This is a genomic window from Pseudaeromonas sp. HNCC25DJ180, from assembly GCF_055413345.1.
Genome location: NZ_JBVAYF010000011.1, coordinates 1 through 115,343, shown reverse-complemented (window position 1 = coordinate 115,343; position 115,343 = coordinate 1). Strand labels below are relative to the sequence as shown.

Sequence of the window (115,343 nt, the reverse complement as noted above, 5' to 3'; positions counted from 1 at the left end):
GTTTTAGCCTAGCCTGCGCAGCCCAACGTTTTCCGAGAAACCACTGGCGGGGTAGAGCTGGCAGATAAAGCATAAGGTTCACTTGGCTAACTACTCTAAAGCCTGAGGCGGGGGTTGCAACGCTTGGTAACGGATAAGACTTAAATAATCAGGGAAAGGTAGCGTCTTGGCAGGGAGTCGTAACTGTCATGACTCTGGACGGCCAAGCGGCAGCGCTAAGTCAGATAACCCATTGAGTAGGCAAAACGCCCTCCCCTTGGCTTGGGGAAGGCTGATGTTGGAGTGGCTTAAGATGCGGTCAGCGGCTCTCTTTCCACAGATAGACTACTTTCGCGACTTGGCCCAAGGGTCTATTTTGCCCTCGGTAGGCGCTTTAACGGCCGTGGAGCCTCGCGCATCCCGATGCGGAGCCGAACCGCGATTAGGTGCGGCTCGGCGACCTGGCTCAGGGCGGCGAGCCGGCTCTGTACGACGGCCCGCCCCCGGGCGGTGTTCTGCTGCTTTTTGCGCCCGCTTTTCTTGTAAGCGCGCGGCATCTTCCAGGCTCAATTCGGCCGGCTCACCTGGAGTCTGATCCGCCGGGACAATGCGATCTCGGGGTGGCAAGGCAAACTGCTCGTCAGAGGCCCTGGGCAGGCTTTTAAATTGGTATAGGTAGAAGGATTCTACCTTTTCACGAGCCCAATCCGTCTTTTTTAGAAATTTTACACTCGAGTCGATACTTGGCTTGTTCTTGAAGCAATTGATATTCAAATAGGCAAACAGGATCTCAAAGCCATAATGCTCAACTACTTCCGCCACTACAGACTTTAAGCTAACCCCGTGCAGCGGGTTATTTTTATAATCAACTTCATCACTCATGGTCATATCCAGTCAAGAAGGCCAGTCGCCTGATTATAATATCTGTGGTACGAAAACCATGGCGCTGTTACCTCACCATGTTGACCCGCGATATACCTAATCACAGCAAGCCGTAGCGCATCTGATAAAATAAAAACCGGGCAGAACCCTCTGCCCGGTTTGGATCTGGTCGCTAATGGCGCTAGCGCTTATTCGTTGATGCCCTGACTACGCAGGTAATCTTCATAGTTGCCACCGAAGTCGATGATCTTCTCCGGGGTCATTTCCAGAATACGGGTGGCCAGGGAGCTCACAAACTCGCGGTCGTGGGAGACGAAGATCAAAGTGCCTTGATACATCTCCAGCGCCATGTTCAATGCCTCGATGGATTCCATGTCCAGGTGGTTGGTCGGTTCGTCCATCACCAGAATATTGGTGCGCTGCAGCATCAGCTTGCCGAACAGCATACGTCCCTTCTCACCACCGGAGAGCACCTTGACCGACTTCTTGATGTCGTCCTGGCTGAACAGCAGGCGACCGAGAATGCTACGCACGGCCTGCTCGTCATCGCTCTCCTGTTTCCAGTAGGCCATCCAGTCAAAGACCGTCATATCCTTCTCAAAGTCGGAGGCATGATCCTGGGCATAGTAGCCAATATTGGCGTTTTCCGACCACTTGACGCTGCCGCTATCCGGGGTCAGTTCACCTATCAGGGTTTTGAGCAGGGTGGACTTACCGATACCGTTGGTCCCTATGATGGCGATCTTCTCGCCCACTTCCATCATCAGGCGGAAATTCTTGAACAGGGGGCCGTTATCGTAGCCCTTGGCCAGGTTCTCGATCTCCAGGATATTGCGGTAGAGCTTCTTCTCCTGCTCGAAGCGGATAAAGGGGGTCTGCCGGCTGGAGGCCTTGACCTCGTCGAGCTGGATCTTCTCTATCTGCTTGGCGCGGGAGGTGGCCTGACGCGACTTGGAGGCGTTGGCGCTAAAGCGGCTGACAAACGACTGCAGATCGGCGATTTGGGCCTTTTTCTTGGCATTGTCGGAGAGCAGACGCTCGCGGGCCTGGGTGGCGGCGGTCATGTACTCATCGTAGTTGCCGGGGTAGACGCGCAGCTCGCCGTAGTCCAGATCCGCCATATGAGTACAGACCATATTCAGGAAGTGACGATCGTGCGAGATGATGATCATGGTGCTGTTGCGACTGTTAAGCATCTGCTCCAGCCAGCTGATGGTGTGGATGTCCAGGTTGTTGGTCGGTTCGTCCAGCAGCAGGATATCCGGATTGGAGAAGAGCGCCTGGGCCAGCAGCACCCGCAACTTCCAGCCAGGAGCCACTTCGCTCATGGGGCCGTTATGCTGCTCTGCTGGAATACCGACCCCCAGCAACAGCTCGCCGGCGCGGGATTCAGCGGTATAGCCATCATATTCGGCTACTTTGCCTTCCAGCTCGGCGGCGCGCATGTAGTCGTCGTCTGTGGCTTCCAGGTTGGCATAGATGGCATCGCGTTCAGCAATGGCTGCCCACAGCTCGGCGTGCCCCATCATCACCACGTCCAGCACCCGCATCTCTTCGTAGGCAAACTGATCCTGCTTGAGCTTACCGATCCGCTCGTTGGGATCGAGGGCCACGTTGCCCGCGCTGGGATCCAGATCGCTACCCAGTATCTTCATGAAGGTGGATTTGCCACAACCGTTGGCGCCAATAAGGCCATAACGGTTGCCGCCACCGAATTTGACAGAGATATTTTCAAACAGCGGCTTGCTGCCGAACTGCATGGTGATGTTGTTGGTAGAAAGCAAGATCAAGCTCCAGCCGATAAGGGCGAGTGATGGGCCATGGGCTTAAGCGCACGCGAACCTAGGCCAATTAATAGAAACTGGCGCCATAGTAGCGATCTTGCTCACAAAGTTCAAAGTGATGTGGCGTTTTACGACAAAGGAGCTAATGGCTAGCGGCAAGAGCGGTGACGAAGGGGGATGAGGGCGGCCTTCGGCCGCCTGAACACGCTTGACGAACTGACCAAATAGGGCTGGCTCGTTAGGCTTTTTTCACAAACTCGGACTTCAACTGCATGGCGCCTATGCCGTCGATCTTGCAGTCAATGTCATGGTCGCCGTCAACCAGACGGATGCTCTTCACCTTGGTGCCCATCTTGACCACCAAAGAGGAGCCCTTGACCTTCAGATCCTTGATCACAGTAACACTGTCGCCATCTTGCAGCACATTGCCATAGGCATCGCGTACCACAGCCGTCTCTTCGGCGCTGGCCTGGGCATCCTGTGACCACTCATGAGCACACTCAGGGCAGACGTACATGCTGCCGTCTTCGTAGGTGAATTCCGAATTACACTTGGGACACTGGGGTAAACCGCTCATGTTGCACCTTCTCCATGCAGTAACTAGGGGCCGCCCTCCGCTCGGACGCTACTCCGGCCTAAAGGCGACCACTTGGGGGGCGATATGATAGCGCCTGTCGTGCGCCAGTAACACCCTTAGCATGCAGAGGGCTGACAACCTAGCCCAATTGCACCCCACACCCACCGCTTCCGCCCATGAAAAAAGAGGTGAGCCACAACTCACCTCAAACTAACCACAGGAACCCAAAGAGTATGAGTCAGACGCGGCGCCCCAGGCGCAGACTCGGCCACAGGGCATAGGGGCCATCCCCCAACAAGATCAGCACTAGTTGCGCCATCACCCAGAATGCCGGGAACTCCCAACCACCGTTGGCATTGGAGAAGAGCCAACCATTGCCGAAGTGCACCACCAGCGCCCCCAACAAGACCGGCAGTTGCAACAGGGCAACCCAGCGTACCTGGACGCCTGCGATCAGCAGCAAGCCACCGCCCAATTCAGCCGCCATGGTCAGCCAGGCGAAGGGAGCCGGAATACCAAGCGAGGCGAAATAGCCCACGGTTCCGGCCGGAGTAAAGACCAACACCTTCAACAAACCGTGGGCCACAAACATCAGACCCAGGCTCAGACGCAGCAGCAGAGCCGCATAGGGAGTAGTACGAGTATCCATCATTTTTCTCTCCAATTAACAATTAGGGTTCCCCCCGACAGACGTAGGGGAGCCAGGGGTTACTCGCCGGCGGAAAACTGCACCGAACGATGTGAAAAGGAACCAAATTCAAAGCCACTGCTGGGAAACGTGAGGTGATCGGATGCCTCACTGGCCCCCACAGTGACAAACAACGGCAGCAGATGCTCGACTGAGGGGTGTGACTGCCGAGCACCTGGGGCCTGGGCAAAGGCGCGCAACGCTTGCCACTCCCGCGCCTCCAGCCGCTCGGCCACCCAGGCATCAAAATCGCGCGCCCAGGGTGCCACGACCCCTTCCGGGGTCCACTCCCGCAAGTTATGGGTAATGAGACCACTGCCTATGATGAGCACCCCTTCGTCCCGCAGCGGCGCCAGCAAGCGTCCCAAAGCCATCAACTCCCCCGCATCACCGCTGGGCAGCGACATCTGCAGCAAGGGAATATCGGCGTAGGGAAACAGGCCGAGTAAGGGCACCCAAACCCCATGATCCCAGCCCCGATCCTGGCGCTCGGCATAAGGCTGGTCTGCCTGAGTCAGCAGGGCCTTAACCCGTTGCGCCAACTCTGGCGCACCAGGAGCGGCATACTGCAGGCGATACAACGCATCTGGAAAGCCATAGAAATCATAGATAAGCGGCAAGGTGCTGGTCGTCCCCAGCATGACGGGCTGCGTTTCCCAGTGGGCCGAGAGCACCAAGATAGCCTTGGGTTTGGGTAGAGAAGCCCCCAGAGCCTGAAACTGCCCCATGCGATGGGGCTGCTGCAGGGTCATGGGGCTACCGTGAGCCAGAAATAGCACCGGCATTTTCATTGGCTTGACTCCAGTTGGGGTATTCATCAATGAGTGTCATAATAAGGTTTCCATTATTTCCAAGAAGACCCCAGTTATGGCACATAGTGTTGACGAAACGGAAACCATAACCAGGCCGGAAACCTTGGGTGGATCGTTGCAAGATATTCGCGCCTTCTGCCGCGTAGTCGAGCTGGGATCCATTTCGGCGGCCGCCCGAATACTGGGGGAAACCAAGGGGGGGATCAGTCGGCGCATCAGTCGGCTGGAGGGTATGCTCTGCTTGCAACTGCTGGCCCGTCACCCACGCTCGGTGAGCGTCACCAACGAAGGTGAGCTGTTTTATGGCAAGGCCCGCGAGGGGCTATTACTGCTGGATGAGGGAACAGAGCTGGCCCGGGCCACCCGCAGCGAACCCCGCGGCACCCTGCGCATCACGGCCCCGCTGGATCTGGGCCACGAATGGCTGCCGCCCCTCATAGTCGCCTTTGTCGAACGCCACCCCCAGATCCGCGTAGAGTTACTGGCCTCGGATCAGCGACTGGATCTGGCCAGCCACCAGATTGATATTGCCCTGCGCGCCACAGATGGCACTCTGCCCGACATGGGCTATAGCGCCCGCTCCCTCACTCGTCTGCGCATGGGACTGTTTGCGTCCCCCGACTATCTGGCCCGACATCCCGCCCCGCTGCAACCCGAAGCACTGCACCAACATGCCTTGGTGCTTGCCGGTGAGGGGGCCCAGGGGGTGCGGCTCAGCCTGCGGGATCACTCCGGGGCTCAGGAACACCTCACTTTCCACCCGCGGCTACAGACCAGTGACTATGCCAGTGTGCTGCGCCTGACCTTGGCCGGGGGGGGCATCGGCTATTTCCCTCACCTGGTGGCGGAGCACGCCTTAGCCCGAGGTGAACTGCTTCCGCTCCTAGACGCGTGGCAATGTCCGGAGGGGGAGCTGTTTCTCATCACACTCAATGGCTTGCGCGCCCCGGCCCGGGTACAGGCCTTCAAACGCTTTTTGCTCGAGCAACTGGCCAGCAAGCAAGCTTAAACCCTCGCCTCGGCTGCCCGCTTAGCGGGCATGATCTTAGCTGCCCTCCCCATCAGCCGCGCTTCCGCGTTGGGAACACGTAAAAACCCAACCTAACTCACTATCCTGGCTGATTATTTTTACTCATCGCCCCCCAAGCCTGAGCGAGTGGTTACACTCAAATCAAGCACCACCCCGTTGTGCCCTGCCCCCCTTCGCACAGCGCGAGAATGGCGCATAATCAATCCAGGAGTCACATTCATGGATGCAGTGGAGCAAGTTAAGCCGAGCCAACAGAACTTGGTTCAAGAAGCTGTGCCGGGCGACGTCGTAGCCCCCCCCGCAGAGTCGCAAAACGGAACCGAGGCGCCCCCGCCCCTGACGCACCGCCCGCGCCGAACCTGGCTGGGCTGGGTGGGTAGAGTGATGTATCTGGTCAGCATCAGCGCCGTCACCACGGCTGTGGTGTGGGAGATGCAAACCTCCTGGCTACAGGCGCACCTGTTATCGCGCTATGCCCCCACCCTGACCTGGCAACTGGAGCCAGGCCCCAGTGACGCCATCACCTTTCCGGCCAGCGGCCCGGTGGATAAGCGCCAAGGTTATGCCCTACTGCCCCAACTGAGCGAGCGCTTAGCTAATCGTGGCTTCAGCATAACGCAACAGGTGCGCTTCTCGCCGCCACTGCTCGCCTACAGCCAACATGGCTTGTTTGTCCCCTACAACGAGAAGAGCCAGGCCGGGATCACGGTACGGGACTGCAGCGGCACCCCCTTCTACACCAACCGCTATCCCCACTACCAATACCCGGATTTTGCCGCGATTCCACCTCTGGTGCTGCACGCTTTGCTGTTTATCGAAAACCGGGACCTGCTGAGCGATGACTACCCGCTGACAAACCCGGCCATCGACTGGCCACGCTTTGCCAACGCCATCCTCTCCCAGCTGGGGAAGCAGGTCGGGATCCAGGATCACGGCTCGGGGGGCAGTACACTGGCCACCCAGATGGAGAAGTTTCGCCACTCCCCCGATGGCCGCACTAACTCCAGCAAGGAAAAATTGCGTCAGATGGCCTCGGCCAGCGTGCGCGCCTATCGCCATGGCCCCTTGACGCTTCAGGCTCGCGAACAACTGGCGCTGGACTACCTCAACTCAGTGCCCCTGGCCGCCGCCCCCGGTTATGGTGAGGTGCATGGTCTGGGGGATGGCTTACACACCTGGTTTGCTGCCGATGTTGCACACAGCAATCTCCTGCTCGATCCCAGCGCCAAACAACCGAGTTCACTCCCATCCCAGGGACTGGCCCTGCGGCAGGTGGTGGCCCTGCTGATTGCGCACCGTCGCCCCTCGTTTTACTTGCTGCAGGGGCGTAGCGAACTGGCTACTCTCACCGACAGTTACCTGCGGCTACTCGCCCAACAGGGCATCATAGATCTCCCCCTGCGGGACGCAGCCCTGAGCCAACCCCTGAATTTTCGCAACTTTGTCGCAGCCCCTGCCTTCGAGAAGGTCGACAGCGACAAGGCGCGCTATGTGGCGCGCGGGCGCCTGGGCAATCTATTGGGTCTATCTCTCTATGATCTCGACCATCTCGACCTCACCGCCCAAAGCGATCTGAACTACCCCTTGCAACAACAGGTCAGCTACTACCTCAAACGCCTGGCGGATCCGCTCTTTGCCGGTGAGGTGGGCTTATTGGGTGAACGCTTGCTCTCTGCCGAAAAGACCGCTGATGTGCGCTACAGCTTCACCCTGTTTGAACGTGGCAAAGCGGGTTTCCTGGTACGGGTACAGACGGATAACACCAATCAACCCTTCGACATTAACGAGAGCAGCAAGCTGGAGTTGGGATCGACTGCCAAGCTACGGGTGCTGACCACCTATCTGCAGATCATGACCGAGCTGCACCAGCGTTTAGTCTCGCTACCTGCCACCAGGTTGCGCCAACAAGCGGTGGAGCCTCAGGACCACCTCACCCGCTGGGCCTTGGACTATCTGGCGAATAGCCCGGATCGGCAACTGCTGCCCATGCTGCAGGCGGCGCTGGATCGCCACTATTCGGCCAGCCCCTATGAGCGTTTCTTCACCGGCGGCGGCCTGCACACCTTTGCCAACTTCCGCCGCGAAGATAATGGTCGACAGCCCACACTGCGCGAGGCACTGCAGGAGTCCATCAATCTGCCGTTTGTCCGTCTGCTGCGGGATGTGGCGCGTTATAGCCTCTACCAGAATCCCGATCGGGCTACGCTCCTGAGCGATGACAAGGATCCCCGCCGTCAAGAGTACCTGCGCCGCTTTGCCGACCGGGAGGGCAAGACCTACCTGTGGCGCTTCTGGCGCAAGTATCAGGGTAAAAATGGCCAAGAGCAGTTGCAGACCATGGTGGATGACATGCGCCTGACCCAAACCCGTTTGGCGGCCGTACATCGTTATCTCTTCCCCGAAGCCACCCCGGCTGAATTGGCCAAATTCATCCGCCAACAGCTCCCTAATGTGCCCCTGAGTGACAAACAGCTCACCCGCCTCTACCAGAGCCTGGGTCCCGGTGCATACTCCCTGCCAGATCAGGGCTATGTGGCCCGGGTACACCCGCTGGATCTTTGGCTGTTGGCCTATCGCCTGGGCCACCCCCAAGCCAGCTTCAGCGATGCCGTGGCGGCCAGCCAAGCCCAGCGTCTGGAGGTTTACGGCTGGCTCTTCAACTCACGTCACCGCAGTGCGCGCGATAGCCGCATCCGCACCATGCTGGAGATAGAAGCCTTCGCCGACATTCATCAGCGCTGGCAAAAGGTAGGTTATCCCTTTGATCACCTGGTGCCCTCCCTGGCCACGGCCATCGGCAGCTCGGGGGATAGACCGGCGGCGCTGGCCGAGCTGATGGGCATCATCCAGAACGATGGCATTCGCCTGCCGGTGCAGCGGATCGACTCGCTGCACTTTGCCGTCGCCACTCCTTACGAGACCCAGTTCAGCCCGACGACCAACCGCGCTGAGCGCGTGCTCCCCAGCGAGGTGGCCACCGTATTGCGCGAGGCGCTGGCCAAGGTGGTGGAGATCGGCACGGCTCGACGCCTGGCGGGCAGTTTTCAGTTGCCCGATGGCACGCCGCTGCTGCTGGGTGGTAAGACAGGCACGGGGGACAATCGGCTGGAAAAAGTAGGCCACTATGGCAACGTCATTGACTCCAAGGTCCTCAACCGGACCGCCACCTTTGTCTTTTACCTGGGTGATCACCACTTCGGCACACTCACCGCCTATGTGGAGGGCAGCTCTGCCGACAAGTTCCGCTTCACCTCAGCCCTGCCGGTGCAGGTGCTCAAAGGTATGGCTCCGCTACTGAGCCCCTATCTACAACCAGGAACCCACACTCAGTGCCAAAAACCGGCGACCACCACCCAGGCTAGTCCTTGGCTAACCAAGAGAGAACGACTGGAGATTGAGGCTAAAGGAACCTGATCACACGGCAAGCAAAAGCCAAAAATTATTGGGGAAGGGGGTTACCGCGAATGACAAGAGAGCGCAGCTGAACGGTGAGGGGAGAGTGGAGGACGCAGACGGGTGCCTGCGTCCAAAAGCGTTAAGCCAGGAGAGCGTAACGCCGATTGAGCTTAATCCGGCTCGTTGGCCTCGCGCTGCCGCTCTTGGCGAGCCTGCTCGGCAGCAAAGGCAGCCTTGATCTCTTCGAGCACCGAATCCACATCGGCACTGACTTGACTCTCTTCAAAATGGCCTGTCAGCTCAGTATCCGGCTGCAGCTTACCATCCTCATAGAGGGCCCAGATCTCCTTGGCATAGCGAGTGGTCATCAACTCGGGCGCATACTGAGCAAAGTAGTTACGCATATTGTTCACATCCCGGGCCAACATGGCATGCGCCTGGTTGTTAGCCGCGGCATCGACCACCTGAGGCAAGTCGATGATGACAGGGCCAAACTCGTCGACCAGCACATTGAACTCGGAAAGGTCCCCATGCACCAGCCCGGCACAGAGCATGCGTACCACGTATTTCAGCACCACAGCATGATCTTCGATAGCCTGTTCGGCCGACATGCTGACATCACCCAGCCGCGGAGCCACATGCCCCTCGTCATCTGTGATGAGCTCCATCAGCAGCACGCCATCAAAGCAGCCATAGGGTTGTGGCACGCGCACGCCTGCCGCCGCCAGCTTGTAGAGGGCATCCACTTCAGTGTGTTGCCAAGACTCTTCTTGCTGCTTACGACCAAACTTGGAGCCCCGCTCCATGGCCCGGGCATCTCGGCTGTTTCTGACCTTACGCCCTTCCTGATACTGCACGGCTTGTTTGAAGCTACGCTGTGCCGCGTCTTTATAGACCTTGGCACAACGGATCTCCGAGCCGCAACGCACTACATAGACGTCGGCTTCTTTGCCACTCTTCAATCGGCGGATGACATCATCAACCAAGCCGTCGTCAACCAGAGGTTGGATTCGTTTTGGAATTTTCATTGCGCCCTTGTACCCTATTTAGCTCCGCGATGGAATAGTTGGCCTGCATCTTCCCCGGCAAAAATCACATCCAACCTATGGCTCATACTACCAATAACGGGATCCGTAACTGCTGGCGAATGGCCGGTTGGTCACGAATAAGATCGGCCAGCGAGTGCCGGCACAGCGCCGAGACAAAGGCCTCAACAGCCTCCGCCAATACCCCCTTGAGGCCGCACACCGGCAAGAGCTGGCACCAGGGGGTGCCACATTCTATGAGCTGTAGCACTTCGAGTGACTGTACCACTTCCCCCAGATTGATCGCCTCCGCCGGTAGCCCCAGTGCAATGCCTCCGCCCTTACCCCGACGGGTAGTCACCCACCCCAGTTGGCCCAGTCGATGCACTATCTTGTTGATATGATTGCGCGGTAAGTCGAAGGTGCTACACACCTCTTCTATACTGGAGAGTCGCCCCTCCGGCTGTACGGCCAACAGGATCAGGATCCGCAAAGCATAATCGGTGTAGCGAGTTAACTGCATCGGCCTACTCCTTGCTTGCAGCAACAAAAGATACACTGCTCCTGCATTTTACTTAATCCATCCCTTTACTATTTTTATGCGCCAGATACTGGAGACGAACAAGCCAGCATCATGCTGGCTTGTTGAGTAGCCGGCAGACAGGCCACCGGTTGGCTCACCCACTTATTCTGTCACGACCTTGCCCAGCGCATCACCATTACCCTGCTTCTTGTCGCTACGGCATTTGAACCAATACCCAACCCAGATCAGCCCCAACCACACAGGGACTAAGTAGACCGAGATCTGTTCACCCTGCAGATAGAGGATCACCAACATGCCGCCCAGGAAGGCTAGACAGAGATAGTTAGCCACCGGGAACCAGAAGGCTTTGAAGGCCGGGACCACGTGTTTAGCGTTCATGGCACGACGGAACATGATGTGAGTCAGACTGATCATAGCCCAATTGATGACCAGCGCCGCCACCACCAATGCCATCAGCAACTGGAATACCTTGCCGGGGATGAGATAGTTCAATACCACGCAGATCAGGGTCATGGCACCAGAGAGGGCAACCGCCGTTACCGGCACACCACGGCGGTTCACATTCATCAGGAAACGCGGGGCATTGCCCTGCTGAGCCAGACCGTGCAACATGCGGCTGTTGCAGTAGACACAGCTGTTGTAGACCGACAGCGCCGCGGTCAACACCACGACATTGAGAACATTCGCCGTCAGCTCGCTACCCAAGGCGGAGAAGATGAGCACAAACGGGCTCCCCCCTGCAGCCAACTGATTCCAGGGATAGAGGGCTAACAACACAGCCAGGGCTCCCACATAGAAGATCAGGATACGGTAGATCACCTGATTGACCGCGCGGGGTATGCTCTTGCGCGGATCATCCGCCTCCGCCGCCGTGATCCCCACCAGTTCCAGACCACCAAAGGAGAACATTATGATGGCCAGGGACATGATGAGACCATGCCAACCATTGGGCATGAAGCCCCCATGGGCCCAGAGGTTGGAGAGAGAGGCCTGAGGCCCACCGTTGCCGCTGAGCAGCAGATAGCCACCAAATAGGATCATGCCAATGATGGCCACCACCTTGATGATGGCAAACCAAAACTCCATCTCACCGAAGTATTTGACGTTGGAGAGGTTGATGGCATTGATCAGCACGAAGAATCCCGCCGCTGGCACCCAGGTGGGCAGGTCCGGCCACCAATACTGCATATAGAGACCCACGGCGGTCAGCTCCGCCATACTGACCAGCACATAGAGCACCCAATAGTTCCAGCCACTGAGAAAGCCGGCAAAGCTGCCCCAATATTTGTTGGCGAAGAAACTGAACGAACCGGATACCGGCTCTTCCGCCACCATCTCGCCCAACTGGCGCATGATGAGAAAAGCAATGAAACCACCCAGCGCATAGCCAAGCAGAACGCTCGGCCCGGCTAACTGAATGGTTTGCGCAATACCGAGAAACAGGCCGGTGCCAATGGCACCGCCCAGGGCAATGAGCTGAATGTGGCGATTCTTCAAGCCACGCTTGAGCTCGCCAGCTTGGGCTTTGACTTCCATGGGAACATTTACCTCTAGGGTGGAGAGTGATCTGAACTACGGCAGCCGGCTCCGGCTTGACCCGGCTAGAATACCGATCAGCCGTGATTATTCCAGAACTGGGTGAGAATAACGCCACATCACGCCGTGATCCGGCAAGACGAATAGCGTCATCAACCATTTTTTTCGCTGCGTTACGTTTTTGTACCGGTTTTTACTAACGGCCTGCGCAACAAAGAGCGCCCACAGGCGCTCATCAAAACATCGCACACCTGACTCAACTCACAGTGACTTTCAGGCAGGAGACCCCGTGCTCATCACTCCCCGCAAGTCCGGGCCTGTGCCGGGCACACTCGGCATCCGCCAAGGGGCAGCGGGTACGGAACACGCAACCGGAAGGCGGAGTGATGGGCGATGGCAGATCCCCCTCCAGCAACAAGATCTGTTTGTTGCGCTCCAACTCAGGATCCGGGATAGGCACAGCAGACATCAATGCCTGGGTATAGGGGTGCAACGGATGGCTAAAGATGGCCTGGCGACTGCCCAACTCCACGGGATTGCCCAGGTACATCACCAACACCCGATCCGATATGTGTTTCACCACAGAGAGATCATGGGCAATGAAGATGAGCGATAGTCCCATCTCCTTCTGCAGCGCCTTGAGCAGGTTGACCACCTGCGCCTGGATGGAGACATCCAACGCCGACACAGGCTCATCACAGATGATCATCTTGGGCTCCAGGATCAGCGCTCGCGCAATGCCAATGCGCTGACACTGACCACCGGAGAACTCGTGCGGGTAACGGTTGATGAGATTGGGCAATAGACCGACCTTCATCATGATCGCCTTGACCCTGTCCATCACCTCGACCTTACCCAGCTGCGGATAGAAGGTCTGCAACGGCTCGGCAATGATGTCACCTATCGTCATGCGCGGGTTCAACGAAGCCAAGGGATCCTGGAAAATCATCTGGATCTCTTTACGCTTCTCCCGCAGCTCCCGGGCCGGCAGCGCAGTCAGATCCTGGCCCAACCACACCACCTTGCCGGCGGTGGCGGGCACCAGACCTATGATGGCTCGTGCGAAGGTCGACTTGCCACACCCCGACTCCCCCACTACCCCCAGGGTCTCCCCTTCATACAGCTTGATGGAAACGCCATCCACCGCCTTGAGATTCAAAGCAGGCGACCAGGGCCAGCCCTTGTCACTCTTGATCTTGAAATGAACCTTAAGCGCATCCACCTCCAGCAATAACTTCTTCTGGCTCATTACGCGACTCCCCCCTCAGCTTCCCAATCCCAGTGACAGGCGCGCAGACGACCATCATGGAACCCCGTCAATTCAGGCGCCTTACTCCGGCAAATATCGCTGACCCTATGGCAGCGCTCCTGAAACGGACAGCCCTGGGGCAGATGCAGCAGGTTGGGCGGATTGCCGGGAATCGTTGCCAGCTCTTCCCCTTCGCTATCCAGGCGCGGGATCGCCTTGAGCAACCCTTCGGTATAGGGGTGAGAGGGACGGTAGAAGATATCGTTGACCTTGCCGTACTCCATGGTGCGACCGGCATACATCACCAGTACCTTGTCACACAGGCCGGCAATCACCCCCAGGTCATGGGTGATCATGATGATGGCGGTGTTGAAATCCCGCTTGAGCTCATTGAGCAGGGTCATGATCTGCGCTTGGACGGTCACATCCAGCGCCGTGGTCGGCTCATCGGCAATCAGCAACTTGGGATTACACAACAGCGCCATGGCAATCATCACCCGCTGCCGCATGCCCCCGGAGAACTCATGGGGAAACATGTTCATGCGCTTGCGCGCCTCAGGGATCTTCACCGCATCCAGCATCCGCACCGAGGTGGCGAAGGCCTCGGCCTTGCTCATCCCCTTGTGCAGCCGCAGTACCTCCATCAACTGGGCCCCGACCTTCATGTAGGGGTTTAGCGAGGTCATGGGATCCTGAAATATCATGGCGATCTTTTCGGCGCGGATACGGTTCAGCTCTTTGACCGGTAGGTTGAGGATCTCACTCCCCTCAAATTTGGCCGAGCCGGTAATAATGCCATTCTTGGCCAATAGGCCCATCAAGGCAAAGGCGGTTTGGCTCTTGCCCGAGCCAGACTCCCCGACTATGCCCAGGGTTTCTGCCGCATCCAGGGAAAAGTTGAGGTCGTTGACCGCAACCACATTCCCCTCCGGGGTTTTGAACTCGACACGCAGATCATTGACAACTAACAGTGACATGGCGTGCTCCTTAACGGTCTTTGGGATCCAGGGCGTCACGCAGACCATCCCCCAGGAAGTTGAAACAGAACAGGGTCACCACCATGAAACCGGCCGGGAAAAGCAGATGCCATAGGGCCACCTCCATAGACTTAGAGCCCTCATCCAGCAAGGCGCCCCAACTGGTCATGGGCTCTTGCATGCCCAGCCCGAGGAAGCTCAGGAAAGATTCAAACAGGATCATGCCAGGCACCAACAGAGTGGAGTAAACCACCACGATCCCCAGCACGTTGGGCACTATGTGGCGGGTGATGATCTTCCACTGGGAGACACCGCAGACATGGGCCGCCTCGATGAACTCCTTACTCTTGAGACTCAGCGTCTGGCCGCGGACGATCCGTGCCATATCCAGCCAGCTGACGGCACCAATGGCGATGAAGATCAGGAACAGATTCCGGCCAAAGAAGGTCACCAACATGATGACGAAAAACATGAAGGGAAAGGCATAGAGGATCTCCAGCACCCGCATCATGATCCGGTCCAGGCGTCCGCCGATGAATCCGGCGGCGGCACCATACAGTGTGCCAATCACCACAGCCACCATGGCCCCCAACAGACCGACCATCAGGGAGATACGCCCCCCCATCAAGGTACGCACAAACAGATCTCGTCCCAGACTATCGGTCCCAAAATAGTGGCCCGTCGAAAAGTCCGGGCCCGTATGCATGGACGCCCAATCGGGCTCATCAAAGGCATAGCTGGAGAGCCAGGGGCCAATGATCACCAGCAGAGTGATAAACGCCAAGATGATGAGGCTGGCCAGAGCTGCCCGGTTTTTGAAGAAACGGTGGGCCGCGTCCTGCCATAGCGAACGCCCCTGGATTTCCAACTCACTCGCAAAGGAGGAGATGGCTTGCTGCTGTTGTTTAGTAACCACCATGTTCCACCTCGGGCTCAATAACGGATCTTGGGATCGATGAAGGCATAGAGAATATCGACCACGGCGTTGAAGGTGATGGTCAAGGCACCGACTAAGATGGTCAGCCCCAACACCATGGAGTAATCCCGGTTCAAGGCGCCGTTGACGAAGAGCTGGCCTATCCCCGGCAGGCCGAAGAGGGTTTCGATGACCACAGAGCCAGTGATGATGCCGACAAAGGCCGGCCCCAGGTAGGAGACCACTGGCAACATGGCCGGACGCAGGGCATGGTGCAAAATGATATGCCGCAACGGCAACCCCTTGGCCCGAGCGGTGCGAATGAAGTTGGAGTTCATGGTCTCGATCATGCTGCCGCGCATGATGCGGGCTATGGAGGAGACGTAATACATGGCCATACCGATCACCGGCAACACCATATATGGCAACTGACCACCGTTCCAACCACCTGCTGGCAACCACTTCAGGTTAATGGCGAAGATCAGGGTCAGCACAGGTGCCAGCACAAACGAGGGCATCACCACCCCCAGCATGGCCAGCGACATACTGCTGTAATCGACCCAACTATTTTGTCTGAGCGCCGCCATGATACCGAGACCCACCCCCAGCCCCAGGGCCAACAAGAAGGCCAACGAGCCTATGGTGGCGGAAACCGGCAGCGCCTTGCGCACCAGGTCATTTACCGAGAAGTCTTTGTATTTGAACGAGGGGCCCAAATCCCCCTGGGCCAGGTTGCCCAAATAGGTGAAATATTGCTGGTAGACGGGCTTATCTAGCCCATATTTTTGCTGAATGTTAGCCATCACCTCGGGTGACACCCCTCGCTCGCTAGAAAAGGGGTTACCCGGCGCAAACCGCATCATGAAGAAGGAGACGGTGATCAGCACCAGCAGGGTCGGAATGGCTTCCAGCAGGCGTTTTAGAATAAATTTTATCATAACGATTCCGGCACAGATTTATGGCTTCGCTCTGTATGGCCGCAGGCGGCCCTGCGCCAAGCAAGCAAAACCCGCCCAGAAGGCGGGTTTTGCATCACGGCGCCAAGAGAAGCTTAATGAGCGATGATGTACATATCCTTGGTGTAGAGGTTATCCAACGGATTGTTGGGGTAACCACCTACATAGGGTTTCACCAGACGAGCCGATACATACTGATAGACGTTGGCCAGCGGCATATCTTCCGCCAGTATGGCCTCAGCTTGGGCGTATAGCTTGTTACGCTCATCCGCATTAGCCACTTCCCGGCTCTTGGCCATCAGGGCGTCATACTTGGGATTGGAGTATTTGCCATCGTTGTTGCCATGGGTGGTCTGTTTCAGATCCAGCATGGAGGAGGCCTCGTTGTAATCAGCCATCCAACCCGCCCGGGCCAGATCGAAGTTACCACCAGACTTGGTCTCCAAGTAGGTCTTCCACTCTTGATTCACCAGCGCCACATCCACACCCAGGTTTTTCTTCCACATGGAGGCCACGGCTACCGCTACCTTCTTGTGATTTTCACTGGTGTTATAGAGCAGTTCGAACTTCAGCGGATTTTTCTCGTCGAAACCCGCTTCTTTCAACAGCTTCTTGGCTGCTTCGTTGCGCTGGGCTTGCGTCAACTTGGCATAAGCCGGGGTGACGGGTACGAAACCATCTACGAACTCAGGCACCAGACCATAAGCCGGCTTTTGTCCCTGTCCCATCACGGCATCGGCGATCACGGCACGATCGATAGCGTAGGCCAACGCCTTACGCACCCGCACGTCATCAAACGGCTTCTTCTTGCAGTTGAATTCGTAATAGTAGGTGCCGACATAACCCGTTACGCGCACCTCGTCCGGACGCTCTTGTTTCAAGCGCTTAAATTGCTCTATGGGGGTCTCATAGGTCAGGTCGACTTCGCCGGCCAGATAGCGGTTCATGTCAGCATTTTGCGACTGGATAGGGAGATAAGTGACTTTATTGATGGTGGTGTGCGCATCATCCCAGTAGCTCTTGTTGCGCTCGAGAACCACCTTCTCATTAACCACCCACTCTTTCAGGGTATAGGCGCCATTACCGACCAGGTTGCCTGGCTGAGTCCATTTGTCGCCATATTTTTCAATAACGAGCTGGGGCTCAGGATAAACAGTGGTGTGCGCCATCATGCTGACAAAATAGGAGAGAGGGCGTTCCAGTGTCACTTGGAAGGTGTGATCATCAATGGCCTTAACGCCCAACTCTTCAGGCTTAGCCTTGCCATTGATGATGGCAGAGGCATTAACAATGCCTGGTGTAGCCAAATACCAAGAGTAGGGAGAGGCCGTCTTGGGGTCGACAACACGACGGAAGGCATAGACGAAGTCGCCAGCTGTGACCGGCGCGCCATTAGACCACTTGGCATCCTTACGCAGATAGAAGGTGTAAACCTTGCTGTCCTTACTCTCCCAACGCTCGGCCACAGCAGGACGGATCTCACCATTCGGACCGGTAGTGACCAAACCTTCATACAAGTCACGTTGGATATTGGACTCAACCGTCCCCTCAGTTTTGGCTGGGTCCAGGGTGGCGGGTTCAGAGCCGTTACCTTTCACTAATTCTTGAACCGGCGCCAACTTGGCTTCGGCCTTGGAGAGTGGCTTCGCTGCCTCTTGCTTGGCTACAGGAGCGGAAGCCTGCTGCTCTTGCTGACCACATCCCCAGAGAACCAGAGAGCCAGCAATAGCCAAGGCCAACGCGTTTTTATTATGTGTCATGTCCTTACTCCGTATCAGTTGATCTCCACCGCGCGGGCCAGGCCACAAATGAGCCACGAGCCAAGCGTCGAACCGATGAATAATTCCCTGACACAGGTAAGAATGCAATATATTTTGTGGATAAAAACGGACAAGACCAGCTATTTACAAACCATTTGCCTCATTTTACAGAGCAAATGAATGGTTATGGTACAAATGAGCACAACCAGTGCAGCAGGATGCACTACTTCACATCAAGCCGGGAAACATGTGTTTGATACCTGCCACCATGATTTCAATCCCCAGCGACATCATGATGAGGCCCATGATCCGGGTCACCACATTAATGCCGGTTTTGCCCATCACCCGAAACAGCAGGGGGGCGGCACGAAACACCAACCAGGAAAAAAGCGAGAAGACCACGACCACCAGACTTAGACCAAAGAGCTGACCTGGGGTATTGAACTGGCTGGAGTAAACTATGGTAGAGCTGATCGCACCCGGTCCCGCCATCAGCGGCAGCGCCAACGGCACCACGGCAATGGACTCCTTAGCGATACTCTCCCCCTTCTCTTCCTTATTGTGGCGCACCTCCCCCAACTTGCCCTGCAACATGGACCAGGCAATCAGAGTAATCAGCGAGCCACCGGCAATACGAAATGACGCCAACGAGATGCCGAACAGATCCAGTATCATCTGCCCAAAAAACATGGAGACCCAGAGGATAATCATGACGGCGATATTGGCAGTGGTGTTGGTCTTCATCCGCTCCTGAGCCGTCATATGGCCCGTCAGACTGACAAAAACCGGCAACAACCCCAACGGATTGATGATGGCCACCAGACCGATAAAGAATTTCAAATAAAAAGCGTACTCAAGGTGTGCCATAGGAATGCGACCACGTGATGAAAAGTAACAACCAATTATAGTCCAACTTCAAAGCGCGGCGATTATCGCCAGTCCGAAGAAAAACACCAATGATTTAAAATAATCCCCTCCAGCTGGATTAGTTTTTCTAGGCCTAGACGGTACAAGCCGAGCCGGGATACCGGCTCCTAGTAGGCCTAACTTTCAGGACCATAACTCAATAAAACCGTCGGTTTTCGCCTGATGTTTCAGCAACATGATGGTCAAAGACGTTTTTTTGTTGTCATTTCTCCAGTTTAGTCGATGACCTTGTGTATTCGCCGCCATCAGCCAAGACAAAAACCATATGATTAATGCGGCTACAGCCCTGATTTCTCCTGGGTTAATGCCCCAGTGATTGGCACTTACGATAGAAATTTTGTGCTCTCTATGACGCAGTGGTGTAAATGAAACAAAATTCCTTTTGTCATTTTACAACAATTGATATGGATCAAGTTGGCAGCCACTAGCTACTCCTATAATCGCCAACGAAAGAGGTTTCCTAAGCGGCGATGCTACAGGAATGGAGAGATGCCACTCTTTGTGTATACTCGGAGCGCAGTTTCTGTTTCATCTCTTTTGGCAACGCCAAACATTAGTAAACAGTTTTCAAAAACTCAGCAGGAGAAAATCATGGCTGTAACAAACCTTGCCGAACTGGACGAGCTGGTTGCTCGCGTTAAGGAAGCTCAACGTCTCTTCTCTACTTTCTCGCAAGAGCAAGTAGACAAGATCTTCCGCGCCGCAGCTCTGGCCGCCAACAATGCTCGTATTCCGCTGGCCCAAATGGCCGTTGCCGAATCCGGCATGGGCATCATCGAAGATAAGGTTATCAAGAACCACTTCGCTTCCGAGTACATCTACAACAAGTACAAAGATGAAAAGACCTGTGGCATTCTGAGTGAAGATGACGAGTTCGGTACTGTCACCATCGCCGAGCCAGTTGGTATCATCTGTGGTATCGTTCCAACCACCAACCCGACTTCTACTGCGATCTTCAAGTCTCTGATTGCCCTGAAGACCCGTAACGCCATCATCTTCTCCCCGCACCCACGCGCCAAGAACGCCACCAACACCGCTGCCAAGCTGGTGCTGGATGCCGCTATTTCCGCCGGTGCTCCTGCTGACATCATCGGCTGGATTGATCAACCGACTGTTGAACTCTCCAACGCCCTGATGAAGCATGCCGACATCAACCTGATCCTGGCCACTGGTGGTCCTGGCATGGTTAAGGCTGCTTACTCCTCTGGTAAGCCAGCTATCGGTGTTGGCGCCGGTAACGTACCGGTTGTCATCGACGAAACTGCCGATGTGAAGCGCGCCGTTGCCTCTATCCTGATGTCCAAGACCTTCGATAACGGCGTAGTCTGTGCTTCCGAGCAAGCCGTCATCGTGGTTGACAGCATCTACGACCAAGTTAAAGAGCGTTTCGCCAGCCACAAGGGCTACGTCCTGTCCAAGGAAGAAGCCGACAAGGTTCGCAAGGTTATCCTGATCAATGGCGCCATGAACGCGGCCATCGTGGGTCAACCGGCTACCAAGATCGCTGAAATGTCTGGCGTCAAAGTTCCTGCCGACACCAAGATCCTGATCGGTGAAGGCGTGAAGATCTGCGAAGAAGAAGAATTCGCGCACGAGAAGCTCTCCCCGACTCTGGGTATGTTCCGTGCCAAGAACTTCGAAGAAGCCGTCAGCATGGCGTGTGACATGGTGGATCTGGGTGGTATCGGCCACACGTCTGCTCTGTACACCGACCAGGACATGAACGCAGATCGCGTGAAGTACTTCGGCGACAAGATGAAGACTGCACGTATCCTCATCAACACCCCTACCACTCACGGTGGTATCGGTGACCTGTACAACTTCGCAATGGCTCCTTCCCTGACGCTGGGTTGTGGTTCATGGGGTGGTAACTCTATCTCCGAAAACGTTGGTCCTAAGCATCTGATCAACAAGAAGATGGTCGCTAAACGGGCTGAAAATATGCTGTGGCACAAACTTCCTAAATCTATCTACTTCCGTCGTGGTTCCCTGCCAATCGCTCTGAGCGATCTGGAAGGCAAGAAGCGCGCCATGGTGGTCACCGACCGTTTCCTGTTCAACAACGGTTACACCGATGAACTGGTTCGCCTGCTGAAGGGCATGTCCATGGAAGTGGAAGTGTTCTACGAAGTAGAAGCTGACCCGACTCTGTCCATCGTCCGTAAGGGCGCCGAGATGGCCCAATCCTTCAAGCCGGACGTGATCCTGGCTCTGGGTGGTGGTTCACCGATGGACGCCGCCAAGATCATGTGGGTAATGTACGAACATCCGGACACTGCCTTCGAAGATCTGGCCATGCGCTTTATGGATATCCGTAAGCGTATCTACAAGTTCCCGAAGATGGGTCAAAAGGCCGAGCTGGTATGTATCACCACCACCTCCGGTACCGGTTCAGAAGTTACGCCGTTCGCCGTTGTAACTGACGACGCCACTGGTGTTAAGTACCCACTGGCCGACTACGAGCTGACCCCGAACATGGCCATCGTTGACGCCAACCTGGTTGCCAACATGCCTAAGTCCCTGTGTGCGTTCGGTGGTGTTGACGCCGTGACTCACGCCATGGAAGCCTATGTATCCGTTATCGCTAACGAATACTCTGATGGCCAAGCCCTGCAAGCCCTGAAGATGCTGAAGGAATACCTGCCTTCCAGCTACCATAACGGCAAAGCTGACATGGTTGCTCGTGAGAAGGTTCACAATGCCGCTACCATCGCTGGTATCGCATTCGCCAACGCCTTCCTGGGTGTGTGTCACTCCATGGCCCACAAGCTGGGTGCCGAGTTCCACATTCCGCACGGTCTGTCTAACGCTCTGCTGATCTGCAACGTGATCCGCTACAACGCGAACGACAACCCGACCAAGCAGACTGCGTTCTCCCAGTATGACCGCCCGCAAGCGCGTCGTCGTTATGCTGAAGTCGCTGACCACCTGGGTCTGACTGCTGCCGGTGATCGCACCGCAGCCAAGATCGAGAAGCTGCTGGCATGGCTGGATGCCCTGAAGAAGGATCTGGACATCCCTATGTCCATCCGTGATGCAGGCGTACCGGAAGAGAAGTTCCTGGCCAAGGTTGATGCCCTGTCCATTGAAGCCTTCGATGACCAGTGCACCGGCGCCAACCCGCGCTACCCACTGATCAGCGAGCTGAAGCAGGTTCTGCTCGACTCTTACTATGGCCGTCCCTACACCGAAGGTGCTGTGGTTGTTGCCAAGGAAGAGAAGAAAGAAGAAGGTAAGAAGAAGAAATAAGCTTCCTCTTCCCCGCTAAATTAGAAGGCCCGCGCACTGTGCGGGCCTTTTCTTTGCTTGTCGCTGATGACTCTGCTAATTTTTAGGTTAAAAAAGGGAGAGCCCATGGCCGACGTCACACTGCCCATCGCCCAACTTCAGATTGGCCACTACATCAAGTTACCTCTGAGTTGGAAGTCTCACCCCTTCCTGCGCAGCTCCTTTGTCATAAAAAATCTCGAACAAATTCAAACTCTGCGCAGTATTGGCTTCACCGAAATAGTGGTTGATCCCGACAAAAGCACTACCGAAGTCATTCTGCTGGAGCCAGAGCCCGAGGTTGCGACAGAGCCGACGCCGGAACTTGATGATCCCGCAGTCGTAGCCAATAAGGCCAGCCAGCAGCAGATGCGCCGCGCCATCCGCACCGCCGAGCGCGCTTTTACCAGCTCCATCTCTCCCCTTCGTGACTCACTGACGCAACTAAACCTTAAACCAGATGAGGGCTTAGGCGCCGTGGCCGATCTTATTCGCCATGCGGCTACTCATCTCACTAGCCAGGATGGCCCTGTGGGCCTGCAACTGGTACGCGCCGTGCAACAGGGTGACCCGCTACTGCTGCACAGCCTGAATGTGGCGTTCATCGCCATGCTGATCGCCAAAGAGGCCGGTTGGTCGCCGCTGGAGATCGAAGATGCGGGTCTGGCTGGACTGACCCATGATATCGGGGAGTTGAAGATCCCAATCCAGATCAGTCGCAAACGGACTGAACTCACCAAGCCAGAGATCAACTTCCTGCAAATGCACGTTCAATACGGATTTGAACAGTTAACCACCTTGGGTGCCTTCTCCAGTAAAATTCGCGATGTAGCCTATCAGCATCATGAGTGCCTGGATGGCTCGGGTTATCCAAAAGGAGTGAAGGGCGATCAGCTCTCCGCTCTAACCCGGCTGATTTCAGTCGTGGATTTCTACGATGAAAATCTGCATCCCCGTAATGCCTTGCTGACGGCGCTGCCTAATCAGGTGATGGCCAAGCTGTATAAACGAGCAGGCAAGCAACTGGATAACACCTTTATTCAACTATTGATCAAGGTAATGGGCATCTACCCCCCGGGCTGCATGGTGCGGCTCAGTGACGATAATGTAGCCTTGGTCATGACCAGCGATCCGACTGCGCCACTCAAACCCTGTGTCCTTCCCTTTATTCGCGGCGCGGTGCAAGAAGGGGTTGATCTGCTCAACCTACGCAATGCCACGCTTAGCATAGTCAGCGCCGTTGACCCTACCGAATTAACCAGCCAACAACGGGACTTCTTCAATCTTGGCAAGCGCTACTGTTACTACTTCTCCAGCTATATTCCGCCCGTTTTGTTACCTGATAACCCCACTTGAAATGGTGATGCTGAAGGCCAGCACCACCGGACGACTAGCCAAGTGGGCCATGTTATGCTTCTCCTGTTACCTGCCACTGAGCAGGCCTTAACATTAGTAACCCGTTGGAGATTAAAATGCGGATCCTGCACACCATGCTGCGCGTTGGCGACTTACAACGCTCTCTCGACTTCTATACCCGCATCTTGGGTATGAAACTGCTGCGTCAAAGCGAAAATAGTGAATATCAGTACACCCTGGCCTTCGTAGGCTATGGTGATGAAAAAGAGGAGGCTGTGATCGAGCTAACCTACAACTGGGGCGTGAGTGAGTATGAGCTGGGCAACGCCTATGGCCATATTGCCCTGGAAGCAGAAGATATTTACGCCACCTGCGACGCCATTCGTGCCGCTGGCGGCACCATCACTCGCGAGCCGGGCCCAGTCAAGGGTGGCACCACAGAGATCGCCTTCGTGGTCGACCCGGATGGTTACAAGATCGAACTCATCAACAAGAAACATGCAGGCTTGGGGCTCGGCGCCTAACCCATCCACCATAGTATCGCTCTGCAGTATGGCTCTACTTCAAAGCGGGCATGGCCCGCTTATCCTGATGACATCTGCAGCCGCTTACTTGAACATCAAGAGTTGATCCGCTTCGCTGACAACCGCCTCCCATTTCGCCAAAATAAGTGCTGATTGATACCACCTCATAAGGATATAGCTATGTGGATCTTACTCAGCCTGCTACTCATCATACTCTTGCCCCTGATCATCATGGTACGGATCTACAACCAATTGGTCACGCTCAAGGCCCAGTTTGAGAACGGATTTGCCCAGATCGAGGTCCAACTGCGCCGTCGCCATGATCTCATTCCCAATCTGGTGGAAACCGTCAAAGGTTACCTGCACCACGAACAGAGCACCTTGACCGCCGTTATCGAGGCTCGTAATGCAGCCAGCACCCTGCTCAAATCAGTCCGGGCTCATCCAACCGATGGTGCATCCATGGCCATGCTGGGCCAGGCCGAGAGCCGCCTAGGGCAAGCACTAGGGGGCTTGAGCGTACAGATGGAGGCCTACCCCGAGCTCAAAGCCAACGACAATATCCAGCAATTGTTCGAAGAGTTGACTGCGACTGAAAATAGGGTTGCCTTCGCCAGACAAGCCTTCAATGATGGCGTCACCGCCTACAACATCTACCGCAAGACCTTCCCCTCCATCCTGGTTGCCAACTCGCTGGGCCACACCCAGGACGCTGCTCTGCTTATCATCGAAGATCCGCAGAGTTATCACCAAACCCCGCAGGTAACGCTCTAACCACCAGCCACTCCTTTACTATGCAAGAGGCGCTATCGTGATCTTTTATGAACAACAGGCTCAAGCGAGACAGTTAAGCCGCCTGCTGGTTCTGCTCTATGGCAGCGGCGTACTGGTACTGGCGCTACTCTCTAGTCTGCTGTTGAGTTTAGTCTTTATTCCACTCAAACTGGCATGGTGGTCTCATGCGGGAACAGCTGAGCAATCGCTATTCAACCAGGGGCAATTCTTGACCCTAGCCGCGACCATCCTCTTCATCAGTCTGTTTGTCAGCTACCTACGCTATCGACAGTTACACCAAGGTGGATGGCGAGTTGCCAAGGCCCTTGGCGGGCGGCGTCTGCTGCCTAATACCGCCGATCTGCCAGAGCAACGACTGCGCAACGTGGTCGAGGAGATGGCGATTGCCTCTGGGCTACCGGTTCCGGCCCTGTTTATCCAGGATAATGAACTGGGGATCAACGCCTTCGCCGCCGGCATGACCATCAATGACGCCGTCATAGTGGTCACAAAAGGAGCCATTGACGCGCTAGATCGCGATGAACTGCAGGCCGTAGTGGCCCATGAATTCAGCCATATTCTCAACGGCGACATCCGCTTGAATATGCAATTAGCCGCGGCGATGGCGGGCCTGCTCTTCATAGAGCGGCTGGCGGAATGGCTCAATCGCGACATGCTAGGAGAGCAGGAGCAGCATGAGCGTCCGCGAGGCGCGTTTGAATTGGGATGTCATACCATAGGTTATGGCGGCGTCCTGTTCAGTCAATTTATCAAGGCGGCCGTCAACCGCCAAAGGGAAGCCCTGGCTGATGCCTCTGCCGTGCAATTCACCCGTCACCCGCTGGCACTGGCCAACGCCTTGAAAAAGGTCGCAGGCCACCCCTATGCCTCCCTGATCTTCCACCCGGCCGCCAAGGAGTACAGCCACCTCTTTTTTGGCCAGGGACAAAACAGCAGCTTCTCAGGTCGCCTGGCTACGCACCCGCCGTTGAGTGAACGCATCCGTCTGCTAGAGCCTGATTGGGATGGTCAGTACATTCGCGGCGCAGTGGCCACCCCCATCGAAACCTATCGGGAAGAGAGTGATCTGCCCTTGACGCAACGTCTGGCCCATCAACAACAGGCTAGCGAACGCTTGGCCAATCTGGACTTTGATGCCCCCCAGGAGTGGCTGGATCTGCTGCCGATGGAATTGGTCGCCACGGCCCACGACCCAAACCAGGCCCAGCTTCTGGTCTACGCCCTGCTGCTCGACACAGATGTAGCCATCAGGCATCGGCAGCTCAAGGCACTACCCGATGCCGAGCGCGTAGATGAGCTGACTCGCCATGACCCTCCCCGCCGCTTGCGACTGGGCTTACTGGAGCTCTGTCTGCCCAGTTTGCAACTGATGAGTCAGGAGGAGTATGAGGTATTCAGCCGGCATATCGATGAACTGAGTGCAGCCGATGGTGAAAACAGCCTGTTTGAGTGGCTGCTCTATCGCCTGCTCGACCATCAACTTCACAGCCGCTTTAAACCGACAGTCGGCCAGAGCGTGGTGCGCGATATGAGCCAGCTAACCGAGCCGCTCGCACTCCTGAGCGCGGCCCTGGCCTACCACTGTGCCTCTAACGAGGCCGATCGACTGCGCTTTTATCAGCACATCATCCAGCAACTGACGCTCGACAAACCACTGCTCACCCAGTGTCCTGATCTGGCCCAAATGGCTGCTGCCCTCACTCAAGTTCAACGGGCCAGTCCAGGTATCCGCCTACGCTTAGTGCAAGCCGTGGTTGCCGCCATGGAGCTGGATGGCCAGGTGAGTGATACCGAATTTGAGCTGTTTAGAGTCCTCGCCGTTTGTCTGGAGTGCCCCATTCCTCCCCCTCAATCCGGCATGGGTATGGCAGAGTAATCCCCATCACCTACTTGGCCACACACAAAAAAGCCAGCGGCATGCTGCTGGCTTTTTTGTCAGGGAATACCAGGTCATGCCCCTTTGGTATTCGGCGTGGCAGGAGCCGCCTTCTTGGTGGCCGATGGTTTAGGCGCTGATTTGATATCGAGAGTAGCCGGTTTAACCTCGGGCGCCGCTGGTTTGGCTGGCTCTATCGCCGTCGGATCCTTCGCCACCCCTTGCGCTATGGCTGCGGCACCCGGATCGGTCGTGGTATAGAGGGGCCCCCCCACTTCTTGCCCTCTAGTCTCATAGGTGGGCAGACTGCGCGACATGGAGATGATCACCCGACGATTTTTTGCCCGCCCCGCCTCGCTATCGTTGACGGCTATATGCTGTTTCTCCCCATGACCATCCACCTCGATACGCAAGGGATCCACCCCCTGCGCGGCGAAATAGCTCTTGATGGCCTTGGCTCGACGTTCGGAGAGTTTCTGGTTAGGCCAACGGCCACCGTAGCTGTCGGTATAGGCATTGATCACCAACATGTCGATGGAGGGATCCGCTTTCACATACTGGCCAATCATCTCGATGCGCCGACGGGAATAGGCCGTCAGCTGATCGCTGTTTTTTTCATAGTTAAGAATGGTAAAGGCAATATCTTCAAAGGTATAGGGCAGCAGCGTCTGCAAACACATCATAAATGATTGATAACGTGGGTAAAAACCTACAGCAGAGACGGAAACCTGCACCGGCTGGCCTCTGTGATACCAATCGCGGAACAAGAAGGCAGGGAAACGTCCCTGCTCCAACTCGCCGGCCATGGTCCAGGCTGTCTGGCCATTGACCAGACCATCAAACTGCTTATAGAAACGAATGGTCGACAAACCGGTTTCTGGCACCCCAGGTCGCCAACGAGGAGGCAAGGAGCGCAGAGTCACAGTCTGGATGCGCGCATTGGGTCGCAGCGGTTTGAGCTCGAAGTCGAGGTTGATGTTTTTTCCTGCGCGGCTGACAAAGGCACCACTACCGTAGTTGGGTATAAAGTGCTCCAGCCGGCACTCCAACGGGGTGTCCCCCGTCAATCGCCAGCTAGATTGATCGAGTGAGGCCCCATACTCGAGCACGGCGGCTTGTCCAGCCCCCGAGAGCATCATAATGGCAAATAGATACCTATACTTCACGGCGATCTCCTCTTCCCTATCACTCAGGCTATCGGCTGGCCCGCCATAAACTTTAGCCCCGGATCACCAACACGCTAACATGGGCTTTGCCAGTCTCTTCTGCCATAATATCGAGCCTTCACGGCAGGAAGCGGCATCTAGCCATCAATAACTCAAGATTTCAAACGGGAAAGGAGAGACCCGATGCGCAAACGTATTATACAAATTGAAGAGAGACCCTCATTACTGGAGTGTATCCCTCTGAGTTTCCAGCATCTGTTTGCCATGTTTGGTGCCTCGGTACTGGTTCCCATGTTGTTCAAGATCGATGTAGGAACCGTGCTGCTGTTTAACGGCATAGGCACCCTTATCTATCTGTTCCTCTGTCAGGGTAAGGTGCCAGCCTATCTGGGTTCGAGTTTCGCCTTTCTCTCCCCCGTGTTTGCCGTCATGGCCAGCTATAGCTACGAGACCGCACTGGGTGGTTTTATCGCCTCAGGCTTGCTGTTTATGGCGGTCGCCTGCCTCATCAAGCTTTTTGGTTACAAGTGGATCAATGTCGTGTTCCCCCCCGCCTCAATGGGCGCCATAGTAGCCATCATAGGTCTGGAATTGGCTCCGGTTGCCGCAGACATGGCAGGGCTGACAGCCAAGACCCTGGATCCCAAGGTAGTCGGCGTCTCCATGTTTACCCTGGCGGTCGTGGTGTTTGGTTCAGTGCTGTTTCGCGGTTTTCTGGCCGTTATTCCTATCCTCATCGCTATAGTTGCCGGATATCTAGCCGCCTGGGGCCTGGGGTTAGTCGATGTCAGTGGTGTATCCCAAGCCTCACTCTTGCAGATGCCCACCTTCTATACCCCTCATTTTGAGCTGGCGGCCATCATCACCATACTGCCCGCCGCTTTCGTGGTGATCGCCGAGCATATCGGCCACTTCATCGTCACCGAAAAGATTGTCGATCGACCCTTGATGAAAGATCCGGGTATGCACCGCTCTTTGATGGGCGATGGTTTCTCTACTACCCTCTCCGGCTTCTTCGGTTCGGTACCTACCACCACCTATGGTGAGAACATAGGCGTGATGGCCATTACCCGGGTCTACAGTGTCTGGGTCATTGGCGGCGCGGCCATCCTCTCTATCCTGCTGGCCTTCTTCGGTCAATTCACCGCCGCCATCCGCACCATACCGGTTCCCGTCATGGGCGGGGTATCGCTACTGCTGTTTGGGGTAATTGCAGCATCTGGTATTCGAATGCTGGTAGAATCCAAGGTGGACTACAGCAAACCCAAAAATCTGATCCTCACCTCCATAGTGTTGATCGTTGGCTTGTCTGGCGCCCACCTGGATCTGGGCAGTGTCAGCCTCAAGGGTATGGCGCTGGCCACCTTGCTCTCCATTGCTATCAGCCTGCTGTTCGAGGTGTTCGAACGCCTGGGCTGGATGAGTACCTATGACATCATGGAGCCATAACCGGCTCCCTTTTTGTGACAATTGAGTCTGGCGGATGAACGATAAAAAGAGCGTGCACCCTTTAAAAGAGCGATTTCGTGGTTATTTTCCCGTCGTCATCGATGTAGAAACTGCAGGATTCAAAGCCAATAGCGATGCCCTGCTGGAAATAGCGGCCTGTACGCTGACTATGGATGATGATGGCTGGATCCATATCGATGAGACCTTCCATTTTCATGTGGAGCCCTTCGAAGGCGCCAACATAGAGAAGGCCGCCATTGAGTTCAATGGGATCGACCCTTTCAATCCGTTGCGGGGGGCTGTTTCGGAAAAAGAGGCGTTAGGTGCCATCTTCAAGGGACTGCGCAAAGGACTAAAAGAGACCGACTGCCATCGTGCCATAGTCGTGGCACACAATGCGGCATTCGATCATGGCTTCATGATGGCAGCAGCCGAACGAGCTGGGCTAAAGCGTAATCCTTTTCATCCCTTTGCCACCTTTGATACCGCCACCCTGGCGGGATTGGCATTGGGACAGACTGTGCTGGCCAAGGCTTGCATCTGTGCTGGCATCCCTTTTGACAATAAAGAGGCTCACTCTGCCCTCTATGACACCCAACGGACGGCAGAGCTCTTTTGCCATATCGTCAACCGCTGGAAATCCCTAGGCGGCTGGCCTCCGGTGATGGCCGAATAATCTAATCCGCTCCGCAAGGAGCGGCTTAATTTGAGCTGATGACTCAACGACTTATTTCATCTCCCAGTCGATAGAAATAAATGCAGCTACCTTTGCCCTCATTCATACTGATCCGTAGGTAAACTGACTTAACGTCGAGAGTTCACCATGGGGCATTTCGTCTGGCTTGTCGCATTACTAATTTGCCTGTTGCCGAACGGCATCTCAGAAGCCAACAGCACCAAGCTTTCGAAGAGCCTTAACCGCCCCATACCGCACCTCCTGTTTATCAGCCCAGCGCACAGTGATGATCTATTCTGGCAGCAGGTCGAGCAACACATGCGCTATGCCGCCACCAATTTTGGTTTTGAACTCAAGAGCCAGTATGCCAACGGCAGTCCATTACGGGTCAGCGCCTTAGCCAAGGCAGCCATAACAAGCCAGGATCGGCCAGATTTTCTCCTGTTGCAGTTCAATGGCCCCATAATGCCGCGCCTGTTGGCGAGCGCCCAGCAGTATAATGTGAAGGTTATCACCTTCAACACCGCACAATCGACAGACTCACGCCATTCGATGGGCCTGCCCAGAGAGCGCTATACCAATTGGCTGGCCCATCTCTGGCCAAATGACCGACTGGCAGGACAACTCGAAGCAGAAGCCCTCATGCAAGCGGCGCGGCAGCAGTGGCCCCAGGAAACACCAACTATTTTGGCTTTCAATGGTGCCAAGAGTGAAGTGTCACGCGTTGCCACGGAGCGCAGTCAGGGCTTGCATCAAGCCGTTGCCTACGTTGGATCAGGGCGGCTGGCCCAAGAATTTTCTACCTACTGGGATGCAGACAAAGCCACTCGGCCCTTGCTCTCTGCGCTTAAACGCTATCCTGATGCCAGATTGCTATGGAGTGCATCCGATGCCATGGGGTTAAGATTACGGCAGCAACTGCTGGAAGGGGGGCGGCAAATAGATGCGTTTTTGATCGCGAGTATCGATGCCACGCCACAAGGCATTTCCGCCGTGGAGCGAGGTGAGTTAGTCGCCACGGTTGGCGGCCATTTCATGGAAGGGGCCTGGTGCATGGTGCTCATCTATGACTACCTGCACCAGCATGACTTTGCCAAGGAGGGGGTTTTGTTTCAGACCGACATGCAAACCTTCGATCGCCACAGTGTCGCGATCTTGCGACAGCTCTATACCAATGACGCCTTTGCCAAGTTGGACTATCACGCGTTCACACAGACCGACGCCCCCCCAGGAAAAGCAAACCTAGCAGGATACGACTTCAGTTGGCAGCGGCTACTCCACGTATTCCAGCAACAGGAGCTACTCCATGTGAAACCTTGAAAGGCCCTGCCGGCAGGGCCTGGTTAACTCTATTCTGGCTGTTTATGACGAGCCGCAGCTTCCTTGATCAATGTCTGCAATTCACCCTGTTGATACATCTCCAGTATGATGTCGCACCCCCCGATAAGCTCACCTTCGACCCAGAGCTGAGGAAACGTAGGCCAATTGGCATACTTGGGTAACTCAGCCCGAATATCGGGATTCAGCAGTATGTCCACATAAGCAAAAGGCTCGCTGCAAGCCATCAGGGCCTGGGAAGCCTGAGAAGAGAAGCCGCAACTAGGCAGCTTGGGAGACCCTTTCATATAGAGCAGGATAGGGTTTTCGGCGATTTGCTGTTTGATCTTGTCGATTGTTTCCATCTTTGCCTCGTTGCGTGATCTTTGAGATCCATTCTACTGCATAACCAGACAGGAACAATCCTGCAAGGTGTAGGGTTATTTGACCCCGCCACAGCCATAGTCTACCTAGACAGCCCTCCAATAGGGGATACCAAAGCCGGCGTCCCATGTTGATAAAGTAGCCGGCTTGTTAAAATGAGTTGTCATAGTTGTGGCGTTTATCCTGAAAAGTTTGCTATAAATCAATTCTTGCTGGGGTTTGGCTCCCGCACTATCGATTAACTGGCCCTCTGCTGGGCCCTACAATGGAGAGTTTTGTCATGGCTTTTGAACTTCCGGCCCTGCCCTATGAAAAGAATGCACTGGAACCCCACTTCTCTCAGGAAACGTTGGAGTTTCACTATGGCAAGCATCACAACACCTATGTGGTCAACCTGAACAATCTGATTCCGGGGACCGAGTTTGAGGGCAAGTCCCTTGAAGAGATCATCAAGAGCTCCAGCGGTGGCGTATTCAATAATGCCGCCCAGATCTGGAATCACACCTTTTTCTGGCACAGCCTGGCGCCTAACGCTGGCGGCGAACCCACGGGTTCCCTAGCAGACGCCATCAAGGCCACCTTCGGCTCTTTCGAGCAGTTCAAGGAAGCCTTCACCAAGTCTGCTGTGACCAACTTCGGCTCAGGCTGGACCTGGCTGGTGAAGAAAGCCGATGGCTCATTGGCCATAGTCAATACCTCCAACGCCGGTTGCCCGTTGACCGATGGCGTCACTCCGCTGCTAACCGTGGATGTGTGGGAACACGCCTACTACATTGACTATCGCAACCTGCGTCCCAAGTATCTGGAAGCCTTTTGGGCCCTGGCTAATTGGGAATTTGCGGCCAAAAACTTCGCTGCCTAAGCCTGATAACACAAGGCTAATAACAAGCCTGCTACCGCTAATGCCAGTCAGTTAACGCTGACTGGCATTTTCTTTTTCGGCCCTGTTATCACGATAATCGGCGCTTTACCGCGCCAGAATTATTTTGTATACCCCCGGATGCGGCAGAAAAAACAGATAAAAAAATCCGCACCCATAGGAAGTGGATGCGGACTGTGATATCCCGGCAGGAACGGTCAATGACGCTTTAACTGTGTCGTGTTAGACCACAGCGCCCCATTGAATTGGCAAACAAGTTACAGGCGAATGCCCAGACTTTGCCGCAGGTAAGCACCCGCCCCCAACAAACCAGGATGTGCGTGGGTAATGAGGAAGACCGGGATATCCTTGAGATAAGCTTGGAAACGCCCCTTGTCCTCAAATGCCACGCGGAAACCCGAGCCCTTAAAGAACTCCAGGAAACGAGGCACTATGCCCCCAGCGATATAGACACCGCCAAAGGTGCCCAGATTCAGCGCGAGATTGCCCCCGAAACGGCCCATCAGCACACAGAACAGACTCAGAGCACGACGGCAGTCGGTACAGCTATCAGCCAACGCCCGTTCAGTCACATCCTTGGGTTGCAGCGCCTCAGGGAGCCGTTCATCCGCCAACACCAAACCACGATAGAGATTAACCAGACCGGGGCCAGACAAGAGCCGCTCGGCAGAAACATGCCCCAACTCGGCACGTAAGGCGTGTAACACGGCATCCTCTTCATCACTATTGGGGGCAAAATCCACATGCCCACCTTCGCCAGGCAGACTCAACCACTGGTCACCGGCTTGCACCAGATGCGCCACACCCAGACCCGTACCCGCCCCATACACGGCGATGGGCTTGCCCGCTTGAGCAGCAACACCACCGAACTGCAACTTATCGGCGTCACTCAGCACAGGAATGGCCATGGAGACGGCCGTAAAATCGTTGATGATCTCCAGATGCTTAAATCCAAGGTTAGCCTTCATCTCGGTAATGGAGAATTCCCAAGTATGGTTGGTCATGGCAACCCAATCACCCTTGATGGGGCAGGCAATGGCAATGCAGGCATCGTCCACCGAGGTATTATGCTCGGCTAGGTAAACACGGATCACCTCTTCAAGACTCGGATAATCGAGCCCTGAATAGGTCTTAGCCTGAGAGATTTCGCCTGAATCCATTGCACATAATGCCAAACGCGCATTGGTACCGCCAACATCCCCGACCAGGGCATAGGAAGCCATAAACACTCCTTAATTACGTTCACTTACTGAATTATATGAAAATTATCTCGCCACAATTCTACCGCCAGTGGCCCACTATAAATAGAGGAAGGATCACAAGAGATGGATTTCCATGCGGTGAATGTTGTAATTTTCTTACAAAACGGTGCCAGTAGTATCAAATATCTGCTAGCTTTAAAATATGTAGACAAATTCGCTCTAGTCCACTCGGCTGTGTGATCTAAACATTCCGAGTAAATTTGCCCATATATGGTTGAAGATCAATCTATTAACCTGGGTTAGCTTGCAATGCTGGACTAGCGCCACCACTAAAATCCTAGAGATGTCTGATGAATACGTTGGAAAAAATCACTAAAAATTTGGATAGTTTCAGTAAATCCGAACGCAAAGTGGCAGAGGTGATATTGGCAGCGCCACAAACCGCCATCCACTCCAGCATTGCCACCCTGGCCAAGATGGCGGATGTCAGTGAGCCCACGGTCAACCGTTTTTGCCGTCGTTTGGATACCAAAGGTTTTCCTGATTTCAAGCTTCATCTGGCCCAGAGTCTGGCCAATGGCACTCCCTATGTGAATCTGCATGTGGAGGAGGATGATGGCCCAGATGCCTACACCTCAAAGATATTCGAATCTACTATCGCCTGTCTGGATGTGGCCAAGAACAGCCTGGACACCTCGTTAGTCAATCGCTGCGTCGACCTGTTGACCCAAGCCAAGAAGCTCTCGTTTTTTGGCCTGGGTGCCTCCTCCGCCGTTGCCCACGATGCCCTGAACAAGTTCTTTCGCTTCAATATTCCGGTCACCTGCTTTGACGATATTGTCATGATGCGCATGAGTTGCATCAACAGCAGTGAGGGCGATGTAGTCGTCGTCATCTCTCATACCGGTCGCACCAAAGCCCTGGTTGAGATTGCCCACCTAGCCCGCCTTAATGATGCCACCGTCATCGGCATCACCGCCAAGGAGTCACCCTTGGCCCAGGAGTGCAATTTAGTGCTCTCCATGGATGTGCCCGAAGATACCGATGTCTATCTCCCCATGGCATCTCGCATCGCCCAGCTCGCCCTGATTGATGTATTAGCCACCGGCTTCACCCTGCGCCGCGGCATCAAATTTCGGGAAAATCTGAAGAAAGTGAAGGAAGGGATCAAAGATTCCCGCTTTGAGATGCCCACCTCCTGACCCCTGCTCTATGGGCCTCAAACTGAGGCCCGTTTTCTCTTTTCCCCTAGTATCGTTGCCCATCGCCATGGTGTAGAATCGTTTTCAACTTACAATCTGCTTACCCCAGGTAGCATGTTGAAACGCTTTGCAATAGTCGTTTCTAACTGATTGTGCTCTCAGAATTTTTTGCATTCAAATAACTCATCTCTTGGAGTCTCTCATGTTACGAAGAACCAAAATTGTGACCACTATGGGCCCAGCCACCGATCGCGAAGGCGTATTGGAAGGGATCATCAAGGCTGGTGCCAGCATGGTGCGCATGAACTTCTCCCACGGCACTGCCGAGGATCATATCCAACGCGCCAAGCAAGTTCGCGAACTGGCTGCGCGCCTGGGTAAGCACGTCGCCATTCTAGGCGACTTGCAGGGTCCGAAGATCCGGGTTTCCACCTTCAAGGATGGTAAAATCTTCCTCTCAGTGGGTGACAACTTTGTGCTGGATGCCGCCCTGGGTAAGGGTGAAGGCGATCAACAACAAGTCGGTATCGACTACAAAACACTGCCGGATGATGTGATCCCGGGTGATCTGTTGCTGTTGGATGATGGCCGGGTTCAGCTCAAGATTGACCGCGTCGAAGGCAGCCGTATCTACACAACGGTCACAGTCGCCGGCCCCCTATCCAACAACAAGGGGATCAACAAGAAAGGTGGCGGTCTCTCCGCCCCGGCCCTGACTGAAAAAGATAAGGAAGATATCAAGACCGCCGCGCTGATGCAGGTGGATTACCTGGCGGTCTCCTTCCCGCGTTCAGGGGCGGATCTGAACTACGCCCGTGAGCTGGCCCGCGAAGCGGGTTGCAACGCCAAGATAGTAGCCAAAGTAGAGCGCGCCGAAACCGTGGCAACCGATGAGGCCATGGAAGACATCATTCTGGCTTCAGATGTGGTGATGGTGGCTCGTGGCGATCTGGGCGTCGAGATCGGTGACTCCGAGCTGATGGGTGTGCAGAAGAAACTGATCCGTACCGCTCGCCGTCTGAACCGCGTGGTGATCACCGCGACCCAGATGATGGAGTCGATGATCAAGGCACCACTGCCTACTCGTGCCGAAGTCATGGACGTCGCCAATGCCGTTCTGGATGGCACAGATGCGGTCATGCTCTCCGCCGAAACCGCAGCCGGTGACTTCCCCATCGAAACCGTGACCGCCATGGCCAGCGTCTGTCTGGGTGCCGAGAAACACCCCAGCGTCAACGTCTCTAACCACAGAATGAACTACACCTTCACCTCGGTGGAAGAGACCATAGCCATGTCGACCATGTATGCCGCCAACCATATGGCTGGGGTCAAGGGCATTGTCTCCATGACAGAATCAGGCACCACTCCCTTGCTGATGTCGCGCCTGAGCTCTGGCCTGCCGATCTTCGCCCTCTCCCGCCACCAGCAGACCCTGAATTGGGCCAGCCTGTACCGCGGTGTCACCCCCGTGTTCTTTGATGGTGATGAAACCAAACCCATCATCGAAGTATGCCGTGACGCGCTGGAAGTGCTGAAGCAACTCAGCTACCTGAAATCAGGTGATCTGGTACTGTTCACCCACGGTGACAGCATGGAGACTATTGGCTCTACCAATAATTGCAAGATCCTGACCGTCGAGTAATTCACTCGCCCGGCATATCAACAGCCAGTCAATTGACTGGCTGTTTTGTTTAATCAGCAACGCCACCCCCCCTATCAACACTGCGGTTGGTTGCAGCCCATCTGCTCCAGTTCGCCCACCGCAAAGCTATCCACCTGCAACGCCTGAATGCGCAAACGTTCGGCTTCCTGCAGTGCAGCCACCTCTTGCGCATTCAACACCCCCGCCGCCTCGGCCGCCAGCAGCCGTTCTAGCAGGCTCTGTTTAGCCAGGAGCCGCCCCTGTTTTTGCGCCTGCAACAGCCGTTGTTCCAGAGGCTGCACGGCCAGCATGGCGGCAAAAGCCAGCTCCACCCGGCCTATGGGATCCTGCTCACTCTCCTGCCAGTAACACAGGGCCGTGATCCGCTCACGTAGCTCGCTGCGTTGCAGCATCTGTTGGCAGATGATGGTCACAGTCTCATCACGCACCGGTCGATAAGCCATACCGAGCGGGAACAGCAGAAACTTGAGCAGCCGCCCCACTCCATATTTGCCAAGATTATTGCAGACCCCCTGCAGGGCGAGCCCCATCTGCCACAGCCCCTGATGCAGGGTGTAATGCAGGAGCGGCAAGTCAGCTGCCGGCCGCCCTTGATCTTCGAAATATTTGAGTACGGCGGAAGCTAAATAGAGCTGGCTCAATACATCCCCCAATCGGGCGGAGAGCATCTCCCGCCGTTTCAACTCTCCCCCCAGCATCAACATGGCCACATCCGTGCATAGGGCCAGGGCCCGACTCATGCGCGTAAGCTGGCGGTAATAGCCTGCCGTCGCGCCCGGGCGTGGTGTGGCTTCAAAACGACCTAGCGTCAGCCCGGAGAGCAGGGTCAACCCCAAATTCTTCAGGGTAAACCGCACATGGGGCCAGAGTTGGGCATCAAACTGTGCCAGGGCAGCGACGGCATCCTTGAGAGCGGCGGCTTCCAGCTCTTTGAATAGATATGGATGGCAACGGGTAGCCCCCTGGCCAAAGATCATCAGGCTGCGAGTGAGAATGTTCGCCCCCTCGACCGTGATGGCGATGGGAATGCCCATATAGTGATAGCCCAAATAGTTATTGGGCCCCAACTGCACACCACGTCCGGCATGAATATCCATGGCCGCGCTCAGCGTCGTTCGAGCCAGCTCAGTCATGTGATACTTGGCGATGGCAGTCACAATGCCAGGACTGGCTCCCAGATCCAGTCCTGTGGTCGTCAAGCATCGCGCCGCCTCCAACTGATAAGTAGAGGCGGCAATCCGCGCCAGAGCTTCTTGTACCCCTTCAAATTTGCCAATCGAGAGACCAAACTGCCTACGCACATAGGCATAAGCACTGGTGGTGCGCAACGCCAGGTGACCACAAGCCGTACCCAGTGCGGGTAGCGATATGCCTCGGCCCGCCGAGAGACACTCAACCAGCATACGCCAGCCCTTGCCGGCATACTCCCAGCCACCAATGATCCACTCCAGCGGAATGAAGACATCTCGACCCTGAGTCGGACCATTCAAAAAGATCTGGCCCATGGGAAAATGGCGCGCACCGATCTCGACCCCTGGATGGGTCGCCGGGATTAAGGCACAGGTGATCCCATAGTCACTCACCTCACCCAGCAGGTGATCCGGATCTGTCAGTTTGAAGGCCAAGCCCAGCACAGTGGCGCGGGGAGCCAGGGTGATATAGCGCTTGCTCCAGTTCAGATGGATACCAATGATCTCCTCGCCCTGCCACATGCCCCTGCCAATCACGCCCAGATCCGAGATGGCTCCGGCGTCAGAACCCGCCTCAGGGGCAGTGAGGGCAAAGCAGGGCAACTCCTCACCCTTGGCCAAACGTGGTAACCAGTACTGTTTCTGCGACTCGGTGCCGTAATGCAGCAGCAACTCGCCAGGCCCCAGCGAGTTGGGCACCATGACGGTGACGGCAACGCTCAGGCTGCGGGTGGCAATGCGGGCTACTATGGTGGAGTTGGCATAGCTACTAAAGCCCATGCCGCCATACTCTTTGGGAATGATCAGGGCAAAGAAGCCCTTGCTGCGCAGGTAAGTCCACACCTCAGGCGGCAGATCCCGGTCCTGGTTGACCATGGCAAAATCGCTGAGCGTGGCCAGCAGAGGATCGACAACGTCAGCAATAAATTGGGCTTCATCTTCACGCAGTTGCGGCTTGGGAAAACCATGCAACTTGTGCCAGTCCGGCGCGCCACTAAAGAGCTCGCCATCCCACCACACATCTCCTGCGGCCATCGCCTCACGCTCGGTGGCCGATAAGGGCGGTAGCAGTCGCTGGAACAGACGGAGCACGGGAGCGCTAAGATAGGCTTGCCGCCATGCCGTCACCCGCAGTAGCAGGTAAGCGGCCACTATGATGATCATCAAGAGTAACCAAGCCATAGGGAACGCTCCTTAACTCCTGAAGAGAAGATCGGCAAGCCACTGCCTGTTGCCCCTAAGGGCAGAAAACACCATAGGGTTAACTTCTGCTTAAACCCCTGAGCCCTTGTTTAAAAGCTAGTGCAGCCCCAGAGCGCGTCAAGTTTCGTCCCTCTAACCTGGGCGTTATGCGACAAAGCCAACCGAGGCACGCCCACATCAATCGCCTCCGGGTAGATAAATTTTGTTTTTTTACCCCTAAGGTGAACTTTTGGGGACAATTGGACTCTATATATATGCCACTGCAATTAATCATTACGTCTTTGCCCAGCTGACAACATTTTTGTCGCTGGGCTTCTTTTTTGTGGTGCGGGTGCTGCGATGATGAGCGAGCAAGAGAGCAAGAAGAGGTAGAGATGTCACTGCAACACGCCCCAGCCCATGTGGTACTGGCCGTTGATCTGATCGAGTTGTTAGAAAGTAACCAGATCGATGCCAAGATAGTCCTGGCCGCCTTACCGCTGATAGCTCGAGACTACCAGCGAAAACTGGCGCTGGAGCAAACGAGTCGCCGCGAAACACCATCCTCCGCTGGCTCATCACAACAGCAGACATAAAAAAAATCCGGAAGCCTGATGGGCTTCCGGATCTCATGACACAGACGCTAGCGCTAACAACCCCGAGGTGAGGTGTTACTCGTCATCTTCCAGATAGGCATAGCCTTGCAGGCCCGCTTCCAGATCGGCAAGCAGCGCAGTGCGCGTCTCCTCATCCAGTGACGGGTTAGCCGCCAGCTGCCGGTAGTTCTCGCGGATCAGATCCGGGTTGATGTTGACGTAACGCAGCAGGTTATCCACATTGTCACCGCGAATAATGTTGGTGATCACCGCCTTGCCCTGCTCATCCATGCACACATCGGCACTATGGGTATCCCCGAACAGATTGTGCAGATCGCCCAGTATTTCCTGGTAAGCGCCGACCAGGAAGAAGCCCATGTAGCAGGACTCATCCTCCCCGAACTCGGGCATCGGCAGGGTCGTTTCGACCCCTACCCCATCCACATAGTGATTAATCACGCCATCGGAGTCACAGGTGATGTCCAGCACCACACCGCGCCTTACCGGCGGCCGATCCAGACCACTCAAGGGCATGACCGGGAAGATCTGATCGATCCCCCAGGCATCCGGCAGAGATTGGAACAGGGAGAAGTTGACGAAACATTTATCGGCCAGCTTCTCGTTGAGTTCATCCAACATGGCCCTGTGTTGCCGATTGACCGGGTTGAGCAGTGTCTTGACGCGCAGGCAAAGATTCAGGTGCAGCTCTTCGGCCCAGGCCCGCTCGGTGAGGGTCAGCAAACCCATGGTATATTGGCTATGCACATCCGCCAGGTCGGCTACCGAATCGTGGAAGATTTCCAGCAGGCCAGGATCCTCATCATTGAGCTCCAGCCAGCTCTCCCACATGTTTTGCAACAGCAGAGGAGCGGTCTCATCCGGTGCATCCAACTCACGGCTTTCCACCTTCTCGGTACCGATCACATTGGAGATCAAGACAGCATGATGAGCCGTGATGGCACGACCCGACTCACTGATAATGGTCGGATGAGGCAGATCAAATTCGCGACATACATCGCCTATGCCCCACACCACGTTGTTGGCATATTCCCGCAGGCTATAGTTGGCCGAGCAGTGACTCTGGGAGCGTGAGCCCTCATAGTCCACGCCCAACCCCCCCCCGACGTCCACCACGTCTATGCTGGCGCCTAGACGACGTAACTCGGCATAGAAACGACCACACTCACGGATACCGCTCTGGATGTCCCGGATATTGGCGATCTGGGAGCCCAGGTGAAAGTGTACCAGTTGCAACCACTCCAGCTTGCCCAACTCTCGCAGCCGCGCCACCAGACGGAGGATCTGCGCCGCCGAGAGACCGAACTTGGATTTTTCACCGCCACTGGCCTGCCACTTACCCGCGCTCTGGTGAGCCAAGCGTGCGCGCACACCAATTCGCGGCGCCACATTCAATCGGCTGGCTTCATCAAGCACCAGCTCCAATTCCGAGGGCTTCTCCACCACTATGTAGACATGGTGGCCCATCACGCTGCCCAGCAGCGCATGGCGTACATATTCACGATCTTTATAACCATTACAGACTATGACTGTCCCCCGCTCATGGCGATGGGAGAGCACAGCCAACAGCTCGGGCTTTGAGCCGGCCTCTAACCCCAGACGCGGCTTGTCGTCATAGGCTTTGGCGATCGACTCGATCACTTGATTCTGTTGATTGACCTTGATGGGATAGACGCACTGATACGCCCCTTCATAGCCATAGTTTTCTATGGCCTGCTGGAACGCATTGAACAGGGCATCGACCCGGCTCTTGATGATGTCAGGAAAGCGCAACAACACAGGTGCGGCAAAGCCGCGTTGCCGCAACTCTTCGATGATGTCGACTAGAGCCGCACGGTGATCTGGCTGGCTCTTGTTAGGAGCCACCACCACTTGTCCCTGGTCATCCAAATGAAAAAAGCCACCACCCCAGTAAGGTAGGTTATAAACCTTAAGGGCGTCCGCTGCGGACCAATTAGTCATGGGCTATGCCTCGCAATAAGAGTATCGAGTCGATAATCGTTACTGGCCAAATCAAATCCAGAGAGCCGATATACGCCGGATCTCTGGGGTAGCTGCTTGTCTGCTGTCACCATACTGGCCAAATGCGCAGAGCAGATGACGGCAGACTGTTTTATTCCCACAGAGGGAGCCATGGGTTGATTGCCACATGGCAGGAAGTACAACCGGATGCATTCCAGCGGCGCAAGCAGAGCACGCGCCACAACCTGGCCAAAGCGCCCTAAATGCCGACACGACGGCCAGACTGGCAGGTTTGGATAAGAACAAAGAAGCTGTCTGGCCCCCTGAATACCTATTCGCGCGGAGTTTACACACAGTTTTTTTCATTTACCAATGGAAATCCTGGCGTTAAAAACTCTGCAAAAAACAGACCTTACAGCACAAATGCTTATTCATTGAAATTTAGTGAATAAAATCACAAAACGCCAACAGCCTCATGATCTGGCTATTAGTGGATCAGACCAGATGATGCTCCAACATGGGCCCCAGACAAGGCAGAACAATCGGATAAAAACCTGAGATGGCGCAAGAATGCCCTCCCTATGCCGCGGCATACTGGCAGAAATTTGATTAGAAATACCCTGCCGATGCAAAACTTACTACCCCGTTTTTTTCGCTATGTCGCCATCAATACCCAAGCCGATGAACGTTACAAGCGTTGCCCCTCCACACCCGGGCAAAAAAAGTTGGCGGAACTCTTGGCCGATGAGTTGAGGGAATTGGGACTCTGTGAGGTGGTGTTGGATGATAAGGGCTACCTGACCGCTCACTTGCCGAGTAACAGCCCAGACTCGGTACCCGCTATTGGCTTCATCGCCCATATGGATACTGCCCCCGACTTCAGCGGCCGGCATGTTCAGCCACAACTGGTCGAATGCTATCAGGGAGGCGACATAGCCCTGGGCCAAGGGCAGGAGGTGTTAAGCCCCTTTGAATTTCCCTCCCTGCGCCAATATCTGGGACAGGATCTCATCACCACAGATGGCACCACCCTGCTGGGCGCTGACGATAAAGCCGGGATTGCCGCCATCATAACGGCCATCGAACACCTGCTTGCTCACCCCGAGATCGGCCATGGTGACATCTATCTAGGCTTCACCCCGGATGAGGAGATTGGCCGCGGTGCCGATCACTTTCCCCTTGACCGTTTCCCGGCCCAGTGGGCCTATACAGTCGATGGCGGGGAACTAGGCGAGCTGGAGTATGAAAACTTCAACGCCGCCACCGCCATAGTGCGCATACAGGGCAACAGTGTTCACCCAGGCACAGCCAAGGGCATCATGGTCAATAGTCAGACCCTGGCTGCTCGTTTTCACAGCCAGATGCCAACCGGCGAAACGCCAGAAACCACCGCAGGGTATGAGGGTTTTTACCACCTCATCGGCATGCAAGGCTCGGTAGAGGAGTCCCTGCTCACCTACATAATCCGCGACTTCTCAGCCGAGGGCTTCGCCGCGCGCCAGCGTTTCTTGTTAGATAGGGTCAATGACTGGAATCAGCAACTTGATCAGCCCCGTTTTAGCATCGCCATCAAGGAGAGCTATCGCAACATGCGGGAACAGGTGGAACCCCACCAGCACATCATAGCGATAGCCAGGCAAGCCATGCAGGAGGTCGATGTGATGGCCAAGATCAAACCCATTCGCGGTGGTACGGATGGGGCCCGCCTCTCTTTCATGGGCTTGCCCTGTCCCAACCTATTCACCGGCGGCCACAACTTTCATGGCAAGTATGAATACCTGCCTGTCCCCTCGCTGGAAAAATCGGTAGCGACTCTGGTGGCCATAGCCCGCCTCACCGTCACACACTCGTCACGCAACTGACAAGCCTCTGTCACCCAGAGTGGCCAAGCTGATCTCCAGGTCCTCTGGAGATCATGCGTATGTTCAGTGTCGAAGCCCTGCTCAGTGAATATTTGCCACAGCAACCCCAGTTTGGCTGGCTTAAGGCCCTGCTGCGTCGTCTCTTGTATGAGCATGACTTTCAACAATTTGCTCACCAATATCCCCATCTCAACGGATTGGATTTTGTGGAGCAGGTGCTGGACTATTTTTCCTTCGCCTGTGATGTAGCCGATACCGAGCTGGAAAACATCCCCAGCCGAGGCCCCGTGATCTTGGTGGCCAATCACCCTATTGGCACCTTGGATGGCATGGCGTTGCTGCGCGTTATCGCCAAGGTGCGACCCGATGTCAAAATCGTCGCCAACCAGTTGCTAAGTGCGGTGCAGCCGCTGCACAACCTGCTGATCCCGGTGGATAACCTGGGCGCTCGCACCTCACGCCAGCAGATTGAAACCATGCGCGCCCATCTGGATGGCGGGGGCGCCATGATCATCTTCCCGGCCGGAGAAGTCTCACGCCTGCGGCCGAGTGGTGTTCGAGATGGACGCTGGAGCAGTGGCTTTCTGCGCCTGGCCGCGCGCAGCCGCGCCCCCATAGTCCCCCTCTATATTCGCGGCCGTAATTCCCCGCTCTTCTACTTCACCTCCATGCTCTACAAACCCTTGGCCACCCTGTTGCTGATCCGCGAGATGTTTGCTCACCGCAGCGGGCGGATCCGGCTGCGGATCGGCGCCCGCATTCCCTATGCCTCCTGGGCCGAGCGCAAACTCCCGATAGAGCAGCTGGCCCACCAGTTCCGCCAGCATGTCTACCGGCTGGCACGGGGTAAACCTGGGCTGTTCAAATCAGAAGCGCCCATAGCCCTGCCCGAAGAACGCGCCATGCTCAAACGCGCCATGGAAGAGTGTGAATTGCTAGGCCATACCCCGGATGGCAAGGCCATCCATCTCTATCGGCGTCAGGGACAGGGCCATACCCCCATTTTGCGTGAGCTGGGACGCCTGCGGGAGATCGCCTTCCGGGCCGTAGGAGAAGGCTCCGGATTGCGTCGGGACTTGGATAAATTCGACGATGACTATTTTCATCTGCTGCTGTGGGATCCCAAGGAGCTAGAGATAGTCGGCGCCTACCGTTTCATACCCACAGGCCTGCAACTACAAGAGAAGGGAGCAGCCGGGCTCTACACTCATACCCTGTTTGATTTTGATGCCAGAATGGATGAAGTGTTAAGCCAAGGTATAGAGTTGGGCCGCAGTTTCATCCAACCCGCCTATTGGGGCCGTCGTAGCCTGGATTACCTCTGGCAGGGGATAGGCGCCTTTTTGGCCAAACACCCCCAGTACCGCTACCTGTTTGGCCCTGTCTCTATCTCGGCCGGACTGCCGTTGCCAGCACGGGACCTGCTCATCGCCTTTTACCGCCTCTACTTCCCAGCCAGCAATGCCATGGCCCACTCCCGCCGCCCCTATCCGGCCTCCCTGCCCCAGGTGCTACAACAGTTCAGCGGCAACGATTATCAAGCAGACCTGACTCGCCTGAAGGGGCTGCTGGACAATCTGGGCTGCGCCATCCCGACCCTGTATAAGCAGTACTCCGAACTATGTGCCGCGGGCGGTGTGCAATTCCTCGACTTTGGCACCGATCCCGCCTTTGGCGACTGTATCGATGGGCTGGTACTGGTCGATCTGTCACAACTCAAGCCGCAGAAGTACCAACGCTATATCGCCATCCATGCCTCACAACCCGCGGCCGCTTAATTGCAGCTGCTCATGACAAAGGGGGCCACAAGGCCCCCTTTGTCATCAATATCATCCTACTACCGCACCAGGATTGGTTCAGGCTCGTTGCAAGAACTCCTGGCGAGTCGCCGGATTGCTCTTGAATACCCCACCCAAGGCCGTCGTGGTGGTCACACTGGAGGCATCCATCACCCCTCGCGCCTTGACACAATAGTGGGTCGCACTAATGGTAATGGCCACATCCTCGGTGGCCAGCAACGCCTGCAATGCCACCAGGATCTGCTGGGTCAATCGCTCCTGGACCTGAGGTCGCTTGGCAAAAAACTGGACAATACGATTGATCTTGGAGAGGCCAATCACCTTCTGCCGAGGCACATAGGCTATGGTAGCCAGGCCATCTATGGTGACGAAATGGTGCTCACAGGTACTGGTCATGATGATATCGCTCACCTTGACCATCTCATCGACCCCCATCTTGTTTTCGATGACGGTGATCTTCGGAAACTGGGCATAATCCAATCCCGAAAAAATCTCATCCACATACATCTTGGCGATACGCTGTGGTGTCTCGGCCAGACTGTCGTCACTCATATCCAAGCCCAGCACCGCCATGATCTCACTCATGTGCTGTTCAATGCGCACTTTCTTTTCGCCAGCAGACAATCCATTGGCCTGGCGCGGGGTCTCGAGGCCACGAGCCTCTAGGGCCGAGCGAACCAAGATGGCTTCTTTGCTCAAGCTAGACATTACTTCCTCTCTCTCACCATCCAGGATGGCAAATCATATCATCTTTCTGGCCCAGGAAAAAAACCAACTGAGCAGACGGCCAGCAACTGCGAGCCAGCGCAGTATAACAAGTATGCAACTCACGCGTTACGGAGCCACAACATCTCAGCGTCGATTATGCCAGTTCGGCTATAGCTCTACCTATTGTAACCGTGTTGCATTTGCATCCTGCGAATATGCTTTTGCATTTTGCGACGTTAATTTCGCAAAACGCATATATCATTCTCATCTGGATAACCCACGCACAGCGGGAACCCCTGCCATTGATGGATTCTTAAAGGAATGAAAAGTTGGCACGTAAATTTCATATATATAAATGTAAACCAGTTTTATCCCGTGCTCTCTTCAGCGACAGCTGAAGTTTGGTCAACCTCGAGTTGACCATTTTTTTTGCCTAAATAAAGCCAACAGCTCCTGTTGCAGCACCTTGGCGGTAACTGGTTTACTCACCACCCCCAACATACCGGCCTCCCGACAGGCACATTGATCCGCTTCGCTGGCATTAGCGGTCAGCGCCAGGATGGGCAAATCAGGCCACTCCCCTTTGAGGTGGCGGCTTGCCGTCAAACCATCCATCACCGGCATGCGCAGATCCATCAACACCAGGTCGGGCATGCTGTGGGCCACAGCAGCCAGCGCCTTACGGCCATTGTCAGCCAGGGTGACACTGTGCCCCAGCTTCTCCAGCATCATCTTGATCACTTGCTGATTAACCGGGCTATCCTCAACCAGCAGTATCTTCAACCCAGATAGTGCGGCGGGTGGCTCTGCCGCCACGACCGGTTTACTCCGGCGCTCAGCCAACTGACAGGGAATACGAAACCAGAAGCGACTGCCTTCTCCCAGGACACTCTCCACGCCTATCTCGCCGCCCATCAGTTCAACCAATCGACGACTAATGGCCAAGCCCAGACCAGTCCCGCCAAAACGTCGGGTCATAGAGGGGTCAATTTGCCGAAAGGGAACAAACAGCTCATCACACAGTTCCGGGGGAATGCCAATACCGGTATCAATGATCTCAAACAGTAGCTGCTCTCCCTCCCGGGTGATACGTAAGCACACCCGACCGGCATCGGTAAACTTGATGGCATTGCCCAGCAGGTTGAACAAGATCTGGGTCAAGCGCAGGGGATCCCCCACCAAGCGCAAAGGCAAGTCAGAAGCCAGATCCGCATGCAAGGCGATCTGTTTGCCACGCGCCCGCTCATCCAACTGGGTGATGACCGAGTTGATGACGAACAGAAACTCAAATGGGATGCTTTCCAGGCGCATCTCCCGCGAATCGATGCGGGAAATATCCAGGACATCATGCAGCAGCGCCTGCAGCAGTGCAGCCGAATGGCTGACATGCTGGATAAGGCCTCGCTGCTCATGGCTGAGCGGGCTCTGCTCCAACAACTCCAGCATGCCCAGAATAGCCTGCATGGGCGTCTGGATCTCATGCGTCATCACCGCCAGAAATTCTGACTTGGCGCGATTGGCGGCGTCCGCCTGCTCCTTGGCATGCAGCAGTTCACGGTTGCGCATCACCTGCTGGGTGATCTCATTGACTGTACCCCGGTAACCGAGGAACCGCCCCTGCTCATCAAAGCTGGGATCGGCATTGATCGCCAACCAACGGCTAGCACCCTCAAAAAACACTTCGAAGCGGAAATTGCGGATCACCCTATGGGCCTGCAGACAAGCATCATAGCGCTGCCACTTCTCCTTATCTGCCCGCTCGGCAGGAGTGATGTAATCAGTAAAACGCTGGCCAGCCACTCGACTCATCAGCGCGGACTTGAAGGTATCGCCCTCCAATTCATCGGCAAACTGGATGAATCTGTGTTCGCTGTCGGTAAGCCAGAACCAATCGCTGGCCATCTGGGCAAATTGGCGAAATAGTGCCTGGGAGCGATAGAGCGCCTGGGTCCGCGCCTCCACCAACTGCTCCAGATGTGAACGATAACTGACATTGAGCAGAGCCTGATCCATCAGCGGACGGTAACGCTCCAGCAAACTCTTGGCATCAAGATCCAGACGATGCCGCCCAGAGTGGCAACAGAGCAGCAACATACGGCTTTGTGCCAGACTCAAAGAGATGAGCAGGGCACTACCCGCCATACGCTGCACATCGGGATGGCACTGGGCAAATTCAATGGTTGATGTGGGTTCAAACAGCGCTACCGTCTCTCCCGCCAGGACTCGAGAAAAGAGGCTATCCAGAGGCCAGATCTGCTCCTTGAGCAGCGGATGACTCGCTACCGCGCAGTGAAAGTACTCCTGGCCCTCCTCCGCCACCAGTATGGCGGCGTGTTCAAAGCCGATCAGTGGCCGCAGTATTGTGATGAGGGTGTCAAACAACGCCTCCATACTCTGGGCTCGGGTGAGCAGCGCCATCCCCTTGAGCAGCCAGCCATTCTCATACTCAAGTCTGGCCTCCTGCTCACGACTGCGCGCCAACTCAAGCCGGGCTTCACGCAGTTGCATGGCAAGATCCGCCACCTCCTGCTCACCATGATTCATTCCTTGACCCTCAACTGGTAAAAGCATACGGTCGAGATCATCAGATTACCGTGGGCATTTTCCCCTCCAGTAAAGCGCCCTTGCTCACCGAAGGTAAAGGGAGCAATGAAGGGAATCCCGCCTAATCCATCGCGCAACGACTCGACGACCTGTCCCATGGCTGGGCCAATCGCCAACATGCAGCCAGCACAAAAAATATTGAGCGCACCGATAGCGTGACTCAGCGTCAGCGCCCTGTGATCACGTGGGGTCAAATCCGAGGAGCGCACGGCTCGGCTGAGCAGATCCGCCTCGTTACCTTGCATCAGGATCACCTCTTCCCCCTCCTGGATCTCGGTAAACAATCGCAGCCCACGGCGTGCTGTCACCGACTCGGGATGGGATAGCTTGTAATAAGGAACCCCCGCCAGCACCCCCACCTCCCGAGCCAAAGGGAACAGGGTGGTCTGATCCATAATGGACTCGCCATCTCGAGCATGCGCGATCGCCCCTTGAGTCCACTCGTTATACACATCGGCCGCCGCCACCCCGTCAATTTCCAACAACTCGCGCCCCTGTGCCTTGGTAACCAGGCCATGACGCTCGGCAGGCATATAGGCAGAATGAAACGCACAGGCAATCTGACAATTAGGATAAAAGAGCGTCACCGCCACACCGCTGGTCAAGGCGCCATCCTGCGTTAGCAGATGCCAACGCCCCGCTGCACTATTGTCAGCGGCACTGCCACCCACTATCGGCACTGAACCACCTAAACGGTGCTGGATGCCCCTGATCACGGACTCCTCAATACCAGGGCTGGCGTGTAACCAGACAAGCGCGGGCAACTCACCAGGGCGCCGACTCCGAGCCATAGCCAAGTCTACCGCCGCGATCGCCATGGACTCATTAGACGCGCCATCCTGCCCGCTGCAAGCGACGCCCGCACTACCATAGGCGCCGAACTCATCGCACAACGCCCAAGCCGCCAAAGCCCAACCTTGCGCAGAATGGTAACCCGCCTCAGTCATGATCCCCTGGCACGAGCTGCACCCCATGATCTGACTAGCAGGGAATGCACGGCGTACGCAGGCCAGCAATTGGGCCACATCATGCTGCTCAGTAAAATAGAGTAACAACACCTGAGGGGCAGCGGGTAGAGCTTGTTGTAACGTCGCCACCAACTCGGCGATAGCATCTTGGGTATTCACCGCTAACGAAAATGCCGTTGCTATCTTCAACCTTTGCTCCTAATTCAAGCCGAGCGCACAAGTCAGCCTCACGCATCTGGGCAGTGGCCCGATTATATGATTAGCTCACGGCTAATACGAAACATCGATCAATCGAGCCAGGATGCTATGCCGCAAAAAATTACCGACTTTAAGCACATAGTCGCCTTGGGGGGTGGCCACGGACTGGGCCGACTGCTCTCTGCACTACAATTTATGGAACATCGACTGACCGGGATAGTGGCAACCAGTGACAATGGGGGCTCCTCCGGCCGCTTGCGCCGCAACGAGGAGTGCATCGCCTGGGGCGATCTGCGCAACTGTATCAATCAGTTGGTCACGACACCCAGTATAGGTAGCCGTCTGTTTGAGTACCGTTACGAGGGGGAAGGCGAGCTGGCCGGCCATAACTTGGGCAATCTGATCCTGCTGGCGCTGGACAAAATGTCCGTTCGTCCGCTGCAGGCCATCAACCTCATTCGCAACATGCTGAAAGTCAAAAGCCATATTCTACCCATGTCAGAGACGCCCACCGATCTATTGGCCTTTGGCGGCTGTGGCACCCCACTCTTCGGCGAAACCAGCATAGATGCCTGGCATCAACTGCCTGCCAGTCTGGTATTGAGTCCTGAGGTTCGCGCCACACCCGAATCGCTGCAGGCCATAGCCGAAGCAGACCTGCTATTGCTTGGCCCAGGTAGTTTTCTGACCAGCCTGCTGCCTCCCCTGCTGATCCGGGAGCTGGCCCAAGCCCTGGGCGCCAGCTCGGCGCCGCTGATCTTCATCAGCAATCTGGTTCACGAGCAAGGACCCAGTGGTCAACTGACCCTGGCCGAACAACTGGCATGGATTGGCAACCTGGTGGGCAGAACACCCGATGGCGTCTTGACCGAAACCGCCGTAGAGCTACCAGATACCCTGGTCTACTCAGTCCCACTGGCGGAAAGCGGATGCCGTGGTCGGCACGATCGCGAAAAATTGGTGCGGGCACTGGAAAGCCTCTGCCAGCAGATGTGCCTGCAAAGGCAGCCCCTGCAGACACAGTGCGGGTAACGGACTCAGGGATCAAGCGTGCTAAGGGTTGGCCACCCGCTGCTGCAACTCAGCCGAACTAGCGGGCAGGCTCAGCAACAGGTCACTGACCCCTTGTCGTATCGCCGGCCAATCCAATTGGCGGCATGCTAACTCCAGAGCCAGAGCCTGCTCATGGCAAACCAAGGCACCATAGGTGGCACAGACCGACTTCAAGGTATGGGCCAGCAGCAAGAGCGCTTCGGCGTTTTCATTGGCCAACGCCGCACTCAAGGCGCGCAGATTGACTTCACCATCTTCGACGAAGATCGCGACCAGATCTGGCAATAACTCCTCACCCGTATCACGTCCCAGCTGAGTCAGAACCTCTTGCGCAATCCACGCCATGCAGCCTCTCCTTGTGAGCCACCCCAGGCTTCACTCCTTGCGCTAAACCTTACGCCGAGTATCCCTGAGTTTGCCAACCCTGAAGCTTGCGATACAGGGTCGAGGGACTGACTTGCAGGCTCTTGGCGGCCATGGGGATATTGCCACCACATGCAGCAATTGCCTGCAGAATAGCCTCTCTTTCCACCTCAGCCAAGGGGCGGATTGCTCGGCTTGTGATCACGGGCTGCACCCGCGGCGTCGCGGCAGTCACCACCTGGGTTGTGGCCAGCAAAAAATGGGGCAGCATGGTCAACTGCACCTCCACCCCTTCATTCAAAACCACTATCTGCCGGATGACGTTCTGCAATTGACGAATGTTGCCTGGCCAAGCGTATTCAAAGATCACCCGCCGAACCGACTCCGAAAAACGGGTAAACTGCTTATTTTCCTCCTCGGCATAATCGAGCAATAACTTTTCGGCAATGCGTAAGACATCATCCCCCCGCTCTCGCAGAGGGGGCAAATGCACCGGGATCACATGCAAACGGTAGTATAAGTCCTCGCGAAATCGCCCCTGCCGCACCTCAATCAAGGGATCCCGGTTGGTGGCACAGACAATTCGTACATCCACCCGCTCCATGGTCGAGCCACCCACCTTCTGAAAACATCCCGTTTGCAAAAAACGCAGCAATTTGCTCTGGAGTTCCAACTCCATTTCACAGACTTCATCCATGAACAGGGTGCCACCATCGGCTCGCCCTGCCGCCCCGGTACGTTCACTAACCGCCCCGGTAAAGGCCCCCTTCACATGGCCGAAGATCTCGCTCTCCATCAAATCCTTGGGGATGGCCGCACAGTTGAGAGCCACAAACTCCCCCTGTTTACGCCCACTCAAGCGATGAATCGCCTCGGCACACACCTCTTTACCGGTACCACTCTCCCCGGTAATAAAGATCGTGGCCCGCGAGGATGCCGCCGTTTCAATGGTGCGATAAATTTCTTGCATGGCCAGCGAAGCGCCAACAAAGCCTTCGAAACGTTCACGCTGAAATTCGGTACGATAGCGACTCACCAACATGTTCAGTTGGCGAAATTGCAGGGTGTTGCGCAGGGTCACTTTCAAACGTTCGGCATCAACCGGTTTGGCAATAAAGTCATGAGCCCCTAGGCGCATGGCATCGACCACCTTATCAACCGAGCCATGGGCCGTCATGACTATGGTGCTGATCCCCAGCTGGGATTGATGCACATGCTTCAAGATATCCATGCCACACATATCAGGCAGATGCAGATCCAACAACAGGATATCGGGAGGGTTACTCTGGCATTGAGCCAAGGCATCCTGACCACTGGCCACACAGATCAATTCGAAAGGTTCATTTTTGAGATAGGCCCGATAGACTGCACTCAAGGGTGCCGAATCTTCAACCATCAAGACTCTAGTGATCTGCAACTTCTTCTCTCCCTAAGCGTTCGCGCTAGGGTACCCCTCCCTCAGCCATTGGGCAATGAGGCAGCAATCAGAGAGGTCTCCCTTTCTTTTTTTCCTATCGCAGACAATGCTTATTCCAGAGCTGCTCATCCACTCGGCCTTCATCTACCTCAGGAGTAGACCATGCACTTACAGCTGGAACAACGCATTCAGTTGAGCCTGCTATTGCTGATGTTATTGCCGATTGGAGGCTATCATGCCCTCGGTCTGCTCTTCCCTACCCAAACAGAGCAGACGCTGCAACAAGCCGCCAGTGTGTACCAGAGTCAGTTCGAGCTAGGCTTGCTGCATAGCGTATTACAGGCCAAACGCACCTCGACGCTACCGGCCGGGATTGAGCACTCTTGGCTCAAGCAGAAACAGAGTGAGAGTAGGTTCAACTGTGGAGGCAGTGCCGGGCAATACACAATCCAGCAACCTGGCACCCAACCCCAGCTCTATTTCTGTCTCGCCGATGACAACAATAAGCTACATCTCTATGCATTTAATCTGGCTTACCAGCTGAAACAACTGCTCACAGCTGACAGCCAAAGAGTGCACCTGCTCTTGGTCAAGAATGGACTCATCTCCGGATTTACCAAGGAAAATGGCCACATCTCCCCTTTTCAAGAGCATCTGCCTCCCCCCCTGCTGGCCGCCCTGAAGACTAACCATAACAGTCTGAATTACGGTGGCCAGGAGTATGCGTGGTGGCGTGGCGACAGTGGTTTGACACTGCTGGTTTCCCAGCACATGGCGCCAGACACCGGGATTATATTCCGAGGGATAACCCTGCTAGGTATCACTCTACTGCTCAGTTGGCTGCTCGCTCGCGGCCTGAACAACTGGCTGCGCCACCAAGTAAACTACTTGGCCCAAGCCTCGGCTCAGGTAGCCTTGGGTAATTTCTCCATTCGTCTGCCCTCCCCTGTTAACAATCAGCTCCGGCTTATCAATCTGGCCTTCAATCGAATGCTGGATGAGATCCAACAACAGAAACTAACGTTAGAGAGACAAAATATCGAGCTGCAGCGGCGTAATGAACAACTGGATCAGGCCGTGGATGGACTGCAAACCTTACGGAATGAGCAATTCGAAACCGCCCGCCACACTATGTTGGCTCCCGAACTCACCGTCTTACGCCACGGGCTCAAGGCCCCCTTGAGTAAACTGAAAACGGCCATCGATGAGCTACAAAAAACCCAAACAGTCATGGAGGGCCATTTGGGGCGCAGCGCCATGGATCGTATCGAACTCAGAAACCATAGCCTGCAGTGCGGTGACCTGTTACGGCAGGCTCACAACCAGGTAACACAAGCCATCACCATGGTTGATGCCATTCAGCAACAGGATCGCAGCCTGGATATGGGTGAGAAATCCCACTTCCTTGTGGCCCCCCTGCTGCAGGCATGTACGCAGGAGATAAAACCCACACTGGCACAACTTGGCCACCAACTCTACCTGCGCTGTCCGCCGGATCTCACCCTCTACAGCTATCCCAATGCCCTCCAGCAGATCATCAACAACTTGCTGAGCAACTCCCTGCACCATGCCTTCAGGGAAGGCCAGCTCGGTGAAATAGTGATCACAGTGAAGGCCACGGCGCACGAAATTCAACTCAGCTATCGCGACAATGGCCGAGGCATAGCCCCGAGCGAACGAGATAAGATATTCCAGCCCTTTTACACCACAGGGCAGGAGCAGGGCGGAACCGGACTCGGACTCTATCTGGTCAAACAGCTGGTGGTGCTGTTACTGGGGGGTGACATAGTTTGTCAGGAGAGCGCTCAACCCGGTGCGGCGTTTTTGATCCGAATTCCTAATCCTAGCTTGCCCAGCGAGACGAACTAAATCGCCATAGCTTAAACCGGGTTATCCAAGTCCAAGAAACTGACCTCCAACCCATGTTCCGCCACCAACCACTCCCCTAGGGCTTTGACCCCATAGCGTTCGGTGGCATGGTGGCCCGCCGCGTAGAAATGGATCCCCATCTCTCTGGCCACATGAATGGTCTGCTCCGAGGCCTCACCGGTAAAAAAGGCATCGATCCCCTGCTCGGCGGCTAAATTGATATAGCCTTGCCCCCCCCCACTGCACCAAGCCACTGTCTTGATCAGCGCCGATCCCCCATCACCACAATGCAACGGCTGACGTTGCAAGCACGACGCCAGACGAGCCGCGAATTCGGCGCCGCTGACGGGCTCGCGTAACTGGCCGACCAAGGCCAGGCTGCGGGAGTTGTCGGTTTCCAGGGGGCGCAACACCTGAATATCCAGCAAGCGCGCCAACTGGGCGTTGTTGCCTAGTTGAGGGTGAGCATCCAGAGGCAAGTGGTAGGCATACAGGTTCACATCATGCTTGAGTAGAGCTTGCAGGCGACGCTTCTTCATGCCGCGGATAGCCGCTGGCTCATTCCCCCAGAAGTAACCATGGTGGACTAAAATGGCATCGGCTTCCTGGGCAATGGCCGCATCCAGTAACGCCTGGCTGGCCGTCACCCCGGTGACCAAACGTCGCACCTCCCGGCGCCCCTCTACCTGCAAGCCGTTGGGGGCATAATCCTTGAAGAGTTGCGGCTCCAGCAACTGATTTAGTGCGCTCTCCAGTAGCAGATGATCCATCTTGCGCCTCCTGACACTTGGTTGTTAGTGGTGCTTTCGTTACCTAAGAAGATGAAAAAGAGGTGACCAGCACCTCTTCATGTTGTTTCACTTCAACCGCCTGCCTGTCAACCCAATGGGCTATAGGCCACCACTTTGGCTGCCGTCCCGCCAATCTGACTCACTTTGGGTACCAGACTATCCATCTTGGCTCGGGAAACATCCGGCCCCACGGTTACCCGATACAGGGTGGTGCTACCGTTGCGAACCGAACTCACGTTGGCGGCCATGCCACCCGCCCGCAACTTGCCTACCAATACGCGCGCATTATCGTTGCTGGAGAAAACCCCAGCCTGGATAACCCAGGCGCTGCCACTGCTGGTGCTCAACGGCTTGGCCGTAGTCACAGGTTTAGGCTCGGCAACAGTAGCAGTTTGCGCGCTACGTCCAGACTCTGCGGCGACGACCTCGGCAAACGACTTGATCTGACCGGCCTGCAGCGGCTTACTGGTCGGCTGAGTCGCCGCAATCGGCTTTTCCGTACTCGCTTTACTCTCTGCACTCTTGGGTTTAACCGCAGCCGTTTGCGGTTGGCTGGCTTTACTTGTGACAGCGGTACTCTGGCTGGCACTATCCGTGGTCACTGTCGCAGCCACCTCATCCACCGCCCACTGTTCGCCTTGACCAGCACTGACCACCACGCCCTCTGGCGCGGCTTGTGCCGTTACAACGGCACCGCTAGCACCCACGGCAACCGCCGCACTGGTCGAGGCCACGACCACAGAGCCCAGGGCACCAGACACCGGAGGCTGAGCGGATCCGGCTTGGGGCCGTAGCGGCACGCTGGCAACCGGCTCTCTGGTGTCGATCCGCTTGCCCTTGAGTAGATCAGGAATAAAAATGACACCCAATGACACCAGGATCACTGTGCCGATCAGACGGTTCTGAAATTGTGAAGCCAAAATAGCTACTCCCTAAACTGGTTCTTTCCATTCTTCAGCCAACACACCGGCCACGGTGTAAAAAGAGCCAAATACTATAATCATATCTTCCGGCTTCGCCTCGCTCAGCAGGGCTCGATAAGCCGCCGCGACCGAAGAGTAACCCCGGGATGGTGCCATCAACTCCGATGCCAGGTCGCTGGCTTTAGCCGCCCGCGGCCCCTCCAGATCGGCCAACCACCACTCATCAATCAGCGGAGCCAGCTCGGCCAGGGTATGTTTGATATCCTTGTCTTTGAGCATGCCACACAGCGCCAAGCGCCGACCGGAGCAGGGTTGGCGCAACAGCTGCTGCGCCAGATAGTGGGCCGAATGCGGATTATGTGCCACATCGATAAGCAGCTGTGGCTGAGCGCGCAGACACTGCAAGCGTCCGGCCAGACGTGCCTGTTGCAAGCCAACGCGAATAGCCTCGAGCGATAAGGGCAAACTCAGCTGGCTACAGACGGCCAACGCCGTGACCGCATTATCCAATGGCAAGTTTGGATAGGGCAAGCCATCCCACTCACGACCTAAGCCATAAAACGCCCAACAGCTTGGCTGCTCGCGCCGCCCGAAATCCCGTCCCACCTGATAGAAGCGGGCACCGAGCGATTGGGCGGTAGCCTCCAGCGTTAACGGTGGCTCGGGCTCACCTGAGATGGCCGGTTTCTCCTGGCGGTAAATGCCTGCCTTCTCGGTGGCAATGGCCTCACGGGTATCCCCCAACCAATCGCAGTGGTCCAGAGCTATGGTGGTCACCACAGCCACATCGGACTCAACCAAGTTAGTTGCATCCAAACGCCCCCCTAATCCGACCTCTAACAGCACCAGATCCGGGGCGGCCTCACGGAATAACCAGAGCGCCGCCAGGGTACCGAATTCGAAAAAGGTGAGCGACACCTCCTGCCGCGCCACGTCGACCGCGCTAAAGGCTCGGCACAACGCCTCATCACTGACGTTCAGCCCATCGAGACGTACCCGCTCGTTGTAAGTCAGCAGGTGCGGCGAAGAGTAGACGCCCACCCGATAGCCAGCCGCACTATAGATGGCCTCCAGCAAGGCGCAGGTCGTGCCCTTGCCATTGGTGCCACCCACGGTAACCACTCGGCTCGGCAGAGTGCGCAAACCGAGGCGATCGGCCACTATGCCCACTCGCTGTAGCCCCAGATCCATGACCTGGGGATGGATCTGCTCTAAATAACAAAGCCAGTCGGCAAGCGACTGGCTTTGAGGGATCATAGCCTGAGCCATATCACTCCTCGACCACTGTGACCTGCATCAGCTTGGCCACTATGCAGGCCAAGCGATCACGCATCTCACGGCGATCAATGATCAGGTCGATGGCGCCCTTCTCCAGCAGGAACTCCGAGCGTTGGAAACCTTCTGGCAGCTTTTCCCGCACCGTCTGCTCGATGACGCGAGGACCAGCAAAGCCGATCAGCGCCTTGGGCTCACCCACATTGATATCACCCAGCATGGCCAGACTGGCCGACACACCACCCATGGTCGGATCGGTGAGCACCGAAATATAGGGTAGGCCCGCCGCACTCAGACGCTCCAGGGCCGCACTGGTCTTGGCCATCTGCATCAGGGAAAACAGCGCTTCTTGCATACGCGCACCACCTGAGGTGGAAAAGCAGATGAGACCACGTCGCTCTTTGAGACACTCATCGACCGCCCGGACAAAGCGAGCCCCCACCACCGAGGCCATGGAGCCCCCCATGAACGCAAACTCGAAGGCACAGGCCACCACGGGTACACCTTTGACCGTCCCCTTGATCACCACCAGAGCATCTTTTTCATCTGTCTCTTTCTGGGCGGCAACGATCCGATCTTTGTACTTTTTTGAATCCCTAAACTTCAGGATATCCTGAGGCTCGAGTTCGGCCCCCAGCTCCATGCGATTATCGAGATCCAGAAAACGGGCCAGACGCTCACGGGCCCCAATCCGCATATGATGGCTGCATTTGGGGCAGACATGCAGATTGCGCTCCAATTCAGCGCGATATAGTACCTGCTCACAGCCCCCGCACTTGGTCCACACTCCTTCAGGAATGTTGTGACGACGGGAGTTATCGCTTTTCGGAAGAATTTTCTCAAGCCAGCTCATGAAATACCTTATTTCATCGTTCAGCATTACCTCGCGGGCTATGGGGCTGACAGGCAGCAACCGCAGGCGAGGCGCACATGACCGAACATTTAATCATAAATAGGGTTGGTTGTTTACAGAAAACTGGTCGTACCCGGTGCATTATCGGGTAACCACAAGGGCCCCAGGGGTAACGAGGGCAAGTCAAAATGGTCTGGATAGGTCACATCCACCAGATACAGCCCCCCGGCCTTGGCCGTCGCCCCTGCCAGTTCGCGATCCCGGGCCACAAGCAATTGTTCAATCCAGGACTCGGGTTGATTACCCATCCCCACCTCCAGCAAGCTGCCGGTAATGTTGCGCACCATGTGATGTAAAAAGGCATTGGCACGAATATCCAGGATCACATAAGGCCCCTGCCGCGATACCGCTAGGTGCGTAATGTTACGCCATGGCGTCTTGGACTGGCACTGCATGGCACGAAAGGAGGTAAAGTCATGCTCCCCCAGCAGACACTGGCCTGCACTGTGCATAAGCTGCGCATCAATTTCACCATGGTAGTGACTCAGGCCGCCTGCCAAGATAGCCGGACGCAGATTAGCATTGAGTATGACATAGCGATAACGGCGCGCTGTGGCGGAGAAACGGGCATGAAACTCATCGCTGACCGGCTTAGCCCAACGCACGGCGATATCCGGCGGTAAATTCGAATTGACCCCTAGGGTCCAGGCCGCCAACTTGCGTTCAGCCTGGGTGTCAAAATGGATCACCTGACCGGTGGCGTGGACGCCCGCATCAGTGCGTCCCGCGCACTGGATCTCCACCGGATGATTGGCTATCTGCGACAGCGCCCGCTCCAGCTCGGCCTGGACACTGTTCACTTCCCGTTGTCGTTGCCAGCCAAAATAGCGACTGCCGTCATACTCGATCCCTAAGGCAATACGCATGAAGCTCCCTCAAACAACCATGATAGGTCGGCGATTATACGGAATGTACAGATAAAAAAAAGCGGTGGCCCAGGCCACCGCAGTTGGATAAGAGTGCGCCACTAGACCAGGCGTTTTAGCAGACGCTCCGCCTCAACTTTCTGCTCGCCGCTACCCTCAGCCAGGACTTCATTCAACAAGTCGATGGCACTGGGTTTATCGTCGATCTCCAGATAAGCCCGGGCCAGATCGAGCTTGGCGCCAATGCCGCCATCAGCATCCACATCCACACCCTGTTGACCGGGTAAGACTTCCGGAAACTCATCCAAACCCACATCAAAACTCAAGCCCTGATAGGGTTCATCTTTATCGGCAGAGGCCTCCGCCTCGGCTAACAACTCATCAATGCCTTTAAAGCCCGTGGTGGCAACCGCCACCTGCTCCTTGGTCTGCAGCGCGTCATCAGCCTCTTGGCTAACCGGCAGGTCCAGGGCCAGCTCATCTTCGTTGTACCAATTGGCAGCAGGCGCTTCCTCATGCTCAGGCACCAGCAATTCAGCCATGTGCTGACTCAGCACCTGCTCTTCCTCACTGGGGAGCTCAGCTGTGGGGAGGATCCGCTCAGGTTCAGCCCCAGCGTCGACAAGCATGGGCTCAGAGGCCGAGGTGGCTTCAGCAGGAGCGAGAAACTCTGCCGCATCATGCTCCTCTACACTGTTGAACAGGGCCTCCAACTCATCATTGGAGAGATTGACACTCTCCCTCGGCTGGAAGTCATCGGCCACTGGCATGAGCTCAGGCTGTTCAGGTTCCTCAGGCCAACTGCTGCTGTCGGTCACCTGCGGCTGACTCTCCTGCAGGCTGACACCCAGCTCAGCCAGGAAATCATCCTCATCCAGGCCATTCGCAGAGGCGTTACCCCCGACCTGAGAGTCAGTCGCCAGATCCAGGTCCCGTTCATTCAGCCCCAGATCGGCACTGTCCACCTCCGGCACCAACTGCGGATCGGCTGTATTTCCCCAACCACTGGCCTTGCCAATACGATTCCCTGGCTCACTACCTTCTGGTTGACTCAGGTCCACGTCTGGCAGTTCGAAAGAGGGCTCGGTACGCTCTCCCAGCACAATTTCCGGCTGCGGCTGGAGCGTTTCATCTTTTTGCTCCAGATCCGGCAGATCACCCAGCACCACCATATCCGCGGCCATCAAATGGTCGAAATGGCTATCGTCGTCAGCCAACATATCCGCCGAACCGCTCTCCTCTTCCTGACGGTTGGCCATCTCTCGCTTAGCCTTAGCTCGCAATAAGAGACTGACCAACGCCAAAATCAACAGAATAGGTAGGGTGATGAGCAATCCTAGGTTGATAGGATTAGCGAACAGCTGGCTAAAGAAACTCTCCTCTTTATCCGGCCCGGCAGCCGCGACAGGCTTAGCTTCCGCGGTAACCTCTGGGGTTGTAGCTACCTCGCTAGACACGGCCGTGGAAACCACCTGAGGCTCAGCCGTCGGCGTGGCGGGGATGCTAGCCCCTCGCGCATTAGCCTGCTGGGCCAACAGCGACTTGATCTCATCCAACTGCTTGCTCAGTTGTTCAACCTGAGTATGCAGTTGCTGGTTGGACATATTGAGCGCAGCAATCTCCGATTGATACTGCACCTGCCATTGGGCTTGCCCCTGGGTATTCAGCGCCGTCGTCTCGGCCTGTGATGCCCCTACGTCCGCCCCACCGTCTGCGACCAACGCACTCACAGAGGCATCCACGGCGGAACTGGCATTTGCTGGCTGGCTAGGAATGGTCAGCTTGCTGCTGATCATCTCGGTTGTGGCAGGCTCAGCCGCCGAAGGAGCATGGATCGCCACCTCGGCCACAGGCTCTGCCGCACTGATACCTGGTTTGTCCGGTGTCAACTTCACCACTGGCTTGGGAGCCGGCGTGGTGGAGACTTCACTCGCCGCAGCCGATTCTCTCTTAGGAGAGAGCTTGACCACCCTTTGGCTACTGGCAGTAGCTACGGGTAGAGCCGTTAAACTCATCTTGCCCTGCCGCAGCAGGGTTTGGGCCTCGGCCTCACTCTCGGTCTGGATCTGGGCCTGAGCGGGAATAGCCAACCTGACGCCGCGATAGAGGCCATTCAGACGGCCGCCGGCAAAAGCGGAGGGATTACTGCGATAGATGGCCAGCATGGTTTGATGCACGCTAACACTACGGCTGGGGCGCATTCGCTCGGCAATAGACCAAAGTGTGTCTGCCGCCTTGACCGGGCCATAACTACGGATGGATTCACCTTCGGCTTGCGCCACCGCAAACGGTTGTGGCGTCGGCTCAACACCACGCTGACGCTCAATATTCGCTTTCGGCGCACGCATGGGCGCGGTCTGGGTCACGGGTTTAGGCTTGGGGGCAAGCAGAGGCGAGGGCGCTGCATCCGGGCCCTTGATTTCGGTATAGAACTCATCAAGCTGATCCGCCGCCTGCAAAGGCACCGCCAGATGAAGGGAAAGAGTAACAGCGAGAGCCAGACGGGAAATGTGGAGTCCCATAATCGTTCCTTCGTGAGAGGCCTACCGGTCAAGCGGAGAAGGCAGGGGAAATTCTTCCCCCACTATAAAACAGTCCAAGCGGCCATGCCAGTTGCAGCCACAGGCACGAAGTCTAGGAAAAAACTGATTTAATTGATATTTCCGTATGCAAAGCGGGCCGCTGAATGCGGCCCGTGTCACATCACAGATAGTCGCGTATGAGCTCTTCGGCAATTTGCAGACAGTTAAGTGCTCCGCCTTTGCGCAGGTTGTCGGTCACCAGGCAAAAATCCACGCCCTGGGGGTGTGTCACATCCTGACGCAGGCGGGAAAGATAGACCTCGCTGTGCCCCGCGCCATGAGTGACCGGCGTCAGCAATTCATCTTCGCACAAGGCGATCCCTGGGGCATCAGCCAAGAGCCGACGCAACTCCTCCAGCTCACAACCATGTTGTGTTTCCAGATGGACCACCTGACTGTGACCATAGAAGACAGGTACCCGGACACAGGTGGCATTGACCCGAATGCGGTCATCACCCAGCAGGCGTTGTGTCTCCTGCTCCAAACGCGCCTCCTCCAGGGTGTAACCGCTCTGGGTGACGTCATCAATCTGGGGCAGCAGATTGAACGCGATCTGGGCCGGATAGGTCTGGTTTTCGGCAGGACGACCATTGAGCAGACTGGCTGTCTGTCTGGCCAGCTCCTGGATCCCCTCCTTGCCTGAGCCGGAGACCGACTGCAAGCTGACCAGATTGACCCGAGCAATCCCCACCTCATCGTGAATAGGCTTAAGTGCCATCAGTAATTGGGTCACAATACAGGTGGGGCTGGCCACTATATTTCGTTCTTTGACATTGACCAAGGCCTCCCGATTCACCTCGGGAATCACCAGGGGCACCGAATAATCGTCACGGAAGAAGAGGCTGTTATCGATGACCAGACAGCCGGCATCTACCGCCGCCTGATAGCACTGCTCAGTAGCGGCTGAGCCTGCCATGAAGAAGGCTAACTGCACCTGGCTCCAGTCAAACTCATCCGCCAATTTAACACCCAACGTCTTGCCGCCGAAACGGACACTCTCCAGCTCCCCTTCGGCCATCACCAGCGGATAGAGCGAGCCAACAGGAAATTCGCGCTCTTCCAATAACTCCAACAGGGTTTCACCGCCTAATCCATCTACACCGAGAATGGCGATATCGTAGCGCTGACTCATTGCTTATTTTCCTCATTGCCGCACCTGACACTCAGGCGCAATTAGCTAGTTTGATCGAATCCCAGCGCCGCTAGGCGTGAGTCACTGCAACCTGTTACCTGCAAAGATGACCACTCCCGCCGCTCGGGATAGGCTTTGCGCATAGCATCAAAACTGGCCGCTCCCTGATAGTGCAACCGGAAACGAGCATCATCCCGGCGCACATCATAGACCAGATGCACCAACTGCTTGATCACCTCAGGTGTCAAAGCGTCTTGTAAATGCACGCGATTGACTGTCGCGGCTGGCAATAGATCCTGCCAACGCTTCTCTATGGGTAACTTGGCAAACTGGCAGTACGCCTGATAGAGCAAGTAGGTTCCCATGATCTTACCCTCCAGGCTGTAACCCGCAATATGCTGGGTCGCAAGCTCGGTATAGGGGATAAGCTCCTGCAATATATCCGGCTCATGCTCCCATACATCCATCACCAGATGCAGGGGGGCGCCCCCCTGCTGTCGCAAGAGCAGGGCAAAATTATCCCACACCTCACCACGGGAGGCATTGATGAGGAACTGGCCCGCAGGCAAGGCGGCAATGCGCTCAGCATCCAGCAGATGATAGGTAGGATGCGCCCCCGCCTGACTCAGGGGCACGTGGAAGGAGACGAAATCACAACCGAGTGCTACCTCGTAAGACACAAAAGCGCGGGGATCGCCGGCCTGCTCCAGAGGCGGATCGCACAGGCAGATCTGTAACCCGAGCACTTGCGCCTTCTGTGCCAGCGCCGTCCCGGTATTACCCGCCCCTATGATGCCAAGCGTCATACCCGCCAAGGAGAGTTGATAGCGCTCGGCCAGCACCAGCAGAGAGCTGATGACGTACTCAGCAACCCCTACCTTGTTGCAACCAGGCGCCGAGCTAAAAGCGATGCCAAGCTCGGCCAGCAACGCCTGATCAATGTGATCGGTTCCAATGGTGGCGGTACCCACAAATTTCAGCTGCTGGTTGTGAGCCAGCAAGGCGCTATTAACTTTAGTGACCGAGCGCACCAGTAATACATCCGCCTCAGCCACCTGCTCGGCTGTCATCAGCCGCCCGGGCAGACGAACTATCTCCCCTAGCCCGGTAAACAAGGCATCGGCTACCGGCATATTTTCATCAATGATGATCCGCATTCTCTCTCCCTTGCTCCGTCATAACCCTATTGCTCCCATTGTAGCGCTAAGCTGGCAGCAGCGGCAGCGCTCATCGCCCAGCAAGTCAGACGCCACTTATTTATCCCGCCAGACCCATCGCCACGTCCCCCGGTGCGGGCCGCCATTGACGACAAAACGCCAGAAAGGTCTGAAGAGTCGGGTGCAAATATTTGTCCTGATGAACGGCTAGCCGCAGATAACGACGCATGGCGGGTTCGAGATTTAACACGGCCACCCGCCCTTCACTCACGGCACTGGTGATAGCCAGCTTAGAGATGAAACAGAGACCGAGCCCACACGCTACTGAATTAAGCAGGGATTCGGTGGTATTGAGCTCCATGACCAGGCGCCAATCCTGCAGGTGAGAGCCGATAAGACGGTGAAACTGCTCTCGACTACCGGAGCCGAGCTCGCGAAGTAACCAGCGCTCGCCTTCCAGATCGGCCATAGTCAATCGAGCTCTACTGGCTAAGGGATGGGAAGGGGCCGCAATTACCTGCAACGCATCCTCCATCCACTCAAATTGATGCACGCCTTCCGGCGACAGCTCCCCCTCCACCAGCACCAGATCCAGGCAAAAATCCTGCAGACCCGCCGCCAATGCCCGGGTGTTATCGATCTGCACGCGAAACTCGGTCGCCGGATGTTGCCGCAGAAAGTCGGCCATCAGCTGCGGCAGCAAATAATTCCCTACCGTATGACTAGCCCCCAATCGCAACTGGCCACTGGCGCGCTCCTCACGCTGAAATAAGCCCTGGATGCCATCCAGTCGCTGTAACAGCTCGTCGCCCAGGGGCAATAGCTGACGCCCCTGGGTATTGAGCTGCAAGCGATTACGCACCCGCTCGAACAGTCGGCAATCGAGCTGGCGCTCCAGCTCTTGTAACGACATACTCACCGCCGCCTTGCTGATACATAGCTGAGCAGCGGCATCAGCCAGATTACCCGTCTGTGCCAGCACCACGAAAACACGCAACTGCTTGAAGGTAACATTCATAATCGTTCAGCTTTACTTAAACCATAGTTAAATATATTCAGATATTTTTAAAAATGGAATGGCCCTACCATGGACTCATCATATAGAGCAGGGAGAAAGGCCATGCTGCGCCGTACCCAATACCGATTGACACGCGTGCCGACCCCCATGGCCGGACTGGCCCTGGCCATCGCCTCTTTAGGCTGGTGCTGGGAAAATGCGGCCGCCCTGGCGGGGGCCGCCAAATGGAGCGGAGCCCTTATCGCCGGCGTCATGTTGCTGGTGCTAACCGTTAAGTTTATCCGGTTTCCCAAGCTGTTATGGCAGGATCTGGCGCACCCCGTAGTGGGGAGTGTACTGCCGACCCTGGCCATGGGCTGGATGGTGGTCTCACACTCTTTAGGTCAGTGGAACAGTGCCGCGGGTCAAGCGTTGTGGCTAGCCGCCGTCACCCTGCACCTGCTGTTTTTGTGTTGTTTCATCTACCACAGAACCCAAAACTTTCAGCTGCATCAGATGGTTCCCAGCTGGTTTGTGCCACCCGTGGGTATCATAGTGGCCGATGTGGCCTTTCCCGGTGGAGCCTTGCAACCCCTAGCCGAGTTGCTGCTGACCCTGGGTCTGTTGAGCTATGCCATACTGCTGCCCATCATGCTCTATCGACTCATCTTTGAGCGTGAGATCCCCGCCCCAGCCAAACCGACCCTGGCTATCATGGCGGCTCCAGCCAGTCTCTGTCTGGCCGGTTATCTGACGGTGGCGACCACACCCTCGCCCTTACTGGTCGGTTTGCTCGGTGGCATTGCCGTGCTGATGACCTTCCTCATCTATGTTGCTTTTATTCACCTGTTGCGCCTGCCCTTCAACCCAGGCTATGCCGCCTTCACCTTTCCCATGGTGATAGGCGCCACAGCACAGTACAAGCTGGCTCATCAACTGACCAATTGGGGTTTCACCGAGCCCTATATCAGCCAAGTACAGACCCTGGCTTGGGTGGAACTACTCATAGCCACCCTAGTGGTGGGCTATGTCGGCCTGCGGTACCTGGCTCACTACGGCATCAAAGCCAAAACGGTAGAGAAGGTCCTGGTTTAACAACACAGTTAAACTCAACAGATAAAAAATTAGCGCCCACAGGCGCTAATTTTTTTATGGTGAAGAACCGAACTATCAGCCCCGATATTTGCTCATAACCAGAGTGGCATTGGTACCACCAAAGCCAAAGCTATTGGACATCACGGTAGTCAGCTGAGCGCTTTCACACTGCTTGACGATAGGCAGGCCCACAGCCAGCTCATCTTCCTGCGTGATGTTGATGCTAGGCGCGATAAAATCATGCTCCAGCATCAGCAGCGAGTAGATGGCCTCATGCACACCGGCAGCGCCCAGGGCATGGCCCGTCATCGCCTTGGTAGCGGAGAGCTTGGGCACATGAGCGCCAAACACGGCGTGGATCGCTTCCAGCTCCTTCACATCGCCGACCGGAGTTGAAGTCCCGTGGGTATTCAGATAATCGATAGGCCCCGGAGCGGTGGCCATGGCTTGACGCATGCAACGTGCGGCGCCCTCACCAGATGGTGCAACCATGTCATAACCGTCGGAAGTGGCACCGTAACCGGTCACTTCGGCATAGATCTTGGCGCCACGAGCCAGAGCATGTTCCAGCTCCTCAACGACCAGCATACCGCCACCACCGGAGATGACAAAGCCATCACGCTCGGCATCATAAGTACGGGAAGCAATCTCGGGGGTCTCATTATACTTGCTGGAGAGTGCACCCATGCCATCGAACAGACAGGCCAGGGTCCAATCCACCTCTTCACCACCACCGGCGAAGACCACATCCTGTTTACCCAATTGAATTTGCTCGACCGCGTGGCCGATACAGTGTGCAGAGGTGGCACAGGCGGAGCTGATAGAGTAGTTGATACCCTTGATCTTGAACGGGGTAGCCAGACAGGCGGATGTCGTAGAGGACATGGTGCGGGTCACCATATAGGGACCAACACGACGAACGCCCTTTTCACGCAGGGTGTCACAGGCTTCCAGTTGATTCTTGGAGGAGGCGCCACCGGAGCCAACCACCAGACCAGTACGCTCGTTAGAGACCTGCTCTGCGCTCAAGCCTGAATCGGCAATCGCCTGTTGCATGGAGAGATAAGCGTAGGCTGCAGCCTCGCCCATGAAGCGCAATACCTTGCGATCAATCAGCTCGGCCACATCCAGTTTGATGTTACCCCAAACGCGGGAGCGCAAACCAAACTGCTCGAACTGTTCAGAATAGGTAATGCCGGACTTGCCAGCCTTTAGGGATGCCAACACTTCGGCCACATTGTTACCGATGCTGGATACAATACCCATACCGGTGATAACTGCTCTTTTCATCGAACGATTCCACTTAAGATACACGATGGTTTGCCCCATTCTACCCGCGAACGCCTGCAAAACTGGTCTGCTTTCACGTATCATGGCTGCCGCTTTGTGAGGTTTATCGAGGTTAGCATGTCCGGCCCTTCTCCATTTTCCCCCGTGTTAGAGCATGCCCAACTGAGCTGGGATGAGACCGGAGCGCCCCACTCCGAAACCTTTGACGATATCTATTTTTCCGATGCCAACGGTCTAGATGAAACACGCTATGTTTTTTTACAGCAAAATGGCCTACCCGAGCGCTGGCAGCAACACGACAGACCACTATTTGTCATAGGCGAAACCGGCTTTGGTACCGGCCTCAATTTTCTGGCCACATGGCAAGCGTTTCGCCGTTGGCTACAACAAGCGAGCCCTGATGGCGCCCAACGCCTGCACTTTATCAGCTTTGAAAAATACCCCCTCAGCCAAACGGATCTGACCCAAGCCCTGGGCCACTGGCCCGAGCTGGCCCCCTTGGCAGAACAGCTACTCGCGCACTACCCCGAGGCACTGCCGGGCTGTCACAGGTTACTGCTGGATCAAGGCCAAGTGGTACTGGATCTCTGGTTTGGTGATATCAAACACACAGTGGATCAGCTATGGCAACCTTACCAAGGCGGCTTGATCGATGCCTGGTATCTCGATGGCTTTGCCCCCAGCAAGAATCCGGATATGTGGACCGAGCATCTCTTTAACAGTCTGGCGCGGTTAGCTCGGCCCAACGCCACGCTCTCCACCTTTACCTGTGCCGGATTTGTCCGCCGAGGTCTGCTCAGCGCCGGCTTTTCCATGCAGAAAGTCAAGGGCCATGGCAACAAACGGCAGATGCTGATCGGTGTGCGTAATGAGCAACCCCAAGCCACCCTAGGGCGCCGCTGTTATGCTCGTCAACCCGCTCAACCTGGCTGCATCGCAGTCATCGGCGGCGGCCTCGCCTCTGCCAGCTTGGCCCTGGCCTTGGTTCGCCGAGGGCGCCAGGTAACGCTGCTGTGCGCCGATCCCGAACCCGCCATGGGAGCCTCTGGTAATCGCCAGGGAGCGCTCTATCCTCTACTCAATAGTGAACACGACACCCTGTCGCAATTTTATGGCGCCGCCTTTGGCTTTGCCCGTCGCCTCTATGAGCCCTTGTTGTCTAGCCACGGCGTGGCTCATGCCTGGTGCGGCGTACTGCAATTTGCCCACGATGCCAAGTCAGCGCGTAAACTCGACAAATTGGCTGGCGGTCACTTCCCGCCCACCTTGGTCCACGCCTTATCGCCCACACAACGGGATGAGATCGCCGGTCTGCCACTGACTAGCGAATATAGCCAACAGGCGCTGTTTTATCCCCAAGGTGGCTGGCTCAGTCCACGTCAACTCACCCAGGCCCTATTGCAAGAGGCCGGCTCAACAGGCTTGCTACAAATACGCTATCAGTGCCATGTGACAGGATGGCGACAACAGCCTGAAGGATGGTACTTGCCGAGTAGCCAAGGAGAAGTTGGCCCCTATGCCTCTCTGGTGCTAGCCACGGGCCACCACCTGAGTGAAACCCCCATGACCGCAGCCTTGCCTATCTACCCGGTTCGAGGTCAGGTCTCCCACCTGGCGACGCAACCCCAATTGGCCGCCCTGCGTACCGTGCTCTGTTACGAGGGCTATCTGACTCCGATGCATGAGGGTATGCACTGTCTGGGGGCCAGCTATGATCGCAACCAGAGCGAAGCTTGCTACCAAACTGAGGCACAAAGCGAGAATCTGGCCAAGCTGCAACGCAGCCTGCCCCAGCAAAACTGGCCGCAAAGCCTGGCGTTAGAGGACCAGGCGCGGGTAGCTATTCGTGCTGCCACCCGAGATCACCAACCTATGGTCGGTGCCCTGCCTGAGCTGGAGAGCTTGCAGCAAAATGTGAAGTCACCCGCGGCCAATCTGGCTGAGCAAGCCCTGGCGTATCATACGGGGTTATGGATTATGGGAGCGCTCGGCTCCAGAGGCATCTGTTCCGCACCACTGCTGGGCGAGATATTGGCGTGCGAGCTGTGCGGTGAGCCCCAACCACTCTCATGGGAACAACTGGAGGCATTGCATCCGGCCCGCAGCTGGCTGCGACCGGCCCTGCGTAGCAAGAAATAACCAGCATAAGCCGAGAGATAACCAACATCCTGCTTGCCACTGCAAGCAGGGTTTAGAGTCTGGGATAGCTAACCCCAAGGTAACGACCACGCCCGGTTTCTGCCTGGTAGCGTTTGACTTGCTCCCGCGCCTGTTGCAACTCGTTCAGACCGACCTTATCGGCTTGCTCGCGCAGACTCTGACAAGAGCTGTTGACCGGTAAGCTGGCGATGCCATCACCAATTTTCTTGGCCGCATCCTGAACTAGCTCTTTATGCCGCCCCTCATATTCCATCATGGCAGAGAGAAAACCATTCCAGTTATTCTGAGCCGTATTGTTCAACTTGCTCAGTTGCAACCAATTAGGCATCACCACCTTGACTTGGGTAGAGACACGAACCCCAAACAGCTGACACATGTCACTCTGCTGATTCATCTCTAACTGCCAATTCACCTGATAGACCGCCTTGCCGATAGCGCGATGGCCAGGCGTCGTGACAGGCGCCTTTTCCAGCAACTTTTGCTTGAGTGTCTGGCCATCATCGGCAGAAACATCATAAAAGCTGAAATTGACCTCCATGCGCGGATCCACTTTGACCGAGGAGTACCCCGGCTCATCCGCCGCCACAGCCAGGCTGGTCAGTAACAGCACCAGCCCCGTCAATTGCCTTTTCTTATTCCGCATCCGTGCAGGACTCCTCGTCTATATCCAGGCTCCAGGCCACATCGGTCACCTTATCTTCAACTCTAGCGCCAGGCACGCGCTCTAGCGAGCATACCATAGCAGCGGTTCGCAATTGAGTTCTAATATGTGATCATGTGATGCATGACCATAGAACGCCGTCATCGCCAGGAGGCTTTTTTGGGGCGTCATAATCCATCAGACCTGACATTGTCATCTAGGGCGGGTATAGTGCGCATGGCTCTGTTCCACCCCTATCTCCACCCCCATCCAGATTGCATTAAGGGGACTCAATGATCACCGCGTACATGCTTAATAATAAAGTCCTCGAAGTGGTACCCCTCACTACCAGTGACGTACTACCGGCAAATACTATCTGGCTCGACGCCTATAAACCGGATGACGAGGAACGAGAATGGTTGAGTAGCCTGTTCCTCGAGGATGTACCTGAGGAAGAGGAGCTGGATGAAATCGAAGCCTCAGCCCGTTTTTACTGGGATACTGATGGCCTGCATATTCTTTCGTTATTTCCCCAACGCATCGGTGGTGAGACCCGAGGCGTCAACATGGCATTCACCCTGCGCAACAATCTGCTGATCAGCTTCCGCGAGGAGGATATCGGCGTGGTTCGTCTGCTGCGCCATTACCTGCGCCACGACAGAGTCGAGATCGAGAACGCCATGGATGTGTTGCTCGAGCTACAGGATCTGAAAGTCGAGTACCTCTCCGATCTTATCGAAGATGGATATACCACGCTGGAAGAGACCTCAGAGCAGGTACTGAATGATGACGAAATTCATGCCATGCTGCAGGAGTTGATGGCTCAGGAAGAGACCAACAGCCAAATCCGTCTGGCACTACACGATACCCGTCGCGCCATGAGGTTTTTACGCCGCACCGTGCGTCAACAATTGACGACAGAGCAGAAGAAGACCATCGAAGAGGTGTTGCACGATATCGAATCTCTGCTGCCCCACACCCAGTTTCTGTTCGACAAGATCAACTTCCAGCTCGAAGCAGCCATGGGCTTCACCAATCTGCAGCAAAACAAGGTGATCAAGATCTTCTCGGTAGCTGCTGTCGTATTCCTGCCACCCACTTGGATAGCCAGTATCTACGGCATGAACTTCGATATCATGCCCGAGCTGCACTGGACCTATGGCTATCCCTTCTCCATCGTATTGATGTTGTTTTCCGCCTTTGCCACCTATTACTTCTTCCGCCGCAAAGGGTGGTTGTAAAAGAGCAAAGAGTTATAACATTCTGGTGATAACCCGTTCATCTAACATGCAAAAGGCAGCCAGTGGCTGCCTTTTGCATGGTTGAGCTAACGGATCAACGCGTGTTTCGTTCATCCATCTGAACACAAGCGAGGCTATTTCCATTGTAGCTAATGCTGGCCTTGCCCCGCTGCTCCAGAAAGTTCACCCCCTCTCCCTGATAGTTAACACCACCACCAGTCGGGAACATCCAGGCAAATTGGGGCTGTTTATCCAAAGTCACAGTGATAAGCGGCGGATTGGTCGAGTAAAACGTCACCGGTATGGGTTCAGCCACATTGGCACACTGATAACGCACCGGCCCCTCTTGTGGCACCAAGGCAAACTGCGCCTGCAACTCGCTGATACGAGTCAAATAGCTAAACTCCAGACACATCTTGATATCTTGATCTTGGCGACACGCCTCTCGCTTTTTCAGCCAAGCGGCTTGCTGCGCGGCCACATCAACAGGCCAAACCGGACTCTTATCGGCTACCTGCTTAAGTATCGAATCAAGCTGCTCGACCAATTCAACCTGGGGCGGACGCTCACACAGGTAGTTATCAAACAGTTCAGTCACCTTCTTGCACTTCTGGCGCAGCTTGGCATTCAACTCGCTGTCTTTGCTCTTGCGCTCATCGGCCGCCAGCCCCTTGGGTAGCTGAGCCTCAGTAAGCCGCACCACGCGACTCTTACCATTATCCAGCGTAATGGCAGCTGCCGAAGCGGGCACGGCCAAGGTGGTGGCTGCTGCAGAACCGGTTGTCGATTGTGCCGCACTCACCATCTCGTCAGCCAGCAGCGGAGTACAAAGCAGGGAAAGTCCGGCGAAGAGAAAAGCGTAGTTGCCGGAAGCGAAGCAAGCCATGGATGACACTCCTTTGGAAACGGCCAAGATCGGCGCTAGAGTACACGGTAACGGCTGGCGAATAAAGCTCGCCACGGCGCTAGCCACAACGATAGCCTCCCCGCCAGAGCGGGTTCAAAGACCATGGGGCCACAAGATAATCGGCATGAAAAACAGAAGCCCATTGCAAGCGATTTTAAGCATTTTTCGTGACAGTTCGCATTCTTGCTGCGGGATTAGACCATCTCCCCAAATCTCTGCGCCAGATCAATAAAATGGCGAGGCGATCTGCGGTTAAATACCCACATATTGATACCAATATTGCTTTAACACCTACATATAGTGTTCGACGACAGAACACCTCTCTCACGGGAACGCAGTCACCACGCGGGATCCAGCTTGAATCCTGCTTGTGTATCTGCATAAAACTGGCCACCCAATCCACTAGATAGCCACAGAGCTTGTGGATTTAAAAATCATCAGGAGTGCTATCGTGAAACCGGTTGTGATCAAACGAGATGGATGCCGTGTTCCTTTTAACGGCATGCGGATCATCGAGGCGGTCGCCAAGTCTGCCGACGCGGTGGGGATCAAGGATCTCGCCTACTGTGCCAGCATAGCCGAACAGATCACTCAGCAGTTGGCTGAGTGCGATGAGGTGGCCATCCACGATATTCAGAACCGGGTCGAAAACCTGCTGATGGCCGGCGAGCGCAAAGAGATGGCGCGCGCCTACATCGAATACCGCCACGATCGCGATATGGCACGTGAGAAACAGGGGCGTCTGAGTCAGGAGATCCGGGGTCTCATTGAGCAGAGCAACGCCGATCTGCTGAACGAGAATGCCAACAAGGATAGCAAGGTTATTCCCACCCAACGCGATCTGCTGGCCGGCATCGTTGCCAAGCACTATGCCACCCAGTACATGCTGCCACGCGATGTGGTGCAGGCTCACGAACGCGGTGAGCTGCATTTTCACGATCTGGACTACTCCCCCTTCTTCCCCATGTTCAACTGCATGCTGATCGACCTGCAAGGCATGCTGACCCATGGCTTCAAGATGGGCAATGCCGAGATCGATACCCCCAAGTCCATCAGTACCGCCACCGCCGTCACGGCGCAAATCATCGCCCAGGTGGCCAGCCATATCTATGGTGGCACCACCATCAACCGTATTGATGAAGTACTGGCTCCCTATGTGGCCATCAGTTATGAGAAACATAAGGAAGTTGCGCAGGAGTGGCAGATCCCCGATGTGGAAGGTTTTGCCCTCTCCCGCACCGAGAAAGAGTGCTATGACGCCTTCCAATCTCTGGAGTACGAGGTCAATACCCTGCACACCGCCAATGGCCAGACCCCTTTTGTCACCTTCGGCTTTGGTCTGGGTACCAGCTGGGAGTCACGTCTCATCCAGCAGTCCATCTTGAAAAACCGCATCGCCGGACTGGGCAAGAACAAAAAGACGGCGGTGTTTCCCAAGCTGGTTTTCGCCATCCAGGACGGACTCAACCACAAGCCGGGAGATGCCAACTATGACATCAAGCGGTTGGCGCTGGAGTGTGCATCCAAGCGCATGTATCCCGACATTCTCAACTACGATCAGGTCGTCAAGGTGACCGGCTCCTTCAAGACCCCCATGGGCTGCCGCAGCTTCTTAGGCGTCTATGAGGAAGAGGGCGAACTGATCCACGAAGGACGCAACAATCTGGGGGTGGTGAGTCTCAATCTACCGCGCATAGCCCTGGAGGCCCGCGATGAGGCTCACTTCTATGATCTGCTGGACAGCCGGTTGCGCCTGGCCAAGAAGGCGTTGATGGCCCGTATCGAGCGACTGGATGGGGTCAAGGCCCGTGTCGCCCCCATCCTCTATATGGAAGGCGCCTGCGGGGTACGCCTGAAGGCTGATGACAACGTCAGCGAAATCTTCAAACATGGCCGCGCCTCCATTTCATTGGGCTTTATCGGTATTCACGAGACCATCAATGCCCTGTATGGCCACGACACACACCTGTTTGATGATGCCACGCTACGGGAAAAGGGAGTTAAGATTGTCCAGGCTCTGCGCGATGCGGTGGAAGCCTGGAAAGCCGAGACCGGCTATGGCTTCAGCCTCTACAGCACCCCTAGCGAGAATCTCTGTACCCGCTTCTGCAAGCTGGACACCCGGGAATTTGGCATAGTGGACGGCGTCACCGACAAAGGCTACTACACCAACAGTTTCCACCTGGATGTGGAGAAGAAGGTAGATCCCTATGCCAAACTGGATTTTGAGATGGCCTACCCACCGATAGCCAGTGGTGGTTTCATTTGCTACGGCGAATACCCGAATATCCAGCACAACCTGGAAGCCTTGGAAGATGTCTGGGATTACAGCTATAACAAGGTGCCCTACTACGGCACCAACACGCCGATCGATGAATGTTATGAGTGTGGCTTCACCGGCGAGTTTGAGTGTACCAGCAAGGGCTTCACCTGCCCGAAATGTGGTAACCATGACTCCACCAAGGTATCAGTGACCCGTCGAGTCTGCGGCTATCTGGGTAGCCCGGATGCCCGCCCCTTCAACAGCGGTAAGCAGGAAGAGGTTCAGCGTCGGGTGAAACATCTGTAGAAAGGCCCCCCTCTGATGACCAATAAATGACCAATAAAAAAGGCTCCCTTGGGAGCCCTTTTTATCATGACTGAGGCACTCAAGCCGCCTTGGGGTCAAGACCGAAGCGGTTATCGTTCTTCTCACCTTCCAGACAGAAGAACACGATCAGGGCTATGATGCCGATCAGGGGAATAAAAGCCAGCAGCAACCACCAACCAGAGCGGTTGGTGTCATGCAGGCGACGGATAGCGACCGCCAGAGTGGGCAACAACACGGCCAGTGAATAGATCCCGGCCAGCATAGGAGTCAAACCCAGGACGCCATCCAGCACCTGCAAAATGATAGAGGCGATCACACTAAACAGCGCAAACATCCAATACTCGGTGCGACGTGCACGACCGCTGAAAGTGACATACTTTTTCAAAACTTCAAGGTACCAATTCATTTTCTAACTTTCCTTATGGAGTGTTCTTATCTAGGCCAGAAGGCCGTTCCCTGCTCCAAGCGCCATCCACTGGCGTTCGGAGTCACAATGAGCCTACCAAGAATAAGGTTTAAAACTCCATTTGACACCACTCAAGTTGTGAACTGAGCCGTGCTAGAATCATACAAATACCGAGCCGGTCACACAGCTCAGTTGGAGAAGCTATGCATTATCACCAATATTACCCTATCGATGTGGTCAATGGCCCGGGCACCCGCTGTACCCTGTTTGTCTCCGGTTGCGAGCATCACTGCCCGGGATGTTATAACCAATCTACCTGGCGTCTGGATGGCGGGCTGCACTTCACCGAAGCCATGAGCGACAGGATCATTAGCGATCTGAATGATGCCCGAGTCAAACGCCGAGGGCTGAGCCTCTCGGGTGGCGACCCGCTGCATCCAGCCAATCTTGCCGAGATACTGGCCCTGGTGACACGGGTGCGTCACGAGTGTCCTGGCAAGGATATCTGGTGCTGGAGCGGTTATCGGCTGAGTGAACTCACGCCACAACAACGGCAGGTGGTCGATCTAGTCGATACCTTGATCGATGGTCAATTTATCCAGGCCCTGGCCGATCCGGCCCTGGTCTGGCACGGTAGCAGCAATCAACAACTACATCACTTTGACCGCAGCCAAGCCTGGTGGCAATCCGGTCAACCCGTCTCATAGCATTGCAGGAGTATCCATGCTCGGTTCTTGGATTAAGAGTTTATTTTCACCCGCTAGCCCCAAACCAACATCCCCTCAGGCAGAGGCTATTGAACATGAAGGTTTTTTGCTCTACCCCGAGCCACAACCGGAAGGCGGACAATATCGAGTTGCGGGCCGGATCTGCCAGCAGGTGAATGGTGAGTTGAAAACACATCTGTTTATCCGCTCTGATCTGCTGAGCAACAAGCAGGATGCCGAGCAGCTCATGGTCAGCAAGGCAGTGATCTATATCCGCCAGATGCAAGGCGATATCTTCCGCTAATCCGTTACGAACGCGGGGGGCTCAACGCCCCCCGCTATTAAGGATTTATCACACTAATGCTTAAACGCGCTTAAAGCGCACCACGGGTCACTCGCTTAGCGCTAGTCCGACTGGCCAGTACCGCATCCCAGGGTGTTTCCTGGGCCTTGCTGGTATGACTTTGAGCGGCAGCATAGACAGTCTTGATCTTCTCGGCGTTGCTTTGGCCTTTAAAATCGGACTTCTCCAGATAGTAATGATCCAGCAATGAATTCCAGACAATTCCCTCTGGCAAAGCGACCAGTTCACAACTAACCCCATCCAGTGTCACTTTGGCATCTTGCGGCAGATTAACGACAAAAAACTGCAATTTGGCATCATTCGCCAAATCGGATTGGTAGTGTTGCACGAAGAGGGGAACATCGGCCGCATCATCAAACAGGCCTGAGGCAAACCGTATGCTCTGCTCATCCACCAGCAAGACGGCCTCTTTTAGTACCTTTACAGGCGGCTTACGGCGCCCAGCACTGTCGCCAACCTCGCCGGCCACCAATACCAGCTCGCCACGGTAGCCCGCCAGCCCAGCGCCAGCGTCGGCGACGAAGTTTACATTGAACAGTTTTTCACTCTCTTGATAGCGTTCCAGCAGCATGTGGCTTCCTCCTTGTAGGGTTCAACTCACAAACTGCAAATATGAGGCCAGCTCTATGGGCTTACTCGCGGAACAGTTGCTCATGTAATACTTGGATCTCATCACGCAGCGCCGCGGCCTGTTCAAACTCCAGGTTGCGAGCATGCTCATACATCTTCGCCTCCAACTGCTTAATGCGCTTGGATAGGGCTTCCGGGCTTTCGGGATGGTAAAAGGCTTCCGCCTCCGCCACCTGGCGCAAAGCGCGACCATCCCCCTTGCCACTCCCCCCAACCTGCATCACATCCACTATCTTCTTCTTGAGCCCGGTCGGCACTATGCCATGCTCGGTATTGAATGCCTCCTGCTTCGCGCGGCGACGTTCGGTTTCATCCATGGCCGCCCGCATGGAGTTGGTGACCCTGTCAGCGTAGAGGATAGCCTTGCCATTGAGGTTTCGAGCGGCCCGCCCCATGGTCTGGATGAGGGCGCGCGTGGAGCGCAAGAAGCCCTCCTTATCGGCATCCAGGATCGCCACCAAAGAGACCTCGGGCATATCCAGCCCCTCTCGCAGCAGATTAATTCCCACCAGCACATCAAACTTGCCTAATCGGAGATCCCGGATGATCTCGACCCGCTCAACCGTATCCACATCCGAATGCAGGTAGCGTACGCGCACACCGTGTTCATCCAGATATTCGGTCAAATCTTCGGCCATGCGCTTGGTCAGGGTGGTGATAAGCACCCGCTCATCTATCTTGGCCCGCAGGCGGATCTCGGATAGCACATCATCTACCTGACTCGCCACCGGACGCACCTCGATCACCGGATCCAGCAAGCCAGTCGGACGCACCACCTGCTCGACCACTTCACCGGCCGACTTTTCCAGTTCATAGTTGGCTGGCGTCGCCGACACGAAGATAGTCTGCGGTTGCAACGCCTCAAATTCATCAAACTTCAGGGGGCGGTTGTCTAACGCCGATGGCAAGCGGAAACCATACTCCACCAGCGTCTCCTTACGCGAACGGTCGCCCTTATACATGGCGCCAATCTGGGAAACGGTCACGTGGGATTCATCGATGATAAGCAAACCGTCAGCCGGCAGATAATCAAACAGCGTGGGCGGCGGCTCTCCTGGCGCCCGCCCGGAGAGATAGCGGGAGTAGTTTTCAATGCCCGAGCAGTAACCCAGCTCCTGCATCATTTCAATATCAAACTGGGTGCGCTGGCTGATGCGCTGCTCCTCCAACAGTTTATTCGCGGAGAGGAGCTGTTGGCGGCGTTCACCCAATTCGACCTTGATCTTCTCGATGGCGTTGAGGATGGTCTGCCTGGGGGTGACATAGTGACTCTTGGGGAAGATGGTAAAACGTGGAACCTGTTTCTCTACCGCACCGGTCAAGGGATCAAACAGCGAGAGCCGCTCCACTTCCTCATCAAACAACTCGATGCGCAACGCCAGTTTGTCAGATTCGGCCGGAAAAACATCGATCACCTCCCCCCGCACCCGAAAGGTGGCGCGCGCAAAGGCCGCATCATTGCGACTGTATTGCAACTCGGCAAGCCGCCGCAGGATCTCGCGCTGGTTGATGATATCCCCCTGGCGCAGATGCAACATCATGCTGAGGTAGGCCTGGGGATCACCCAAGCCATAGATGGCGGAAACGGACGCCACTATGATGACATCCCGCCGCTCCAGTAACGCCTTGGTGGCAGAGAGGCGCATCTGCTCAATATGGTCATTGATCGCCGAATCCTTCTCGATGAAGGTATCGGTGGAGGGCACATAGGCCTCAGGCTGGTAGTAGTCGTAGTATGAGACAAAGTACTCCACCGCATTATTCGGGAAGAACTCCCGCATCTCGCCGTAAAGCTGAGCCGCCAGTGTCTTGTTATGGGCCATGATCATGGTCGGCCGATTCAAGTTGGCAATAACATTGGCCATGGTGAAGGTCTTACCCGACCCGGTCACCCCCAGCAGAGTCTGGTGTGCCAAGCCCGCCTCTATGCCCTCCAAGAGGCGCGCAATGGCCTGAGGCTGATCCCCTGCCGGGGCAAACTGGCTTTCCAGCTTGAATACCTTACTCATGCAGACTCCACAGACAGATGCCGTAAGCACCTATTGAACCATAGATAAGCCGATGCGGCACATAGCAGGTTGGCGCAGACACCGGCGACAAAGAGACCGTGTAAACCAAACCAATGGCTGGCGAGCCAAGAGAGCGGGACAAAGAAGAGAAAAAAACGAGCCAGACTCAGTTGCAGGGCCTGCCTAGGCAAGTGCAAGGCATTGAACGATGAGTTGGTCAAAATCACCACCCCTTGCAGCCCATAGCCCAGGGGTAAGATCCAGATGTAATCCAACAACCATTGCTGCACCAAAGGCTCACCGCTGAATGCAGGAACAATCCAGGGTGCCAGCAGCAGCAGCAACACATAAACCAGTAGCTGTACCCCCAGCACCAGTAACAAAGCGCCGCGATAGGCCTCGACCACTCTATCCAACCGCCCCCCCCCGCTGTTTTGGCTGATAAATGGGGGTAACGCCATAGATAGGCTCAGAATAAACAGGCACGCCATAGACTCCAGCCGCCCACCCACGCCGTAGGCTGCCACGGCCTCATGGCCAAAACCGGCCACCAGTGCGGTCAATAAGACGGTAGCCAACGGCGTCAACATATTCGCCAACGCCGCAGGCAAGGCAATACGCAATAACTCACGACTATCGGCCTTGAAGTGCGTCAACACTCCCTGGAGAGAGAGAAGACGGTAGCGCACCACCAGCAACCAGAGCATTAACCCCGAACCACAGCTCCAGGCGAGTAGACTAGCCATGGCGGCCCCCTGGATCCCGAGCGCAGGAAAGGGACCGACACCGAATATGAGTAACGGATCCATAATCGCATTAACCAAGCTCGCGACCACCATGATGCCACTCGGGATCCGGGTATTACCAAAGGCTCGAAAAATGGCATTACCCACCATGGAAAATGCCAACAAGGTGCAGCCCATCAACCAGATATGCATGTATGAGAGGATCAAGGGCAGCGCCTTGATATCCGCCCCCATGGCGACAAATAACGGGGATGCCCAGTGCCTTCCAGCAACGGCCCCCAGCAGCATGAAGCCACTCGCGCAGATCAGGGCCACCACGGCTTTACGCTTGGCCTCCAGCCCCTTCCCTTGCCCCAGATAGCGCCCTAAAATGGCGCTGGTACCCACCCCCATGCCAATCGTCAGACTAATCAACGAAAAAGTAACGGGAAAGGTAAAGCTGATAGCCGCAAGCGGCAAGGTACCCAATCGGGAGACAAACCAAGTGTCGAGCAGGTTGAAGCTCATCATGGTGAGCATGCCAACCATCAGGGTCAACGTCATACGAATGAGTTGAGGGCGGATCGGGCCAGACAACAGATCGGCTTTCAAGTAACACATTCCCATGGGTATTTTAGCCATTCTACCCTGAGCCAGGAAACCAAAACAGCCAGAGAGCACAGGGAGATGACTAACCATGAGGCCCACTAGGGCACAACAGGATAGGTTAAATCAGTGCTTGACCCGGAGCCGCAAGCTGCGTAGCATCATCGGCCTCTTCATGAGATTCCCTCGTAGTTCAGTCGGTAGAACGGCGGACTGTTAATCCGTATGTCACTGGTTCAAGTCCAGTCGAGGGAGCCAAACTTCTGCTTCACCACGGCACCACCATCGTACTTATCCACCATTTCTGAGCAGGTTGCGCCAAAACAATGCACAACTTGCGTATGCTTATCTATTTTTTTTCTCTTGTGCCAGGTTCAGGGCAGCATAAAACGCTATCCAGCATAACTAACTGTTTTTTATGTTAATTGTTTTTTCAACACTTTTCCTTCAGCCATGCCGGAACCCTTGTGTCATGCGGGCTACAGCCATCTTTCTAACTTTAACTCACAGGGTTATCCACAGAAACCGTGGATAAGTCCCGCCAAGCCACGAATGGTAAGCCTCAGCGTGTCTGTGCATAAATTCAGAACGGATAGGGTCTAGAGAATATTGCGCCAAAGCCCACAGCTATCAGCAAAATGTAGCAAAGATCGGCAAGCCCGAAAAAGGGAAGCAAGGCCGAGGCAGGTCGACAAAATTGGCCGCGCTAAGCCGTTGTTGATTAACAATAATACGGAGCTGCACAGCTTTTGGGCGATCGAGGCGTTTTTCCTAAAAGTTCCTCGCTGCAAGGTTGACAGCCACCAGGCCAGTCAGTAACATGCGCGGCGTCTCAACGAGACAGTGATTCCCTCGTAGTTCAGTCGGTAGAACGGCGGACTGTTAATCCGTATGTCACTGGTTCAAGTCCAGTCGAGGGAGCCAAATTTCAATTCCTCCTTAGTTCAGTCGGTAGAACGGCGGACTGTTAATCCGTATGTCGCTGGTTCAAGTCCAGCAGGAGGAGCCACTTTCTATTCCCTCGTAGTTCAGTCGGTAGAACGGCGGACTGTTAATCCGTATGTCACTGGTTCAAGTCCAGTCGAGGGAGCCAAATTTCAATTCCTCCTTAGTTCAGTCGGTAGAACGGCGGACTGTTAATCCGTATGTCGCTGGTTCAAGTCCAGCAGGAGGAGCCAATTTAAAGAACCGCCGATAGGCGGTTTTTTATTATCAACGCCTTGCGTTACCACCCAATCCACGCAAAAATTGTTTCACAACATATAACTATCTGCCATCCTCATTTGTATCTTTCTCATGCCTTTGGGAATATCCAGCAATCGACTTATTGACAAGGCACCCTGATCCTCGCCTTCTGCTCGCGCACTCACAATTACTATAAAAAACAAATAATTAGTCACAGCCAAATGACCGATATGGACTAAACTAAATTCATACCCTATTTTCGCGATAAACCAGACACTTCAACGTTCGATAAGTAGTCAAAATGGCTATTTTTCAGTAACCTGTTGCAACTTCGACTTACGTTTACGGTATGTCTTGTAGGATTGTGAATAGATGAAAATATCCCGACTCAATGCATTGCCCTGGCGCGTTGCCCTTTCTGGAGCCTTGGTGGTCTTGGCCCTTACTGGCTATCAGCTCTATTGGCAAGGTAAACAGATGCTGCAACACTCTGCAGCAGAGGTGCACCAGATCCTGTCTGAACGTTTCAGCCAGGTGTCTCCATCTCAGACCTCGTTGGTGCAGTTAGACTCGGGGCTTACTCTCCGCTTTTTTGAAGTAAAAAATCAGCAAGGCCATGTTCTTACTGCCGTTCAACACCCGAGCGAACCTTGGCTATTTGATACGCTTTACCCAAGCATCTACCGTAGCGTCACACTGAATCAAAATGGGTTGCAGTTGACCTACCTGCCCGCCCATCCCGGCACGGAGCAGCAGGTACGACAATTAGCCGCCATGCTAGTGCTGACCATACTCTTGAGCTTTGGCGCTATGTTGTTGCTGGTCTACTACATTCGCCAGCAAACCGAACTAGCCTTACTCAAAGAGATCCAGGAGCAGCCCCGTCAAGGCACCCTATTCCCCAGCGTAACCCATGAGCGGGAACGCCAAGAAAGCACGCTTCGTACCCTAGTGGAACAGGCTGAGCGCAAAGTCTTGGAGCTTGAGCTGAGAGTCAATCAGGACCCGTTAACCGGATTGCTCAATCGCGTCAGTTTCCGCCATGACCTGACCGAATTGCTCCATCAAGAGAGTCAATCCGAAACGGCTTTGATTGCCATAGTTCGAGCCAGTGAATTGACGAGCGTAAATCAGCAGCGTGGGTATGTTTCAGGTGACCAATACTTGCAAGATGTCGCCGAACTGCTTCAGCGCGCTGGCAAGCGCTTTACTGGTGTCAGAATTTATCGTTTAGCCGGTTCTGATTTTGCTATGATGCTCAAGCATGCCGCCCCAGCCGTAGCACAACACTTGGGTAAAGAGCTTAAGCAATTGTTTGACTCTTACCAGCTACAAAATGAAGTCGAAACCGTAGCCTACACAGGCATGACACTGTTTCGTTCCGGACAACAACCGGAGCAAGTCCTAAGCCGAGGCGATCTGGCCTTAGCCAAGGCCCAAACCAGCATAGTGAATGGCTGGTTCCTGCAAGAGACAGATACTGAAGATTATCTGCAAGGAGAGAGTCACTGGAAGCTAGTGATTACCGATGTCATTGAACGTCGGGCTATCATGTTGATGCAGCAGCCCATCCAGAGCATGAATATCTCTATCCGTAGCTATACCGAAATATTTGCTCGCTTTCTGGGGGCCAATAATCAGGTCATGCCGACCGAGACGCTGCTGGCCATGGCCCAACGTCATGACCTGCTGATCCGCTTAGAGCAACAGATCATAGAGCTTATCATGCAGCACTATGTCACTCATGCCCCGGCCAACCAGCGTTGGGGCATCAATCTCTCGGCTAATGCACTGATGAATACAGCTTTCCTTATCTGGCTGGAACGTCAGCTATTGCGTGATGCCAATGTGGCTGCCAACCTGGTATTTGAGATTGATGAGGATCTACTCGACTGCAACTTGGCGGCCAGCAGCCGATTATTTGAAATGTTGCGCCGGGTCGGTAGCCGCTCCAGCATCTCCAAATTTGGCAAAGGGTTGGGCTCGTTCCGTCTCTATCGTGAACTGAAGCCCGACTACATCAAACTGGATCCTAGCCTCATCAGTGTGTTGGAGCGCGACAGTGCCGGCCAGCAGTTTATCCGCATGATAGTCGAGGTCTCTCATCGCCTCGGCTGTGTGGTGATAGCCGAGGGAGTTGAGCATGTTGGTCAGAAACAGCTATTGGAAACCATGTACGTGGATGCGATCCAGGGCTATCTGATCGCTCGACCAGCCCCCGTAGCGGCCGCCATTTCCCCCTAACGAGTTAACGGGGGGATTTGAGCCGGTTCAATAAGCGAATGATGTCGTTGAGCAGCCTGAATCGCTCCAGTTCCTCTTTGGCATAGCGAGTCGCCAGCAAGGCAGGGTTACTACGTTGCTTTAAATAACGAGTGATTTGCAGGCGATTAAAACCGCCAATACGATAGATAAGTGTAAGCAATTGCTCAACCTGCTCACCCTGCAATCCCTGAGCCGGAGTAGAGGCATCATCGCCAGGCTGAGAGATAGTCACCTTGACCTCCCGGATCTTGCCCTTTTCACTAAGGTACTCAAGCCACTGCTCTACCTGCAGAGGCTTACACCCTGCCAACAAGTTAAAAAAACCTGAAGAGTCTGAGCGACAGTTGGTCAATAACAGACAGGCTAATTCATCCCGATCACAAGCAAAGGTCACGGCGCCAGAGAGCGACCAATCAACGGCATCAATGGTGATAGCAGCTTGTCCGCCCTCAATATCCACACAGGTAAATTTGAACAAGACCGAATCCATCCCTTTTGACTGACTGAACCGGTGAGTCTACTGCAGTTTGCGCTAAGAGGCATGGACTAACCTGCCACAGCACACAATGATCGGCGCTTTTTAGCAAAACTCAGCTAGGCTTGAGATAAAATCGGATACACATGGCTGTCCTATGCAACGCATGGTCCTCAATCTGCTCTATGCTATCTGTCTCTTGCTAGCACAACCGGCCAGTAGCCAACAAACCATTCGGGTGGGGGGCTATCCCTTCTCACCTTTCGTGACCAAAGATCAGAATAGTTACAGCGGCATTACCTTAGACTTTATTCATGCGCTCAATGAGTGCCAACAGACTTACCGCTTTGAATTTGTCCCGACCACAGCCGCAACGCGCTACACCGCGTTTCGTCATGGGCGTTTTGATATGATGCTGTTTGAAAACCAGCAATGGGGCTGGCAGACCTATCCTGTTGAGTTTATTCCAACAAGCTTATTGGATGGTGACGTGATGGTTGCCCTCAACTTGCCAGGCCGTGACCTCACCCTATTTGAACACCCGGAGCAGAGATCGCTCATTGCCGTTGCAGGCTATCATTATGGCTTTGCCAATTTTGACAGTAATCCAGAGCATCTTAGGCAACGATTTAACATTTTGCTGGTTAACAATAACCACAGCAGTCTCATGGCACTACAACGACGACGCGGGGAAATCGCCCTGATCACCTTCTCGCATCTGGCCATAGAATTAGCCCAGAACCCTGATCTGCGCCAAGAGCTGCTCATCAGCCCACAATTTGATAATCGCTATCACCTCGGTGTGATCCTACGAAAACAGAACGCCTTAACCTTGGCAGAAATGAGTAGGCTGATTGACATCCTAGCCCGACAGCAAACCCTACCCCACTTGTGGCATAAGTATGTGCCCTCCGCTCTGCTGCCCATACCACAAGATCCCGAGCCCCCCGTAAACACACAGAGCAACGGCAGCGAATAGCGTGACAGCTACAGTCTGACCCAGCCCAAAGAGTAGCGCAGAACAACAAGTGCCATGCTGCGTGTAAAAAAAAAGCCAGTCAGGTGCGGCTGACTGGCTCTTGCATTGAGAGAGGTTGGAATAACGCCTCAGGCTATGAGCTTATGCTCATTTGCCATACTGTTCAGGGCTGATCTGCCCCAGCTCTGGAGCCGTCTTGTCAGAGAGCAACCAGAGCGTAAACTGATGAAGTTGCTCATGATGGGCCAACGCCACCAGAAAAGCCCCCCCAACTTCACGGTAACCCAATTCATAATTTTTAAGGGTCGTCGGCGGTACAGCCAACAGTTCGGCGAACTTGGGTCGGCTTAGACCCACAGTCTCGCGGATTTGACGGATTTTTTGTCCTACGGAAACTTCACTGAAATTCATACGATTCCTCACACAGCTTGCTTGGCAGAAAAAATATCTGCTCAAGTACGGTTTGACTTATTGTCATATACGTCAGTTTTATCCAGCTCCGCTGCTTCTACTTATTTATGTTGTTATGACGCATGAGCTAACCAACCGGAAGCTAATGCTTTTTTATTATTATGGCGGTTCCGGAACTTGGTCCGGGAGCGCATGTTAAACCTAACAGTTGACATGGTAAACTGAAATATCGTTTCCACTTGAATTCAAGTGTAGTTCATCTGCAGAGAAATCAACCTATGTCTCATCAACTGATTGCCAGCCTTGAAGGAATCCCTCTGTCAACGCTTACACACCCTTACGTACAACACGAAATCGAGCGGTTATCTATCAGTGGCTTATGGCCTGTGATTCCGCCGGAGCCTCAGGCTATACGGGACTTGGCGCAATATCAAAGCGCTAAAAATATCCCCTTGGTTCTGCCACTACGGCTCACCGAATTTGCTCGCGATCAGGATTATCTGACGGATTTTGATGGATACCCATCAGAGTCTAAAATTTTTTTAAGCAAGAATCACACCATGAACTCAATCCAGCCTGCTCCAATCAGAGCCCATCTGTTTTTCCCGACTGATTTACTACAAATGGCAGCCGAGATCACACCCACCGACGAGATGAGCTGGATCATCGCCCCGCTCTGCCTGATGCCAACGATAAAAGCCATCCTCTCTGTGCATCGCTGGGATACCCATCTTTCGGCCCACTATTTCAACCAACTGACACCTATCCTCACCGACCTGTCGCCAACCCTGTGCCATGAGATCTGGCAACACAAGCAAGCCGGCCGCCATACCCTGCTTAACCACAACCTATCGGCGCAGGCACTCGGTTATTTACAACTAGAGCGCAAACTGGATAGACAATATCCATCTCATTAAGCGCAGTGCCGACTTCTAGCCACAACCCATGAAAAGAGCATTGTGTTTACTCTCTGTTGATGTAATGACCCCTAATCTGGGCAGACAAGTGCTTGGCATCCACTTGGCACTACTTCATAATATGACCCGCATCACATTCCCGACATCGTATCGGACCCGATCATTTAGGAGATAAAATAATGAAATTGACAGTGGCCTCTACTCTCGTTGCTAGCATCCTTGCCGGATTGGCCTTGACCTCTGTAGCCCAAGCTAATGATTATGAAGGGGCTTTCATGGGGGCAGGTGCAGGCTGGAGCCGTTACCAAAATCTGACCGACCTGTCACAAGACCAAGGTGGTATCGAGCGTGATGCCGTATCAAGTCGTTTATTCACCGGTTATACCTTCAACGAATTTGTTGGCGTCGAAGCTGGCTACAACTGGTTGGGCCACGCCAACGTAGATAGCCAAACCTGGCGCACCGATGGCTGGAACCTTTCACTGCTGCCTCGTTATCCGCTGACCAAAGAGATCTCCCTGCTGGGTGAACTGGGTGTCATGCGCTGGTACGGCACCAATGACTCCAAGGGCGTGACTGACAATGGTTATGCTCCTATCTATGGTTTTGGCGCCGCTTATCGCCTCTCCGACGCCGTGGATCTGCAAGCCCGTTATCGCTTTGTTGACGAAATCGGTTCCGATGTCGTTGGTAAGAGTGATGTGCATAACTTCGGTCTGGAAGTGGCTTACTACCCGACTCGCACCAGCACACCGGCTCCCGTTGCCAAGCCTGCACCTGTGGTAGCCCCGGCTCCTGCCCCGGCGCCACAAGAAGTGGTTGAAACCAAGCGCTTCACTCTGACCTCCGATGTACTGTTCGACTTCGGTAAGGCCACCCTGAAGCCAGAAGGTCAAACCGCTCTGACCAAGCTGTATAACGAAATCACTCACCTGGAAATGAAGGACAATCAGACCGTCGTTTACGGTTATACCGACAAGATCGGTTCTGATGCCTCTAACCAGTCCCTGTCTCAACGTCGCGCCCAAACCGTCGCCTCGTACCTGACCAGCAAGGGTATCTCTGCCAGCAAGATCTCCGCCGTAGGCCGCGGTGAAGCCAATCCGGTCACCGGCACCTCTTGCAATACCGTGAAGAACCGCAAGGCGCTGATCGTTTGCCTGGCACCAGATCGTCGTGTAGAGATCGAAGTCAAGGGCATCAAGGAAATCGTAGTCAAGAAGTAATCCATCACTTCCCACACTATCGCAAGCCGCCCTCATTGATGGGCGGCTTTTTATTTATCTCTGTCGGCAACCTATGCTCTTCAGCTTTTTTACGGCTTGGGCTATCCTGCTGCCGACTATTCTCAGGAGGAAATATGGCGGAAAAAACGGCAATTCAACGTGGCGACTTGCTGACGTTGGCTAACCAGATGATCCGGGAACATGAAGATTATCTGGATGGCATGGTCGCCGAGGCGGTCGAACAAAAAGGCGGCATTTTAATCTTTAAGGGCGCCTTTTTTCTTGATGCTCAAGGCTTGCCAACGCCCAAGACCATGGCGGTATTTAACATGTTTAAATACTTGGCCCAAACCCTCTCCGGCCAATATCAGTTAATCGATTAGTGCATCCCCTGGCGGCGAAAACCACCAGGTTGCACCAACACGGGTCCGACGGCGGCTTTACGCTGGGCCTGCCAAGTCGTTCCGTCGCATCCAACCCTGTCCGGGATGAAAGCCACCCCGAGGTAGCGCTCAATGCACTTTCGCGGCCCAGTTTCCCAGCGCCATACCGCTCATTCCACCTTGCCTCCACCGCCCTCAGATGACAGAATCCACAGCACATAAAGTTGTTGTGATAATGTGAATATGAGCCTGGTTATCTATGGGATCCGTAACTGCGATACCATCAAAAAAACCCTAAAATGGCTGGATAGCCAAGCCATTAGCTATCGTTTCCATGATTATCGTAAAGAGGGGCTCTCCCCTGAACTGCTCGCTGAATTTGCGGTGAGTCTCGGCTGGGAAGCCTTGCTCAACAAGCGAGGCACCACCTATCGAGCGCTCAGTGAAGAGCTCAAGGCTCAGCTTGACGAACGTTCCGCCTTGGCCCTGATGCTGGCTCAACCCGCCCTCATCAAGCGCCCATTATTGGTGCTTGATCATCGCTATCTGTTGGGTTTCGATGAAAGCCAATACCAAGCCCTGCTTGGCTAACCCTCCACAGCTGCAAGGAAACATGATGTCTGACTCTCCCGTTTTGGCCCTGGCGCGTGACCTCATCGCTCGTCCCTCCGTCACCCCGGAAGATGCCGGTTGCCAGCAGATGATGGCCGACTACTTGGCCTCTCTTGGCTTTACTATCGAACCCATGGTGTTTCATGACACCACCAATCTCTGGGCCCGCCGCGGCACTGCAGGGCCCCTGTTCTGTTTTGCCGGGCATACCGATGTGGTGCCGCCCGGACCACTGGATAAATGGACCTTCCCTCCCTTCGAGCCCACGCTCCAAGAGGGCATGCTCTACGGCCGCGGCGCCGCCGATATGAAAGGCTCTCTGGCAGCCATGCTAGTGGCGGTGGAACGCTTCGTCACGGCCCACCCAGATCATAACGGCTCCATCGCATTTCTCATCACCAGTGATGAAGAGGGTCCCTTCATCAATGGCACCCCCAAGGTGATTGAAACCCTCGAAGCCCGCAATGAGAAGATCCAATGGTGCCTGGTGGGCGAACCCTCCTCCAGCCAGACGGTTGGCGACATGGTGAAAAATGGGCGCCGGGGCTCCATCACAGGCGATCTGCTCGTCAAGGGCATTCAGGGCCATGTGGCCTATCCCCATCTGGGCCGCAATCCAATCCACCAGGCAGCTCCGGCGCTAGCCGAGTTGGCCAGTACCGTCTGGGATGAAGGCAACGACTTCTTCCCGCCAACCAGCTTCCAGATCCCCAATATTTCGGCCGGCACTGGCGCCTCCAATGTCATTCCCGGTGAACTGCAGGTGCAGTTTAACTTCCGCTTCAGCACAGAGCTGACGGATGAGATGATCAAACAGCGGGTTCACGCCATACTGGATAAACATGGCCTGGAGTATGAGCTAATTTGGACCCTCAGTGGCCACCCCTTCCTCACGCCCGCTGGCGATCTGGTCGAGGCGACCGTCGCTGCCATCAAGGAAGTTGCCGGCATTCCGACCGAGCTCTCTACCAGTGGTGGCACCTCGGATGGCCGCTTCATCGCCCGTACCGGTGCCCAGGTCATCGAGCTTGGTCCCATCAATGCCACCATCCACAAACTCAATGAGTGTGTAAAAGTTGCGGATCTGGAGCAACTCACCGACATGTACACCCTGATCTTGCGCAAACTGCTGGCCTGATATGCAACTGACTAGCGCCCACTGGCTGGGGCTCGACCCCAGCCACTTGCAATCCCTGCCCGATTCCGGCCATCGCCTGATGCCGGGCACGGCTACGGCCTTTTTGGCCATGCAGCAGGCGGCTCGCGCCGATGGCATTGAACTGGCCATCGCCTCCAGTTACCGGGATTTTGCCCGACAACTGCAGATCTGGAATGACAAGTTCACCGGCGTGCGTCCCTTGCTGGATGCCCAATGTCACCCCTTAGCGGTGGCCCGCCTGAGCGAGGAGCAGCGGGTCGCCGCCATCCTGCGCTGGAGCGCCCTGCCCGGCACCAGTCGCCACCACTGGGGCTCAGATCTGGATATCTACTCCCCGGCCCTGCTACCCGCAGGACACCCCTTGCAATTGGAGCCGTGGGAGTATGGCTGCGAAGGTTACTTTGCCCCGCTCACGGCCTGGCTCGATGCTCATATGGCCGAATTCGGCTTCTATCGCCCCTTTACCGAGCACAGCCAAACCCAAGGGGGCGTCGCAGCCGAGCCCTGGCATCTAAGTTTCCAGCCAGACGCCGCGCTCATGGCCCAAGAGCTAGAGCTCCAAGCCCTCTACCACTGCCTGAGTCACTCCAACCTGGCCGGGCAATCCTGTATACTGGCTCAGTTACCCACCCTGTGGCAGCGTTTCGTGCTCGCGCCCTTAGCCCCCGCCTAAATAAGGTCAGTTTATGAATGTATGGCTCTGGATCGGATTGCCCCTGCTCTTGTTGCTGGGTATTTTCTTAAATGCCATCAAGGATATGAAGCAGTTGGAAAAACAACTGCCCAAATACCGCGACAAGATCCGCGAAGTCAAAGATGACGAGGATGATGATTGGCCTCCCGCTGCGCCAAAGCCCGAACACAAAGATGACAAGCCCGCCCCCTGAGGCGGCTTTTCCGGCACCTAGCCCCTAACTCTGCTATCATCTGCACCATCCTGCCTCGCCACTATCCGCGAGACAGCCCTTTTCCTATCCATATGAGTTAACCGTGAATACAGACTTTTCCAGCCTGGCGCTGCCCGATGAACAGCTGCACAATTTGGCATCCTTAGGCTATGCCACCATGACCCCTATCCAGGCCAAGGCGTTGCCGCTCATCTTGCAAGGCAAAGACGTGGTCGGTAAGGCCAAGACTGGCAGCGGCAAAACCGCCGCCTTCGGCATTGGCCTGCTCAGCCGTCTGGATGTTAGCCACTATCGGACCCAGGCGCTGGTGCTCTGCCCCACGCGCGAGTTGGCCGATCAGGTGAGCAAGGAGCTGCGCCGCCTGGCGCGCTTCACCCCGAATATCAAGATCCTGACCCTGTGTGGTGGTGTCCCCATGGGCCCCCAGTTGGACTCCCTTATACACCCGGCACATATAGTGGTGGGCACACCGGGTCGTATCCAGGATCATCTATTCCGCAAGAGCCTGCAGCTGGACCACCTGAAAATGCTGGTATTGGATGAAGCTGACCGCATGCTGGACATGGGCTTTGCCGATGTGATGACAGATGTGATCCGCCAAGCACCCAAGCAACGCCAGACGCTGCTCTTCTCTGCTACCTATCCGGAAGAGATAGCGCGCATCAGCGCCCAGGTACAACGGGATCCGGTGGAGGTGAGCGTCGAAGCCACCCATGACAGTCGTCATATCGATCAGAGCTTCTTCGAGGTAGAGCGTGGTGCCCGCATCGGCGTCCTGCTACAGCTGCTAGCCCACTACCGTCCCGACTCCAGCGTCATCTTCTGCAACACCAAACGGGAGTGCCAATCCGTGCACGATACCCTGCGCGCCCGCGGCATTTCGGTCCTGGCGCTGCATGGGGATCTGGAGCAGCGGGAGCGGGATCAGGTGCTGGTTCGCTTCGCCAACAAGAGCTGCCGGGTACTGGTCGCCACCGATGTGGCCGCCCGCGGTCTGGATATCAAGGATCTGGCGGCCGTCATCAACTATGAGATGGCCCAAGACCCGGAGATCCACATCCACCGTATCGGCCGTACCGGCCGCGCCGGGCAGAGCGGTCTGGCCTTGAGCCTCTGCCTGCCCCAGGAGATGCAACGGGCCCTGGCCCTGGAAGATTATCTGGGCCATCGTCTGAGCTGGCTTAATCTCTCTATTCTCAAATCCAGCGGCAACGAGCCCCTGGAGCCCGAGATGGTGACCCTGTGCATCGATGGCGGTCGCAAGGCCAAGATCCGCCCAGGCGATATTCTCGGCGCCCTGACCGGCGAAGCGGGTCTAGCAGGCAGTGAAGTAGGCAAGATTGACTTGTTCGACACCCACGCCTACGTGGCTATCCGCCAGGCCAGCGCCCAGAAGGCACTCAAGCAACTGCAGCAGGGCAAGCTTAAGGGTAAGAACTGCAAAGCCAGGCTGGTACTCTAAGCTGGTAACCATGATGCCAGGCCACTAACCAGCCAGATAGCGCCTGTCACGGCGCACAGAATGATAAAGGGCGCGACCAATGGTCGCGCCCTTTATTGTTTCTTACCGACAAACAGTGAGCTGTTTGCCCGGCCAATCGTTAGTCCAGCTTGATACCCAGACGGCCAGCCACTTCTTCGTAGGCTTCAACCACGCCACCCAGACCCTGGCGGAAACGGTCCTTGTCCAGCTTCTGGCGAGTAGCCTTGTCCCACAGACGGCAGCCATCTGGCGAGAATTCGTCACCCAGTACCACTTGACCTTCAAACACGCCAAACTCCAGCTTGTAATCCACCAGAATAAGACCGGCGTCATCAAACATCTTTTTCAGCACATCATTGACCTTGAAGGTCAGCTCTTTCATGCGCACCACTTGCTCATCTGTGGCCCAGCCAAAGGAGCGGATGTGGAATTCGTTGATCATAGGATCGTGCAGGGCATCGTTCTTCAGGAAGAACTCGAAGGTCGGCGGATTCAGATCCAGACCCTCTTGCACACCCAGACGGCGACAGATAGAGCCAGCGGCTACGTTACGTACCACGCACTCAACCGGCACCATGTCCAGCTTCTTCACCAGGGCCTCATTGTCGGAGAGCAGGCGGTCCATCTGAGTAGGCACACCGGCCTCTTCCAGCTTGGTCATGATGAAGTGGTTGAACTTGTTGTTCACCATGCCCTTACGGTCCAGCTGTTCCACTTTCTCACCATCAAAAGCAGACGTATCGTTGCGAAACAGCAAGACGAGACGGGTGGGATCGTCGGTGGTGTAGACGGATTTGGCCTTGCCACGATACAGTTCGGCTTTCTTTTCCATTGCGGACTTACTCCAGTAAGTGGGGTTACAGATAGCACAAAGGGGCACCCATGCCCCCTTGCTTACTTGGTACGCACAGCCTGTTCACGGCCAAAGGCCTTGGACAAACCGATAAACATCTTGCTGACCACTGAGGTCGGCACCGGCTTCTTATCTTCATCAAACAGGGTAATAGAGGTCTTGCCCTTAAACTCACCCAGTTGTAAACGATAAGTGCCCGAGTCCAAGCCGAAGGGCTCGATATCATGGGCCTTCCAGAAATCAGCATCCGGCTCGTCGTAATCGACGACGATCAGCCCTTTAGATTCCGGCTTGCTGGTGATTTCAAAGTTGAGCTTCGGCAGCATGGTTATAAGACGCTGCCAGGTAGCATCAAACGGCGCATCCACCAGCCAGGCGGTGAGACCATTGTCATCCACCCCCAAACTCATCTCGGCACGACCATTAACCACCTGCACCTGGCCAATGCGCAACTGCTTATCGTAATCCACGGCCACCTGATTGAGCATCAGGGCCGAGTAACGGCGACGCTCAAACACGGTGAGCGGGCTCTCATCCTTATCGCCATCATGGAATGCTTCATGAGACACCAGCTCGGCGGTCAGACCGGTACGATGCAGAGTGGAATCCGTTTTCAACTGGAAACGATACTTCTGATGTACCTGAGTCTCTTCATTCTCCTCCGCCGCATCACTCCATGGCGCGAGGGAACCCGAGGCATAGAAAAGATCCGTATCCAGAGTGCGCGCCACCGGATCCAGGTTAGCTACCACTATGCCGCGACGGGTGAGAAAGCCCACTAACTGGTTCCACACCTCGTTGTCTACATTTTGCGTCACGCTACGAGCGGTAAACCATAGGGTCACATTGTTACCCGCAACCTCAGCCCGGCTGCCGGGGACCAGATTCAAGATCTGTACGGGGGAGCGCACATCGACCGCCTCTCCCAAAGCCCCCTTGCTCACGGCAGGCGCCAGCGGCGGTATCTTATACTCGCTGCCATAGGCGGGCGTCTGCAATCCAGTCGGGATCTGAAACGGCTTGGTGACCAGTTTGGCATCCAGATAATCAAAATCATGATTAGCCTGCTTACGCTCAGCCACAGAGCCACAGCCAGCCAACAGGCTGGCTCCGACCAGACCCAGCATCCAGAGCGCTGGCAAAGTGTTATTGTTGTGTTTATGCACGCTTGAGCAACTCCGCTCGGGTCAACGCCTGCTCCACCGCCTCTTGAGCTGTGACACTCAACGAGGTCAGCGGCAAACGTAAACTGGACTTGGCTATCAATCCCCGTCGAGCGGCTGCCCACTTAACCGGGATTGGATTAGATTCAATAAATAGGGTTCGATGCAGCGGCATCAACAGCTCATTGAGCGCCAGGGCACGATCCCGCTCACCACAGAGTGCCGCCTGGCACATCAGGGCCATCTCGGCGGCAGCCACGTTGTTGGTTACCGAGATCACCCCGTTACCACCCCGCAGCATGAAATCACATCCAGTCGCATCATCTCCGCTATAGAGCCCGAAATCGACGCCACATGCTTCACGGAGCGGTACAAGCCGGTTGAGATCCCCGGTCGCATCCTTGAGGCCACAAATACCATACTGGTGCGCCAATCGCGCCACTGTGGCCGTTTGCAGATCACATCCGGTGCGACCCGGCACATTATAGAGAATTTGCGCCAGACCACTAGCCTCACCTATGGCGGCAAAGTGACGATATAGCCCTTCCTGGGTCGGTTTATTGTAATAAGGGGTCACCGAGAGCCCCCACTCCACCCCTAATTGCTTAACGCCTCGCGCCAACTCGATGGCATGCCGGGTACTGTTGGAGCCACAACCTGCGACCACGGGCAGACGACCCGCCGCGTATTCCAGGGTTTTCGCCACCACTTGCAGATGTTCGTCAAGCTCCAGCGTCGCCGACTCCCCCGTTGTTCCCATGGCAACGATAGCCGAGGTACCACTTTCAACATGATACTCAACCAGGCGCTGTAAGGAGGGATAATCGACAAGACCATGGTCATCCATGGGGGTGATGAGAGCAACGAGACTACCGCTTAGCATGGATCAAAACTCCGGGTTTGCAGGCCCGTTATGGTAAGACTCCCCCCCCGTAAATACAAGGGAGATGGCGTCAATGCTGCAGGGGACGTGTTACCCTCCCCTGACGTCTTGCAGAAACCAGCAGGCATGAACCATTATCTCGTCGTTACCCTATGGGCAAGGCGCAACACCTATTGCAATCAAGGCTGAAGCATATCTATGCTGCAACCCGAGGCCCAGCCAACCGACCAAGGTGCGCCCGCGTTCAGCCTCGCTAGCCAACAGCATGTGAAACGGGCAAGCCTCTGCTGGTTTTGATTACATGGTGCCAACGCCCGGGCGCCGCGCGTTATTTTTCCATCACCCAACCCCTGTGAGGATCCATCATGCCCATCTTGACCGCCGGAACAGCCGCCCCTGACTTCACCCTGCCCGACCAGGATGGCCAGCCCGTTACCCTCTCCCAGTTGCGCGGCAAGCGGGTCCTGGTCTACTTCTACCCCAAGGCCAGTACACCTGGCTGCACCACCCAGGCCTGTGGCCTGCGGGACACCCAGACTGAGCTGGCGGCCCTCAACACTGTGGTGCTGGGCATCAGCCCCGACCCAGCCAAACGCCTGAAGAGTTTCATAGAGAAACAGCAGCTCAACTTCACCCTGTTGGGCGATGAAGACCATGCCGTGGCCGAAGCTTTCGGCGTCTGGGGCCCGAAAAAGTTTATGGGCAAGGAGTATGACGGCATCCACCGCATCAGCTTTCTCATCGACGAGCAGGGCGTGATCAGCAAGGTGTTTGATGAGTTCAAGACCAACAACCACCATCAGGTGGTACTGGATTATCTCAAGAGCCTGTAGCTGGGCGGTTTTCGTTTCACCCAACAACAAAAAGGCCGATCAACTGATCGGCCGTCTTGCTTCTGATGGCTAGTGCCTGGAGGACGAAATCTTGTGCCAAGATCTCAATATCCAGCCCAAGGCAAACTGGGTAGCCACAGGACGCTCACCATCTCGCCCCCTAGCCGTTCCCCGCCGAAATATCCACCACTCAAGGCCAACACTAAGCCCAACTAAGGTGCCACCCTCGACTTCACTCTTTGATATGGTCTAGGTAGATAATTCTGAAATTTTTAAGCCAAAAAAACACCATACTCCAGAAGTAACTAATGGTGAACAACTGACACGAACCATAAATTATTTGAACAATCACATCCTCATGCACGCAATCGAATCGACATTGCTTCTTTACCGGTAACGCAACCCAGAAAGCTAACGCTGAAAAACAGCCCACCAGGACAAGCAGCAGTAGAGGATAAAAATGACGTTTCACGCCAAGAGAAATCCACTTACTGAATTTTTCTTCATCTAGTTTATGGCATGAAAAAATATAAACATAATAGGGAAACAGAATCGCCTGGAGAGAGAACCACCAGCCGGTGACGGGAGGAAATGCCGAACGCGCCATCCAGTCCGCCAAGGCAGGCCAATAGGCCGACAACCAGATAACCCACTGATCTATAATCAACACGAAAGCAGAACCAGGTTCCATACGATACAGAACCAGCAAGATCGCCAACAATATCGGCAACCAGAACCTTGGCTTTCTTATCAGCTTATCATTTGACAGTTCAGCAATATCAAGATTGGCAGGTATATACATAACGCCTCCTATTACCCAGCAAGATAATAATTATTATCTTGCGTATGTTAATTACATTCAGGTCGAACCATTCGTGCAATTACGCATCTCTAGTCGCACCTATAATTTATTTCAATAAATAGTGAGCACTCATACCCATCATGGATAACACTGACAAAAACAAAAGTAACAAGGATAAAACCCCAAAGCCTGAAATGTAATCACCTTCATCATCAGGAAATAGCGTTGACATAGTGTGCGAGACCAATCCAGATGCCATTGAAAAGAACGCACCCACGAGATGGGCATTACTCTGCACTGGCATATCAAGATAACGATAAGCACCCCACCAAAAAGAAAAACCAAGTGGCATACTAAGCAGCACCATCACCAAAGATGTACTTTTCCTAATCTTCATTTTTATAAACCTGTCATTATTTTGCCTTTTAAATCCAGACTATCGCTCTTTAAAACTCTCACTTTGATATTCCATTAGCGGGCTTAAGAAATATTCCATCACCCGGCGTTTGCCGGTTTTAACTTCCACGCTGACGGCCATGCCGGGGCTGAGTTTGACCCGCTTGTTTTCCACGGCGATATTGGTCTGGGCCAGTTTGACCCGGGTGCTGTAGATGAGACCACGCTTCTCGTCGTTGATGGCATCGCCGGAGACATTCACCACCTCGCCCTGCAGGGTGCCGTATTTGGTATAGGGGAAGGCTTCAACCTTGACCGTGGCGCTCTGGCCACTATTCACAAAGCCGATATCCTTGTTCTCCAAAAAGGCCTCGATCTCCAGCGGATAATCATCGGGCACTATCACCATCAGCGGCTGGGCCGGGGTCACCACACCGCCCACCGTATGCACGGCCAGTTGCTGCACTGTGCCGCTCACCGGCGCCGTCATGCGGCGCAACTTGTCGCGCTGACGCGCCTTGACCAGCCCCTGCTCGGCATTGAGGGCCTGCTGCTGCCCTTCGCGCAGCTTGTCCTGCCAGGTGCGCGACAGCTCGGCGGTAAGGGCCACCATCTGCCGCTGTGCCTCGACTATGCCCGCGCCATGCTCCTCCAGCGACGCCTGCTCGCTCGCCAGGGTGCCCTCCTGCTCGATCAGCAGCTGCTTTTGCTCCATCCACGCATGGCGGGCGACATACTTCTCCTGCTGCAAGTGGGCAAAGTCCGCCTCCCGCTCCCGGGTCAGCAGCAGACTCCGCTGCAGCTTGGCGATCTGAGCTTGGCTGGCATGTTTTTGCGCCTCCCGCAGCTGGATCTCCGAAGAGAGCTGGGCCAGTTTGCTCTGATACTCCTGCCACTCACTGGAGAGCAGCCCCTGCTCCTGCAGCAGCCGAGGGGCACTGATATTGGCCAACGCCCCCTTGGCGGCGACGCCCAGCGTAGGCGCCTGGCCCGTGCCGATGGCCTGCAACATGGCCTCGGCTCGAGCGAACTGCAGGCGGCCGTTCTCGCTATCGTGGCTAAGTTGTGACAGATCGGCCTGGGCCTCGGTGGCGTCCAGCTCCAGCAGCAGATCGCCCGCCTTCACCACTTGCCCTTCTCTGACATGAATGGCCTTGACCGTGGCGGTCTCCATGGGCTGTATGGTCTTGACCCTGTCGCTTGGCACCACCTTGCCCTGGGCCGTGGCCACTATGTCTATCTGGCCAAAGCAGGCCCAGAGCAGCGCCAGCAGGGCAAAACTCATCAGCAGCCAGGCCGTCACCCGGGGGATGGGCGAGACCGGCGCCTCCTGCAGCGCCAGCGCCGCCGGTAAAAAGGCCAGCTCATCGGCGGTACGCGTCGGCGGCGTCATCTCGTGGCGCCGCAGCCAGGCATGACCCCAGATGGCACGATAACGGGCCAGTAACTCCACCCAACCCTGTAGATAAAACTTCAATCCATTCATGACTCAATCCTTGCGATCTTCTCCCTCCCCTTTTTTCAAGGGGAGGGCCGGGGTGGGGTTAACCCCCTCCCAACCTCCCCCTTCAAAAGGGGGAGGAGTGTAATAACGCCCCCTTAAATAGAGAGCGTTACTCCCTGACTCTGCCTACCCCTGCTGCATCCGCAGCAGTCTGGCGTAGTGACCCGCCTCGTATTGCAGCAACTCCTGATGGGAGCCCTGCTCCACGATCTGGCCGCGATCCAGCACCACGATACGGTTGGCATGGCGCACCGCACTCAGGCGGTGAGCGATGATGATGACGGTGCGGCCACGGCTGATAGCCTGCATGTTCTGCTGGATGATGCGTTCGGACTCGTAATCCAGGGCACTGGTGGCCTCGTCGAAGATCAGGATGCGCGGATTGGTCAGCAGGGCGCGGGCGATGGCGATGCGCTGGCGCTGACCACCGGAGAGGCCGGTGCCATGCTCGCCCACTTGTGTGTCATACCCTTCCGGCAGCTCGAGGATGAACTCATGGGCACCCGCCAATTTGGCCACTTGCATCACCCGCTCCAGCGGCGCGCCCGGATCGGTCAGGGCAATGTTTTCCCGTATGGTGCGGTTAAACAGCAGGTTCTCCTGCAACACCACCCCTATCTGGCGGCGCAGCGAGGAGGCATCCACCACGCTCAAGTCGATGCCGTCGATCAGCACCCGTCCCTGCTCGGGCACATAGAGGCGCTGCACCAGACGGGTCAGGGTGCTCTTCCCCGAGCCGGAACGCCCCACCACGCCAATCACCTCGCCCGGCGCGATCGTCAGATCGATCTGCCTGAGCACCGGATTGGCATCGGGACGGTAGCGAAACTGCACGTTGTCAAAGCGGATCCCCCCCTGCAGACGCGGCAGGGTGAGTTGCTGGCTATTGGTTTCGGTGGGGGTATTGAGGATATCGCCCAGGCGCTGCACCGAGATGCCGGTCTGCTGGAAGTCGGTCCAGAGCTGGGCCAGCCGCATCACGGGCTGGGCCACCTGTCCGGCCAGCATGTTAAAGGCGATAAGCTGGCCGACACTGAGCTCGGCGTCGATCACCAGCCGGGCACCAAACCAGAGGGTCGCCACCGTCACCAGCTTGCCCACCAGGGTCACCCCGGCACCGGCCAGGGTGCTCAAGGTACTGGTCTTGAAGCTGGCCGAAACATAGCCTGCCAGCTGCTTGTCCCACTGGCGGGTCATCTGGGGCTCGACCGCCATGGATTTTAAGGTATCAATCCCCGAGACACTCTCCACCAGAAAAGACTGATTCTCGGCGCCCCGGCTGAACTTCTCGTTCAGGCGGCGGCGCAGCACGGGAGTAAAGCCCGCCGAGAGCAGTATGTAACAGGGGATGGAGAGCACCACTATCAGGGTCAGCATCTTGCTGTAGTGCAGCATCACCGAGAGGAAGACCACGGAGAAGAGCAGATCCAGCAAAATGGTGATGGCATTACCGGTGAGAAAGGCGCGGATATTCTCCAGCTCCCGCACCCGGGCCACCGAATCCCCCACCCGACGCGCCTGAAAATAGGCCAGCGGCAGGGCGATAAGATGGCGATAGAGGCTGGCCCCCAGCTCCACGTCGATACGACTGGTGGTATGGGCAAAGACATAGCTGCGCAGGGCGGTCAGGATCACCTCGAAGGTGACCACCACCAGCAGCCCCACCGCAATCACATCCAGGGTACTGAAGCCGCGATGCACCAGCACCTTGTCCATCACCACCTGGAAGAAGAGCGGGGTGATCAGGGCAAAGAGCTGCAGCACAAAGCTGATCAGCAGCACCTCGCCAAGCAGCTTGCGATACTTGACCACGGCGGGAATAAACCAGGAGAAGTCGAACTTGCGCAGCTCGCCAGCCAGCGCGGCGCGGGAGGTGACCAGAATAAGGCGGCCACTCCAGGCCGATACAAAGTCGGCCAGCTCCAGCAGCTCGGGGCGACCCACCTCGGGAGATTGCACCAGCACCCGTCCGGTGCCCTCTTCCGCGCTTTCCAGCTTGGCCACAATCACAAAGCGGCCATCTTTCATCTGGGCCAGAGCGGGCAAGGGAGTCTTGGCCAAACGCTCCGGTCTGGTGGTCACGGCGCGGGCCTGCAGCCCCAGCTTCTTGCAGGCCAATAGCAGCGCCTCTTCGTCGAAGTACTTGCCGGGCACGCGAAACTCGTGAGCCAGTTGCTCCGGCTCGGTAGCGATGCCGTGAAAACGGGCCAGCATCACCAGACAGAGCAGACCGCTATCGAGTTCGGGAGCCTTATTCGTACCTTCTGCCTCCATCACCTGTGACACATCCGGTGCCTTGGGCGCACTCCCCTGCTGGTTGTCCTCAACCAGTGTCAAACGATCCATATTTTTTCCTTTTATGTCGATGCTATCCTGCACCGACCGCTCCAGCTAGCCATATCGCTAGCACACTATTGGAAGGCGTCCAGTGTAGCCAAACGAAAATCTAACAGGGGGTGATTTTCAGCGTAAACCGTGAGACATAGACCCTTCTGATTAACCTAAACGGCAAAATTAGATAGACCAGATCCACTATCTTCCCTGTATTTACAAGGGCAGAGCGACGGTACCACTTCCAACGTCACCACGGCTCCAACAGTCAATAGAAGTTCAATCTGAAACCGAGATCCATTACGGCATCATTCAATAGATCCTCAGCTCATTGAAATATGTAGCCAGCAAGAACCAGAAAAACAAAGGGCCATCCACAGATGGCCCCTCTTTTATCCACATCAATGTTGGCTTACTTCCAGTTGGCGGCAATCACGGCATCGAGCTTGCTGTGATAATCCGCCGAGAGCGAGGTCTGCCCCGCTGCAGGCGGCGTCAGGCTGGACATGGCCGCCACCAGATTCTGCACCTGGGAGGTCAACAGCGTCTTGCCATCACCACTGCGGATCTGATCCAGCTGATTTCCAGTAGGAGTCCTCCAGTCAGGCGAGTTGGCAAACCAGCCATCTATGGTCACCTTGTCGTCGCTGCCAATCCGGGAGACCAGCAGATCATCCTCACTGTGCAGGAACCAGAGCTGATCGGCCTGAATACCATCCATAAATCTCAGGGTATCGTTGCCACTAACATCCTGGTTAAAGATGGTGTCACTGCCATCCCCCATCCCGAAGAGATAGGTATCATCCCCCGTCCCGCCATAGAGCAGATCGTTGCCAGTGCCTCCGGCCAGTAGATCATTGCCACCGCGTCCAACTATCTGATCATTGCCACCCATGCCGGTGAGGATGTCACTCATTGCATCCTCACCATAGAGACTACCTGACTCATTCGAACCATTGATAGGAAGAGAGTCCAGCAGGATGCGCATAGGATCCAGTGAACCGCCATCGGCAAACTCGATGGCATCCAAGCTAACGTTCCCCTTATAACTAAAAAAGTCTGTGAGCGTCACCTGCTCACCGGTCGATTTAAGGCGCAATACCAGCCCGGAATCCACATGGGAACCATCCGAAGGAAAGGAGTCCTGCTGATAGAAGTACTCCACATCCTCGGGGCGAATGCCGCTTTTAAAGCGCAGGGTATCCTCACTCGCATTATTCGCAGGATCATAGGCACTCATATGGATAACATCCTTGCCATCACCATAACCAAAGAGATAGGTATCATCCCCTGCGCCGCCATCCAGCTGATCATTGCCTGCACCACCATCGAGAAGATCATTGCCATGTTCACCGAGTAATACATCGTTCCCAGCAAACCCCAGCAGCGCATCGTCCCCCACCAGCCCTTGCAGCCAATCATCCCCGGCCGTGCCGCGAATGGTGATCAGCTCCTGCTCGACCGCTTTAGTGTCGACAATAGAACCATCGGCCAAACGGATAGATGCCAACTGGTTATCCTTGCTTACAAACCAGTTGCTGATGGCGATCTGATCCTGACTATCCCGGATACCAATCACCAGCTCCTGAGCCTTACGCTGGTAGGTTAGATCGTCGGCACTGATCCCTGCGGCAAACTGCAGGATATCGTTATTGCTCTCTTGGATAGTAACACCGGGCTCCTGCACTTCGATACGATCCTGGCCATCGCCCCGGGCAAAGTAGTAGGTATCATCCCCGCTACCGCCGCTCAGGGTATCGTTACCCGTTCCCCCCGAGAGGAGATCATTGCCCCCATTGCCACGGAGTACATCATTACCGCCAAGACCATAGAGATAGTCAGCCGCATCAGAGCTGGAGATCTGGTTATCCTGATCATCCCCGTTAAGCTGGCGCAGCTGATAATCGATGGCCTGCAGATCCAGTGAGCCACCATCGGTAAATTCCACCTTTGCCAACTTGAACCGACTGGAGGTAAACCAGTTACTGATGGTCACTTGATCACTGCAGCCCTTAATGGAGAGCACCAGATCATCACTATTTCTGCTGCTGAGAATATCACTACTGCTGATACCTGCCTTAAAACGCAGAATATCGGTGTAATCAGCAATTTTGATAGTGTCCTTGCCATCTCCTAGTCCGAAGAGATAGGTATCACTCCCACCACCACCATCCAGTTCATCATCGCCAGTGCCACCATCCAGCAAATCATCACACCAGTTACCTGTTAATTTATCATTACCCGCTAAGCCCAATAAAATATTCTCAATACCCCAAGTGCCATAAATAATATCATCCTGTTCATTTCCTCGTGATGTTCTTGCCTCTTGCAATACCTGATTTAAATCCAGCTTACTACCATCAGCAAACTCCACACTATTTAAACGACCAGGGAAAAAAGAGGTTGACAATAGATTAATCACTTTTATTTTATCACCACTTTTGAGCGAGAAAACAATCGATCTATCATCACGAGAATACGTTACATCGGCAGTTGTAATTCCAGATTTAAAGATAAGACGATTGTTTCCTGTATCATCATCAATCGTATCGCTTCCGTCACCTATGCCAAAGAGATAGCTATCATTGCCATTTTTACCATAGAGATAATCATTGCCTTTGCCACCATCCAGCAGATCATCTCCCAAACCGCCATTCAGCGTGTCATTACCAGCAAAACCATATAGGGAATCATTGCTATCAAATCCATCAATGATATTATTTTCATCATTACCATTAATGACCGATACCTTCTTGGTAATGGCGGCAAGATCCAGCTCGGTACCATCAGCAAGAGCTATCGATTGCCACGCTGGCCAGGAGCCGATCCTGATGCTATCCGTGGTTCCCTTGATGCTGATGGTCAGACCGGAACTACTGCGCGTATATTCCAGATCATCGATGCCAATACCGCTTTTAAACTGCAAACGATTGGATCCCCTGTTGTCTGAAATATAATCCTGACCATCGCCTTTGCCAAAGAGGTAAAGATCATTGTCCCAGGAGCCATCAAGAGTATCGTTACCGGTACCACCATCTAAAATATCATTACCCCATGCACCATTGAGCGTATCATTACCCTGGCCGCCAATTAAAATATCATTCCCCCATGCACCATTGAGCTGATCATCGCCATCCCCGCCATCTAAAATACTATTCCCCGATCCGCTCTGTAATTTATCATTGCCCGCGCCACCTCGAATGGGGCTCAAGGCATTACCTATCGAGGAAAGATCCAGAACACTGCCATCGTAAAACGTTACCGAGCTTAACTTGTCCCGGTTGGCAAACCACTCGGTGACAGTAAATATTTCCCCCGTGCTTTTTATTTTAAAAACCAGTGTTGTGTTATCGCGGTAAATATCGATATCACTCTTGGTGATCCCGGCTTTAAATACCAGACCATTGCTTCCTTTGGCATCATAGAGGGTGTCATTACCATCTCCCTTGCCGAACAGGTAGGTATTATTGCCTGTGCCACCATATAGTGAGTCATTCCCCGCCCCGCCATCGAGCACATCGTTACCAGCTGTGCCGGTGAGGGTCTCGGCAGCTGTGGTGCCGGTGATCATATTGGGTACGGTAAAGCGCAGGGCACCGCTACTGGTCAGGTTTTTGCGACCAGTCAGCACACTGCGGCCATCAAAAGCGGCCGTACCGCGGCCACGATCGTAGCTCACCCCCTTGTCGCCGGGGTTCATCATATAGTTGCCGACCTGCACCTTATCCACATAGAGAGTTCGGCTGGCGCTCCCCTTGGTAGCGGCATTGGTAAACACCAGATCCAGCTTGCTCTCGGCCCCCACTGGCAAATTGACCTTGAACGAATAAGTCTTGAGGCTGGTGGCAGTGACCTCCACCTCGCCCACCACCTTACCGTCGATACGCAACTGCATGATGCCGCCCTTGCCGTCCAGCAGTGTCGACTTGGCGCGAATTCTGATTGTCTGTCTTTGTGTTGTCCTAGCCATCCCGTGCTCCTTTTTTGATAGAAAACTCCTGCTGACGCCGCCTGTGTAAGATTGGGTAAGCAAGCGTCTGGATTGAGCAAGGTATGCTTGAATAAGGCCCATTTGAAGCAGCCAAAAGTGGGAATAAAGTGCTAGCAGCCATAAATAGCGAACAGAGTCACCCGTCGACGTAATCGCCAAAAGTGGGCCACAGGAAGCAAGTTGGTCAGGAAAAAGGTGCAAAGCAGCGGGAAGATGGGAATAACACAAATAAAATACTCAATATAAGCAATTAATTATATCTATTTGATTTTAATTGGCATTCAGTAACCATCTGATTTTATTTATTTTTTAAGAAAAAAAGGGCCATCCACAGATGGCCCCTCTTTTATCCACATCAATGTCGGCTTACTTCCAGTTGGCGGCAATCACGGCATCGAGCTTGCTGTGATAGTCCGCCGAGAGCGAGGTCTGCCCCGCCGCAGGTGGCGTTAGGCTGGACATGGCGGCCACCAGATTCTGCACCTGGGAGGTCAGCAGCGTCTTGCCATCAGCGGTCTTAATCTGCTCAACCTGTTCACTGGTATCAGAAAACCAGCTGGCTACGGTAACATTATCTGTCGTGCCAATTACAGCCACCTTGAGGCCATAGCCGCTCTTGCTAAACCAGAGTTGGTCGGCCGAGATCCCCTCGTTAAGCTGCAAGGTGTCAGAACCAGACCAATCCAGAATGGTATCGCTGCCATAACCCCGACCAAACAGATAGGTGTCATTGCCACTACCGCCATAGAGATAATCGTTTCCACCCGCCCCATCCAGGATGTCATTACCTAATCCGCCGTCAAGCGTATCGTTGCCCGCGGAAGGGAACAGGCTCTGGGGCAGGGTAAAGCGCAGGGCACCGTTCCAGTAGACCCCCTTCTGACCATTAATCACATTGAGGCCATCAAAAGCGGCCGCCCCGTTGCCCCTATCCAGCTTGACGCTGCTATCGGTGGACTTGCACAGGTAATCCTCTACCTTGATGCTATCCACATAGAGGTTGCGATCCTTGCCATTGATGACCGCATCATTGATAAACACCACATCCAGCGCCCCCTTGCTACCGGCAGGCAGGGCCACATCAAAGGCGTAATCGGTCAGGGTCATGGCACGCACCTCGCTCTGACCTACGATTTTGCCATCCAGCCGCAACTGCATCATGGCGCCGACATCGTTGAGCAGATTGGCAGAAGCCTTGACCACTATGGTTGCTAAACGCGTATCGCCATTGAGCTGATCATCGCCATCCTCACCCAGAAGCTTGTCGTTGCCTCCCGAGCCCAATAGCAAATCCTTGCCATTACCGCCTTGCAGGCTGTCATTACCATAACCGCCATCAAGGCGATCATCCCCATCCAACCCAAGCAGGATCTCATCTTGCGCCGAGCCTTTAAGGGTGTTGTTACCGGCATCGCCCTGCATAAAGCGCTGATCCACGTCACTCCGACTGATATTGGTGCCATCAGCAAATTCGAATGTCTGTAACTTGAACCAATCCTGGAGGAACCAGGCTTTTATCGTGACCTCATCACCCGTCCCTTTTATGCTTGCAATCAGATCCTGACCACTACATTGGAAGTCGATATCCGAAGCGTTAATCCCTTCCTTAAAGAGCAGGCGATCACTGCCCATCACTCCATACGCATTGTTATTAGAAATAGTATCCAAGCCATCACCCAGACCGAAGATATAGGTATCGTCACCACTGCCGCCATCCAGATAATCATTACCCACACCGCCATCCAGGCGATCATTCCCCGAAGCACCATAGAGGTAATCAATTCCATCAAGGCCATAGAGGGTATCATCGCTCTCGTAACCATAGAGGGTATCGTCACCGGCTGTCCCCTGAATGGTAGTCAGCTGCTGTTCCATCTGCTGCAGATCCAGTGTGCTGCCATCGGCAAACGCCACAGACTGCAACTTGCTGGGTGAATTACCAAACCAGTGACTGATAGCAATCTGATCACTGCTACCCTTGATGGCAAAAATCAGCTGGTCCCACTCGCGGCGGTAGGTGATATCGTCACGGCTGATCCCCTCCTTGAAGAGCAGACGCCCACTCACCTGACCATAATCCTCTTCGATATTGTCCTGCCCATCCCCACGCCCGAATAGGTAGGTATCACTCCCGCCTTCACCGCGCAGGGAATCATTACCCAAGCCACCATCGAGCCAGTCATCGCCATAACCACCCAGCAGCTTGTCATCCCCCGCCAGGCCAGAGAGATAATCCGCTCCGAAGGTGCCATACACATAATCATCGCCACTGCTGCCGCTAATCGGCATCGCCAGCGCCATGGCTTCGATCTGCTGGGTCGACAGCTTACTGCCATCGGCAAATTCGATAGATTGCAGCTTGAAGGCCTCACTACCAAACCAGTTGCTGATACAGATCTGATCGCTGGAGTTATTAGTATTCACCATCAGATCCGAGCCAATGCGACGGAAGCCAAGATCGCTGGCGGAGATCCCGGCCTTGAACAGCAGCCGATCATGAGATCCCACCACGCTGCTAGCGCCAGGTTCGTAGTTATCAATACGATCCGCACCATCCCCCTGGCCATAGACGTAAGAATCTGCCCCATTCCCACCGACTAGCAAGTCACTGCCACGCCCACCCTCTAGCCAATCATTGGCTTCACCACCTACCAGCAAATCATCCCCCGCCAAACCGTAGAGGCGATCAACTTGCCCACCACCGAAGAGCTGATCATTGATCTCGGTACCAAAACGCGGAGCAGTATCCAGCCACTGCTCTATCTGTGCCGTGTTCAGCTTGCTGCCATCGGCAAACTCTATGGTTTGCAGCTTGAAGGCCTCACCGCCAAACCAATTGCTGATAGCAATCTGATCACTGGAGTTCTTTAGCTGGAGTATCAAATCCGAACCACTGCGTCGGATGCCAAGATCACTGGCGGAGATCCCGGCCTTGAACAGCAGCCGATCATGGGCACTCGCCATGCCGTTGGCGCCAGGTTCGTAGCTATCAATATAATCGCTGCCATCCCCCTGGCCATAGACATAGGTGTCGGCCCCATTACTGCCAATTAGCAGATCATTGCCACGCCCCCCCTCCAGGCGATCATTCCCGGCGCCGCCGAACAGGGTATCGTTGCCGCCATCGCCATAGAGGCGATCATCAGCATCACTCCCGGTCAAATGCTGACTATAGGGAAAACCCGTGGGGTAATCGGGAACCGAGCGCAATGCCGAAGCGCTGATCGATGAACCATCGGCAAACTCGACCCCCTGCAGGGCATAACCGGCACCCGTGCACCAGTTGCTGACATAGACACGTTCACCCGTGGCTCGGATACGAAACACCATGCTGTTTTCCGAGGTGTAGATATCCAGATCCTGGGCGGTCAAGCCCGGCTTGAAACGCAGACGATCAAACGAGGCAAGGTTGCGTTCGCTCTCGTCCATATCATAGATAACATCTATGCCATCACCCTTGCCAAACAGATAGGTGTCATTGCCAGCACCACCGACCAGATAGTCATCGCTGGCACCACCATCCAGAACATCGTCACCGGCCAGCCCGTATAGGGCATCATCACCAGCACCACCGGACAAGAGATCTGGACTGGAGGCGCCGTATAGGTTGTCATTGCCAGAGGTGGCAGTCGTAAATCGCTGACGGATAAGCTCAGGAGTCCAGTTGGTGCCATCAACAAAGCAGATCGATTCCAGTATCGAATTGCCCCCCTCCTTGAAGTAATCCAGCAGTTCAACCCTCTCCTGGCTGCCCTTGATGGTCAATAGCAGGGAGTCCCCACTGCGCGCCAGTTGCAGATCAGCCGGTCGCAGATCTGGCGCCAGTGACAGGGTATCCGGCCGACTGCCAAACGGGTCGCTATCACTGTTATCAATCACATCGGCACCGCTACCGCGACCAAAGAGATAGACATCCGCCCCCTCCTTGCCCACCAGTAGATCGTTACCAGCGCCACCGCTTAATACATCATTGCCAGCAGTCCCCACCACCTGTCTATTGATGCTGGCCGTGGCCGCCGCCGGCACAGTAAAGTGCAGGGCACCATTCCAGGCCACCTTGCTCTGACCGGCAAAGCGTTCCCCGGTGCTAAAACGCTCCAGAGAGGCGCCTGAATCGCCCGGCTGCATCAGGTAGGAGCCCACGCGCACACTCTCCACATAGAGATTACGATCGGCGCCAGTTCTGGAGCCATTTCCCGGCGTGTAGGTATCATTGGTAAAGACCAGATCCAGCTGGTTATCCGCCCCCGCCTGCATGGCGCCCATTGGAATTGAAAAGGTAAATTCCTGGGTATTGCTGCTGCGCACCTCGGTCTCGCCAATCGGCCTGCCATTGAGCAGCAGCTGCATCTTTGCCCCTATGCTGCCGGCCAAATCGGCCGAAGCCCGCACGGTAATCAGTTGATTATTGATTGTTGTCATCCCATGTTCCCTGTTGTTAGTCACCTCGCGGTGACGATAGATATCCCTTCCCTGTTCCTGGCCATCATTAGCAAGACCTAGGCAATTTAGCCTAATACGGTAAGACAAGGCATAGTGTCGAAGGAATCCGCAACAAGTGGGATTAAAGTACCATCTAAAGAAAAGTAAGAGGTTGTCAGGCAGATCCACATGAAAAGGATGAAGCCAGGCGTAGTGGGATAACAGCGCAATCTAAGTGCCACGGATGGAACCTTTCACGCGCTAAATCAAAAGCATCCACAACCATCCGTCAACGATCTATTCCAAGCACATATCGGGTTAGCTGTAAGCAGAAAAAGCACAGGGCCGATCAACTGTCGGCCCTGTGCTTACAAGAGAGGAAAAAAGAGCGAAATGCCGCTACACCACAAAGAACTTGGCGTTGACCCAGGCAATGGTGAAGAACGCCGAGAGCAGGGCCGAGAGCGCTAGCAGCAGGGGACGCAGCGTCGGTTTATTACGCACAAACAACACCAGCGCCAACATGGTCGGGTAAAGCCCGAACATATAACGCGGGTAGGCATTGGTACTGGTCAGCAGGGGTATTATGGTTCCCAAGAACAGGAACAGCGCCTCCGCATAGCGACGCTGGTAGAGCAGATAGATATTTAACGCCCAACCCAGCATGATCACCACAGAGAGATAGTACTTACGCCCGCCGGTGCTAAACCCCTCCCACCAATAGCGGAACGGATTATCCGAGATCCGTCCCCACGCCAGCTGGATATTCTTAAACGCCATGCCATCGCCCACATGGTGGTAGAGATAGAGCATGTAGCAGAACAACACCAGTGGTATGACCCAAATCGTCAGCATGACACGCAGGCTTCGGTCGCCAAACCGCAGCAGTTCCCGCCAGCCATAGGCCTGCAAGGCGAGAATGGCCACCGAAAAGACCACCAGCACTCCCTGATTGCGAATCGAGGCCATCAACATGCCAGCAATCGCCACCCAAAGCCAACGATGGCGATAGGCAAACAGAAACAACATCAGCGATAGCGCCATAAACAGCGCCTCGGTATAGGGGGCGATGAAGTAGACGGAAAAGGGCGAGAACGCCATCAGCCAGACGCCATTGCGCGCGGTATCCAGATCCTGCCCCAACTGACGCAGACAAAGGAAAAAGAGCGGCAGCACGGCCAGAAACGACAGGTTGGCGATAAGATAAAACGCATTGAGAGTACCAATTCCCAGCAGCTTGCCCACCCATAGCCCCAACAGCGGATAACCGGGCAAGAAGGCCCAATTGGCTGCATGGCCGGTAGTCAAACCGTGGGGATAGGTGTCATAGCCCACATCAGCGATGCTCTGAAACCAGCCACAGTCGAACTGACAGAAGATGCCAGGGATATCGACCTCCACGGCACTGGTTACGTTCACCGCATCGAAAAAGTCGGTTTCCACGTTGTAGTGCATGGCACCGAAATAGCCGATGGCATATAGAGCCACCCGACTTATGACAAAGGCGAGCAGGATCAGCAGCCAGTCACGGCGGCCAATGCTCAGTCGCTCGGGTACCACATGGACATTTTCTACATGCATCTTGGCGACAGACTCCTAGTCAGCAATTAGACAAAAACCCAGACCCGGGAGAGCAGGTAAGTCAGTATGGTCACCGCCAGGGTCGCGATCACCACGGGTAGCAGTCCAGAGAGCCCGGCAAACAACAAGCCACTGAGCAGCACGTTTCTCACCACCAGGGAGAAGAGCGCCACCAGCAAAAACTTGCCAATGGCCCCATGCTTCTGGAAAGTGATGTATCTATGACCGAAGAAGGAGAACCAGAAGGCCACGAAGAAGGCCGAGGTAGTCACCAGATGCTCGGAGATACCCGGCCAGAGCCGAAACAGCGCCACCGAGGTGCCCAGATCGACGAGGGTTGCCCCCCCGCCGACCAGACCAAAGCGGAACAGACGCCAGAACTCGTCACGGGAGATCATGCCTGCTCCTGCTGACCACGCTTGTCGTCACGGGAATATTGGCCATACACCCCTTCGACCACAAACACCGGACGCTGCTTCACCTCAAGGAACATACGCCCCAGGTATTCACCGAGCACACCGATGGAGATAAGCTGCATGCCCCCAAGGAACAGGATAACGCTCATGAGTGAGGCATAACCTGGCATGTCGACACCGAAGAAGAGCACCTTGGTGATGATGACCAGAATATAGAGGAAGCTGAGCATGGCGACGCCAGCCCCCACATAACTCCAGACCCGCAGCGGCCAGCTGGAGAAGCTGAAGAAACCATCCAGGGCGAAGTTCCACAGCTTCCAGTAGTTAAACTTGGTCTCGCCGGCGGCACGGGCCGGACGCTCGTAAGGTACACCGATGGAGTTAAAACCAGCCCAGGCGAACAGCCCCTTCATGAAGCGGTTACGCTCCGGCAGTTGCTTGATCACCTCAACGACCCGGCGATCCATCAGACGGAAGTCACCGGCATTCTCCGGTATTCTGGTCGTGGTCGATACGGCATTGAACAGACGGTAGAAACCACCGGCCGTCAGACGCTTCATTGGGGTATCGGCATTGCGATCGGTTCGCACGCCATAGACAGTGTCATATCCCTCGTCTTGCCACAGGCGGACAAACTCCAGGATGAGCTCTGGCGGATCCTGTAAGTCCACATCCATGGGGATCACCGCATCGCCACGGGCATGATGCAGGCCTGCCGTCATGGCCGCCTCTTTACCGAAGTTGCGCGCCAGATTGACCAGGGTGACGCGAGGATCTTTTTCGATCACCTCTTCAATCACCTTGCGCGTCCGATCCCGGCTGCCATCATTGACAAACACTATCTCCAGCTGATCACGCAGGGTGGGCAACTCTTTGTCTATGGTATCGATAAAGGTCTGGATGCTCTCCTCTTCGTTATAGGCAGGGACAACCAGAGAGAGGGTAAAATTCTTCTTTTCCATGGTTAACTCATTCCTCATGAGATAGTTGCATCGACTGAAAACGCAGTGGATGGTTAGAGCGCAGGCTAATGCTGTTGGCTGCTAACGGATCGGCGATAAACAAGCCGCTTGGGATAGGAACAATGAAATTGTAAGGGCCAACCTGAGTGAAGGTGATGCTATCGTGCCACTGTTCACCCACGTTAAATTCAAGTTTGGTGTTGGCTGTTTGCACACGCACCTCGGCCTGCAGGCTCATCTTGCCAGGCACCCGATGCAGAGTGAACAGCAAGCCACCCTTGCCGGCAAACTCGCTGCCAGAACCATCATCCTTGGGCAGAGACCACCCTTGGCGTGTCAGGATCCAGGGTCTATCGTTGACCATATCCAGACGAGTTCCAGGTATGTAGGCCAGAGTCTGGTTGCGATTCCAGAATCGGGTCTTCATCTCCAGATAATAGAGACGATAGGCGTAACTGACCTTGGGATGAGCCGCCAGGTAGAGTACGGTCATGTAGTAGGCCGACAATCCGAGGATTGCTAGAATAAAGAGTGCTTTAAGCGTTCTTGGCATAACATCAGAAGCTAAATTGCAAGGTGTGCCAATCCTAAAGCACTTCCCGGGCAAACAACAGAGAATGGGCTCGGCTTCACACAAAAAAAAACCGGTTTTGCCCTGCCCCTCGCCTCCTGGCTATATCTATGACCAGGATCATGGCCTGATGGCCTCAAACCCGTAATGCTGCATTTAAGAGACTACTATTCACATCATCCACTACGACTGGCTCACCGCCATCGCGAGGAACCGCCATGAACATGAACCATGCCCAGCGTCTGATCCTGAGTAATCAATACGAGATACTGACCAAGCTTAATCCGGAAAAAGCCGCTTACTACCAGCGCTGTCAGACCATCATAGAGCACGGCTACTGTTTGCAACTGCTGGAGTTGGAGAAGGAGTTTGGCCATCTGAGCGAGGAGACCTGCCAGGAGGTGATCGATACCCTGGAGATGTACCACGCGCTGAAAGTCTCTTACGAGAACCTGCCTGCCAGCGAAGCCCAAGACGTGGCTCCGGCACGCCTCGAATACATTGGCTACTCACGGGGTCATGAGAAAGAGCTGGCCGATTATGTCTGCTTCCTGCTGGATGTGGAGGGTCGTTTCCCTGAGCTTGGCAAACGCTGCTCGGCCCTCAACTCCGAGCTGGGTATGCGCGATAAATATCAGCGCATGTTGACCCAATGGCGCGACTGTCCACGCCACTACAAACTCTCCATTCAGGAAATTCGGAAAGTTCTCAACGCCTGACCCCGCCCGGCTCCCCCTTGTTTATTGAAAAGGGGGAGCTGTCGAGCTAAGCCCCCGATTCAATGAGAAGGCCGCGAATGAGTATCAACCAAGGGATCTCACCTTGCTGAAGCGCGCGCTTCCCACCAGCATACCAGCTTGATACCCGCTAACATGGCGAGCACAAACAGCAGCAAAGGCCACTGCGCCGTCACTAAACTGGTGAGTGCGGGCCCAGGGCAGACGCCCACCAAACCCCAGCCGATGCCAAACAGCGCACTCCCCATGACCAAGCGGCCATCAAGCTGCCGTTTGCTCGGCAGATGGAACGGCGCGCCACTCACAGAGCTGGCACTAGGTTTTACCAACCAGAAATAACCAGGCATGAAGATCAGCAGGGCGCCCCCCATCACCAGGGCCAAACTCGGATCCCAATCGCCAAACAGATCGAGAAAACCCAATACCTTACTGGGCAGTACCATGCCAGAAAGCGTCAACCCCAGACCGAACAGGGTGCCACAAAGCAGTGAAATCCAACGCATAGAGGTCGCTCCCGTTACAGCAGATGATGGGTGATAAAGACGGTGACAAAACCGCTCCCCATGAAACACATGGTTGCCACGATAGAGCGCGGCGACAAACGCCCTATACCACAGATGCCGTGACCACTGGTGCAGCCACTCCCGAGCTTGGCTCCCCCCCCCACCAACACGCCACCAATCAACAGCACAGGTAACGAGACAGAGGCAAATTCAGGGGCTGGCAGTGCAAACAGTTCGAAGCCCAGGCCACCGCCCAGCAGTAGTCCCAAAACAAACAGGGCCCGCCATAACCACTCCTGACGGTTGGGTGAGAGCAGACCGGCCACTATGCCGCTGATGCCCGCAATCCGTCCTGGCAGCCAGAGCAGCAGCAGAGCCGCCAGGCCAATCAACATGCCGCCTAGCAAGGCACTGACTGGGGTAAAATGAGTCATCTACTTGTCTCCTGTTGAGTGTTCCCCTATGAGCTTTTGACCCGCTCGGATCGGGGGGGCTAACATAAATTAGTAATTGCTAAATTAGCGACTATTCTATAATCATCTCTATAATTTAGAAAAGCCTAATTTACAGAGCAGGAGCAAACGATGAAGACAGAAGATGGCGTACGCATCATGGCCGGAAGCATGGTTCTGATCTCGGTAGCGTTGACTTGGTGGCTCTCCCCCTACTTTCTCTGGTTGACCCTGTTTATCGGCGCCAACCTGCTGCAAAGCGGATTTACCGGCATCTGCCCGGCTCGGGCTCTGCTGCGCAGATTCGGCTGCCAAGATTAACTTTGGGGGCGTTGAACCCTAAGCAGATC

Annotated in this window: 92 protein-coding genes, 5 tRNA genes and 2 pseudogenes; 42 read left to right on the top strand and 57 right to left on the bottom strand. The window is 55.2% G+C overall.

What is annotated here, in order from left to right:
* Positions 1–618: 618 nt before the first annotated feature.
* The 5 genes and pseudogenes from ACZYTD_RS11665 to ACZYTD_RS11645 form a co-directional block, all read right to left on the bottom strand.
* Positions 619–861, bottom strand: a pseudogene (locus ACZYTD_RS11665) (VF530 family protein); the annotation flags it as partial.
* 188 nt (positions 862–1,049) lie between these two features.
* Entirely contained in the window at positions 1,050–2,645 is a 1,596-nt protein-coding gene (locus ACZYTD_RS11660; RefSeq protein WP_463892205.1) for an ABC-F family ATPase, read from the bottom strand.
* 238 nt (positions 2,646–2,883) lie between these two features.
* A complete protein-coding gene (locus tag ACZYTD_RS11655; RefSeq protein ID WP_463892203.1) occupies positions 2,884–3,222 on the bottom strand; it encodes a zinc ribbon domain-containing protein YjdM in 339 nt (112 codons plus the stop codon).
* Between the two features lie 238 nt (positions 3,223–3,460).
* Positions 3,461–3,874 (bottom strand): DoxX family protein, encoded by a 414-nt coding sequence (locus ACZYTD_RS11650; RefSeq protein WP_463892202.1) that lies wholly within the window; start codon positions 3,872–3,874, stop codon positions 3,461–3,463.
* A gap of 56 nt (positions 3,875–3,930) precedes the next feature.
* Positions 3,931–4,701 carry a dioxygenase family protein gene (locus ACZYTD_RS11645; protein ID WP_463892201.1) on the bottom strand — a complete coding sequence of 257 codons (771 nt, stop codon included), beginning with the start codon at positions 4,699–4,701 and terminating at the stop codon, positions 3,931–3,933.
* A gap of 76 nt (positions 4,702–4,777) precedes the next feature.
* On the opposite strand from ACZYTD_RS11645, the gene ACZYTD_RS11640 reads away from it, so the two are divergent.
* Entirely contained in the window at positions 4,778–5,731 is a 954-nt protein-coding gene (locus tag ACZYTD_RS11640; RefSeq protein ID WP_463892199.1) for a LysR family transcriptional regulator, read from the top strand.
* Between the two features lie 405 nt (positions 5,732–6,136).
* Positions 6,137–9,166, top strand: a complete 3,030-nt coding sequence (locus tag ACZYTD_RS11635; RefSeq protein WP_463892290.1) for a transglycosylase domain-containing protein — start codon at positions 6,137–6,139, stop codon at positions 9,164–9,166.
* 152 nt (positions 9,167–9,318) lie between these two features.
* Here the strand turns inward: ACZYTD_RS11635 and ACZYTD_RS11630 are convergent, their stop codons facing one another.
* The 9 genes from ACZYTD_RS11630 to ACZYTD_RS11590 all read right to left on the bottom strand — a co-directional run bounded on the left by ACZYTD_RS11630 (position 9,319) and on the right by ACZYTD_RS11590 (position 18,978).
* Positions 9,319–10,176 (bottom strand): PA4780 family RIO1-like protein kinase, encoded by an 858-nt coding sequence (locus ACZYTD_RS11630; RefSeq protein WP_463892197.1) that lies wholly within the window; start codon positions 10,174–10,176, stop codon positions 9,319–9,321.
* 82 nt (positions 10,177–10,258) lie between these two features.
* Complete coding sequence (locus ACZYTD_RS11625; protein ID WP_463892196.1) at positions 10,259–10,696, bottom strand: Rrf2 family transcriptional regulator; 438 nt, start codon at positions 10,694–10,696, stop codon at positions 10,259–10,261.
* 162 nt (positions 10,697–10,858) lie between these two features.
* A complete protein-coding gene (locus ACZYTD_RS11620; protein ID WP_463892195.1) occupies positions 10,859–12,253 on the bottom strand; it encodes an amino acid permease in 1,395 nt (464 codons plus the stop codon).
* A gap of 256 nt (positions 12,254–12,509) precedes the next feature.
* A complete protein-coding gene (gene oppF, locus ACZYTD_RS11615) occupies positions 12,510–13,502 on the bottom strand; it encodes a murein tripeptide/oligopeptide ABC transporter ATP binding protein OppF (protein WP_463892193.1) in 993 nt (330 codons plus the stop codon).
* The gene (gene oppD, locus ACZYTD_RS11610; protein WP_463892191.1) at positions 13,502–14,479 is read right to left on the bottom strand and encodes an oligopeptide ABC transporter ATP-binding protein OppD; all 978 of its coding nucleotides are present in this window, start codon (positions 14,477–14,479) and stop codon (positions 13,502–13,504) included. Before oppD ends, oppF begins: the two co-directional genes overlap by 1 nt.
* Positions 14,480–14,489: 10 nt before the next feature.
* On the bottom strand, positions 14,490–15,398 hold the full coding sequence (gene oppC, locus ACZYTD_RS11605; RefSeq protein WP_463892190.1) for an oligopeptide ABC transporter permease OppC: 909 nt from the start codon (positions 15,396–15,398) through the stop codon (positions 14,490–14,492).
* Between the two features lie 14 nt (positions 15,399–15,412).
* Positions 15,413–16,333: an oligopeptide ABC transporter permease OppB gene (oppB, locus tag ACZYTD_RS11600; protein ID WP_463892188.1), complete on the bottom strand. Its 921-nt coding sequence runs from the start codon at positions 16,331–16,333 to the stop codon at positions 15,413–15,415.
* Between the two features lie 113 nt (positions 16,334–16,446).
* Positions 16,447–18,111: an ABC transporter substrate-binding protein gene (locus ACZYTD_RS11595; protein WP_463892187.1), complete on the bottom strand. Its 1,665-nt coding sequence runs from the start codon at positions 18,109–18,111 to the stop codon at positions 16,447–16,449.
* A gap of 228 nt (positions 18,112–18,339) precedes the next feature.
* Entirely contained in the window at positions 18,340–18,978 is a 639-nt protein-coding gene (locus ACZYTD_RS11590; protein ID WP_463892185.1) for a YchE family NAAT transporter, read from the bottom strand.
* A gap of 549 nt (positions 18,979–19,527) precedes the next feature.
* On the opposite strand from ACZYTD_RS11590, the gene adhE reads away from it, so the two are divergent.
* The 5 genes from adhE (at position 19,528) to ACZYTD_RS11565 (ending at position 26,856) form a co-directional block, all read left to right on the top strand.
* Positions 19,528–22,287 (top strand): bifunctional acetaldehyde-CoA/alcohol dehydrogenase, encoded by a 2,760-nt coding sequence (gene adhE, locus ACZYTD_RS11585; RefSeq protein ID WP_463892184.1) that lies wholly within the window; start codon positions 19,528–19,530, stop codon positions 22,285–22,287.
* 105 nt (positions 22,288–22,392) lie between these two features.
* Complete coding sequence (locus ACZYTD_RS11580; protein ID WP_463892182.1) at positions 22,393–23,661, top strand: HD-GYP domain-containing protein; 1,269 nt, start codon at positions 22,393–22,395, stop codon at positions 23,659–23,661.
* A 116-nt stretch (positions 23,662–23,777) separates the two neighbouring features.
* The gene (gloA, locus tag ACZYTD_RS11575) at positions 23,778–24,185 is read left to right on the top strand and encodes a lactoylglutathione lyase (protein ID WP_463892181.1); all 408 of its coding nucleotides are present in this window, start codon (positions 23,778–23,780) and stop codon (positions 24,183–24,185) included.
* 180 nt (positions 24,186–24,365) lie between these two features.
* Positions 24,366–24,959: a LemA family protein gene (locus tag ACZYTD_RS11570; RefSeq protein WP_463892180.1), complete on the top strand. Its 594-nt coding sequence runs from the start codon at positions 24,366–24,368 to the stop codon at positions 24,957–24,959.
* Between the two features lie 37 nt (positions 24,960–24,996).
* Complete coding sequence (locus tag ACZYTD_RS11565; protein ID WP_463892178.1) at positions 24,997–26,856, top strand: M48 family metallopeptidase; 1,860 nt, start codon at positions 24,997–24,999, stop codon at positions 26,854–26,856.
* Between the two features lie 305 nt (positions 26,857–27,161).
* Here the strand turns inward: ACZYTD_RS11565 and ACZYTD_RS11560 are convergent.
* Positions 27,162–27,995 (bottom strand): annotated as a pseudogene (locus ACZYTD_RS11560) (flagellar protein MotY); the annotation flags it as partial.
* 210 nt (positions 27,996–28,205) lie between these two features.
* Between ACZYTD_RS11560 and uraA the strand changes: the two are divergent.
* From uraA to ACZYTD_RS11545, 3 genes are all read left to right on the top strand, one after another.
* Positions 28,206–29,471, top strand: a complete 1,266-nt coding sequence (gene uraA, locus ACZYTD_RS11555) for a uracil permease (protein WP_463892177.1) — start codon at positions 28,206–28,208, stop codon at positions 29,469–29,471.
* A 34-nt stretch (positions 29,472–29,505) separates the two neighbouring features.
* Positions 29,506–30,147: a ribonuclease T gene (rnt, locus tag ACZYTD_RS11550; protein ID WP_463892175.1), complete on the top strand. Its 642-nt coding sequence runs from the start codon at positions 29,506–29,508 to the stop codon at positions 30,145–30,147.
* 147 nt (positions 30,148–30,294) lie between these two features.
* Positions 30,295–31,467: an ABC transporter substrate-binding protein gene (locus tag ACZYTD_RS11545; RefSeq protein WP_463892174.1), complete on the top strand. Its 1,173-nt coding sequence runs from the start codon at positions 30,295–30,297 to the stop codon at positions 31,465–31,467.
* A gap of 29 nt (positions 31,468–31,496) precedes the next feature.
* Here the strand turns inward: ACZYTD_RS11545 and ACZYTD_RS11540 are convergent, their stop codons facing one another.
* Positions 31,497–31,829: a Grx4 family monothiol glutaredoxin gene (locus ACZYTD_RS11540; RefSeq protein ID WP_463892172.1), complete on the bottom strand. Its 333-nt coding sequence runs from the start codon at positions 31,827–31,829 to the stop codon at positions 31,497–31,499.
* Positions 31,830–32,128: 299 nt separating this feature from the next.
* Here ACZYTD_RS11540 and sodB point away from each other — a divergent pair, with 299 nt between their 5' ends.
* Positions 32,129–32,710: a superoxide dismutase [Fe] gene (gene sodB / locus ACZYTD_RS11535; RefSeq protein WP_463892170.1), complete on the top strand. Its 582-nt coding sequence runs from the start codon at positions 32,129–32,131 to the stop codon at positions 32,708–32,710.
* 275 nt (positions 32,711–32,985) lie between these two features.
* Here the strand turns inward: sodB and glk are convergent, their stop codons facing one another.
* Complete coding sequence (glk, locus tag ACZYTD_RS11530) at positions 32,986–33,951, bottom strand: glucokinase (RefSeq protein ID WP_463892169.1); 966 nt, start codon at positions 33,949–33,951, stop codon at positions 32,986–32,988.
* 329 nt (positions 33,952–34,280) lie between these two features.
* On the opposite strand from glk, the gene ACZYTD_RS11525 reads away from it, so the two are divergent.
* Entirely contained in the window at positions 34,281–35,132 is an 852-nt protein-coding gene (locus tag ACZYTD_RS11525) for a MurR/RpiR family transcriptional regulator (RefSeq protein ID WP_463892168.1), read from the top strand.
* Positions 35,133–35,334: 202 nt separating this feature from the next.
* Positions 35,335–36,774 (top strand): pyruvate kinase, encoded by a 1,440-nt coding sequence (gene pyk / locus ACZYTD_RS11520; protein WP_463892167.1) that lies wholly within the window; start codon positions 35,335–35,337, stop codon positions 36,772–36,774.
* A 74-nt stretch (positions 36,775–36,848) separates the two neighbouring features.
* Here the strand turns inward: pyk and ACZYTD_RS11515 are convergent, their stop codons facing one another.
* On the bottom strand, positions 36,849–39,167 hold the full coding sequence (locus ACZYTD_RS11515) for an acyl-CoA dehydrogenase (protein ID WP_463892165.1): 2,319 nt from the start codon (positions 39,165–39,167) through the stop codon (positions 36,849–36,851).
* A gap of 395 nt (positions 39,168–39,562) precedes the next feature.
* Here ACZYTD_RS11515 and ACZYTD_RS11510 point away from each other — a divergent pair, with 395 nt between their 5' ends.
* The gene (locus tag ACZYTD_RS11510; protein WP_463892164.1) at positions 39,563–39,763 is read left to right on the top strand and encodes a DUF2496 domain-containing protein; all 201 of its coding nucleotides are present in this window, start codon (positions 39,563–39,565) and stop codon (positions 39,761–39,763) included.
* Positions 39,764–39,838: 75 nt separating this feature from the next.
* Here ACZYTD_RS11510 and speA read toward each other — a convergent pair whose 3' ends face one another.
* On the bottom strand, positions 39,839–41,743 hold the full coding sequence (speA, locus tag ACZYTD_RS11505) for a biosynthetic arginine decarboxylase (RefSeq protein ID WP_463892162.1): 1,905 nt from the start codon (positions 41,741–41,743) through the stop codon (positions 39,839–39,841).
* Between the two features lie 626 nt (positions 41,744–42,369).
* Between speA and pepT the strand changes: the two genes are divergently transcribed.
* Together pepT and olsF are read left to right on the top strand one after the other, a co-directional pair.
* A complete protein-coding gene (pepT, locus tag ACZYTD_RS11500; protein WP_463892161.1) occupies positions 42,370–43,605 on the top strand; it encodes a peptidase T in 1,236 nt (411 codons plus the stop codon).
* A gap of 59 nt (positions 43,606–43,664) precedes the next feature.
* Entirely contained in the window at positions 43,665–45,383 is a 1,719-nt protein-coding gene (olsF, locus tag ACZYTD_RS11495) for a bifunctional ornithine lipid synthase OlsF (RefSeq protein WP_463892289.1), read from the top strand.
* A 78-nt stretch (positions 45,384–45,461) separates the two neighbouring features.
* On the opposite strand, the gene folE is transcribed toward olsF, so the two are convergent.
* The 3 genes from folE to ACZYTD_RS11480 form a co-directional block, all read right to left on the bottom strand.
* Positions 45,462–46,112, bottom strand: coding sequence for a GTP cyclohydrolase I FolE (gene folE, locus ACZYTD_RS11490; protein ID WP_463892159.1), 651 nt, complete (start codon positions 46,110–46,112; stop codon positions 45,462–45,464).
* Between the two features lie 405 nt (positions 46,113–46,517).
* Positions 46,518–48,656: an ATP-binding protein gene (locus ACZYTD_RS11485; protein ID WP_463892158.1), complete on the bottom strand. Its 2,139-nt coding sequence runs from the start codon at positions 48,654–48,656 to the stop codon at positions 46,518–46,520.
* On the bottom strand, positions 48,653–49,873 hold the full coding sequence (locus ACZYTD_RS11480; protein ID WP_463892157.1) for an FIST signal transduction protein: 1,221 nt from the start codon (positions 49,871–49,873) through the stop codon (positions 48,653–48,655). Before ACZYTD_RS11480 ends, ACZYTD_RS11485 begins: the two co-directional genes overlap by 4 nt.
* A gap of 117 nt (positions 49,874–49,990) precedes the next feature.
* Between ACZYTD_RS11480 and yvcK the strand changes: the two genes are divergently transcribed.
* Positions 49,991–50,914 carry a uridine diphosphate-N-acetylglucosamine-binding protein YvcK gene (yvcK, locus tag ACZYTD_RS11475; RefSeq protein WP_463892156.1) on the top strand — a complete coding sequence of 308 codons (924 nt, stop codon included), beginning with the start codon at positions 49,991–49,993 and terminating at the stop codon, positions 50,912–50,914.
* A gap of 21 nt (positions 50,915–50,935) precedes the next feature.
* On the opposite strand, the gene ACZYTD_RS11470 is transcribed toward yvcK, so the two are convergent.
* Entirely contained in the window at positions 50,936–51,280 is a 345-nt protein-coding gene (locus ACZYTD_RS11470) for an Hpt domain-containing protein (RefSeq protein ID WP_463892154.1), read from the bottom strand.
* Between the two features lie 49 nt (positions 51,281–51,329).
* Positions 51,330–52,694: a sigma-54-dependent transcriptional regulator gene (locus ACZYTD_RS11465; protein WP_463892288.1), complete on the bottom strand. Its 1,365-nt coding sequence runs from the start codon at positions 52,692–52,694 to the stop codon at positions 51,330–51,332.
* A gap of 183 nt (positions 52,695–52,877) precedes the next feature.
* Between ACZYTD_RS11465 and ACZYTD_RS11460 the strand changes: the two genes are divergently transcribed.
* Positions 52,878–54,584, top strand: a complete 1,707-nt coding sequence (locus ACZYTD_RS11460; RefSeq protein WP_463892153.1) for a sensor histidine kinase — start codon at positions 52,878–52,880, stop codon at positions 54,582–54,584.
* Positions 54,585–54,595: 11 nt separating this feature from the next.
* On the opposite strand, the gene ACZYTD_RS11455 is transcribed toward ACZYTD_RS11460, so the two are convergent.
* The 9 genes from ACZYTD_RS11455 to ACZYTD_RS11415 all read right to left on the bottom strand — a co-directional run bounded on the left by ACZYTD_RS11455 (position 54,596) and on the right by ACZYTD_RS11415 (position 65,241).
* Positions 54,596–55,354, bottom strand: coding sequence for a Nif3-like dinuclear metal center hexameric protein (locus ACZYTD_RS11455; protein WP_463892151.1), 759 nt, complete (start codon positions 55,352–55,354; stop codon positions 54,596–54,598).
* A 107-nt stretch (positions 55,355–55,461) separates the two neighbouring features.
* A complete protein-coding gene (locus tag ACZYTD_RS11450; RefSeq protein ID WP_463892150.1) occupies positions 55,462–56,295 on the bottom strand; it encodes an SPOR domain-containing protein in 834 nt (277 codons plus the stop codon).
* A gap of 12 nt (positions 56,296–56,307) precedes the next feature.
* Positions 56,308–57,567, bottom strand: a complete 1,260-nt coding sequence (folC, locus tag ACZYTD_RS11445) for a bifunctional tetrahydrofolate synthase/dihydrofolate synthase (protein ID WP_463892149.1) — start codon at positions 57,565–57,567, stop codon at positions 56,308–56,310.
* Position 57,568: 1 nt separating this feature from the next.
* A complete protein-coding gene (gene accD, locus ACZYTD_RS11440) occupies positions 57,569–58,426 on the bottom strand; it encodes an acetyl-CoA carboxylase, carboxyltransferase subunit beta (RefSeq protein WP_463892147.1) in 858 nt (285 codons plus the stop codon).
* 113 nt (positions 58,427–58,539) lie between these two features.
* A complete protein-coding gene (truA, locus tag ACZYTD_RS11435; RefSeq protein ID WP_463892146.1) occupies positions 58,540–59,352 on the bottom strand; it encodes a tRNA pseudouridine(38-40) synthase TruA in 813 nt (270 codons plus the stop codon).
* Positions 59,353–59,453: 101 nt separating this feature from the next.
* Complete coding sequence (locus ACZYTD_RS11430) at positions 59,454–61,874, bottom strand: FimV/HubP family polar landmark protein (protein ID WP_463892144.1); 2,421 nt, start codon at positions 61,872–61,874, stop codon at positions 59,454–59,456.
* 181 nt (positions 61,875–62,055) lie between these two features.
* Positions 62,056–63,066 (bottom strand): aspartate-semialdehyde dehydrogenase, encoded by a 1,011-nt coding sequence (locus ACZYTD_RS11425; protein WP_463892143.1) that lies wholly within the window; start codon positions 63,064–63,066, stop codon positions 62,056–62,058.
* Positions 63,067–63,107: 41 nt separating this feature from the next.
* Positions 63,108–64,223: a 4-phosphoerythronate dehydrogenase gene (locus ACZYTD_RS11420; RefSeq protein ID WP_463892142.1), complete on the bottom strand. Its 1,116-nt coding sequence runs from the start codon at positions 64,221–64,223 to the stop codon at positions 63,108–63,110.
* Between the two features lie 100 nt (positions 64,224–64,323).
* Positions 64,324–65,241, bottom strand: coding sequence for a LysR family transcriptional regulator (locus ACZYTD_RS11415; RefSeq protein ID WP_463892141.1), 918 nt, complete (start codon positions 65,239–65,241; stop codon positions 64,324–64,326).
* A gap of 102 nt (positions 65,242–65,343) precedes the next feature.
* On the opposite strand from ACZYTD_RS11415, the gene ACZYTD_RS11410 reads away from it, so the two are divergent.
* On the top strand, positions 65,344–66,315 hold the full coding sequence (locus ACZYTD_RS11410; RefSeq protein ID WP_463892140.1) for a TDT family transporter: 972 nt from the start codon (positions 65,344–65,346) through the stop codon (positions 66,313–66,315).
* A gap of 75 nt (positions 66,316–66,390) precedes the next feature.
* Here ACZYTD_RS11410 and fabB read toward each other — a convergent pair whose 3' ends face one another.
* Positions 66,391–67,605 carry a beta-ketoacyl-ACP synthase I gene (gene fabB / locus ACZYTD_RS11405; RefSeq protein ID WP_463892139.1) on the bottom strand — a complete coding sequence of 405 codons (1,215 nt, stop codon included), beginning with the start codon at positions 67,603–67,605 and terminating at the stop codon, positions 66,391–66,393.
* A 117-nt stretch (positions 67,606–67,722) separates the two neighbouring features.
* Between fabB and mnmC the strand changes: the two genes are divergently transcribed.
* Positions 67,723–69,744 carry a bifunctional tRNA (5-methylaminomethyl-2-thiouridine)(34)-methyltransferase MnmC2/FAD-dependent 5-carboxymethylaminomethyl-2-thiouridine(34) oxidoreductase MnmC1 gene (gene mnmC / locus ACZYTD_RS11400; RefSeq protein ID WP_463892138.1) on the top strand — a complete coding sequence of 674 codons (2,022 nt, stop codon included), beginning with the start codon at positions 67,723–67,725 and terminating at the stop codon, positions 69,742–69,744.
* A gap of 52 nt (positions 69,745–69,796) precedes the next feature.
* Here the strand turns inward: mnmC and ACZYTD_RS11395 are convergent, their stop codons facing one another.
* Positions 69,797–70,408 (bottom strand): DUF922 domain-containing protein, encoded by a 612-nt coding sequence (locus ACZYTD_RS11395; RefSeq protein ID WP_463892136.1) that lies wholly within the window; start codon positions 70,406–70,408, stop codon positions 69,797–69,799.
* A gap of 290 nt (positions 70,409–70,698) precedes the next feature.
* On the opposite strand from ACZYTD_RS11395, the gene corA reads away from it, so the two are divergent.
* Positions 70,699–71,646, top strand: coding sequence for a magnesium/cobalt transporter CorA (corA, locus tag ACZYTD_RS11390; RefSeq protein ID WP_463892135.1), 948 nt, complete (start codon positions 70,699–70,701; stop codon positions 71,644–71,646).
* A 94-nt stretch (positions 71,647–71,740) separates the two neighbouring features.
* Here the strand turns inward: corA and ACZYTD_RS11385 are convergent, their stop codons facing one another.
* Complete coding sequence (locus tag ACZYTD_RS11385; protein WP_463892134.1) at positions 71,741–72,532, bottom strand: lysozyme inhibitor LprI family protein; 792 nt, start codon at positions 72,530–72,532, stop codon at positions 71,741–71,743.
* Positions 72,533–73,004: 472 nt separating this feature from the next.
* On the opposite strand from ACZYTD_RS11385, the gene nrdD reads away from it, so the two are divergent.
* Positions 73,005–75,122: an anaerobic ribonucleoside-triphosphate reductase gene (gene nrdD, locus ACZYTD_RS11380; RefSeq protein WP_463892133.1), complete on the top strand. Its 2,118-nt coding sequence runs from the start codon at positions 73,005–73,007 to the stop codon at positions 75,120–75,122.
* 79 nt (positions 75,123–75,201) lie between these two features.
* Here nrdD and ACZYTD_RS11375 read toward each other — a convergent pair whose 3' ends face one another.
* Complete coding sequence (locus ACZYTD_RS11375) at positions 75,202–75,549, bottom strand: DUF805 domain-containing protein (protein ID WP_463892131.1); 348 nt, start codon at positions 75,547–75,549, stop codon at positions 75,202–75,204.
* Positions 75,550–75,752: 203 nt separating this feature from the next.
* On the opposite strand from ACZYTD_RS11375, the gene nrdG reads away from it, so the two are divergent.
* The gene (gene nrdG, locus ACZYTD_RS11370; RefSeq protein WP_463892130.1) at positions 75,753–76,256 is read left to right on the top strand and encodes an anaerobic ribonucleoside-triphosphate reductase-activating protein; all 504 of its coding nucleotides are present in this window, start codon (positions 75,753–75,755) and stop codon (positions 76,254–76,256) included.
* Between the two features lie 16 nt (positions 76,257–76,272).
* Positions 76,273–76,560 carry an HlyU family transcriptional regulator gene (locus tag ACZYTD_RS11365; RefSeq protein WP_463892128.1) on the top strand — a complete coding sequence of 96 codons (288 nt, stop codon included), beginning with the start codon at positions 76,273–76,275 and terminating at the stop codon, positions 76,558–76,560.
* 70 nt (positions 76,561–76,630) lie between these two features.
* Here ACZYTD_RS11365 and ACZYTD_RS11360 read toward each other — a convergent pair whose 3' ends face one another.
* From ACZYTD_RS11360 to ACZYTD_RS11350, 3 genes are all read right to left on the bottom strand, one after another.
* Positions 76,631–77,191 (bottom strand): hypothetical protein, encoded by a 561-nt coding sequence (locus tag ACZYTD_RS11360; RefSeq protein ID WP_463892127.1) that lies wholly within the window; start codon positions 77,189–77,191, stop codon positions 76,631–76,633.
* 61 nt (positions 77,192–77,252) lie between these two features.
* Positions 77,253–79,259, bottom strand: coding sequence for an excinuclease ABC subunit UvrB (gene uvrB / locus ACZYTD_RS11355; RefSeq protein ID WP_463892126.1), 2,007 nt, complete (start codon positions 79,257–79,259; stop codon positions 77,253–77,255).
* Positions 79,256–80,596, bottom strand: a complete 1,341-nt coding sequence (locus ACZYTD_RS11350) for an MATE family efflux transporter (RefSeq protein WP_463892125.1) — start codon at positions 80,594–80,596, stop codon at positions 79,256–79,258. Before ACZYTD_RS11350 ends, uvrB begins: the two co-directional genes overlap by 4 nt.
* Before the next feature lie 176 nt (positions 80,597–80,772).
* Here ACZYTD_RS11350 and ACZYTD_RS11345 point away from each other — a divergent pair.
* From ACZYTD_RS11345 to ACZYTD_RS11320, 6 genes are all read left to right on the top strand, one after another.
* Positions 80,773–80,848, top strand: a tRNA-Asn gene (locus ACZYTD_RS11345).
* Positions 80,849–81,438: 590 nt separating this feature from the next.
* Positions 81,439–81,514: transfer RNA gene (locus ACZYTD_RS11340), tRNA-Asn, on the top strand.
* Between the two features lie 9 nt (positions 81,515–81,523).
* Positions 81,524–81,599, top strand: a tRNA-Asn gene (locus ACZYTD_RS11335).
* A gap of 8 nt (positions 81,600–81,607) precedes the next feature.
* A tRNA-Asn gene (locus ACZYTD_RS11330) sits at positions 81,608–81,683 on the top strand.
* Between the two features lie 9 nt (positions 81,684–81,692).
* Positions 81,693–81,768 (top strand) — tRNA-Asn (locus ACZYTD_RS11325).
* Positions 81,769–82,147: 379 nt separating this feature from the next.
* On the top strand, positions 82,148–84,019 hold the full coding sequence (locus ACZYTD_RS11320; protein WP_463892124.1) for an EAL domain-containing protein: 1,872 nt from the start codon (positions 82,148–82,150) through the stop codon (positions 84,017–84,019).
* 4 nt (positions 84,020–84,023) lie between these two features.
* Here the strand turns inward: ACZYTD_RS11320 and ACZYTD_RS11315 are convergent, their stop codons facing one another.
* Positions 84,024–84,518 (bottom strand): hypothetical protein, encoded by a 495-nt coding sequence (locus ACZYTD_RS11315; protein ID WP_463892123.1) that lies wholly within the window; start codon positions 84,516–84,518, stop codon positions 84,024–84,026.
* A 262-nt stretch (positions 84,519–84,780) separates the two neighbouring features.
* On the opposite strand from ACZYTD_RS11315, the gene ACZYTD_RS11310 reads away from it, so the two are divergent.
* Positions 84,781–85,494, top strand: coding sequence for an ABC transporter substrate-binding protein (locus ACZYTD_RS11310; RefSeq protein ID WP_463892121.1), 714 nt, complete (start codon positions 84,781–84,783; stop codon positions 85,492–85,494).
* Positions 85,495–85,641: 147 nt separating this feature from the next.
* Here ACZYTD_RS11310 and ACZYTD_RS11305 read toward each other — a convergent pair whose 3' ends face one another.
* Positions 85,642–85,905, bottom strand: a complete 264-nt coding sequence (locus ACZYTD_RS11305; RefSeq protein ID WP_463892120.1) for a helix-turn-helix domain-containing protein — start codon at positions 85,903–85,905, stop codon at positions 85,642–85,644.
* Positions 85,906–86,183: 278 nt separating this feature from the next.
* Between ACZYTD_RS11305 and ACZYTD_RS11300 the strand changes: the two genes are divergently transcribed.
* The 8 genes from ACZYTD_RS11300 to dbpA all read left to right on the top strand — a co-directional run bounded on the left by ACZYTD_RS11300 (position 86,184) and on the right by dbpA (position 92,572).
* Positions 86,184–86,822, top strand: coding sequence for a hypothetical protein (locus ACZYTD_RS11300; protein ID WP_463892119.1), 639 nt, complete (start codon positions 86,184–86,186; stop codon positions 86,820–86,822).
* 179 nt (positions 86,823–87,001) lie between these two features.
* Positions 87,002–88,048, top strand: coding sequence for a porin OmpA (gene ompA, locus ACZYTD_RS11295; RefSeq protein ID WP_463892118.1), 1,047 nt, complete (start codon positions 87,002–87,004; stop codon positions 88,046–88,048).
* Between the two features lie 134 nt (positions 88,049–88,182).
* Positions 88,183–88,431: a DUF2498 family protein gene (locus tag ACZYTD_RS11290; RefSeq protein ID WP_463892117.1), complete on the top strand. Its 249-nt coding sequence runs from the start codon at positions 88,183–88,185 to the stop codon at positions 88,429–88,431.
* Between the two features lie 243 nt (positions 88,432–88,674).
* Positions 88,675–89,022: an ArsC family reductase gene (locus tag ACZYTD_RS11285; protein WP_463892115.1), complete on the top strand. Its 348-nt coding sequence runs from the start codon at positions 88,675–88,677 to the stop codon at positions 89,020–89,022.
* A gap of 25 nt (positions 89,023–89,047) precedes the next feature.
* The gene (dapE, locus tag ACZYTD_RS11280) at positions 89,048–90,181 is read left to right on the top strand and encodes a succinyl-diaminopimelate desuccinylase (RefSeq protein ID WP_463892113.1); all 1,134 of its coding nucleotides are present in this window, start codon (positions 89,048–89,050) and stop codon (positions 90,179–90,181) included.
* 7 nt (positions 90,182–90,188) lie between these two features.
* Entirely contained in the window at positions 90,189–90,875 is a 687-nt protein-coding gene (locus ACZYTD_RS11275; RefSeq protein ID WP_463892286.1) for a M15 family metallopeptidase, read from the top strand.
* A 13-nt stretch (positions 90,876–90,888) separates the two neighbouring features.
* Positions 90,889–91,089 (top strand): hypothetical protein, encoded by a 201-nt coding sequence (locus ACZYTD_RS11270; protein WP_463892296.1) that lies wholly within the window; start codon positions 90,889–90,891, stop codon positions 91,087–91,089.
* Positions 91,090–91,192: 103 nt separating this feature from the next.
* Positions 91,193–92,572, top strand: coding sequence for an ATP-dependent RNA helicase DbpA (gene dbpA, locus ACZYTD_RS11265; RefSeq protein WP_463892110.1), 1,380 nt, complete (start codon positions 91,193–91,195; stop codon positions 92,570–92,572).
* A 139-nt stretch (positions 92,573–92,711) separates the two neighbouring features.
* On the opposite strand, the gene purC is transcribed toward dbpA, so the two are convergent.
* The 3 genes from purC to dapA form a co-directional block, all read right to left on the bottom strand.
* Entirely contained in the window at positions 92,712–93,425 is a 714-nt protein-coding gene (gene purC, locus ACZYTD_RS11260) for a phosphoribosylaminoimidazolesuccinocarboxamide synthase (RefSeq protein ID WP_463892109.1), read from the bottom strand.
* Positions 93,426–93,487: 62 nt separating this feature from the next.
* Positions 93,488–94,612, bottom strand: coding sequence for an outer membrane protein assembly factor BamC (gene bamC, locus ACZYTD_RS11255; protein ID WP_463892108.1), 1,125 nt, complete (start codon positions 94,610–94,612; stop codon positions 93,488–93,490).
* Positions 94,605–95,492, bottom strand: coding sequence for a 4-hydroxy-tetrahydrodipicolinate synthase (gene dapA, locus ACZYTD_RS11250; RefSeq protein WP_463892106.1), 888 nt, complete (start codon positions 95,490–95,492; stop codon positions 94,605–94,607). Before dapA ends, bamC begins: the two co-directional genes overlap by 8 nt.
* 365 nt (positions 95,493–95,857) lie before the next feature.
* On the opposite strand from dapA, the gene bcp reads away from it, so the two are divergent.
* Positions 95,858–96,325: a thioredoxin-dependent thiol peroxidase gene (gene bcp / locus ACZYTD_RS11245; RefSeq protein ID WP_463892105.1), complete on the top strand. Its 468-nt coding sequence runs from the start codon at positions 95,858–95,860 to the stop codon at positions 96,323–96,325.
* A 232-nt stretch (positions 96,326–96,557) separates the two neighbouring features.
* On the opposite strand, the gene ACZYTD_RS11240 is transcribed toward bcp, so the two are convergent.
* The 10 genes from ACZYTD_RS11240 to ACZYTD_RS11195 all read right to left on the bottom strand — a co-directional run bounded on the left by ACZYTD_RS11240 (position 96,558) and on the right by ACZYTD_RS11195 (position 113,283).
* Positions 96,558–97,127 carry a hypothetical protein gene (locus ACZYTD_RS11240; protein WP_463892103.1) on the bottom strand — a complete coding sequence of 190 codons (570 nt, stop codon included), beginning with the start codon at positions 97,125–97,127 and terminating at the stop codon, positions 96,558–96,560.
* Between the two features lie 106 nt (positions 97,128–97,233).
* Positions 97,234–97,524 carry a hypothetical protein gene (locus ACZYTD_RS11235; RefSeq protein ID WP_463892102.1) on the bottom strand — a complete coding sequence of 97 codons (291 nt, stop codon included), beginning with the start codon at positions 97,522–97,524 and terminating at the stop codon, positions 97,234–97,236.
* 39 nt (positions 97,525–97,563) lie between these two features.
* Positions 97,564–99,009 carry an HlyD family type I secretion periplasmic adaptor subunit gene (locus ACZYTD_RS11230; RefSeq protein ID WP_463892101.1) on the bottom strand — a complete coding sequence of 482 codons (1,446 nt, stop codon included), beginning with the start codon at positions 99,007–99,009 and terminating at the stop codon, positions 97,564–97,566.
* A 144-nt stretch (positions 99,010–99,153) separates the two neighbouring features.
* Entirely contained in the window at positions 99,154–101,373 is a 2,220-nt protein-coding gene (locus ACZYTD_RS11225; protein ID WP_463892099.1) for a type I secretion system permease/ATPase, read from the bottom strand.
* A gap of 397 nt (positions 101,374–101,770) precedes the next feature.
* Positions 101,771–105,328, bottom strand: coding sequence for a calcium-binding protein (locus ACZYTD_RS11220; protein WP_463892097.1), 3,558 nt, complete (start codon positions 105,326–105,328; stop codon positions 101,771–101,773).
* A 387-nt stretch (positions 105,329–105,715) separates the two neighbouring features.
* Positions 105,716–109,771: a calcium-binding protein gene (locus tag ACZYTD_RS11215; RefSeq protein WP_463892096.1), complete on the bottom strand. Its 4,056-nt coding sequence runs from the start codon at positions 109,769–109,771 to the stop codon at positions 105,716–105,718.
* Positions 109,772–110,170: 399 nt separating this feature from the next.
* Positions 110,171–111,352 (bottom strand): hypothetical protein, encoded by a 1,182-nt coding sequence (locus ACZYTD_RS11210; RefSeq protein WP_463892095.1) that lies wholly within the window; start codon positions 111,350–111,352, stop codon positions 110,171–110,173.
* Positions 111,353–111,378: 26 nt separating this feature from the next.
* A complete protein-coding gene (locus ACZYTD_RS11205) occupies positions 111,379–111,750 on the bottom strand; it encodes a GtrA family protein (RefSeq protein WP_463892094.1) in 372 nt (123 codons plus the stop codon).
* The gene (locus tag ACZYTD_RS11200) at positions 111,747–112,730 is read right to left on the bottom strand and encodes a glycosyltransferase family 2 protein (RefSeq protein WP_463892093.1); all 984 of its coding nucleotides are present in this window, start codon (positions 112,728–112,730) and stop codon (positions 111,747–111,749) included. The genes ACZYTD_RS11205 and ACZYTD_RS11200 overlap by 4 nt, the downstream gene beginning before the upstream one ends.
* Positions 112,731–112,737: 7 nt before the next feature.
* Positions 112,738–113,283, bottom strand: coding sequence for a hypothetical protein (locus tag ACZYTD_RS11195; protein WP_463892092.1), 546 nt, complete (start codon positions 113,281–113,283; stop codon positions 112,738–112,740).
* A 236-nt stretch (positions 113,284–113,519) separates the two neighbouring features.
* Between ACZYTD_RS11195 and ACZYTD_RS11190 the strand changes: the two genes are divergently transcribed.
* A complete protein-coding gene (locus tag ACZYTD_RS11190) occupies positions 113,520–114,020 on the top strand; it encodes a YfbU family protein (RefSeq protein ID WP_463892091.1) in 501 nt (166 codons plus the stop codon).
* Between the two features lie 98 nt (positions 114,021–114,118).
* Here ACZYTD_RS11190 and ACZYTD_RS11185 read toward each other — a convergent pair whose 3' ends face one another.
* Complete coding sequence (locus ACZYTD_RS11185) at positions 114,119–114,541, bottom strand: DUF6691 family protein (protein ID WP_463892090.1); 423 nt, start codon at positions 114,539–114,541, stop codon at positions 114,119–114,121.
* 14 nt (positions 114,542–114,555) lie between these two features.
* Positions 114,556–114,975, bottom strand: a complete 420-nt coding sequence (locus ACZYTD_RS11180; RefSeq protein ID WP_463892088.1) for a YeeE/YedE family protein — start codon at positions 114,973–114,975, stop codon at positions 114,556–114,558.
* Between the two features lie 150 nt (positions 114,976–115,125).
* Here ACZYTD_RS11180 and ACZYTD_RS11175 point away from each other — a divergent pair, with 150 nt between their 5' ends.
* A complete protein-coding gene (locus ACZYTD_RS11175; RefSeq protein ID WP_463892087.1) occupies positions 115,126–115,314 on the top strand; it encodes a YgaP family membrane protein in 189 nt (62 codons plus the stop codon).
* The last annotated feature ends 29 nt before the right edge of the window (positions 115,315–115,343 follow it).

Bases quoted from the DNA above. Each gene is read 5' to 3' on its own strand.
- ACZYTD_RS11655 (WP_463892203.1), bottom strand. From the start codon at position 3,222: ATGAGCGGTTTACCCCAGTGTCCCAAGTGTAATTCGGAATTCACCTAC.
- ACZYTD_RS11650 (WP_463892202.1), bottom strand. From the start codon at position 3,874: ATGATGGATACTCGTACTACTCCCTATGCGGCTCTGCTGCTGCGTCTG.
- ACZYTD_RS11645 (WP_463892201.1), bottom strand. From the start codon at position 4,701: ATGAAAATGCCGGTGCTATTTCTGGCTCACGGTAGCCCCATGACCCTG.
- ACZYTD_RS11640 (WP_463892199.1), top strand. From the start codon at position 4,778: ATGGCACATAGTGTTGACGAAACGGAAACCATAACCAGGCCGGAAACC.
- ACZYTD_RS11635 (WP_463892290.1), top strand. From the start codon at position 6,137: ATGTATCTGGTCAGCATCAGCGCCGTCACCACGGCTGTGGTGTGGGAG.
- ACZYTD_RS11630 (WP_463892197.1), bottom strand. From the start codon at position 10,176: ATGAAAATTCCAAAACGAATCCAACCTCTGGTTGACGACGGCTTGGTT.
- ACZYTD_RS11625 (WP_463892196.1), bottom strand. From the start codon at position 10,696: ATGCAGTTAACTCGCTACACCGATTATGCTTTGCGGATCCTGATCCTG.
- ACZYTD_RS11620 (WP_463892195.1), bottom strand. From the start codon at position 12,253: ATGGAAGTCAAAGCCCAAGCTGGCGAGCTCAAGCGTGGCTTGAAGAAT.
- oppF (WP_463892193.1), bottom strand. From the start codon at position 13,502: ATGAGCCAGAAGAAGTTATTGCTGGAGGTGGATGCGCTTAAGGTTCAT.
- oppD (WP_463892191.1), bottom strand. From the start codon at position 14,479: ATGTCACTGTTAGTTGTCAATGATCTGCGTGTCGAGTTCAAAACCCCG.
- oppC (WP_463892190.1), bottom strand. From the start codon at position 15,398: ATGGTGGTTACTAAACAACAGCAGCAAGCCATCTCCTCCTTTGCGAGT.
- oppB (WP_463892188.1), bottom strand. From the start codon at position 16,333: ATGATAAAATTTATTCTAAAACGCCTGCTGGAAGCCATTCCGACCCTG.
- ACZYTD_RS11595 (WP_463892187.1), bottom strand. From the start codon at position 18,111: ATGACACATAATAAAAACGCGTTGGCCTTGGCTATTGCTGGCTCTCTG.
- ACZYTD_RS11590 (WP_463892185.1), bottom strand. From the start codon at position 18,978: ATGGCACACCTTGAGTACGCTTTTTATTTGAAATTCTTTATCGGTCTG.
- adhE (WP_463892184.1), top strand. From the start codon at position 19,528: ATGCCACTCTTTGTGTATACTCGGAGCGCAGTTTCTGTTTCATCTCTT.
- ACZYTD_RS11580 (WP_463892182.1), top strand. From the start codon at position 22,393: ATGGCCGACGTCACACTGCCCATCGCCCAACTTCAGATTGGCCACTAC.
- gloA (WP_463892181.1), top strand. From the start codon at position 23,778: ATGCGGATCCTGCACACCATGCTGCGCGTTGGCGACTTACAACGCTCT.
- ACZYTD_RS11570 (WP_463892180.1), top strand. From the start codon at position 24,366: ATGTGGATCTTACTCAGCCTGCTACTCATCATACTCTTGCCCCTGATC.
- uraA (WP_463892177.1), top strand. From the start codon at position 28,206: ATGCGCAAACGTATTATACAAATTGAAGAGAGACCCTCATTACTGGAG.
- rnt (WP_463892175.1), top strand. From the start codon at position 29,506: ATGAACGATAAAAAGAGCGTGCACCCTTTAAAAGAGCGATTTCGTGGT.
- ACZYTD_RS11545 (WP_463892174.1), top strand. From the start codon at position 30,295: ATGGGGCATTTCGTCTGGCTTGTCGCATTACTAATTTGCCTGTTGCCG.
- ACZYTD_RS11540 (WP_463892172.1), bottom strand. From the start codon at position 31,829: ATGGAAACAATCGACAAGATCAAACAGCAAATCGCCGAAAACCCTATC.
- sodB (WP_463892170.1), top strand. From the start codon at position 32,129: ATGGCTTTTGAACTTCCGGCCCTGCCCTATGAAAAGAATGCACTGGAA.
- glk (WP_463892169.1), bottom strand. From the start codon at position 33,951: ATGGCTTCCTATGCCCTGGTCGGGGATGTTGGCGGTACCAATGCGCGT.
- ACZYTD_RS11525 (WP_463892168.1), top strand. From the start codon at position 34,281: ATGAATACGTTGGAAAAAATCACTAAAAATTTGGATAGTTTCAGTAAA.
- pyk (WP_463892167.1), top strand. From the start codon at position 35,335: ATGTTACGAAGAACCAAAATTGTGACCACTATGGGCCCAGCCACCGAT.
- ACZYTD_RS11515 (WP_463892165.1), bottom strand. From the start codon at position 39,167: ATGGCTTGGTTACTCTTGATGATCATCATAGTGGCCGCTTACCTGCTA.
- ACZYTD_RS11510 (WP_463892164.1), top strand. From the start codon at position 39,563: ATGTCACTGCAACACGCCCCAGCCCATGTGGTACTGGCCGTTGATCTG.
- speA (WP_463892162.1), bottom strand. From the start codon at position 41,743: ATGACTAATTGGTCCGCAGCGGACGCCCTTAAGGTTTATAACCTACCT.
- pepT (WP_463892161.1), top strand. From the start codon at position 42,370: ATGCAAAACTTACTACCCCGTTTTTTTCGCTATGTCGCCATCAATACC.
- olsF (WP_463892289.1), top strand. From the start codon at position 43,665: ATGTTCAGTGTCGAAGCCCTGCTCAGTGAATATTTGCCACAGCAACCC.
- folE (WP_463892159.1), bottom strand. From the start codon at position 46,112: ATGTCTAGCTTGAGCAAAGAAGCCATCTTGGTTCGCTCGGCCCTAGAG.
- ACZYTD_RS11485 (WP_463892158.1), bottom strand. From the start codon at position 48,656: ATGAATCATGGTGAGCAGGAGGTGGCGGATCTTGCCATGCAACTGCGT.
- yvcK (WP_463892156.1), top strand. From the start codon at position 49,991: ATGCCGCAAAAAATTACCGACTTTAAGCACATAGTCGCCTTGGGGGGT.
- ACZYTD_RS11470 (WP_463892154.1), bottom strand. From the start codon at position 51,280: ATGGCGTGGATTGCGCAAGAGGTTCTGACTCAGCTGGGACGTGATACG.
- ACZYTD_RS11465 (WP_463892288.1), bottom strand. From the start codon at position 52,694: ATGGTTGAAGATTCGGCACCCTTGAGTGCAGTCTATCGGGCCTATCTC.
- ACZYTD_RS11460 (WP_463892153.1), top strand. From the start codon at position 52,878: ATGCACTTACAGCTGGAACAACGCATTCAGTTGAGCCTGCTATTGCTG.
- ACZYTD_RS11455 (WP_463892151.1), bottom strand. From the start codon at position 55,354: ATGGATCATCTGCTACTGGAGAGCGCACTAAATCAGTTGCTGGAGCCG.
- folC (WP_463892149.1), bottom strand. From the start codon at position 57,567: ATGGCTCAGGCTATGATCCCTCAAAGCCAGTCGCTTGCCGACTGGCTT.
- accD (WP_463892147.1), bottom strand. From the start codon at position 58,426: ATGAGCTGGCTTGAGAAAATTCTTCCGAAAAGCGATAACTCCCGTCGT.
- truA (WP_463892146.1), bottom strand. From the start codon at position 59,352: ATGCGTATTGCCTTAGGGATCGAGTATGACGGCAGTCGCTATTTTGGC.
- ACZYTD_RS11430 (WP_463892144.1), bottom strand. From the start codon at position 61,874: ATGGGACTCCACATTTCCCGTCTGGCTCTCGCTGTTACTCTTTCCCTT.
- ACZYTD_RS11425 (WP_463892143.1), bottom strand. From the start codon at position 63,066: ATGAGTCAGCGCTACGATATCGCCATTCTCGGTGTAGATGGATTAGGC.
- ACZYTD_RS11420 (WP_463892142.1), bottom strand. From the start codon at position 64,223: ATGCGGATCATCATTGATGAAAATATGCCGGTAGCCGATGCCTTGTTT.
- ACZYTD_RS11415 (WP_463892141.1), bottom strand. From the start codon at position 65,241: ATGAATGTTACCTTCAAGCAGTTGCGTGTTTTCGTGGTGCTGGCACAG.
- ACZYTD_RS11410 (WP_463892140.1), top strand. From the start codon at position 65,344: ATGCTGCGCCGTACCCAATACCGATTGACACGCGTGCCGACCCCCATG.
- fabB (WP_463892139.1), bottom strand. From the start codon at position 67,605: ATGAAAAGAGCAGTTATCACCGGTATGGGTATTGTATCCAGCATCGGT.
- mnmC (WP_463892138.1), top strand. From the start codon at position 67,723: ATGTCCGGCCCTTCTCCATTTTCCCCCGTGTTAGAGCATGCCCAACTG.
- ACZYTD_RS11395 (WP_463892136.1), bottom strand. From the start codon at position 70,408: ATGCGGAATAAGAAAAGGCAATTGACGGGGCTGGTGCTGTTACTGACC.
- corA (WP_463892135.1), top strand. From the start codon at position 70,699: ATGATCACCGCGTACATGCTTAATAATAAAGTCCTCGAAGTGGTACCC.
- ACZYTD_RS11385 (WP_463892134.1), bottom strand. From the start codon at position 72,532: ATGGCTTGCTTCGCTTCCGGCAACTACGCTTTTCTCTTCGCCGGACTT.
- ACZYTD_RS11375 (WP_463892131.1), bottom strand. From the start codon at position 75,549: ATGAATTGGTACCTTGAAGTTTTGAAAAAGTATGTCACTTTCAGCGGT.
- nrdG (WP_463892130.1), top strand. From the start codon at position 75,753: ATGCATTATCACCAATATTACCCTATCGATGTGGTCAATGGCCCGGGC.
- ACZYTD_RS11365 (WP_463892128.1), top strand. From the start codon at position 76,273: ATGCTCGGTTCTTGGATTAAGAGTTTATTTTCACCCGCTAGCCCCAAA.
- ACZYTD_RS11360 (WP_463892127.1), bottom strand. From the start codon at position 77,191: ATGCTGCTGGAACGCTATCAAGAGAGTGAAAAACTGTTCAATGTAAAC.
- uvrB (WP_463892126.1), bottom strand. From the start codon at position 79,259: ATGAGTAAGGTATTCAAGCTGGAAAGCCAGTTTGCCCCGGCAGGGGAT.
- ACZYTD_RS11320 (WP_463892124.1), top strand. From the start codon at position 82,148: ATGAAAATATCCCGACTCAATGCATTGCCCTGGCGCGTTGCCCTTTCT.
- ACZYTD_RS11305 (WP_463892120.1), bottom strand. From the start codon at position 85,905: ATGAATTTCAGTGAAGTTTCCGTAGGACAAAAAATCCGTCAAATCCGC.
- ACZYTD_RS11300 (WP_463892119.1), top strand. From the start codon at position 86,184: ATGTCTCATCAACTGATTGCCAGCCTTGAAGGAATCCCTCTGTCAACG.
- ompA (WP_463892118.1), top strand. From the start codon at position 87,002: ATGAAATTGACAGTGGCCTCTACTCTCGTTGCTAGCATCCTTGCCGGA.
- ACZYTD_RS11290 (WP_463892117.1), top strand. From the start codon at position 88,183: ATGGCGGAAAAAACGGCAATTCAACGTGGCGACTTGCTGACGTTGGCT.
- ACZYTD_RS11285 (WP_463892115.1), top strand. From the start codon at position 88,675: ATGAGCCTGGTTATCTATGGGATCCGTAACTGCGATACCATCAAAAAA.
- dapE (WP_463892113.1), top strand. From the start codon at position 89,048: ATGTCTGACTCTCCCGTTTTGGCCCTGGCGCGTGACCTCATCGCTCGT.
- ACZYTD_RS11270 (WP_463892296.1), top strand. From the start codon at position 90,889: ATGAATGTATGGCTCTGGATCGGATTGCCCCTGCTCTTGTTGCTGGGT.
- purC (WP_463892109.1), bottom strand. From the start codon at position 93,425: ATGGAAAAGAAAGCCGAACTGTATCGTGGCAAGGCCAAATCCGTCTAC.
- dapA (WP_463892106.1), bottom strand. From the start codon at position 95,492: ATGCTAAGCGGTAGTCTCGTTGCTCTCATCACCCCCATGGATGACCAT.
- bcp (WP_463892105.1), top strand. From the start codon at position 95,858: ATGCCCATCTTGACCGCCGGAACAGCCGCCCCTGACTTCACCCTGCCC.
- ACZYTD_RS11240 (WP_463892103.1), bottom strand. From the start codon at position 97,127: ATGTATATACCTGCCAATCTTGATATTGCTGAACTGTCAAATGATAAG.
- ACZYTD_RS11235 (WP_463892102.1), bottom strand. From the start codon at position 97,524: ATGAAGATTAGGAAAAGTACATCTTTGGTGATGGTGCTGCTTAGTATG.
- ACZYTD_RS11230 (WP_463892101.1), bottom strand. From the start codon at position 99,009: ATGAATGGATTGAAGTTTTATCTACAGGGTTGGGTGGAGTTACTGGCC.
- ACZYTD_RS11225 (WP_463892099.1), bottom strand. From the start codon at position 101,373: ATGGATCGTTTGACACTGGTTGAGGACAACCAGCAGGGGAGTGCGCCC.
- ACZYTD_RS11220 (WP_463892097.1), bottom strand. From the start codon at position 105,328: ATGGCTAGGACAACACAAAGACAGACAATCAGAATTCGCGCCAAGTCG.
- ACZYTD_RS11215 (WP_463892096.1), bottom strand. From the start codon at position 109,771: ATGACAACAATCAATAATCAACTGATTACCGTGCGGGCTTCGGCCGAT.
- ACZYTD_RS11210 (WP_463892095.1), bottom strand. From the start codon at position 111,352: ATGCATGTAGAAAATGTCCATGTGGTACCCGAGCGACTGAGCATTGGC.
- ACZYTD_RS11205 (WP_463892094.1), bottom strand. From the start codon at position 111,750: ATGATCTCCCGTGACGAGTTCTGGCGTCTGTTCCGCTTTGGTCTGGTC.
- ACZYTD_RS11200 (WP_463892093.1), bottom strand. From the start codon at position 112,730: ATGGAAAAGAAGAATTTTACCCTCTCTCTGGTTGTCCCTGCCTATAAC.
- ACZYTD_RS11195 (WP_463892092.1), bottom strand. From the start codon at position 113,283: ATGCCAAGAACGCTTAAAGCACTCTTTATTCTAGCAATCCTCGGATTG.
- ACZYTD_RS11190 (WP_463892091.1), top strand. From the start codon at position 113,520: ATGAACATGAACCATGCCCAGCGTCTGATCCTGAGTAATCAATACGAG.
- ACZYTD_RS11185 (WP_463892090.1), bottom strand. From the start codon at position 114,541: ATGCGTTGGATTTCACTGCTTTGTGGCACCCTGTTCGGTCTGGGGTTG.
- ACZYTD_RS11180 (WP_463892088.1), bottom strand. From the start codon at position 114,975: ATGACTCATTTTACCCCAGTCAGTGCCTTGCTAGGCGGCATGTTGATT.
- ACZYTD_RS11175 (WP_463892087.1), top strand. From the start codon at position 115,126: ATGAAGACAGAAGATGGCGTACGCATCATGGCCGGAAGCATGGTTCTG.